The organism is Pseudomonas sp. BBP2017 (assembly GCF_003024385.1).
Taxonomy (GTDB): Bacteria; Pseudomonadota; Gammaproteobacteria; order Pseudomonadales; family Pseudomonadaceae; genus Aquipseudomonas.
In genome coordinates this window covers 1-110428 of sequence record NZ_PVZN01000002.1, presented here as the reverse complement: position 1 = coordinate 110428, position 110428 = coordinate 1, and the positions used below count along the sequence as shown (strand labels likewise).

Annotated in this window: 113 protein-coding genes, 2 tRNA genes and 5 pseudogenes (1 of these 120 cut by a window edge); 61 read left to right on the top strand and 59 right to left on the bottom strand. The window is 60.6% G+C overall.

The genetic code is table 11. From position 1 onward, the window contains the following. On the top strand, window positions 1–1241 hold the 3' portion of the coding sequence (locus C6382_RS03370; RefSeq protein WP_107023128.1) for an inorganic phosphate transporter. Its footprint begins 376 nt before the window's first position; the window shows 1241 of its 1617 coding nt (coding positions 377–1617); the start codon falls outside the window, past its left edge; the stop codon is at window positions 1239–1241. Window positions 1242–1282: 41 nt separating this feature from the next. Here C6382_RS03370 and C6382_RS03365 read toward each other — a convergent pair whose 3' ends face one another. The 5 genes from C6382_RS03365 to C6382_RS03345 all read right to left on the bottom strand — a co-directional run bounded on the left by C6382_RS03365 (window position 1283) and on the right by C6382_RS03345 (window position 5993). Next, a complete protein-coding gene (locus tag C6382_RS03365; protein ID WP_107023127.1) occupies window positions 1283–2056 on the bottom strand; it encodes an OmpA family protein in 774 nt (257 codons plus the stop codon). An 11-nt stretch (window positions 2057–2067) separates the two neighbouring features. Continuing rightward, a complete protein-coding gene (locus C6382_RS03360) occupies window positions 2068–2472 on the bottom strand; it encodes a DUF4398 domain-containing protein (RefSeq protein WP_107023126.1) in 405 nt (134 codons plus the stop codon). Between the two features lie 297 nt (window positions 2473–2769). Then, window positions 2770–3264, bottom strand: a complete 495-nt coding sequence (locus C6382_RS03355) for a DUF934 domain-containing protein (protein ID WP_107023125.1) — start codon at window positions 3262–3264, stop codon at window positions 2770–2772. Further along, window positions 3252–4931, bottom strand: coding sequence for a nitrite/sulfite reductase (locus C6382_RS03350; RefSeq protein ID WP_107023124.1), 1680 nt, complete (start codon window positions 4929–4931; stop codon window positions 3252–3254). The genes C6382_RS03355 and C6382_RS03350 overlap by 13 nt, the downstream gene beginning before the upstream one ends. Window positions 4932–5048: 117 nt before the next feature. Continuing rightward, window positions 5049–5993: a LysR family transcriptional regulator gene (locus C6382_RS03345; RefSeq protein WP_107023123.1), complete on the bottom strand. Its 945-nt coding sequence runs from the start codon at window positions 5991–5993 to the stop codon at window positions 5049–5051. Between the two features lie 154 nt (window positions 5994–6147). Here C6382_RS03345 and aroQ point away from each other — a divergent pair, with 154 nt between their 5' ends. The 3 genes from aroQ to C6382_RS03330 all read left to right on the top strand — a co-directional run bounded on the left by aroQ (window position 6148) and on the right by C6382_RS03330 (window position 8638). Next, window positions 6148–6597, top strand: coding sequence for a type II 3-dehydroquinate dehydratase (gene aroQ / locus C6382_RS03340; RefSeq protein ID WP_107023122.1), 450 nt, complete (start codon window positions 6148–6150; stop codon window positions 6595–6597). An 84-nt stretch (window positions 6598–6681) separates the two neighbouring features. Next, complete coding sequence (locus tag C6382_RS03335) at window positions 6682–7497, top strand: carbon-nitrogen hydrolase family protein (RefSeq protein ID WP_107023121.1); 816 nt, start codon at window positions 6682–6684, stop codon at window positions 7495–7497. A gap of 37 nt (window positions 7498–7534) precedes the next feature. Beyond that, window positions 7535–8638, top strand: coding sequence for a polyamine ABC transporter substrate-binding protein (locus C6382_RS03330; protein ID WP_107023120.1), 1104 nt, complete (start codon window positions 7535–7537; stop codon window positions 8636–8638). Between the two features lie 6 nt (window positions 8639–8644). Here C6382_RS03330 and C6382_RS03325 read toward each other — a convergent pair whose 3' ends face one another. Then, window positions 8645–9214 (bottom strand): DUF4174 domain-containing protein, encoded by a 570-nt coding sequence (locus C6382_RS03325; RefSeq protein ID WP_107023119.1) that lies wholly within the window; start codon window positions 9212–9214, stop codon window positions 8645–8647. Window positions 9215–9435: 221 nt separating this feature from the next. On the opposite strand from C6382_RS03325, the gene C6382_RS03320 reads away from it, so the two are divergent. Then, window positions 9436–9933: a DUF1772 domain-containing protein gene (locus tag C6382_RS03320; RefSeq protein WP_107023118.1), complete on the top strand. Its 498-nt coding sequence runs from the start codon at window positions 9436–9438 to the stop codon at window positions 9931–9933. A 69-nt stretch (window positions 9934–10002) separates the two neighbouring features. Here the strand turns inward: C6382_RS03320 and C6382_RS24265 are convergent. Beyond that, a pseudogene (locus tag C6382_RS24265) lies at window positions 10003–10170 on the bottom strand (catechol 1,2-dioxygenase); the annotation flags it as partial. A 2-nt stretch (window positions 10171–10172) separates the two neighbouring features. Between C6382_RS24265 and C6382_RS03310 the strand changes: the two are divergent. The 4 genes from C6382_RS03310 (at window position 10173) to C6382_RS03295 (ending at window position 13949) form a co-directional block, all read left to right on the top strand. Beyond that, complete coding sequence (locus C6382_RS03310; RefSeq protein ID WP_256588923.1) at window positions 10173–11129, top strand: branched-chain amino acid ABC transporter permease; 957 nt, start codon at window positions 10173–10175, stop codon at window positions 11127–11129. Further along, window positions 11126–11875: an ABC transporter ATP-binding protein gene (locus C6382_RS03305; protein WP_107023117.1), complete on the top strand. Its 750-nt coding sequence runs from the start codon at window positions 11126–11128 to the stop codon at window positions 11873–11875. Before C6382_RS03310 ends, C6382_RS03305 begins: the two co-directional genes overlap by 4 nt. Then, window positions 11868–12557, top strand: a complete 690-nt coding sequence (locus C6382_RS03300) for an ABC transporter ATP-binding protein (RefSeq protein ID WP_107023116.1) — start codon at window positions 11868–11870, stop codon at window positions 12555–12557. Before C6382_RS03305 ends, C6382_RS03300 begins: the two co-directional genes overlap by 8 nt. A gap of 138 nt (window positions 12558–12695) precedes the next feature. Next, entirely contained in the window at window positions 12696–13949 is a 1254-nt protein-coding gene (locus tag C6382_RS03295; protein ID WP_107023115.1) for an OprD family porin, read from the top strand. Between the two features lie 123 nt (window positions 13950–14072). On the opposite strand, the gene C6382_RS03290 is transcribed toward C6382_RS03295, so the two are convergent. Together C6382_RS03290 and C6382_RS03285 are read right to left on the bottom strand one after the other, a co-directional pair. Then, window positions 14073–16439, bottom strand: a complete 2367-nt coding sequence (locus tag C6382_RS03290) for a DNA polymerase II (protein ID WP_107023114.1) — start codon at window positions 16437–16439, stop codon at window positions 14073–14075. Between the two features lie 101 nt (window positions 16440–16540). Next, on the bottom strand, window positions 16541–17461 hold the full coding sequence (locus C6382_RS03285) for a LysR substrate-binding domain-containing protein (protein WP_107023113.1): 921 nt from the start codon (window positions 17459–17461) through the stop codon (window positions 16541–16543). Between the two features lie 113 nt (window positions 17462–17574). On the opposite strand from C6382_RS03285, the gene C6382_RS03280 reads away from it, so the two are divergent. The 5 genes from C6382_RS03280 (at window position 17575) to C6382_RS03260 (ending at window position 21020) form a co-directional block, all read left to right on the top strand. Further along, window positions 17575–18192, top strand: coding sequence for a LysE family translocator (locus C6382_RS03280; RefSeq protein WP_107023112.1), 618 nt, complete (start codon window positions 17575–17577; stop codon window positions 18190–18192). A 125-nt stretch (window positions 18193–18317) separates the two neighbouring features. Then, window positions 18318–19049 (top strand): sel1 repeat family protein, encoded by a 732-nt coding sequence (locus C6382_RS03275; RefSeq protein WP_371919563.1) that lies wholly within the window; start codon window positions 18318–18320, stop codon window positions 19047–19049. Window positions 19050–19153: 104 nt separating this feature from the next. Continuing rightward, entirely contained in the window at window positions 19154–19852 is a 699-nt protein-coding gene (locus C6382_RS03270) for an AzlC family ABC transporter permease (protein WP_107023111.1), read from the top strand. Then, window positions 19849–20172 (top strand): AzlD domain-containing protein, encoded by a 324-nt coding sequence (locus C6382_RS03265; RefSeq protein ID WP_107023110.1) that lies wholly within the window; start codon window positions 19849–19851, stop codon window positions 20170–20172. Before C6382_RS03270 ends, C6382_RS03265 begins: the two co-directional genes overlap by 4 nt. After that, a complete protein-coding gene (locus tag C6382_RS03260; RefSeq protein ID WP_107023109.1) occupies window positions 20169–21020 on the top strand; it encodes an AraC family transcriptional regulator in 852 nt (283 codons plus the stop codon). Before C6382_RS03265 ends, C6382_RS03260 begins: the two co-directional genes overlap by 4 nt. Window positions 21021–21085: 65 nt before the next feature. On the opposite strand, the gene ahpF is transcribed toward C6382_RS03260, so the two are convergent. From ahpF to C6382_RS03190, 14 genes are all read right to left on the bottom strand, one after another. Then, entirely contained in the window at window positions 21086–22651 is a 1566-nt protein-coding gene (gene ahpF, locus C6382_RS03255) for an alkyl hydroperoxide reductase subunit F (RefSeq protein ID WP_107023108.1), read from the bottom strand. Window positions 22652–22772: 121 nt separating this feature from the next. Continuing rightward, a complete protein-coding gene (ahpC, locus tag C6382_RS03250) occupies window positions 22773–23336 on the bottom strand; it encodes an alkyl hydroperoxide reductase subunit C (RefSeq protein WP_107023107.1) in 564 nt (187 codons plus the stop codon). A gap of 134 nt (window positions 23337–23470) precedes the next feature. After that, window positions 23471–26014: a fimbria/pilus outer membrane usher protein gene (locus C6382_RS03245; RefSeq protein WP_107023106.1), complete on the bottom strand. Its 2544-nt coding sequence runs from the start codon at window positions 26012–26014 to the stop codon at window positions 23471–23473. Window positions 26015–26034: 20 nt separating this feature from the next. Next, entirely contained in the window at window positions 26035–26775 is a 741-nt protein-coding gene (locus C6382_RS03240; protein WP_107023105.1) for a molecular chaperone, read from the bottom strand. A 60-nt stretch (window positions 26776–26835) separates the two neighbouring features. Further along, window positions 26836–27363, bottom strand: a complete 528-nt coding sequence (locus tag C6382_RS03235; protein ID WP_107023104.1) for a fimbrial protein — start codon at window positions 27361–27363, stop codon at window positions 26836–26838. Window positions 27364–27557: 194 nt separating this feature from the next. After that, a complete protein-coding gene (gene gorA, locus C6382_RS03230) occupies window positions 27558–28916 on the bottom strand; it encodes a glutathione-disulfide reductase (protein ID WP_107023103.1) in 1359 nt (452 codons plus the stop codon). Window positions 28917–29012: 96 nt separating this feature from the next. Beyond that, window positions 29013–29852, bottom strand: coding sequence for a UTP--glucose-1-phosphate uridylyltransferase GalU (galU, locus tag C6382_RS03225; RefSeq protein ID WP_107023102.1), 840 nt, complete (start codon window positions 29850–29852; stop codon window positions 29013–29015). A 222-nt stretch (window positions 29853–30074) separates the two neighbouring features. Next, window positions 30075–31040 (bottom strand): spore coat U domain-containing protein, encoded by a 966-nt coding sequence (locus tag C6382_RS03220; protein ID WP_107023101.1) that lies wholly within the window; start codon window positions 31038–31040, stop codon window positions 30075–30077. After that, a complete protein-coding gene (locus C6382_RS03215) occupies window positions 31037–33331 on the bottom strand; it encodes a fimbria/pilus outer membrane usher protein (RefSeq protein ID WP_371919562.1) in 2295 nt (764 codons plus the stop codon). The genes C6382_RS03220 and C6382_RS03215 overlap by 4 nt, the downstream gene beginning before the upstream one ends. A 119-nt stretch (window positions 33332–33450) precedes the next feature. Further along, a complete protein-coding gene (locus C6382_RS03210; protein WP_107023100.1) occupies window positions 33451–34242 on the bottom strand; it encodes a molecular chaperone in 792 nt (263 codons plus the stop codon). A gap of 41 nt (window positions 34243–34283) precedes the next feature. After that, window positions 34284–34763 carry a spore coat U domain-containing protein gene (locus C6382_RS03205; protein ID WP_107023099.1) on the bottom strand — a complete coding sequence of 160 codons (480 nt, stop codon included), beginning with the start codon at window positions 34761–34763 and terminating at the stop codon, window positions 34284–34286. 27 nt (window positions 34764–34790) lie between these two features. Continuing rightward, the gene (locus tag C6382_RS03200; RefSeq protein ID WP_107023098.1) at window positions 34791–35324 is read right to left on the bottom strand and encodes a spore coat U domain-containing protein; all 534 of its coding nucleotides are present in this window, start codon (window positions 35322–35324) and stop codon (window positions 34791–34793) included. A 17-nt stretch (window positions 35325–35341) separates the two neighbouring features. Further along, a complete protein-coding gene (locus C6382_RS03195; RefSeq protein ID WP_107023097.1) occupies window positions 35342–35872 on the bottom strand; it encodes a spore coat U domain-containing protein in 531 nt (176 codons plus the stop codon). 50 nt (window positions 35873–35922) lie between these two features. Further along, window positions 35923–36450 (bottom strand): spore coat U domain-containing protein, encoded by a 528-nt coding sequence (locus tag C6382_RS03190; protein ID WP_107023506.1) that lies wholly within the window; start codon window positions 36448–36450, stop codon window positions 35923–35925. Window positions 36451–36670: 220 nt separating this feature from the next. On the opposite strand from C6382_RS03190, the gene zapE reads away from it, so the two are divergent. Beyond that, window positions 36671–37759, top strand: coding sequence for a cell division protein ZapE (zapE, locus tag C6382_RS03185; protein ID WP_371919561.1), 1089 nt, complete (start codon window positions 36671–36673; stop codon window positions 37757–37759). Window positions 37760–37767: 8 nt separating this feature from the next. On the opposite strand, the gene C6382_RS03180 is transcribed toward zapE, so the two are convergent. The 3 genes from C6382_RS03180 to C6382_RS03170 are packed head-to-tail and all read right to left on the bottom strand — an operon-like array spanning window position 37768 to window position 39554. Next, window positions 37768–38259 carry an NUDIX hydrolase gene (locus tag C6382_RS03180; RefSeq protein WP_107023096.1) on the bottom strand — a complete coding sequence of 164 codons (492 nt, stop codon included), beginning with the start codon at window positions 38257–38259 and terminating at the stop codon, window positions 37768–37770. 10 nt (window positions 38260–38269) lie between these two features. Continuing rightward, window positions 38270–38983 carry an NUDIX hydrolase gene (locus C6382_RS03175; protein WP_107023095.1) on the bottom strand — a complete coding sequence of 238 codons (714 nt, stop codon included), beginning with the start codon at window positions 38981–38983 and terminating at the stop codon, window positions 38270–38272. A gap of 1 nt (window position 38984) precedes the next feature. Then, window positions 38985–39554 carry an adenylyltransferase/cytidyltransferase family protein gene (locus C6382_RS03170; protein ID WP_158262096.1) on the bottom strand — a complete coding sequence of 190 codons (570 nt, stop codon included), beginning with the start codon at window positions 39552–39554 and terminating at the stop codon, window positions 38985–38987. A 238-nt stretch (window positions 39555–39792) separates the two neighbouring features. Here C6382_RS03170 and C6382_RS03165 point away from each other — a divergent pair, with 238 nt between their 5' ends. From C6382_RS03165 to nadE, 3 genes are read left to right on the top strand one after another with little or no spacing between them, the layout of a single operon-like run. After that, the gene (locus tag C6382_RS03165; protein ID WP_107023093.1) at window positions 39793–40440 is read left to right on the top strand and encodes an isochorismatase family protein; all 648 of its coding nucleotides are present in this window, start codon (window positions 39793–39795) and stop codon (window positions 40438–40440) included. Window position 40441: 1 nt separating this feature from the next. After that, the gene (gene pncB / locus C6382_RS03160) at window positions 40442–41647 is read left to right on the top strand and encodes a nicotinate phosphoribosyltransferase (protein ID WP_107023092.1); all 1206 of its coding nucleotides are present in this window, start codon (window positions 40442–40444) and stop codon (window positions 41645–41647) included. A 10-nt stretch (window positions 41648–41657) separates the two neighbouring features. Further along, the gene (gene nadE, locus C6382_RS03155; RefSeq protein WP_107023091.1) at window positions 41658–42506 is read left to right on the top strand and encodes an ammonia-dependent NAD(+) synthetase; all 849 of its coding nucleotides are present in this window, start codon (window positions 41658–41660) and stop codon (window positions 42504–42506) included. A 48-nt stretch (window positions 42507–42554) separates the two neighbouring features. On the opposite strand, the gene C6382_RS03150 is transcribed toward nadE, so the two are convergent. The 3 genes and pseudogenes from C6382_RS03150 to C6382_RS03140 all read right to left on the bottom strand — a co-directional run. Further along, window positions 42555–44444 (bottom strand): propionyl-CoA synthetase, encoded by a 1890-nt coding sequence (locus C6382_RS03150; protein WP_107023090.1) that lies wholly within the window; start codon window positions 44442–44444, stop codon window positions 42555–42557. A 182-nt stretch (window positions 44445–44626) separates the two neighbouring features. Then, entirely contained in the window at window positions 44627–45334 is a 708-nt protein-coding gene (locus C6382_RS03145) for a YebC/PmpR family DNA-binding transcriptional regulator (RefSeq protein WP_107023089.1), read from the bottom strand. A 96-nt stretch (window positions 45335–45430) separates the two neighbouring features. Next, a pseudogene (locus C6382_RS03140) lies at window positions 45431–45619 on the bottom strand (FAD-dependent oxidoreductase); the annotation flags it as partial. Between the two features lie 475 nt (window positions 45620–46094). Between C6382_RS03140 and C6382_RS03135 the strand changes: the two are divergent. Further along, on the top strand, window positions 46095–47753 hold the full coding sequence (locus tag C6382_RS03135) for a bifunctional 3-(3-hydroxy-phenyl)propionate/3-hydroxycinnamic acid hydroxylase (RefSeq protein WP_107023088.1): 1659 nt from the start codon (window positions 46095–46097) through the stop codon (window positions 47751–47753). A gap of 2 nt (window positions 47754–47755) precedes the next feature. Beyond that, window positions 47756–48403 carry a TetR/AcrR family transcriptional regulator gene (locus C6382_RS03130; RefSeq protein WP_107023087.1) on the top strand — a complete coding sequence of 216 codons (648 nt, stop codon included), beginning with the start codon at window positions 47756–47758 and terminating at the stop codon, window positions 48401–48403. Window positions 48404–48424: 21 nt separating this feature from the next. On the opposite strand, the gene C6382_RS03125 is transcribed toward C6382_RS03130, so the two are convergent. Continuing rightward, the gene (locus C6382_RS03125; protein WP_107023086.1) at window positions 48425–49660 is read right to left on the bottom strand and encodes an NADH:flavin oxidoreductase/NADH oxidase family protein; all 1236 of its coding nucleotides are present in this window, start codon (window positions 49658–49660) and stop codon (window positions 48425–48427) included. A 361-nt stretch (window positions 49661–50021) separates the two neighbouring features. Between C6382_RS03125 and C6382_RS03120 the strand changes: the two genes are divergently transcribed. From C6382_RS03120 to C6382_RS03100, 5 genes are all read left to right on the top strand, one after another. After that, window positions 50022–50636 (top strand): TetR/AcrR family transcriptional regulator, encoded by a 615-nt coding sequence (locus C6382_RS03120; RefSeq protein WP_107023085.1) that lies wholly within the window; start codon window positions 50022–50024, stop codon window positions 50634–50636. Between the two features lie 86 nt (window positions 50637–50722). Further along, entirely contained in the window at window positions 50723–51814 is a 1092-nt protein-coding gene (locus tag C6382_RS03115; protein WP_107023084.1) for a VOC family protein, read from the top strand. A 175-nt stretch (window positions 51815–51989) separates the two neighbouring features. After that, the gene (locus C6382_RS03110; RefSeq protein ID WP_107023083.1) at window positions 51990–52946 is read left to right on the top strand and encodes a fumarylacetoacetate hydrolase family protein; all 957 of its coding nucleotides are present in this window, start codon (window positions 51990–51992) and stop codon (window positions 52944–52946) included. 2 nt (window positions 52947–52948) lie between these two features. Beyond that, window positions 52949–54850, top strand: a complete 1902-nt coding sequence (locus C6382_RS03105; RefSeq protein WP_107023082.1) for an acyl-CoA synthetase — start codon at window positions 52949–52951, stop codon at window positions 54848–54850. Between the two features lie 152 nt (window positions 54851–55002). Continuing rightward, complete coding sequence (locus C6382_RS03100) at window positions 55003–56322, top strand: outer membrane protein transport protein (RefSeq protein ID WP_107023081.1); 1320 nt, start codon at window positions 55003–55005, stop codon at window positions 56320–56322. A 90-nt stretch (window positions 56323–56412) separates the two neighbouring features. On the opposite strand, the gene C6382_RS03095 is transcribed toward C6382_RS03100, so the two are convergent. Together C6382_RS03095 and C6382_RS03090 are read right to left on the bottom strand one after the other, a co-directional pair. Further along, window positions 56413–57696, bottom strand: coding sequence for a Zn-dependent hydrolase (locus C6382_RS03095; RefSeq protein WP_107023080.1), 1284 nt, complete (start codon window positions 57694–57696; stop codon window positions 56413–56415). Between the two features lie 32 nt (window positions 57697–57728). After that, complete coding sequence (locus tag C6382_RS03090) at window positions 57729–59216, bottom strand: NCS1 family nucleobase:cation symporter-1 (protein ID WP_107023079.1); 1488 nt, start codon at window positions 59214–59216, stop codon at window positions 57729–57731. Between the two features lie 325 nt (window positions 59217–59541). On the opposite strand from C6382_RS03090, the gene hydA reads away from it, so the two are divergent. The 3 genes from hydA (at window position 59542) to preA (ending at window position 63702) form a co-directional block, all read left to right on the top strand. Next, window positions 59542–60987, top strand: coding sequence for a dihydropyrimidinase (gene hydA, locus C6382_RS03085; protein WP_107023078.1), 1446 nt, complete (start codon window positions 59542–59544; stop codon window positions 60985–60987). 73 nt (window positions 60988–61060) lie between these two features. Beyond that, the gene (locus C6382_RS03080) at window positions 61061–62428 is read left to right on the top strand and encodes an NAD(P)-dependent oxidoreductase (protein WP_107023077.1); all 1368 of its coding nucleotides are present in this window, start codon (window positions 61061–61063) and stop codon (window positions 62426–62428) included. Then, window positions 62425–63702 (top strand): NAD-dependent dihydropyrimidine dehydrogenase subunit PreA, encoded by a 1278-nt coding sequence (preA, locus tag C6382_RS03075; RefSeq protein ID WP_107023076.1) that lies wholly within the window; start codon window positions 62425–62427, stop codon window positions 63700–63702. Before C6382_RS03080 ends, preA begins: the two co-directional genes overlap by 4 nt. A 54-nt stretch (window positions 63703–63756) precedes the next feature. On the opposite strand, the gene C6382_RS03070 is transcribed toward preA, so the two are convergent. After that, the gene (locus tag C6382_RS03070) at window positions 63757–64386 is read right to left on the bottom strand and encodes a LysE family translocator (protein WP_107023075.1); all 630 of its coding nucleotides are present in this window, start codon (window positions 64384–64386) and stop codon (window positions 63757–63759) included. A gap of 143 nt (window positions 64387–64529) precedes the next feature. Here C6382_RS03070 and C6382_RS03065 point away from each other — a divergent pair, with 143 nt between their 5' ends. Further along, the gene (locus C6382_RS03065; protein ID WP_107023074.1) at window positions 64530–64907 is read left to right on the top strand and encodes a DUF2784 domain-containing protein; all 378 of its coding nucleotides are present in this window, start codon (window positions 64530–64532) and stop codon (window positions 64905–64907) included. Window positions 64908–64916: 9 nt separating this feature from the next. Here C6382_RS03065 and tam read toward each other — a convergent pair whose 3' ends face one another. Continuing rightward, window positions 64917–65681 (bottom strand): trans-aconitate 2-methyltransferase, encoded by a 765-nt coding sequence (gene tam / locus C6382_RS03060; RefSeq protein WP_107023073.1) that lies wholly within the window; start codon window positions 65679–65681, stop codon window positions 64917–64919. 124 nt (window positions 65682–65805) lie between these two features. Here tam and C6382_RS03055 point away from each other — a divergent pair, with 124 nt between their 5' ends. Then, the gene (locus C6382_RS03055; RefSeq protein WP_107023072.1) at window positions 65806–66285 is read left to right on the top strand and encodes a GNAT family N-acetyltransferase; all 480 of its coding nucleotides are present in this window, start codon (window positions 65806–65808) and stop codon (window positions 66283–66285) included. Window positions 66286–66317: 32 nt separating this feature from the next. Here C6382_RS03055 and C6382_RS03050 read toward each other — a convergent pair whose 3' ends face one another. Next, window positions 66318–66938 (bottom strand): TetR/AcrR family transcriptional regulator, encoded by a 621-nt coding sequence (locus C6382_RS03050; RefSeq protein ID WP_038612464.1) that lies wholly within the window; start codon window positions 66936–66938, stop codon window positions 66318–66320. A gap of 160 nt (window positions 66939–67098) precedes the next feature. On the opposite strand from C6382_RS03050, the gene dkgB reads away from it, so the two are divergent. Continuing rightward, on the top strand, window positions 67099–67902 hold the full coding sequence (gene dkgB, locus C6382_RS03045) for a 2,5-didehydrogluconate reductase DkgB (protein ID WP_107023071.1): 804 nt from the start codon (window positions 67099–67101) through the stop codon (window positions 67900–67902). Here the strand turns inward: dkgB and C6382_RS23995 are convergent. After that, on the bottom strand, window positions 67899–68141 hold the full coding sequence (locus C6382_RS23995) for a DUF2790 domain-containing protein (protein ID WP_157193096.1): 243 nt from the start codon (window positions 68139–68141) through the stop codon (window positions 67899–67901). The two genes, dkgB and C6382_RS23995, sit on opposite strands and share 4 nt — an antisense overlap. A 165-nt stretch (window positions 68142–68306) precedes the next feature. Here C6382_RS23995 and C6382_RS03035 point away from each other — a divergent pair, with 165 nt between their 5' ends. Then, entirely contained in the window at window positions 68307–69737 is a 1431-nt protein-coding gene (locus C6382_RS03035) for a PLP-dependent aminotransferase family protein (RefSeq protein ID WP_107023069.1), read from the top strand. Between the two features lie 102 nt (window positions 69738–69839). Then, complete coding sequence (locus C6382_RS03030) at window positions 69840–70277, top strand: carboxymuconolactone decarboxylase family protein (RefSeq protein ID WP_107023068.1); 438 nt, start codon at window positions 69840–69842, stop codon at window positions 70275–70277. Between the two features lie 53 nt (window positions 70278–70330). Here the strand turns inward: C6382_RS03030 and C6382_RS03025 are convergent, their stop codons facing one another. From C6382_RS03025 to C6382_RS03015, 3 genes are all read right to left on the bottom strand, one after another. Further along, window positions 70331–71761 (bottom strand): short-chain fatty acid transporter, encoded by a 1431-nt coding sequence (locus C6382_RS03025; protein WP_107023067.1) that lies wholly within the window; start codon window positions 71759–71761, stop codon window positions 70331–70333. A 133-nt stretch (window positions 71762–71894) separates the two neighbouring features. After that, complete coding sequence (locus C6382_RS03020) at window positions 71895–72551, bottom strand: CoA transferase subunit B (protein WP_107023066.1); 657 nt, start codon at window positions 72549–72551, stop codon at window positions 71895–71897. Between the two features lie 36 nt (window positions 72552–72587). Beyond that, the gene (locus tag C6382_RS03015; RefSeq protein WP_107023065.1) at window positions 72588–73286 is read right to left on the bottom strand and encodes a CoA transferase subunit A; all 699 of its coding nucleotides are present in this window, start codon (window positions 73284–73286) and stop codon (window positions 72588–72590) included. Between the two features lie 137 nt (window positions 73287–73423). On the opposite strand from C6382_RS03015, the gene C6382_RS03010 reads away from it, so the two are divergent. Beyond that, on the top strand, window positions 73424–74329 hold the full coding sequence (locus tag C6382_RS03010; RefSeq protein ID WP_107023064.1) for a LysR family transcriptional regulator: 906 nt from the start codon (window positions 73424–73426) through the stop codon (window positions 74327–74329). Next, window positions 74317–75138 carry an aldo/keto reductase gene (locus C6382_RS03005; RefSeq protein ID WP_107023063.1) on the top strand — a complete coding sequence of 274 codons (822 nt, stop codon included), beginning with the start codon at window positions 74317–74319 and terminating at the stop codon, window positions 75136–75138. The genes C6382_RS03010 and C6382_RS03005 overlap by 13 nt, the downstream gene beginning before the upstream one ends. Here the strand turns inward: C6382_RS03005 and C6382_RS03000 are convergent. The 4 genes from C6382_RS03000 to lexA are packed head-to-tail and all read right to left on the bottom strand — an operon-like array spanning window position 75135 to window position 80877. After that, on the bottom strand, window positions 75135–78242 hold the full coding sequence (locus C6382_RS03000) for an error-prone DNA polymerase (protein WP_218276239.1): 3108 nt from the start codon (window positions 78240–78242) through the stop codon (window positions 75135–75137). The two genes, C6382_RS03005 and C6382_RS03000, sit on opposite strands and share 4 nt — an antisense overlap. Further along, window positions 78218–79633 carry a DNA polymerase Y family protein gene (locus C6382_RS02995; protein ID WP_107023061.1) on the bottom strand — a complete coding sequence of 472 codons (1416 nt, stop codon included), beginning with the start codon at window positions 79631–79633 and terminating at the stop codon, window positions 78218–78220. The genes C6382_RS03000 and C6382_RS02995 overlap by 25 nt, the downstream gene beginning before the upstream one ends. Before the next feature lie 6 nt (window positions 79634–79639). Continuing rightward, window positions 79640–80257, bottom strand: a complete 618-nt coding sequence (gene imuA / locus C6382_RS02990) for a translesion DNA synthesis-associated protein ImuA (RefSeq protein WP_107023060.1) — start codon at window positions 80255–80257, stop codon at window positions 79640–79642. Continuing rightward, window positions 80257–80877, bottom strand: a complete 621-nt coding sequence (lexA, locus tag C6382_RS02985) for a transcriptional repressor LexA (RefSeq protein ID WP_178082737.1) — start codon at window positions 80875–80877, stop codon at window positions 80257–80259. The genes imuA and lexA overlap by 1 nt, the downstream gene beginning before the upstream one ends. 77 nt (window positions 80878–80954) lie before the next feature. On the opposite strand from lexA, the gene C6382_RS02980 reads away from it, so the two are divergent. Then, complete coding sequence (locus C6382_RS02980) at window positions 80955–81620, top strand: HAD family phosphatase (RefSeq protein WP_107023059.1); 666 nt, start codon at window positions 80955–80957, stop codon at window positions 81618–81620. A 71-nt stretch (window positions 81621–81691) separates the two neighbouring features. On the opposite strand, the gene C6382_RS02975 is transcribed toward C6382_RS02980, so the two are convergent. Further along, window positions 81692–82042: a hypothetical protein gene (locus C6382_RS02975; RefSeq protein WP_107023058.1), complete on the bottom strand. Its 351-nt coding sequence runs from the start codon at window positions 82040–82042 to the stop codon at window positions 81692–81694. Between the two features lie 160 nt (window positions 82043–82202). On the opposite strand from C6382_RS02975, the gene C6382_RS02970 reads away from it, so the two are divergent. The 9 genes from C6382_RS02970 to C6382_RS02930 all read left to right on the top strand — a co-directional run bounded on the left by C6382_RS02970 (window position 82203) and on the right by C6382_RS02930 (window position 88172). Next, window positions 82203–82505: a DUF1883 domain-containing protein gene (locus C6382_RS02970; protein WP_038612501.1), complete on the top strand. Its 303-nt coding sequence runs from the start codon at window positions 82203–82205 to the stop codon at window positions 82503–82505. 3 nt (window positions 82506–82508) lie between these two features. Beyond that, the gene (locus C6382_RS24120) at window positions 82509–82679 is read left to right on the top strand and encodes a hypothetical protein (RefSeq protein ID WP_178082736.1); all 171 of its coding nucleotides are present in this window, start codon (window positions 82509–82511) and stop codon (window positions 82677–82679) included. Window positions 82680–82707: 28 nt separating this feature from the next. Continuing rightward, entirely contained in the window at window positions 82708–83781 is a 1074-nt protein-coding gene (locus C6382_RS02965) for a nitronate monooxygenase family protein (protein WP_107023057.1), read from the top strand. An 82-nt stretch (window positions 83782–83863) separates the two neighbouring features. Further along, window positions 83864–84622 (top strand): molybdate ABC transporter substrate-binding protein, encoded by a 759-nt coding sequence (gene modA, locus C6382_RS02960; protein WP_107023056.1) that lies wholly within the window; start codon window positions 83864–83866, stop codon window positions 84620–84622. Then, on the top strand, window positions 84622–85302 hold the full coding sequence (gene modB, locus C6382_RS02955; RefSeq protein ID WP_107023055.1) for a molybdate ABC transporter permease subunit: 681 nt from the start codon (window positions 84622–84624) through the stop codon (window positions 85300–85302). The genes modA and modB overlap by 1 nt, the downstream gene beginning before the upstream one ends. Window positions 85303–85314: 12 nt before the next feature. Further along, window positions 85315–86394, top strand: a complete 1080-nt coding sequence (modC, locus tag C6382_RS02950) for a molybdenum ABC transporter ATP-binding protein (RefSeq protein ID WP_107023504.1) — start codon at window positions 85315–85317, stop codon at window positions 86392–86394. A gap of 358 nt (window positions 86395–86752) precedes the next feature. Continuing rightward, window positions 86753–86953 carry a carbon storage regulator CsrA gene (gene csrA, locus C6382_RS02945; protein ID WP_107023054.1) on the top strand — a complete coding sequence of 67 codons (201 nt, stop codon included), beginning with the start codon at window positions 86753–86755 and terminating at the stop codon, window positions 86951–86953. 601 nt (window positions 86954–87554) lie between these two features. Further along, window positions 87555–87639, top strand: a tRNA-Leu gene (locus tag C6382_RS02935). Between the two features lie 119 nt (window positions 87640–87758). Next, window positions 87759–88172 (top strand): DoxX family protein, encoded by a 414-nt coding sequence (locus C6382_RS02930; protein WP_107023052.1) that lies wholly within the window; start codon window positions 87759–87761, stop codon window positions 88170–88172. Between the two features lie 15 nt (window positions 88173–88187). Here C6382_RS02930 and C6382_RS02925 read toward each other — a convergent pair whose 3' ends face one another. Next, complete coding sequence (locus C6382_RS02925; RefSeq protein WP_256588913.1) at window positions 88188–88403, bottom strand: hypothetical protein; 216 nt, start codon at window positions 88401–88403, stop codon at window positions 88188–88190. A 54-nt stretch (window positions 88404–88457) separates the two neighbouring features. Here C6382_RS02925 and C6382_RS02920 point away from each other — a divergent pair, with 54 nt between their 5' ends. Further along, entirely contained in the window at window positions 88458–88700 is a 243-nt protein-coding gene (locus tag C6382_RS02920) for a hypothetical protein (RefSeq protein WP_107023051.1), read from the top strand. A 1-nt stretch (window position 88701) separates the two neighbouring features. Here C6382_RS02920 and C6382_RS02915 read toward each other — a convergent pair. Further along, window positions 88702–88854: pseudogene (locus C6382_RS02915) on the bottom strand (GNAT family N-acetyltransferase); the annotation flags it as partial. Window positions 88855–88939: 85 nt separating this feature from the next. Here C6382_RS02915 and C6382_RS02910 point away from each other — a divergent pair. Both C6382_RS02910 and C6382_RS02905 read left to right on the top strand, forming a co-directional pair. Beyond that, window positions 88940–89047, top strand: a complete 108-nt coding sequence (locus tag C6382_RS02910; protein WP_107023049.1) for a YceK/YidQ family lipoprotein — start codon at window positions 88940–88942, stop codon at window positions 89045–89047. Between the two features lie 104 nt (window positions 89048–89151). Then, the gene (locus C6382_RS02905; protein WP_107023048.1) at window positions 89152–89391 is read left to right on the top strand and encodes a hypothetical protein; all 240 of its coding nucleotides are present in this window, start codon (window positions 89152–89154) and stop codon (window positions 89389–89391) included. Between the two features lie 180 nt (window positions 89392–89571). On the opposite strand, the gene C6382_RS02900 is transcribed toward C6382_RS02905, so the two are convergent. Both C6382_RS02900 and C6382_RS02895 read right to left on the bottom strand, forming a co-directional pair. Then, window positions 89572–90018, bottom strand: a complete 447-nt coding sequence (locus C6382_RS02900) for a thioesterase family protein (RefSeq protein ID WP_107023047.1) — start codon at window positions 90016–90018, stop codon at window positions 89572–89574. 227 nt (window positions 90019–90245) lie between these two features. Then, a tRNA-Cys gene (locus C6382_RS02895) sits at window positions 90246–90319 on the bottom strand. A gap of 308 nt (window positions 90320–90627) precedes the next feature. Here C6382_RS02895 and alkB point away from each other — a divergent pair. Both alkB and C6382_RS02885 read left to right on the top strand, forming a co-directional pair. Next, window positions 90628–91335, top strand: coding sequence for a DNA oxidative demethylase AlkB (gene alkB / locus C6382_RS02890; RefSeq protein ID WP_107023046.1), 708 nt, complete (start codon window positions 90628–90630; stop codon window positions 91333–91335). Window positions 91336–91485: 150 nt separating this feature from the next. Further along, a complete protein-coding gene (locus C6382_RS02885) occupies window positions 91486–93432 on the top strand; it encodes a DNA topoisomerase III (RefSeq protein ID WP_107023045.1) in 1947 nt (648 codons plus the stop codon). Between the two features lie 2 nt (window positions 93433–93434). Here C6382_RS02885 and C6382_RS02880 read toward each other — a convergent pair whose 3' ends face one another. Continuing rightward, window positions 93435–94262, bottom strand: coding sequence for a bifunctional 2-polyprenyl-6-hydroxyphenol methylase/3-demethylubiquinol 3-O-methyltransferase UbiG (locus C6382_RS02880; RefSeq protein ID WP_107023502.1), 828 nt, complete (start codon window positions 94260–94262; stop codon window positions 93435–93437). 47 nt (window positions 94263–94309) lie between these two features. After that, window positions 94310–96403 carry a TonB-dependent siderophore receptor gene (locus C6382_RS02875; protein WP_107023044.1) on the bottom strand — a complete coding sequence of 698 codons (2094 nt, stop codon included), beginning with the start codon at window positions 96401–96403 and terminating at the stop codon, window positions 94310–94312. 290 nt (window positions 96404–96693) lie between these two features. Here C6382_RS02875 and C6382_RS02870 point away from each other — a divergent pair, with 290 nt between their 5' ends. Continuing rightward, on the top strand, window positions 96694–98319 hold the full coding sequence (locus C6382_RS02870) for a methyl-accepting chemotaxis protein (protein WP_107023043.1): 1626 nt from the start codon (window positions 96694–96696) through the stop codon (window positions 98317–98319). A gap of 78 nt (window positions 98320–98397) precedes the next feature. Here C6382_RS02870 and C6382_RS02865 read toward each other — a convergent pair whose 3' ends face one another. From C6382_RS02865 to C6382_RS02855, 3 genes and pseudogenes are all read right to left on the bottom strand, one after another. Further along, entirely contained in the window at window positions 98398–98751 is a 354-nt protein-coding gene (locus tag C6382_RS02865) for a DUF1428 domain-containing protein (RefSeq protein WP_107023042.1), read from the bottom strand. 181 nt (window positions 98752–98932) lie between these two features. Further along, window positions 98933–99271: a hypothetical protein gene (locus C6382_RS02860; RefSeq protein ID WP_107023041.1), complete on the bottom strand. Its 339-nt coding sequence runs from the start codon at window positions 99269–99271 to the stop codon at window positions 98933–98935. A 110-nt stretch (window positions 99272–99381) separates the two neighbouring features. Continuing rightward, window positions 99382–99879: pseudogene (locus tag C6382_RS02855) on the bottom strand (Hcp family type VI secretion system effector). A gap of 276 nt (window positions 99880–100155) precedes the next feature. Between C6382_RS02855 and C6382_RS02850 the strand changes: the two are divergent. The 4 genes from C6382_RS02850 to C6382_RS02830 all read left to right on the top strand — a co-directional run bounded on the left by C6382_RS02850 (window position 100156) and on the right by C6382_RS02830 (window position 102231). Further along, window positions 100156–100869, top strand: a complete 714-nt coding sequence (locus tag C6382_RS02850; RefSeq protein ID WP_107023040.1) for a DUF4225 domain-containing protein — start codon at window positions 100156–100158, stop codon at window positions 100867–100869. After that, complete coding sequence (locus C6382_RS02845) at window positions 100866–101144, top strand: hypothetical protein (protein WP_107023039.1); 279 nt, start codon at window positions 100866–100868, stop codon at window positions 101142–101144. Before C6382_RS02850 ends, C6382_RS02845 begins: the two co-directional genes overlap by 4 nt. A 91-nt stretch (window positions 101145–101235) precedes the next feature. Beyond that, entirely contained in the window at window positions 101236–101514 is a 279-nt protein-coding gene (locus C6382_RS02840; protein WP_107023038.1) for a hypothetical protein, read from the top strand. Window positions 101515–101913: 399 nt separating this feature from the next. Continuing rightward, complete coding sequence (locus C6382_RS02830) at window positions 101914–102231, top strand: DUF6124 family protein (RefSeq protein ID WP_107023036.1); 318 nt, start codon at window positions 101914–101916, stop codon at window positions 102229–102231. A 71-nt stretch (window positions 102232–102302) separates the two neighbouring features. Here the strand turns inward: C6382_RS02830 and C6382_RS02825 are convergent, their stop codons facing one another. After that, window positions 102303–103184, bottom strand: coding sequence for a LysR family transcriptional regulator (locus C6382_RS02825; protein WP_107023035.1), 882 nt, complete (start codon window positions 103182–103184; stop codon window positions 102303–102305). A 106-nt stretch (window positions 103185–103290) separates the two neighbouring features. Between C6382_RS02825 and C6382_RS02820 the strand changes: the two genes are divergently transcribed. From C6382_RS02820 to C6382_RS02810, 3 genes are all read left to right on the top strand, one after another. Further along, on the top strand, window positions 103291–104262 hold the full coding sequence (locus C6382_RS02820; protein WP_107023034.1) for a DMT family transporter: 972 nt from the start codon (window positions 103291–103293) through the stop codon (window positions 104260–104262). A 79-nt stretch (window positions 104263–104341) separates the two neighbouring features. Further along, window positions 104342–104821, top strand: coding sequence for a VOC family protein (locus C6382_RS02815; RefSeq protein WP_107023033.1), 480 nt, complete (start codon window positions 104342–104344; stop codon window positions 104819–104821). Between the two features lie 64 nt (window positions 104822–104885). After that, a complete protein-coding gene (locus C6382_RS02810; protein WP_107023032.1) occupies window positions 104886–105470 on the top strand; it encodes a nucleotidyltransferase family protein in 585 nt (194 codons plus the stop codon). On the opposite strand, the gene C6382_RS02805 is transcribed toward C6382_RS02810, so the two are convergent. Continuing rightward, a complete protein-coding gene (locus tag C6382_RS02805; protein WP_107023031.1) occupies window positions 105442–106215 on the bottom strand; it encodes an alpha/beta fold hydrolase in 774 nt (257 codons plus the stop codon). The two genes, C6382_RS02810 and C6382_RS02805, sit on opposite strands and share 29 nt — an antisense overlap. Before the next feature lie 217 nt (window positions 106216–106432). Here C6382_RS02805 and C6382_RS02800 point away from each other — a divergent pair, with 217 nt between their 5' ends. Together C6382_RS02800 and C6382_RS02795 are read left to right on the top strand one after the other, a co-directional pair. Further along, complete coding sequence (locus C6382_RS02800; protein WP_256588996.1) at window positions 106433–106720, top strand: PAS domain-containing protein; 288 nt, start codon at window positions 106433–106435, stop codon at window positions 106718–106720. Window positions 106721–106750: 30 nt separating this feature from the next. Next, window positions 106751–107449, top strand: a complete 699-nt coding sequence (locus C6382_RS02795; protein ID WP_107023030.1) for a YoaK family protein — start codon at window positions 106751–106753, stop codon at window positions 107447–107449. Between the two features lie 3 nt (window positions 107450–107452). On the opposite strand, the gene C6382_RS02790 is transcribed toward C6382_RS02795, so the two are convergent. The 3 genes from C6382_RS02790 to C6382_RS02780 all read right to left on the bottom strand — a co-directional run bounded on the left by C6382_RS02790 (window position 107453) and on the right by C6382_RS02780 (window position 109489). Next, window positions 107453–107803: a hypothetical protein gene (locus C6382_RS02790; protein WP_107023029.1), complete on the bottom strand. Its 351-nt coding sequence runs from the start codon at window positions 107801–107803 to the stop codon at window positions 107453–107455. 103 nt (window positions 107804–107906) lie between these two features. Continuing rightward, window positions 107907–108272 carry a DUF1641 domain-containing protein gene (locus C6382_RS02785; protein WP_107023028.1) on the bottom strand — a complete coding sequence of 122 codons (366 nt, stop codon included), beginning with the start codon at window positions 108270–108272 and terminating at the stop codon, window positions 107907–107909. Window positions 108273–108298: 26 nt separating this feature from the next. Beyond that, a complete protein-coding gene (locus C6382_RS02780; RefSeq protein ID WP_107023027.1) occupies window positions 108299–109489 on the bottom strand; it encodes an FAD/NAD(P)-binding oxidoreductase in 1191 nt (396 codons plus the stop codon). A 167-nt stretch (window positions 109490–109656) separates the two neighbouring features. On the opposite strand from C6382_RS02780, the gene C6382_RS02775 reads away from it, so the two are divergent. Next, window positions 109657–110376 (top strand): SOS response-associated peptidase, encoded by a 720-nt coding sequence (locus C6382_RS02775; protein ID WP_107023026.1) that lies wholly within the window; start codon window positions 109657–109659, stop codon window positions 110374–110376. Here the strand turns inward: C6382_RS02775 and C6382_RS24260 are convergent. Then, window positions 110333–110428: pseudogene (locus tag C6382_RS24260) on the bottom strand (IS110 family transposase); the annotation flags it as partial. The gene C6382_RS02775 and the pseudogene C6382_RS24260 overlap by 44 nt on opposite strands.

Below are 110428 nucleotides of genomic sequence, written 5' to 3'. Positions count from 1 at the left end.
TTGGCATCATCGCCCTGTTGCCGGTAGAACTGATTCTCAAGGTTGGCTCTTCGGCCGGCTTTGCCATGGTCTTCGCCTTGTTGCTATCGGCAATCATCTGGAACCTGGGCACTTGGTGGCTGGGCCTTCCGGCCTCCTCCTCGCACACGTTGATCGGTTCGATCATTGGTGTCGGCGTGGCCAATGCGCTGATGCATGGCCGCGATGGCACCAGCGGTGTGGACTGGGCCCAGGCCAGCAAGGTGGGTTACTCGCTGCTGTTGTCACCGCTGCTGGGGTTCGCCTGCGCCGCGTTGCTGCTGCTGGTTCTGCGCCATCTGGTCAAACGCCGCGACTTGTATCAGGCCCCCGTCGGCAACACGCCACCGCCCTGGTGGATTCGCGGTTTGCTGATTCTGACCTGCACCGGGGTGTCTTTTGCCCACGGCTCCAACGACGGCCAGAAAGGCATGGGCCTGATCATGCTGATCCTGGTCGGTACCGTGCCGATGGCTTACGCCTTGAATCGCACCATGCCCGCCGAACAGTCACTGCAGTTTGCCGCTGTAGCCGAAGCCACCCAGCAATCACTGCAGCGCGAATCCCCGCAACTGTTGAGTGCCGATCCCAGGAAGACCCTGACCGAATTCATCCGCCAACCGGCCGCCAGCCCTGAACTGGTTCCGGCCCTCGCCGCCCTGGCCGGCGCCATCGGTAGCGAAGTCGAAGGCTATGGTTCGCTGAACCGGGTGCCCGCCGAGGCCATGGCCAACGTGCGGAACGACATGTACCTGACCAGCGAGACCATTCGCCTGATCGACAAACACCAGTTGCTCAGCTTCGATAGCGACACCCAGCGCAACCTGCAACGGTTCAAGCGCCAGCTTGACGACGCCACCCGCTACATACCGCTGTGGGTGAAGATTTCCGTGGCCATCGCCCTGGGCCTGGGCACTATGGTCGGCTGGCGGCGGATCGTGGTCACCGTCGGTGAGAAGATCGGCAAAACCCACCTGACGTACGCTCAAGGGGCCTCTGCGGAGCTGGTGGCAATGTGCACCATTGGCGTGGCGGACATGTACGGCTTGCCGGTATCGACGACCCATGTGCTTTCATCCGGGGTGGCCGGGACCATGGTTGCCAATGGTTCCGGCCTGCAGATGCGCACCATCTTCAACCTGCTGATGGCCTGGGTGCTGACGCTGCCAGCGGCGATTGTGCTGGCAGGCGGGTTGTACTGGTTGTTGCGGCACGTCTTCTAACGGCAACGGGCCCAGCCTTCCTGGATGGGCCCGCTGTGTCTTCAACTGCGGTCGCTGACCGCACTGCTACCGTAAGAAATGATCACTTCCACGCGGCGATTGAGTTGACGGGACTGTGCATCGGCATTGGACGCCACCGGATACTCTTTGCCGTAACCGGCCACCCTGACCCGCTCCGGCGCGACTCCGGCACGACGCAGCGCGCTGGCGACTGCAGCAGCACGACGCTCTGACAACTGCTGGTTGAACACATCGCCACCGGTGGAGTCGGTGAAACCTTCAACCCGCACCTTGCGTTCAGGGTTGGCGCGCAAGTACTCGGTCAGCTGATCCAGGTTACGCAGGCTACTGGCTTTGAGTTCTGCACGACCACTGTCGAACAGTACATCACCGAACGTGACCACCGCACCGCGATCAGTCTGTTTTGCCTTGAGCTGCTGCAACGCCTTGAGCTGGGCGGTGCGCACATCCAGACGCGCCTGGGTACGCTGCGCCTCGATGCCTAGCAGGCCGGCTTCGGCCTTGCGCAGGTCAATTGTCTGTTCAGCAATGGCAATTTTCTGTTTGGCCAGATAAGCCAACTGCTCGACTTGCGGCGCCTTGCGATCCTTGAGCGAGGCAAGGTCCGCTTGGCCCAAAGCGGCAAATGCCGCTTTGGTTTCCAGCCCGGCCAGGCGGCTGGCTTCAGGTTTGCTCTGCAATGCACTGAAGTGCTCGCGCGCTTCCAGCAAGCCGGCATTTTCAGGTGTGGTGCCACAGCCACTGAGGATCAGACCTGCTGCAGAGAGGGCGATAAACATGTATTTGAATTGCATAGAAGCGATCCTTATCGGCTAGGCGCAACAATGGCGTCGGGGGCCTGCAGCATTTCCTGCTTGAGCACCTCGATCCCCTGTTGGGCTTCTTTGAGCTGTTGTTTGGTCCGAAGGGCCCGCGCCTTGCGTTCGGCCAGATTGGCATCAGCTTCGGCTTGCTCGGCAAGCAACCGCGCCTGGGTAAAGTTCTGTTCACCTAAAGCACGCTCCACCGAATAGAGCTTGTCCTGGGCAGACTTGATTTCCACCGGGGCAAACTGCGTCGCATCCGCGGTTACGGCGCGACTGACCGCATTGCGGGTCAACTCGACCTGCTCGGTAGGAACCGCCACGCTGGCACAGCCGCCGAGCGAGACGAATAGCGCCACCATCAGGCCGGAAACGGCCAGGTGATTTGAGGTGCGTTTTACAGCCATAGAGAGACTCCATCACAGCGTTTAACCAGTTTTCGCACCTTTCAGGCACGCAGACGCCTCCGTTGCCCTGCAGCGCAGGGCAATAGGTAGGTCAAAAGGTTTGCGAACCGGGAGTGATGATCGGCGCTACTAGCGCGCGATACACAAGAAAAGGTGGGGAGAACTGAACATCGGCGACAGCCGTTTAGTTGAGACGGTGCAAGAGTATTCCTACAGGCCAGACTTACAAATCGGAAATCTCCTTGTATTAAGTAGGAATTTTCTACAGCTCATTGCGCGCCAACACCAAATCACTGCCTAGCGCCGACGAAACAACGGCCGCGGCTCGATCACCGAGCGTCCGTACAATACACTCATTCCCGCCAGACCCTTGAGTGCGTCCTTGGCGCACTTGTCCTCGCGCACGGCAAAGCTGTCAAAACCGCACTGACGCATATGGCTCAGTTGATCGCGCAGCACATCGCCGATCGCGCGCAATTCGCCGCGCCAGCCCAGGCGAGTGCGCAACAGGTAAGCCTGGCTGTAGCCACGACCATCGCGAAAGCTGGGAAAGTCAATGGCGATCAATGGCAACTGCGCCAACCAGGGCTGCAGCGGCTCTACCTCGTCATCCGGCCCCAACCACAGGCCATCACAACAACCGGGCTGCGAAGCCTGGCGCGTCAGCCAGAGATCGAGCGGCAAAATCAGCAAGCCTTCAGGCAACGCCGCCCCACTGTCACGCACCAGTTGCCAGCCATCCTCGGCGAGCTGCTGCGGCTCGCCGTTGCGCAAGGCAATCACATTACGCATATCAGTTCCTCTGCACGCTTGGCATAGACCCGCTCTTTGAAGGGCTCCAGACCAACCCGGCGCACGGTGTCGACAAAGGGCTCGTCCAGCTCGCGATAGGCGCAGTAGGTGGCAATGATCTGCTCGATGACCCGTGGGATTTCGTCGGCACTGAACGATGGACCAATCACCTTGCCCAAGGTGCTGTCCTTGCCCTGGGCGCCGCCGAGCGTCACCTGGTACCACTCGCTGCCGTTCTTGTCGACGCCAAGGATGCCGATGTTGCCAATGTGGTGGTGACCGCAAGCATTGATGCACCCGGAAATGTTCAGGCTCAGCTCGCCCAGGTCGTGTAGATAGTCCAGGTCCTCGAAGCAGCGCTGGATCGACTGGGCAATGGGAATCGACTTGGCATTGGCCAAGGCACAGAAGTCGCCACCGGGACAGGCAATGATATCAGTGAGCATGCCGATATTGGCCGTCCCCAGGTCGCGCCCACAGGCCAGACGCCAGAGTGCGTGCAAGTCCTGCTTGCGCACATCCGGGAGGATCAGGTTCTGTTCGTGGGCGATACGGATTTCACCGAAGCCGAACTGCTCGGACCAGTCTGCCACTGCGTCCATCTGTGCCGCGCTCAGGTCGCCCGGTGGCGAAGACGCCCCCGGCTTGGTCGACAGCACCACACTGGCATAGCCAGGAACCTTGTGCGGTTTCACACAGCAGGACACCCAGCGGGCAAACGCGTGATCCTGAACCAGATGGGTTTCATACTCAAGCTCACTGTCGGCCACGGCATAGGCCGGCGGTTCGAAGGCTGCGGCCACGCGCTGGAACTCATCCATGGTGAGCTGCGCCGGACCGTCCTTGATGTGTTGCCACTCCTGCTCCACTTCCCGGGAGAAGGCTTCGATTCCCAACGCCTTGACCAGGATCTTGATCCGCGCCTTGTACTTGTTGTCGCGACGACCGTGGCGGTTGTAGACCCGCAGGATCGCTTCAACGTAAGACAACAGATGCTGCCACGGCAGGCCTTCGCGGATCTGCAGGCCAAGTATCGGGGTGCGCCCCAGACCACCTCCGACCATGACCCGCAAGCACATCTGGCCCTGGCCGTCGCGGTACAGGTACAGACCGATGTCATGCATCATGATCGCCGCACGATCTTCAAGGGCCGAGCAAATGGCAATCTTGAATTTGCGTGGCAAAAACAGGAATTCCGGGTTGATGGTCGACCACTGCCGCAGGATTTCGGCGAGTGGCCGTGGGTCGAGCAGCTCATCGGCAGCAACGCCGGCGAAGGCTTCTGTGGTGATGTTGCGCACACAGTTGCCGGAGGTCTGGATGGCATGCATCTCGACCTCAGCCAGGTGCTGGAGGATGTCGGGCACCCGGTCCAGTTCTATCCAGTTGAACTGGATGTTCTGACGGGTGGTGAAATGCCCGTAGCCGCGATCATAGTCACGGGCGATTCGCGCCAGGGTGCGCATCTGGCGAGCACCGAGGGTGCCGTAAGGGATCGCTACACGCAGCATGTAGGCGTGCTTTTGCAGGTACAGGCCGTTTTGCAGGCGCAGTGGCAGGAACTCTTCTTCACTCAGTTCACCAGCCATGAAACGCTGCACCTGATCGCGAAACTGCGCCACGCGCTCGAACACCAGCGCACGGTCATACTCGTCATACTGATACATGGTTCGGACCTCATCACGGAGACCCGTACTATGGCGTTCAGGTGTACTGAGTTACAGATTCAGGCTTATTGGATTTATACGGATCAGTTGAGTATCCACCGGCTGCTATCGCCCTGATCATCCACCCACAGCCAACGCATAAGGCCCCTCGTTCAACTGCTCCCGTAAAAACGCCACGCAACTGTGCACCTTGGCCGAGCTGCTTGAGCGTGCAGCCGTCACCGCCCAGACATCCGCAGGCTGGTAGTAGGCTGGCAGCACCCGCTGCAGCGAGCCATCTTCCAGGTTGCCTACCACATCCCAGTACGAGGCCATGATGATGCCGTGTCCGGCCAGGGCCCACTGGCGGACGATATCGCTGTGGTTGGCTGCCATTGGCCCGGTGACCTTGACCGTCTCGGCGCCGTTCGGACCGAACAGACGCCAGACCCCGAAACGCTCATCACGGCTGCGAAACAGCAGGCAATCGTGCTGTGCCAACTCCGCCGCCACGCGCACCGGCACACGTCGCGCCAGGTAATCGGGCGCGGCAGCCAGTACCCGCTTGTTCTCTGCAATGCGATGAGCGATCAGGTGCTTTTCCTGGACTTCGCCGACGCGAATATCAATGTCGAAGTTCTCGCCAATCAGGTCTACCCGGCGGTCCATCAGCTCCAGCCAGATTTCCAGGTTGGGATGGCGCTGGCGCAGCAACGACAGAATCGGCGCGACATGCTCACGTCCCAGGCGCAGGCTGGTGCTGATCCGCAAGGTGCCCCGTGGCTCGCTGTGCGCTGCGGACAATGACTCGAACATCGACTCGACGCTCTCGAGGATCTTCTGCGCCCAGACAAACGCCGCCTCGCCATCGCTGGTGATACTCACCCGCCGGGTGGTACGGTTGAACAGTTTCACCCCCAATAGCGTCTCCAGGGTGGCGATGCGCTTGCTGACATGCGCCGGCGACAGGCCGGTCTCGGTCGCTGCGCCAATGAAGCTTGAGCGCCGCGCCACTTCACAGAACAGCTGAAGGTCACGAAGCAACGGCTCATTATTCGCTGATAGCACATTCTGATTCTTCATTCAGCCCGATTATCTCCCCAGCACTTTTTATTAGCCTCTCACAAAACCGCATCCAAGCAGAACAAGGCCAGCGCCTGCTGGCGATTGCCGAGCAACAGGGCGCGCGCAGCGGCCAGATCGTAACCACCGACACCCTCACTGGAGATTTTCAGCCATGACCACCCTGCTCGTGCTCAACGGCCCCAACCTGAACATGCTCGGCCTGCGCCAGCCCGAAGTCTATGGCCGCGAAACCCTCGCCGATGTCCACGCCCTGTGCCAACAGGCGGCCAGTAGCCTGGACCTGACCCTGGAATTCCAGCAAAGCAACCACGAAGGCCAGATGATCGACTGGATTCACCAGGCCCGTGGGCGGGTCGATGGCATCGTCATCAACCCCGGCGCCTGGACCCACACCTCGGTGGCCATCCATGACGCATTGATCGCCGCCGAAGTCCCAGTGATCGAAGTACACATCTCCAACGTGCACCGGCGTGAAGCTTTCCGCCATCACTCCTATGTCTCACTGGTGGCCAAGGCTGTGCTGGCCGGGTTCGGCACCCACGGTTATGTACTGGCCATCGAGCATTTCGCCCGTGAGCTGCGGCCTGCACCAGGCCAATAACCACTGAGGGTTACTCCATCGCAGTAATGTGCGGCCAGCAACCGGCCGCGCATACTCGGTTCCAGCTCTGCACAAGGAACCGCGATGAAGATCGAACTGATACAGATTGATGGCCGCGACGGCGATACTGCCTACAACCTGCAACGCACGCTGGAGGCCATTGCCAGCTGCAAGGCCGACACTGACCTGCTGGTGTTCCCGGAAACCCAACTGATGGGCTTTGCCAGCGCCGAGCAACTGCCGCTGGTTGCCGAGCCCCTGCATGGCCCTGCCCTGCAAGCGGTCCAGCACGCGGTGCGCGAACGCGATGTGGCGGTGGTGATCGGTGTTGCCGAACAGGCCGACAGCGTGTACTACAACACCTCGGTGCTGCTGACCCCCGAAGGCATCGCCCTGTCTTACCGCAAGACGCACCTGTGGCCGTCCGAGCGCGGCCTGTTCCAGCCGGGCGATCGCTACACCAGCGCGTGCTGGAAAGGTCTGCGCATCGGCTTGCTGATCTGCTACGACATCGAACTGCCAGAGAGCAGTCGCGCCCTGGGCCAATTGGGCGTCGACCTGATCATCGTCAGCAACGGCAACATGGACCCCTACGGCCCGGTACACCGTACTGCGATCATGGCCCGCGCCCAGGAAAACCAGGCCTTCGCCGTGATGGTCAATCGGGTCGGCCCGGGTGACGGTGGACTGTTGTTCGCCGGTGGCAGCGCCGCAATCGATCCCTTCGGGCGCGTGCTATTCGAAGCCGGTCGCCAAGCGTGCCGCCAACAGATCGAGCTGGACCTTGAGCAACTGCAACTCGCCCGCCGCGACTACGACTACCTCAAAGACCGCCGCCTGCTACTGCCAGGTACGCGCATCGAACACCCCGACGGGCGCCGCGAGCTGTTGATTCCCTAACACTGCCTGACAACAACAAGAACCCTGGAGTGTCCCCATGAAGCCGATCCGCTGTTTACCTCTGGCCCTGGCCGCGTTGTTGTGCGCTGCAGGCACTCAGGCGGGAGAAAACGCCACGCCCAGCGTGCACATCTACAACTGGTACGACTACATCGCGCCGAACACCACCAAGGCGTTCCAGCAGGCCTCGGGCATCACCCCGGTTTATGACGTGTTCGACAACAGTGACGTGATGCAGGGCAAGTTGATGGCCGGGCGCAGCGGCTATGACGTGGTGTTCGCCAGCGGCGACCTGCTGCCCAACCTGATCAAGGCTGGCGTGCTGGCCGAGCTGGATCGTAGCCAACTGCCCAACTTCACCCATCTCGACCCGAAGATGCTCGCCAAGCTGCAGAGCAACGACCCCGGCAACCGCTATGCTGCCCCGTATATGTGGGGCACCACCGGTATCGGTTATGACCAGGACAAGGTCAAAGCCTTGCTCGGCGAACAGGCCCCCGTGGACTCCTGGGCATTGATTTTCGATGAAGCCAACCTGGCCAAGCTGAGTGAATGCGGGGTGGCCATGCTCGATGCCCCCAACGAAATCATCCCCATCGCCCTGCACTACCTGGGCCTGCCTTACAACAGCAAGAACCCGGACGACTACCGCAAGGCCGAAGCGCTGTTACTCAAGTTGCGCCCGCATATTCGTTACTTCGACTCATCGCGGTTCATCTCTGACCTGGCCAATGGCAACGTCTGCGTGGTGCTGGGCTGGTCGGGCGGCGTGTTCGAAGCCAGGCTCAGCGCGGAGAATGCCGGCAACGGCCGCCAGCTGCGCTACAGCATCCCCCGCGAAGGTGCGCCGATGTGGCTGGAGAACATGGTGCTGCTCAAACAAGCGCCGAATCCGCAACAGGGCCTGGCGTTCATCAACTACATGCTCAGGCCTGAGGTCATCGCCGCCTCGACCAACTACCTGGGCTACCCGAATGCCAACAAGGACGCGACCGATCTGGTCGATACGAACATCCGCGACAATCCCACGGTGTACCCTCCGCAAGCGGTGCTCGACACCCTGTTCCCGCTCGAACCCTTGCCACTCAAACTTGAGCGGGTGCGCACCCGGGTGTGGAGTCAGGTCAAGACCGGCAGTTGATCAGCCTCAATCTTCCAGTGGCTTGGGCGGTGGCAGCGGCTTGGCCTGTTTGGCGGGTTTAGCCGGTTTGCCGTCTTTAGCCGGTGTGGTGGCGGCCTGTTTCTGCTCTGCCACGGTCGGCGCAACGACCGCTTTTTCTTCGGCCGGCAAGGCGTCTACTGCGTCGAAGATTGCCTTGGGTTCAAGGGTGCCCGTGTGTGCTATCCGATGTTGAACACCATCCTTGCCCACCAGCACCACCGGGGTAACGACAGTATCGGCGGCGCTGAACCTGAACTGACGGATCAGGGCCATGGTGGTCTGCTGGTCGAGGTCCTTGCCATCGCGTTTACCCATCATGCCGGCAATGCTGTACAGCACCAGGTTGCGCTCCTGGAACGCAGCCTTGGTGGCCGGGTCTTCCAGCGCCTGATTAAGACCGCGCAGGGTCGGGTCGGCGGTACTGGGCGCAATGACAATCAAGGGGCGAGCCTTGTACATATCCTGGTCCAGCGGCTTGGGGTCACTGTTGTCAGCGAAAACCGGGCCGACAACAATGGCCAGCAAGGTGGCAAAGGTCAGTGACCGTACGAGCATGCGCATCTCCTTCAAATTCCATGCATCAAAGACTACAGATCGCGACGAAAGATCCGAGGTGCGAGCCTAAACTACAGGACAAAATCCGTGGGCAGGTCAAAGGTAACTTCCGGTTTCCATAGAAGGCCTTGGGCGTGTCCAGAACAGGCTGACATCTGAATCTGAGGATAGCTGATGGCTGTCAGCCACGCCTGCTGCTCCCACTGCTGAAGGGCCGGACCATGAGCATTGTCGATGCCTTGCTGTTGTTGCTGATCTTCGCCACTGCCCTGGGGAGTGGGTTGATGGGCGGGCTGTTCTTCGCCTTCTCCAACTTCGTCATGAAGGCCCTTGAACGCATCCCGGAACAGAGTGCCGTGGCGGCCATGCAGTCGATTAACCAGGTGGTGCTCAACCGTTTGTTCCTGACCCTGTTTCTGGGCACTGCGCTGACCAGTGTCGCCTTGTTGGTCTGGGCGTATCAGCGTTGGCCACTGCCCGGCAGCTTGTGCATGGCCGTGGGAAGCGGCTTGTACCTGATGGGCAACATCGTGGTGACGATGTTGTTCAATGTGCCGAAAAACCAGGCCCTGGCCCGCCTCGATCCGGCCAGCAGCGAGGCTGCGGCGGTTTGGCACCGTTATGTCCCGAGCTGGAATCGCTGGAACCATGTGCGCACGGTCACTGCCCTTGCCGCGGCGGCGTGGTTGATGGTGGCGTTGGGCTTGATTCGCCTGTAGCAGCGGGGGCTGCACCCTTCAACATGGATAAAAACCGTGGCCCTCAGGACCACGGTTTTTTCTTGGCGATCAATCCTCCTGCAGCGCTCTTGGCCGGGAGCTGCGCTGTTCAGCAACAGCATCAGAGGCGGCTTGCAGCTGGAAGCTGAATTTCAGCTCGGCATACCGCCCCGGCACACCTCGTGCCCCATCCTCACGAAACACCACCTCGCCGACCAGGCCATCGCGGGTGGCATACGTTGTTCAACGAACCCTTCCTCGTCAGCCTTTTCACCCGCCTGGCGATTTACGGCATGGCCGCCGCCAGCCTGGACCTGCTGATCGGCTACGGCGCACTGGTCAGCTTCGGCCACGCAGCCTTCTTCAGCCTGGGTGGCTACGTGGTGGGCATCGTCGCCTTCCATACCTCGCAGATGATGACGTTATGGGGCTGGGAGGGCAGCAACAGCGCGCTGGTCGTCTGGCCGCTGGCCCTGCTTTGCTGCGCCCTGCTGGGGTTGGTGATGGGTTACCTGTCGCTACGCACCAGCGGCGTACAGTTCATCATGATCACCCTGGCCTTCAGCCAGATGCTCTATTTCATCCTCGGTTCGCTGTCCCTTTACGGCGGTGACGACGGCATCCTGATGAACGAGCGCAACACCCTGCCCGGCCTCGACCTGAACGACGCCAACCAGTTCTACTTCCTCTGCGTCGCCCTACTGGCGAGCTGGCTGTTGTTCTGCCGACGCCTGGTGAATTCACGCTTCGGCTTCGTCCTTCGCGGCCTCAAGCAGAGCGAGCGGCGCGCCGTGAGCCTGGGGCTCAAGCCCTTGCGCTACCGTCTCACTGCCTTCGTCATTGCCGGCCTCGGCGCCGGCCTGGCCGGCGTACTCTGGGCCAACTACGCGATGTTCGTCAGCCCCGACATGGGCGCCTGGCAGAAATCCGGCGAATTGATGGCCATGGTCATCCTCGGCGGTGTCGGCACCCTGCTCGGCCCGGTGTTGGGCGCAGCTGTCTACCTTGGCCTGGAGCAACTGCTGAGCCAGTGGACCGAGCACTGGATGCTGGCCTTCGGCCCGCTGTTGCTGCTGGTGGTTCTGTTCGGCCGCAAGGGCATCTACGGCCTGCTCATGAGCGGTGCAAGAAAGCCCTGCCAGGCGTTCTCCCTGCCGCCCGTCACCGCGGTCAAGACCCAGGAGGTTCAGCCATGAGCGCGCAGCTGTCGATCCGGGGTCTGGAGAAGACTTTCGGTGCAGTGAAGGCCACCAACAACGCCAACCTGGAGCTGGTCGCTGGTGAACTGCATGCCATCATCGGCCCCAACGGTGCCGGTAAGTCCACGCTGATTTCGCAGATTGCCGGGGAAATTCGCCCTGACAAGGGCCAGATCCTCCTCAACGGCCGCGACATCACCGCAGTCCCTGCCCATGAACGGCCGAGCCTGGGTCTGGCGCGCTCCTTCCAGGTCAGCCAGCTCTACCCCGAGTTCAGCCTGCTGGAGAATGTCGCCGTGGCGATCACTGCCCGCCAGGGCAAGAGTTTCGGGCGGTGGAAACCGCTGTCTGGTGACCGCGATCTTATGGCCTTGGCCCTCGGCTACCTGCAGCAGGTGGACCTTGGCGCACGTGCCGCGGCCTGCGTCAGCGAACTCTCACACGGTGAACGTCGCCAATTGGAGCTGGCCCTGGCGCTGGCCCAGGAGGCCTCGGTGCTGCTGCTGGATGAACCTATGGCCGGCATGGGCGCCGAGGAATCGGCGCGCATGACAGCGTTGCTGATGTCGCTGAAGGGCCGCTACGCCATCCTGTTGGTGGAACATGATATGGACGCGGTGTTTGCACTGGCCGACCGCATCACTGTGCTGGTCTATGGCGAAACCATCCTCACCGGCACGGTGGAGGAAGTCCGTGGTAACGAACTGGTACGCGCAGCCTACCTGGGGGAAGAACATGCTTGAAGTCAGTGGATTGCAGGCCGGCTACGGCCTGAGCCAGGTGCTGTTCGACATGCACCTGAAGATCGATCAGGGCGAGGTGGTCTCGCTGATCGGCCGCAATGGCATGGGCAAGACCACCACCGTGAAATCCATTATGGGTATGCTCAACCCCAGCGCCGGGAGCATCCGTATCCACGGCAAGGAGTTGAGCGGCGCCATGCCCTACCGCATTGCTCAGGCCGGCCTTGGCCTGGTGCCGGAAGGTCGCCGCACCTTCGGCACCCTGAGCGTGAAGGAAAATCTCCTGGCCACCGCCAGTCGGGGCGGCAAATGGAACCTGGCGCGCATCTACACGCTGTTCCCGCGTTTGCAAGAACGCCAGGAGCAGCTGTCGAAGACCCTCTCCGGCGGCGAGCAGCAGATGTTGGTAGTCGGTCGTGCGCTGATGACCAATCCTCAGTTGCTGATCCTTGATGAGGCCACCGAGGGCCTGGCGCCCATCATTCGCGAGACCATCTGGAACTGCCTGGCCACCCTGAAGGCCGAGGGCGAGACCATCCTGGTCATCGACAAGAATCTCAAGGAAATGGCGCGGGTGGTGGACCGCCATCACATCATCGAAAAGGGCCGACAGGTCTGGGAGGGTACGCCGACGCAACTGGCCGCAGCCCCCGAACTGTCGCAACGGTACCTCGGCGTTTAGGGCAACCCTGCCCGGACGCCTGAGCCAGCGCCCTGCCGCCAGGCAGGCCGCTCACTCCACAGCAACCTTTCTGCTCGGCCCGCTGCACGGTCGATGGGGACGGCTGCACCCTGAAATAATAAGAACAAGAGCCTTGCAATGAATCAACAGACCCGAGCGATCCCACTCCTGTTTAGCGCCCTCCCCCTCAGCGTGCTGGCAGCCGAGTCCGGCTTCATCGAGGATTCCACCGCCACACTGCAAATGCGTAACTACTACTTCAGTCGCGACTTCTCTGACATCGTCGGGCCGAACAGGCAATCCAAGGCTGAGGAATGGGCTCAGGGCTTCATCCTGAACTTCAAGTCCGGCTACACCCAGGGTCCGCTAGGTTTCGGTGTGGATGCCGTCGGCATGCTGGGGATCAAGCTCGACAGCAGCCCGGACCGCACCAATACAGGCCTCTTACCCGTTCAGGAAGATGGCCGCGGCGCAGACGACTACAGTCGCTTGGGCGTGGCGGCAAAGATGCGCGTGTCGAAAACTGAACTGAAGGTGGGTGAGCTACAGCCCAACCTGCCGGTGCTGGTGTTCAGCGACAACCGCCTGTTGCCACCGACCTATCAGGGCGCAAGCGTCAGCTCAAATGAAATTGCGGGGCTGACCCTGCAGGGTGGCCACCTGGTCTCCACCAGCCTTCGCAACGAGGCCGGTGACGACAAGATGCAGGCGATGATCGGCTACCAGCCGCAGCGCCAGGCCTCAAGTGACGCCTTCAACTATGCGGGCGCCGACTACGCCTTCAACGCAAACCGCACCACGCTCAGCACGTGGTACGCGCAGTTAGAGGACATCTACGACCAGCGTTATCTGGGCCTCAAGCACTCCCAGCCGGTAGGCAGCTGGGTTTTCGGCGCCAACCTTGGCTTCTACGATACCGCCGAAGACGGCCGCAAGCTGATCGGTGAGGTGGACAACCGCGCCTTCTACTCGTTGCTCTCAGCCAATCGAGGCGGTCATACCTTCTACGTCGGCTACCAGGGTATGTTCGGCGACCAGGGCTTCCCCAAGGTATTTGCCAACGTCACGACGCTAGGCAATGAGGTACCAACCTATGAGTTTGCCTCTGCCGACGAACGCTCCTGGCAGGTACGGCACGACTACAATTTCGCCGCCCTGGGGATTCCCGGCCTTACCACCACAGTGCGCTATATCCGGGGTAACAACGTCGATACCGGACGCGGCTTCGAAGGCGAAGACTGGGAGCGTGATCTGGACATCGGCTACGCGTTCCAAAGCGGCTTGCTCAAGAACGTTGGCGTGCGTATCCGCAATGTCACCGCACGCTCCAACTACCGTTCCGACATCGACGAAAACCGCCTGATCTTCACCTACACCTGGAACCTGCTCTAACAGGCTGTTTGACAAGCGTGATCCCGCCGTTTTTGGGAGGCTACGCTCACGGCTTGGGCTCGACCCAAGCCGTGGGTGCCCCGTCAGAAGACGTGCAAAGGATCTTCTGACACAAGAGCAAGGTCAGAAGTCAAAACTGAGTTGGTCCAGGCGCTGGAGATTGATTGTCCGCAAAAGCACAAACGGCAGGATCGCATCGGCCACCGGCTGCAATTGCCGGGTCAGGTAGTGGTCGTAGTCGATGGCCGAATGCCGGGTCTCCAGCGGCTCGGGGCCAGCCACGGTAATCACATAACTGATCCAGCCTCCGTTCTGGTACTGCCGGGGCCGTCCCTGACGCTGGTTGAAGTCGTCAGCCATCCGCGCAGCACGCACATGCGGCGGCACGTTGCGCTGGTAGTCAACCAGTGGCCGGCGCAGACGCTTGCGGTAGATCAGCAACTCATCCAGCTCCCCGGCCAGGGTCCGGCGCACATATTCGCGCACATAGGCCTGGTAGGGCTGGCGCCGAAAGATCCGTTCGTAAAGCTCCTGCTGGAACTGCCGGGCCAGCGGCGACCAGTCGGTACGCACACTTTCAAGTCCCTTGTAGACCATCTCTTCGTGCCCGTCAGCGCGCTGGACCAGGCCGGCATAGCGCTTCTTGCTGCCCTCCTCGGCACCGCGGATGGTCGGCATCAGGAAACGTTTGTAGTGGGTCTCGTATTGCAGCTCCAGAGCGCTGTCCAGGTCATAGCTGTCGCGTAAATGCTCGCGCCACCAGTGGTTGACCTGCTGCACCAGGCGCCGCCCGATCACCTCGGCGTCCGCTTCGCTGTGGGCGCTCTTGAGCCAGACGAAGGTGGAATCGGTATCGCCATAGATCACCGTATAGCCCTGGGTCTCGATCAGCTCACGGGTACGACGCATGATCTCGTGGCCGCGCAGGGTGATCGATGAAGCCAGGCGTGGATCAAAGAAGCGGCAACCACTGGAGCCCAGCACGCCGTAGAACGCATTCATGATGATCTTCAACGCCTGCGACAACGGCGCGTTATGTTCGCGTTTGGCGGTCTCGCGTCCTTGCCAGACTCGCTCGACAATCGCTGGCAAACAGTGATGCGTGCGAGAAAACCTTGCCCCACGAAAGCCCGGTACCGAGGTGTCGTCACCCGGTTCACGCAGGCCCTCGACCAAGCCCAGCGGGTCGATGAGAAAGGTGCGGATGATCGAGGGGTACAGGCTCTTGTAATCCAGCACCAAGACCGACTCGTACAAGCCGGGCCGTGAGTCCATGACAAACCCACCGGGGCTGGCTTCTTCCGGACGCTCGCCCTGGTTGGGCGCAACAAAGCCCTGACGGTGCATCAGCGGAATGTACAAATGGCCGAATGCGGCGACCGAACCACCGCTGCGGTCGGCCGGCAAGCCGGTAACCGTGGCCCGTTCCAGCAAAAAGGTAAGCAGTTCGGTTTTGGCGAAGATGCGCGTGACCAGTTCGCAGTCCTTGAGGTTGTAACGGGCCAGGGCGGGCTTGTCCTCGGCGAACATGCGGTTGATTTCATCCATTCGCTGGTACGGCGTATCGATGGACTTGCCCTCACCGAGCAGGGTCTGGGCCACACTCTCCAGGCTGAACGAAGGGAAGTTCCAGGTCGCCGAGCGTAGCGCCTCGATACCGTCAATGATCAAACGCCCACTGGCAGCGGCAAAAAAGTGCGCACGGCTGCCATGTTCACGCCACTCCATTGGCTCGCCCTCGCGTCCCAGGCACAGGGGCACTTGCAACTGCTGGGCGTGGGCATGCAACACGCGCAGGTCAAACTGCACCAGGTTCCAGCCGATGATCGCATCGGGATCATGCAGGGCCAGCCAGCGGTTCAAGCGTTCAAGCAACTGCGCACGGCTTTCGCAATACTCAAGTTCGAAGTCGACGCCTGCGGCATCGCCATTGGCCGGCCCGAGCATGTACACCTGACGCTGACCGCAGCCCTCCAGGGCAATCGAATACAGCTCGCCGCGCTCGGTGGTTTCAATATCCAGCGACACCAGCTTCAGCGTCGGCCGATAGTCGGGCGCCGGTTTGAGCTGAGCATCCTGCACAACACCGTGTTCGTCCGGTGTGCCGCTGAAGCTGACCGGGGCGGTGATGAAACGCTCCATCAGGTAGCGCTCGGGCGGGCGAATGTCGGCTTCGTAAACCTGCACTCCGGCAGCGCGCAGGCGCTTCTCCAGCTGTATCAACTGGCGATGTTGACGGCAGTACAGGCCCAGCACTGACCGGTGCTCGAAGTCACGCAGCTCCAGTGGCCGCAGCTCGACCCCGCGCTCACCACGCAGCACGGTCTGGGCCTGCTGGCGATAGGCTGCGGGAATAAAGGCTACTGAGGTCTGCAGTGGCAAGCGCAGACGACGCGGGCCTTGATCGGTGGCCAGCCAGAACTCGACGCAGGTGCCTGCCGGGGTGTCACGCCAATGCCGGGTCAGGACAAAGCCCTGCTGTAACTCCACCGCTGCAACCTCTGAACAAGCTGTCTATGCCGCGATTCTACCCTAGCGGTCGCCCTCGTGCCCGGCACAACGCCATGACGACGAACAACCCGGGCAGACTATTACTCATACAAATAGTCGATCCCTTGCGTGGGCAGCTTAGGCACCCGTGCACACAGGTATTCGCCCAGTTTCTGTATGTGCCGGGCCTGGGGGCTGGACTTGAGCCAGGTCAGGTAATAACCCTCACCAGTCGACACGGCCTGGGGAAACGGCGTAACCAGCCGACCCGCATCGAGCTCGCCACGGGCCAGCAACAAGTCGACCACGGCAATGCCTGCCCCTTGCTGAGCGGCGGACATGCCCTGGTCAAGGGTATCGAAGACTTGACCCCGTTCAAGCCCGACCGCCGATGCGCCCAAGCGGGCCAGCCAGCGCCGCCAGTCGCGGCGGTCCGCCGAGCAGTGCAGGTACTGCGCATCCTGCAAGCCTGCAAATGCCGGTTCGAGTGTCGCGCGGCAGGCTGGGCTGCACACCGGCAGCAACCACTCATCGAACAGCTTGAGGCTCTGCACATCGGCGGCAAAACGTCCATCAGCCAACAGGATCGCCGCGTCATAGGGTTCGCTGTAGAAATCGATGTGATCGATGTCCATCCACACACTGGAAAGCTGCACTCGACTGTACGACGCCAACTGACGGCAGGACTCAAGTACCCCAAGCAACCAGCGCGTGGTCAGGGTCGAGGGCGCTTTGAGGCGGATGCTATTGCGCTCCTTTTTCAGCAGCGCGCAGGCATTGTCGATGATCTTGAAGCCGACTTTCAGCTCCTGGGCCAACACCCGACCGGGTTCGGTAAGCGACAGCTTCGGGCCGCGACGCTCGAACAACGCGCAGTCGAACAGGCCTTCAAGGGTCTTGATGTGATGGCTGATAGCCCCTTGAGTCAGCGCCAGCTCCCGGGCCGCCCGGGTAAAGGAGCCATAGCGCGCCGCCACTTCGAAAGCCCGCAGGGCCTGCAGCGCTGGAATTCGTTCGGACATGGCTGTTCTCAAGCATGAGTCAAACTAATAGAGAGCCATAGCAACAGGCGTTTTACAAGGCTGTAGGGGCTGTCGAGAATGCCCGGCCACCTCCCTGTTGCTGAGCGCTATTGATGAACACCGCCCTGCTTTTGACCTATGCATTGACCGTCACGCTGTTGATCGCCACGCCAGGGCCGGTCGTCGCCCTGGTCGTCAACACCGCAGCCAGCGCCGGTCGCCGCCAGGCGCTGATGACCGCGGTCGGCACCAACGGCGCCTCGCTGGTGCTGATTGCCCTGGCTACTGGCCTGATTCTCACCAGTGCGGCCATCGCCCCGCACTTGCTGACCGCACTAAGCCTGGTGGGCTGCCTGTTCATCGGCTACCTGGCCATTGCCAGCCTGCGCCAGACACGGGCGCAAAAGGCCGATGCCACCGTGACATCCAGCACGCGGGGCAGTCTATGGAAAGGCTTCGCCATCGGCCTGTCGAATCCTAAAGACATTCTGTTCTTTGTGGCCTTTTTCCCACAGTTCATCCAGATCACTACTCACACAAGTCACAGTCTGTTACTACTTTCCCTGGTCTGGGTGGTTATCGATTTGGCCATACTGGGCCTGTACATCCTGCTGACGACCTCCCTGGCAACCCCGCAACGACAGCGGCTGATCAGCCTGACCAGCGGTGCTGTGCTACTAGTGATCGCCACAGTGGGGCTGCTTTACAATCTCAAAGCGCTCTGGCCCTGAGGCTTCGTGGCTTTCGAGACCGCTCCTACAACGGTTAGAATATCCGTCTTTCTCCCAGGCCCCTTCGAGCCCCACTATGGACAGTCGGATTGAACCCTGAAAATCACCAGCCTGCTATTTACTTGATGCGCAACCTTCAGATACCACTCTCCAGCGTTATCCCCCTGCTGCGTGCGCGCTTTCTGGGTGTACTGCTGGTGGCACTTGCTCCCGCCTGCGCCTTGGCTGACAGCCCGCCAATCGATCCCCACGCCGACCTGCTGTACCGCCAGGCGCTGACCCTCCTGGAGAAAGCCGACAACCAGATCAGCGGCGTCAGCCTCAAGACCAGCACCGCCGACCAGGACCTTGCACAACAGGGCCAGGCCATGGGTCGTAGCCTGGCACCGGCAGTGAGCCTGTTGAACAAAGCCGTGGAACTGGAGCATCCGGTGGCCCGCTACCGCTTGGCGCTCTACTACATGACCTACCTGCCCGCTGAACAGGTTCCGCCAGTTGCCTGTCCGCTGCTGCAGGCCAGCCTGGCCCAAGGCTTTGCACCCGCCGCCCTGGGGATCGAGGCCTGGTGCACGGACTACCGCCAGAGCGCCGCGTTTGCCAGGGACCTCGAAAACGTCCCGAGCGTGGCCAGCCGCTTCGCCGCCTACTATCCCCAACCTGCCGAGCGCTTGCTGTGCAACCGTGAGCAGCCCCAGGGCCTGGCCATGCAGTGGGGGCGCCAGCGTGACTACCAGGCCGAAGTGTACCGGCTGCAGGGCAACAGCAACCCGGATCAACGTCAGCACTACTGGCAGAAGGCCGTTGACCTCAACGGTTGCTTCTCGGTCCGCCAACGCTTGCTCAGCAGCCAGTATTGAATCTTGCGTAGCACCCGCACCGGGCCTGGACAGCAAGATCGTTCAAGTCACCTGCGCGCAGCTCTGGCATGCTGTGCAACCTTGTTCAATAACCGTCTATTTCCATGTCCAGCCCACCGTTCGCCCGGCAAGCCTTTATCCAGGGCGCCATTGCCATCCTGCCATTGTCCCTGGCCGTTGCTCCCTGGGGGCTGCTGGCCGGTTCCATGGCCATCGAAGCCGACCTCACGCCCTGGGAAGGCCAGGGTCTGTCAGCCATTGTTTTTGCCGGTGCCGCCCAGTTGGTGGCGATCGGCATGATCAAGGGTGGGGCCAACCTGTTCTCGATCCTCTTGACTACCCTGCTGCTGACCTCGCAGCATTTGCTCTACGGCCTGTCGATGCGCCCGGTACTCTCGGGGCTGCCAACGCGCTGGCGGCTGGGCCTGGGTTTTCTGCTGACCGACGAGTTTTTCGCCCTCACCAGCCAGTATGACCAACAGCAGTTCAATCGCTGGTACGCCCTTGGGGTGGGCCTGACGTTCTATATTGCCTGGAACCTGTTCACCCTGGCTGGCATTATCCTCGGCCAGAACATCCCGCACCTGGATCAACTGGGCCTGGATTTTTCCATCGTCGCCACCTTCGTCGCACTGATCGCGCCACTGGTGCGCAACCTGCCCACCGTGGTCTGCGTCGCGGTGTCGTTGTTCAGTTCGGTGCTGTTCAGCTTCTGGCACTGGGAAACCGGTCTGGTAGCGGCCGGTCTGCTGGGTATGAGCGCCGGCTTCATCTCTCAGAAGTTCAGCGGAGCACGCTCATGATCTTTGCCTTGATCATCGGTATGGGTTTGCTGGTGTTCCTCAACCGTTACGCCTTTCTCGAACCGCGCCTGCCGCTACGTTTGAGCTCCAATGCGCGGCAATTTCTGGGTTTTGCCGTACCCGGCATGCTCACGGCGATTTGCGGACCGATCATTTTCCTGCCCGGCCATCAACTCGACCTGAGCCTGGCCAACCCCTACCTGCTGGGCTCGGTGGTGGCGGTGGTGTTGGTACTGTTGACCCGCAGCACCCTGATCAGCATGCTGGTGAGCATGGCTTGCTTCTTCGTCTTTCGCTGGTGGTTGAGCGGCAGCCCATGAACCTTGCACCGCAGGAACAGACCCGCTTCTGGCAAGCGCCAGCCCTCGGCGATATCGAGTTGCTGCATGCCAGGTATTTCCAGCAGCGTTTTGCCCCTCATGTGCATGAAGGCTATGCGATCACCATTATCGAGTCCGGTGCCCAGCGTTTCTGGCACCGCGGCAGTGAACATCTGGCGCCGGTGGGCAGCATGGTGCTGATCAACCCCGATGAACTGCACACCGGTGCCAAGGCTCACGAGCAAGGCTGGCGCTACCGCGGCTTCTACCCGGACAGCGAACGCATCACCGGGGTACTGGACGAACTAGAACTCAAACGCGACAGTTTGCCCAGCTTCGACGCCAGCGTTCTGCACGACCCGCAACTGGCCAAGGCCTTCAGTTGGCTGCACTGTTCGGCTGAACACGGCGCCAGTGCCCTTGAGCAACAGACTGCCTGGCGCGAGGCGGTGTTGCTGCTGGTACAGCGTCATGCCCGTGTGGGCGGCGTGGCCAACGTCCGCCAGCCGGGCAACGAACCCTGCGCCGTGGCCCGGGCCAAAGAATTGATGGACAGTCGCCTGGCTTACCCGCCGTCGCTGCATGAGCTGGCCGAATCGGTCAACCTCTCGCCGTTTCATTTCGCCCGGGTATTCCGTCAGGCCACCGGCCTGCCACCGCATGCCTGGCTCAAGCAGCGGCGCCTGAGCCGAGCGCGGGAGTTGCTGAAGAATGATTGCCTGCCGTTCAACGTGGCCTTTGCTCTGGGGTTTTCTGATCAGAGTCATTTGAACCGGCAGTTCAAGCAGGCTTATGGGGTGACGCCGGGGGAGTATCGGCGTGCCTGTGTCGGGGAGCGTTCGGCTTGAGAATGCAATCGCGGGGCAAGCCCGCTCCCACAGGCTGTGGAAGCGGGCTTGCCCCGCGATTTGGCTTATCCGGCTGGCGCCGAAGTCCGGATCAGGTGATCAAAGGCTGCCAGTGAAGCCTTGGCCCCCTCGCCCAGCGCAATCACGATCTGCTTGTACGGCACCGTGGTCACGTCGCCTGCAGCAAACACACCTGGCAGGTTGGTCTGACCACGGGCATCGACAATGATCTCGCCACGCGGAGTCAGCTCAACGGTTCCTTTGAGCCAGTCGGTGTTGGGCAGCAGGCCGATCTGCACGAAGATCCCTTCCAGCGCGATGTCATGCAGCTCGTCGCTGTTGCGGTCCTTGTAACGCAGGCCATTGACCTTCTCGCCGTCACCCAGCACTTCGGTGGTCAGTGCACTGGTGATCACTTTCACGTTCGCCAGACTGTGCAGTTTGCGTTGCAATACGGCATCGGCACGTAGCTGGCTGTCGAACTCGATCAGCGTGACCTGGGCAACGATACCCGCCAGGTCAATTGCGGCTTCCACGCCCGAGTTGCCGCCACCGATCACCGCCACACGCTTACCCTTGAACAGCGGGCCATCGCAGTGCGGGCAGTAGGCCACGCCACGGCTGCGGTACTCCTTCTCGCCTGGCACGTTCATTTCGCGCCAGCGGGCACCGGTGGCCAGGATCACGGTCTTGGCCTTGAGCGAAGCGCCACTGGCCAGACGTACTTCGTGCAGGCCACCGTCGCTGGCCGGAATCAGCGCTTGGCCACGCTGCAGGTTGATGATGTCGACGTCGTACTGTTTGACGTGCTCTTCCAAGGCCATGGCCAGTTTCGGGCCTTCGGTTTCCTGTACCGAGATGAAGTTCTCGATGGCCATGGTATCGAGCACCTGACCGCCGAAACGTTCTGCCGCGACACCGGTGCGAATGCCTTTACGCGCAGCGTAGATCGCCGCTGCCGCACCGGCCGGGCCACCGCCCACCACCAGTACATCAAAGGCGTCCTTGGCGTTGATTTTCTCGGCCTGGCGCTCACCGGCACTGGTGTCCAGTTTGGCGAGAATCTCTTCCAGACCCATGCGGCCCTGGCCAAACACTTCACCATTGAGGTAGACGCTCGGCACGGCCATGACCTTGCGCGCTTCGACTTCGGCCTGGAACAGTGCGCCATCGATGGCAACATGGTGAATGTTGGGGTTGAGCACCGCCATCAGGTTCAGCGCCTGGACCACGTCCGGGCAGTTCTGGCACGACAGCGAGAAGTAGGTTTCAAAGCTGAACTCACCCTTGAGTGCGCTGATCTGCTCGATCACTTCCAAGCTGGCCTTGGACGGATGACCACCGACCTGCAGCAGGGCGAGCACCAGCGAGGTAAATTCGTGGCCCATGGGGATGCCGGCAAAACGCAAGCCAATGTCCGCCCCCGGGCGGTTGAGCGAGAACGATGGGCGACGCGCGTCGCTACCGTCTTCACGCAGGGTAATCAATGTGGACAGGCTGGCAATTTCCACCAGCAAGTCGCGCAATTCGCGGGACTTCGCGCCGTCATCGAGGGAAGCAACGATCTCGATCGGCTGAGTGACCCGCTCCAGGTAGGCTTTCAACTGAGTTTTAAGCGTGGCGTCCAACATACGGGCGATTCCTTTTTCAAGCTGTAGAAATAACAACGCCCGGGCGAAAGCGCCCGGGCGTTTTGCGGGGCGGCGGCAACGTCAGGTGCGGTAGACCACCGCCCTCGGCTGGCTCACGGTCTTAGATCTTGCCAACCAGGTCCAGCGATGGCGCCAGCGTGGCTTCGCCTTCTTTCCACTTGGCCGGGCAGACTTCGCCTGGGTGGGCAGCAACGTACTGGGCAGCCTTGATCTTGCGCAGCAGTTCGCTTGCGTCACGGCCGACACCGCCGTCGTTCAGTTCAACAATCTTGATCTGGCCTTCAGGGTTGATCACGAAAGTGCCACGGTCAGCGATACCGGCTTCTTCGATCAGCACGTCGAAGTTGCGCGAGATCACATGGGTCGGGTCACCGATCAGCGGGTACTGGATCTTGCCGATGGTCTCCGAGGTGTCGTGCCAGGCTTTGTGGGTGAAGTGGGTGTCGGTGGACACGCCGTAGATTTCTACACCCAGATCCTTGAACTCGGCGTAGTTGTCGGCCAGGTCGCCCAGCTCGGTCGGGCAGACGAAGGTGAAGTCGGCCGGGTAGAAGAAAACCACGGACCATTTGCCCTTGAGGTTGGCCTCAGACACTTCGACGAACTTGCCCTGGTGGTAAGCAGTGGCTTTGAACGGTTTTACCTGGCTGTTGATGATAGGCATGAGTGACGCTCCTTCAGGGGGTAGAGAAAACTGATGGGAGAATCGTAGCCAATACATTCGCTCAATGCTCATTGGCAAAGCTCATGTTGCCGATTGGTTTTGGCTATAAGCCCCGCAACAGATAGGTTGAACCTTCATAACAATGACGCCGGCCGATCTTCAGCGGCGTGCTCGCAGGTCGCCAACAAGCGCATCGGTGCAGCGCCTGCCGGCTTGAGGTCGGATTGCCGATAGGCCAGAAAGCACTGTTGCTGCGCACTGTCCCCCCAACGTACCTGCAAGCGCCCCTGCTCGTTGATGCCCCGCACATGCAATCGGCTGCCCTGCCCGACCATACCCAGCTCATCGCCCGACTCATCCAGCACCTGGGCCGCGAACGGCAAGGCGCCGCCGTCGGCCAAGCGTGCGTCGATCACGGCACTGCGGCCGCTACGGGTGGGGTAATACAGCAACGGCGCGGCACCGGCGCGCGGCACGACTTGCTGGCTGCTGATCTGCAATTCGACATCCTGCGAGGTGCCTTTGGGGTCTAGCTCTACGGTGTTGAGGCTATAGGGCGTCAATTGCGGCAGGACAGCATAGCCGCGCGCATCAAGTCGTACCTGCGGTGCCTGTTTGAGCCGCGCATGCGCTGCCCCCGGCGCATGCACAATGGCAAAGCTCTCGCCAAGTGACTGCGCAGCTGTCAGCCCTCCCGCATGGCCGACCAGTGCACCACGAACGCCCAAAGAGGCCTGACGATAGTCACTATGCTGGGTTAACGCGCCACTGATTTCAGCGACTGGGCCGCTGTAGAGTAAATTCGCATCCAGGCCGGCAGTGTTGCGCTGTTCGTCCTGCCTGGTGGCAAGGCCCAGGCCGTAGCCCCACTCGCCGTACTCGCCGGCGGTGGTACTGAAGCGCGTGGTGGACGTGCGCTGGCCCTGACCACTACTGTTCAGGCTACTGCTCAACGAACTGCGCCGGGTTTCACCGAGGGGCAAGCTCAAGGTCAGGCCGAAATGATTACCTCGCCCCGCCGATGAGTACTGCTCACGACTGGCTGTAAGGCCGTAGCCCAGCGAGCCATAGTGATTGAAGTAACCGAGCGAATAACTCAAATCACTCCGCGCTTGCCGCCAATGCTGTGTGCTGGCGGCCTGCAGCCTCAAGCGGCCACCCTGCCCGCCCAGCCCCTGACTGACTGCAAGGCTGGCCCGCAAGCGCGCACGCGCTTGATCGTGCAGGTTACTCCCGCTATTACCCTGTGCGCGGGCAACGTCATTGAAACCGTAGTAGCCCAGGCTACTGCGGGTCAGATTGACGCTCAGGTCGGTCATCGACGCAGCCATTACCTGGCGCCAGCTCAGGCGCAGTGCCTGACCGCCGGACTGCCCGTGCAGGGCCAGGTCTGTATGTGACTGCAGCATTGTCAACGCCACGGCCCCCAGGCGACTGTTCAACGTCGTGCCCAGCGCGACCGACTGGTAACTATCGGCACCAAGCAGGCCGGCATGGACGCTGAGCTGATTGCTCACGCCCTGTTGCCAGCTACCCTGCACATGTTCCGGCCCGGTACCGCCCAAACCATCGCGCCAGCGCCCGAGGCTGAAGTCAAAACGACTGGCACCTGGACGCAGAGCCAGGGGCGCCACCTGATAAGGCACGGTAAATGTTCGCTGGTTACCATCGGCCTCCCTGAGGGTCACTTGCAGGTCATCGCTGAAGCCGTTGGCGTACAGGTCGCTGATTTCGAACGGCCCGGGTTGCACGGTCGACTCATGTATCACCACCCCGCGCTGGCGTATGGTCAACAACGCGGTGCTGTAGGCAACGCCGCTGACGGTTGGCGCAAAACCGCGCTGCGATGCCGGCAACATGCGTTCGTCACTGCCAAGCCCCAGGCCCAGGTAGGCGATACTGTCGAACACTTCGCCACGGCTGTAGGCCTGGCCCAGGGTCAATTGCGCCTGCCACGCCGGGACGTCGCGCTGTACGTAAGTGGCCACGGGTTGGTAGTGCCGCTCGATGCCTTCCCCGAACTGCACATTGCCTTCGTGGCGCCAGTACCAGGCGCCAGTGTTGACACCACTGCGCAGGCCCAGAAATGACTGGTTCCAGCGTTGGTCATCGATTCGGCTCTGTTGGCTGAACAGATTGAGGCGATAATCGATGAAAGCCGCGCTCGTGCCGCTGTCCCATTGCTCCGGGGGCAGATAATCGCGCGGTGTGTGCAACAGCGCCTGCTGAGCAATCTGCAGGGTTAGCCGCAGCCCGGCAAAGTCCAGACGCTCGCTGGCTTCAAGCCCCAGCGCCGACAACGGCAGGCAGCTGTCGGGAGGCTGCAACTGTTCACGTACAGATGCCGCAAGCTGAGCCCGGTCTACAGCCAGGTCTTCAAGCAAGGCGCCGGTGTAGCAAGGGCTGGCCTGTAAATCGTCACCCTGGCGACGCAAGGGCACCGACCAGCGTCCACTCCAGTTTTCATTGATGACTACATCCAGGAGCTGGTCGTCCTCAGGTACCACATCAGCGTGCTGGAATCGGCTGACATCGGTAGCAGGGCCGCTTTCTCCCTGCAAGAACCTGGCATCGAACTCCAATGCTGCTACCTGGCTCTCACATCCCGCCAGCCCTATCCCAACGCACAACAGTACCCGGACCGGCAGCCGCTGACGGCCGGTAAAAGACCTATTCATTGATGTCGACTCCAGCGCGCTCAGTGCGAGCGCACAACCTCTACGGGTTGTTGTGCAGGCAGCACAGCGCCATAGTCATTGACACTGGCGAAGTGCACGGTAGCCATCGATACCTCGGCCCTATCCATACCCGGCAGTGCAAACAGCCGGGTCGACAAGGGGGCAATATGGCTGCTGGTTGCCTCGTACGCCCGTGCGTTCAAGTGCACGGACAGCTCGGCGAGATTGACGTGGAAACGGCTGGGGTTGTGCGCCTCAAGCACCCAGGCGTTGTCGCGCTTGAACAAACGCCAGGTCAACGCCTGCGGCGCCTGCTGGGCGTTGCCCGTTAGCCCCGGAGGACGGTACAGCAGCTTGATCCGTGAACGCACGGCAACCTGCAAGGCATTGCCCTGGCCTTTGGGTGGAATATCCAGCACGTTGAGCCAGTAGAGGCTCTCACGATCCTGAGCAAAATCATGCTGCCCCTGAAACACACGCAGCGCCTGCCCTTTGCCCGGATCGAGTCGAAACAGCGCCGGTGTCAGGCTGAAGGGCACCTGTAGTTGCTCCACTGGCACGTCCGCTCGACCATCATCGATCCACACTTGCACCAGCGAGGGATGCTCCCCACTGTTGCTCAGGCTTACCGTGACCTCCGCTTCCTTACCGGGATAGATCACCCGGGTCGTGGCAATCACCACACTGGCGTTGACCGCTCCACTGAACAGACAGACAGCCAGCAGCCACCCGCGCCAGAACGGCAGGCAGGGTCTTTTCATGGAAATTTCCTGGGACGACAGCACACAGAGGAAGGCAGCCCATAAAGGCTGCCTGAGGTATCAAGGGTAAATCAGGGTGTACTGCACGCGGGTGTTCACCAGCCCTGGGGTGGTGCTACCCAACGAGTAGTATTCAGCCGAGTAGTTGAGTACCGCACGACCATTGGTGATATCTACAACCTGGGAGTTCTGGCTGCCTTGGGCACCTGCGAGGTTCATTGGCGCATTGGTGTCGTTACGCAGTTGAACTTCGACATTAGCGCTTCCGCCCGCATCAACGATCAGTCGCCCTTGCGGGCTGACGGTAGGACCGGGTTCAAAATAGCTAGAAACACGATTCAAACCAGGAGAGCAGTCAGTCAGTCTCAAGGCAAAAGGTGTGTTGCCTGCAACCTGACCAGGATTGATCAGCAAGCTGGCCGGCACCGGCGGCAAATTCACCGCCACGTTGTTCTGGCCGCCATTGACTTGGCAAGTACTCGCCAGAACGCTACCGCTGAAACTCATCTGACCATTGGCTTGCGCCAGTCCCGCACTCAGAAGAAGACTGCAACCCAGTGCAAGAAGATGCTTTTTTGAAGGTTTCATAGTGACATTCTTGTGGGAAATGATTAGGACAATCAGGCCCTGGCCTGACTGTGCGCTGCTATGCAAAGCCCAGTCAGTATCTGGAATGTCGCTATCGGCGAATGTCAGCTGCAGTCAATCGGAATGACCGCTTTGGTTACAGCCCAAGTAGGAAAAAACACCGACCCTGCGCGGCAGCCCGGCAGGGTCGTGACTCAACGCGAAACCGGCGTGCGCAGGGTAACGAACTCTTCGGCAGCCGTCGGGTGCACACCGATGGTTTCGTCGAACTGCTGCTTGGTCGCCCCGGCCTTCAGCGCAATGCCAAGGCCCTGGATGATCTCGCCGGCATCCGGGCCCACCATATGGCAGCCCAACACACGGTCAGTGTCGGCGTCGACCACCAGTTTCATCAGGGTCTTTTCCTGAACCTCGGTCAAGGTCAGCTTCATCGGCCGGAAGCGGCTTTCGAAGATCTGCACCTTATACCCTTGTTCCAGCGCCTGCTCTTCGGTCAGGCCCACGGTGCCGATGGGCGGTTGGCTGAACACCGCCGTCGGAATGTTCTGGTAGTCCACCGGGCGATACTGTTCGGGCTTGAACAGACGCCGGACCACCGCCATACCTTCGGCCAGGGCCACCGGCGTGAGCTGTACACGACCGATCACATCGCCAATGGCGAGGATCGACGGTTCGGTGGTCTGATACAAATCATCGACGCGAATGAAGCCGCGAGGGTCAAGCTCCACACCGGTGTTTTCCAGGCCCAGGTTGTCGAGCATCGGCCGCCGCCCGGTAGCGTAGAACACGCAGTCTGCCACCAGCTCGCGACCGTCCTTGAGGCTCGCCTTGAGGCTACCGTCGTCCTGGCGTTCGATACGCTGGATATCACTGTTGAACTGCAGGTCCATGCCGCGCTTTTCCAGCTCCTCCTTCAGATGCTCGCGCACCCCGCCATCGAAGCCACGCAGGAACAGGTCGCCACGGTACAGCAGCGAGGTCTTGGCCCCCAGCCCCTGGAAGATACCGGCAAATTCCACGGCGATATAACCGCCACCCACCACCAGCACACGCTTGGGCAGGTCCTTAAGGAAGAACGCCTCGTTCGAGCTGATCGCCAGCTCCTTGCCCGGAATGTCCGGGATCTGCGGCCAGCCACCGGTGGCAATCAGAATATGCTCGGCGCTGTAGCGTTGCCCGTCGATTTCCACTTCATGGGCACCGGTCAGCCTGGCGTGGCCTTCGAGCAGCGTCACGCCGCTGTTGACCAGCAGGTTGCGGTAGATGCCATTGAGCCGCTCGATCTCGCGGTTCTTGTTGGCGATCAACTGGCCCCAGTCGAACTGGGCATCTTCCAGTGACCAGCCAAAGCCTGCGGCCTGCTCAAAGTCGTCGGCGAAGTGCGCGCCGTAGACCAGCAGTTTTTTCGGCACACAGCCGACGTTGACGCAGGTCCCCCCCAGGTAACGGCTTTCGGCAACCGCTACTTTTGCACCAAAGCCCGCGGCAAAACGCGCAGCGCGCACACCGCCGGACCCGGCACCAATCACGAACAGATCAAAATCGTAGGCCATTTCAGTCTCCTTGGCAGGCCGTCAGCATACCTCCAGTAACGGCCAGGAACAAAAAAGCCACCCGAAGGTGGCTTTATCAAACCGCTACTACCGGGCTCAGTAAGCCTTGCCGGTCTTGTAGAAGTTCTCGAAGCAGAAGTTGGTCGCTTCGATGTAACCTTCGGCGCCACCGCAGTCGAAACGCTTGCCCTTGAACTTGTAGGCAATAACGCAGCCATCCTGGGCCTGTTTCATCAGGGCGTCGGTGATCTGGATCTCCCCCCCCTTGCCCGGCTCGGTCTCTTCGATCAGTTTGAAGATGTCTGGGGTCATGATGTAGCGACCGATGATCGCCAGGTTCGACGGGGCATCTTCTGGTTTTGGCTTCTCGACCATGTTGCGTACACGGTACAGATCGTCGCCAATCAGGTCACCGGCGATCACACCGTATTTGCTGGTTTCCTGTGGGTCGACTTCCATGATCGCAACAATGGTGCAACGGTACTGCTTGTACAGCTTGACCATCTGCTTGAGTACGCCGTCACCTTCCAGGTGAACGCACAGGTCGTCCGCCAGCACCACGGCGAACGGCTCATCGCCGATCAACGGACGACCGGTGAGGATCGCGTGGCCCAGGCCTTTCATTTCAGTCTGACGGGTGTAGGAGAACGAGCACTCATCGAGCAGACGACGGATGCCGACCAGGTATTTTTCCTTGTCGGTGCCTTTGATCTGGTTTTCCAGCTCGTAGCTGATGTCGAAGTGGTCTTCCAAGGCGCGCTTGCCGCGACCGGTGACAATGGAAATCTCATTCAGCCCAGCTTCCAGCGCTTCTTCAACGCCGTACTGGATCAGTGGCTTGTTCACCACCGGCAGCATTTCCTTGGGCATGGCTTTGGTAGCAGGCAGGAAGCGAGTGCCGTAACCGGCTGCCGGGAACAAGCATTTCTTGATCATATACGTCCTTAACAAGGGCTATGCGTACTAAATTCGGCGCAGTCTAATCAGGCGGCGGTCACCTTACAATGCCCTGCCACCTGTCGATCGTTGCCATGATAGAGAAATCCTAGTGTAGATAGTTCCCGCAGTTCGTAAATATTGCGCCAGACAATGACCACCGGCATGGGTTTCAGGCTCGGCAACCGAGGACAATACGCCTGGTAGAACCTGACTCCAGTGTCAGAACTGCACATCAAGAATCACACTGTCCAGGTAGGTGCCAGCCGGCGGTGTAGGCTGATCGGAATAAACCTTGGCGTTGTAGTTAAAAACCTGACTACCGGTCCCGGTACCGGCTCCCGGATTGATGTCGGCGTCACTGCTGGCGCGCCGGGCACTGGAGAGCGCGCCCCAGCGCTGCGGACCGGCGCTTTTGTAAATGTCATAAGCCAGGTAGTCATTGGCACTGGACTTCATCCGCCGCCGCCCACCCGCCGCATTCTGGCCGTCATCCAGGCCGACCGTGTAGTTGCTACCCTTGGTGCATGACAGGTTGATGCTCTGATTGACCGCGGTAAAGCCACTGATCACCGGGGCACTGCCAAAGCTGATGGCCGGCGTGGTGATCTGGCAATCGTTGGTCACTGTCAGACTGATGGTCAGATTGGTTGACTGCGTCAGGATCTGACGACCGATGCACGCGCCGAGCAGGCCGATGCCATAGCAGTAGTTGATGTCCCACTCCACCACAAACGATTCCTGATACAGGCCCGCCGCGACATTGCTGCCGATCAGGCTTTTCAGGTAGATCGGCACACTTTTGGGTGAGCTGCTGTTGAGCAGCCCGAGCGCGTCAATAATGCCGTTGCGGGCAAAGTCGTAGCGTTGGTTGCGGTTAATGACAAAGCTGGTGGTGTTGTTGGCATACAGGGTGTAAGTGATCACATCACCTGTGGGCCCGACCAATCCGCTGCTAGCGCCGACCGGGGTGAATGTGGCATAAAAATGGTCGTCGCTGGCCAATAGGCTCAGCAGCGAGCCGGTACACTCCAGGCCGGCGTTGCTGGTGGATGCGGACTGCACCACATTGCGCACCTGCGTCGAGTTGACCGAGCCGAAACTGGCCGGGCTGGTCGCCACCACCGAGCACAGGGCCTGCGCCTGGGTACTGGCCAGCAACGCCAGGACCACCAGCAAACGCTTCATTGACACACCAGCGGCCCGATCAGCGGCACCTGCGGTTGATCGCCCTCAACACTGAACTGCACACGACAGCGGTCACCATCGCTGCGTTCGACCGCCAAGCTATTGTGTTCGGCCAGCCCCTCCAGATAGACCAGCCCATCCCACCCGACAACGGTGCGAGTGCCACGCTGTTCATCCAACACCCGGCTGCCCAGTGGCAGGTCGCGCTGCGTGGCGTCGACCAGGTGAATACTGGCCGCTACCACCCGTTGCATCGGGAACTCCAGCAGATAACCCGTGCCGCGACGTACCGCCAGGCGCTGTTCGACCTGCGGCACTTGCACGGTACTGGGCAGCTCCATCGGGTCGATCTCGTATTTCCCCCGGTAGTAACCGCTGCTCCAGGGCACCAGCAAATGCCCATTGCTGTCGGTGCGGCCGACCAGTTGGTTCTCGTAACGCACCGGTACATCGGCAAAACCATCGGTACTGACCAGCACAAAAGCGTCGTCAATGCGATTGGCGGCAAACACCCCGGCATCCATCCACACCAGTGAGCCGCTGGCATCTGCCCAGCGCGTAGTGTCGCCATCAGTGCCATAGGCGCCAACCTGCAACTGCACCGCCTGCAGGCGCCAGGTCAGGTCGGCCTGACGATAGGCCTCGCGGTCACCATCGGCATAACCGAGGTTGTAGCCCACGCCGCCGTCGGCCGGCACCGCACGGCTGTAGTTGACCCGTTGCAGACTTTCGCCATCCTTATTGCGTTCAAGGCTCAAGCTCAGCGTTGCGCTCAAATCGAACGGAATCACCCATTGCGCCTGAACAGCCCATTGGCTATCACCGATCTCGCGGTTGGCCGACAGGTACAGGCTGCTGTTGCCCCACAAGGGCTTGCTCCAGCTCAGGTTGAACAGGCGGGTGCGGCTATTGTCACCGGCACGCACATCGAAATAGCCAGCACCCAGGCTGCCATAGCGCTCCAGGTTCAGGCTCAGGGTGACGTGTTCGCTGCGCTGGCTCAGGCGCGTGTAAGGGCTGTCGACCAGTGACAGGTCGGCGTAATCGCCGCGACGTTGCAAACGCTGATAATTGAAGCCCAGACGCGAGCTGTTGTACTGATAGCCCAGGCTCCACTGCTGCCCGCTGCTGCTGTCGAAGCTGCTTTGGCTCAACGCCGCATTGACCACACCCCAGTTGCCGACCTGCCAATTGCCACCGACACCGCCCAACGCCAGGGATTCAGCGGCTTCGGCGTGACTTTCCAGGGTGAAGCGATCACTCAGGCCATAACGCAGGCTAGCGGCGGCCACGCCCGGACCGTAGGAAAAATCGCGCAAGGCATAGTCGCGACGCAGGCTGCCGGCAGCAACCGAGAAATCGCTCAGGCCCTTTTGCAGCAAGTTGCTGGTGACATAGAACGGCAAGGTGGTGGACACCTGGCGACCCAGGGCATCGGTAGTCACCACCACTGCTTCACCGGCGCCATTGATAAAGGGGATGTTGGTCAGGGTGTAGGGCCCAGGCTGCAGCTCGGCGCTGGAACTTTTGTAGCCGTTGATGAACAGATCCAGCGATGAGGGGACCGCCGCTTCGCCGGCGAACGCCGGCAAGGGATAGGTGACCAGGTCCGGGCGCACGGCGAAGTCCCGCGAGACCTGCACGCCGCCCAGGCGCACCGAGCTGGTCCAGGGCAAGGCGCCACTGAGCACGTCGCCCACTTCCAGCGTCAGCAGGCGCGCTTCGTCACTATAGCGCCAGGTGCTGTCATAGCGCCGAAAGCCGTGCTGGCTGTCATCGAACTCGCTGCTGCCCATGGCCTGGCGCCACTGCCCCGTGGTCGATAAGGTGCCCCAGCTGTCAAACAGGCGCAGCTCGTTCCAGGCGGCAAGATAGGTACCGCCGTCGTCGGTGTCGTTCAGGTACAGGTCATAGTTCAGCAATGCTCCAAAGCTGCTGCGGGCATCGCTGGCCGGGTACAACTGACGGTTACCGATGGCCTGAGTCGGTAGCCAGGCGGCGGGCACTTGCAGGAGCAGGCGCTGGCCCTGACTGTCGTAGTCGCTGTGCAGACCGCTGATCGTGTCCAGGGCCACTTCAGCGCCGCTCAACCCCGGCACCCGGATACCCGCCGCCTGCAGGTCCGCCGTGGCCATGTACAGGCGCCCGGCGCGTTGCTGCACCGCCACCAGCTCAGGGCTGCTCATCTGATTGACCACCAGTTCCAGGTACAACTGCGCCTCGCCAATCGCTTGCAGGCTGGGCGGTGGCGGTGGCAGCTCGCCGCCACGCAACGGGCCGCAGCCCAGCACCAACAGCGCACAGGCCGCCAGCACCCGCCAGCGGGTCGTGGCCGGTGAAATACTCACACACAGTATCCAACCATTTCCGGGTCCTCCCTGGCCCCTGTTCCCGCCGTATCACTGAGCGCTTATTGCCCCTGACTCAGGGTCTGTGCTGGCTCCTGACCGTTGATCCGGCCTTTGAGCACCGTGGCCGCTGTCATCGGTTGCGGCACCGGCCAGCGCATGCTGGCGCCGGGCAGTACGTAGCCGAGCAGACCTTCGACCAGCGGGCGGTTGTGTCCAGCCTGTTGCAGTACGACATCGGTCAGACGCGCATGCACAGGCCCGGTATTGCGAATTTCCACATAGGGCCGGCCCTGCACCGAGACCACGCGCCAGCTCAGCGCCGGCTTGCCGACACCGCTCGGGGAGCGCTGGCCGCTGGCGTCCGGCTTGCCCCACAGGCCCTGGCCATAGACGAACAGCGGTATCGAGTAGCGCATCTGAAAACGGATCGCAGCGTGCGGTTTGTCAATGGTGGTGGCGTCCGGCAAGGCCGGCGGGATCTCATCGATAATGATCCGGTAGGCTTGCTCCTGGCCCGCCGGGGAGGCACCGGTGCGGGTCAGACGGATCAACTGCTTTTGCCCCGGAGCGATATTCGCCACCGGTGGGCTGCCAATAATCTCGCGCTGAGCCTGGTACTGATCGTCGTAGTCGCCCTGGCGCCAGGCGAACACCCGCACCTGCAGGTGGGCCGCTGCTGTGCCGCGATTTTCCAGCCACAGCGCCGTGGCTTTCTGGTCAGCCTCAAGCACCGGATCAATTGGCCAGATCAGCACCGAGGTCGCCGCCTGCAGTGGTGCGCCGAACAGCACCGCCAGCATGCAGCCAAGCCCTTTGATTATCCCGCGCCAATTGCCTGCGCTTACCCTCATCCACAGTCTCCTTGGTTGTCGAATACACCCGGCAAGTCTTCTCACCAGGTCAGCACCACTTGCACCACATCGGTGTAGCTGCCTGCCGGCAGGGTGCCGCTCAATTGCGCCTGGGCATACACCGGCAACTTGATTGCATTGGGGTCGCTGTAGGTCACCGCAACGCTCTGATCGATACCCAGGTTCTGGCTGAAGCCGGCGTCGCCGAACAATTGGTAGGCCAGCAATTGCGAGCCCGTGCTGCGTTTGAGATTGCGGGTGCCGCTGCTGGTGTTCTGTCCGCCACCGATGCTCATGCTCAGTGCCACTCCCGGCGTACATTGCAGGGTCACGCTGGTGCCAGTGAGTGCGGTGCTGACAGTGCCGCTGGCCAGCGCCGAATGGCTGCCGAAGTTGAGGTTGCCGTAGTGACTCACCCCGCCGACCACCAGGCATCCCGCCACCACCTGGGCACTGACCTGGAAGCTGCTGCCGACTTGTGCTGTCAACGGCGCGGGGGCGCTCCACACCAGCACCGCCATTAGCCCATACAGCGGGCGTAACACGCCTCAGAAACTCAACTCGACGTTCACCGTGTCGGTGTAGACCCCCGCCGGCAGGCCAGCCTTGCCCTTGGCCAGGCCATAAAGGTTGACCGTCTGCGCAACGCCGGTGCTGGTCGGCAGGGTGATCGTGCCGTTGATCGCCAACAGCTGGGAATGCCCTGCGTCGGTATAGAAGTCATAAGGCACAAAGTTGCCAGCGCCATCGGCCAGCGCCCGGGTACCACCAGCGGATTGAGAATCGTGGGCACCCGTACCGATTTTCACCACCGGCACCGTTCCACTGGAGCAAAGGATACTCATTGCCCCGCCACCACCGCCCAGCACCTGACCCGGGGCCTGGGTGAACAGCGCATCCAGGGTGCCGAAATTCAGCGCACCGAAATCCAGACCACTGCTGCCGCTGGCACCATTGACCTGACAGCTGGCAGTCAAGGTCAGGGTGGCATCGATCTGCCCGGTAACGCTCGCGGCCTGGGCTTGCGTACACAGCACGAGACCGATACCGGCAAAGATGAAGCGAGAAATGTAACGCTGCATGAGTCACTCCTTGCGTGTTACCAGTCCAGGGTCACCATCAGGGTGTCGCGATAAATGCCGGCCGGTAGCACCTTGGGATGGGCGAGCACCGCGCCGTAGATCGGTATGGGGATCTGCGCGGCACTGTTGATGGCGAAATTGCGCTGCTGACCAATGCCATAGCGGGCACTGCCCGAGAGGTCGGCCGACAATTGATAGGGGATCAGCTCACGGCCATTACGCAGCCGGCGATTGGCCCCATCGCCATTGGCACCGCCATTGATACTGACGCTAAAGGCCCGTACCGAAGGGTTGCAGCGCACCTGCAGGCGGCCCGCCGCACCCACCTCATCCAGGCGCGAATACAGTGGGTTGTTCCAGCTCGGGCCCTGGCTGCCAAAATCCAGTACACCGGCCCCGGAGGTGTCGATGCTGCTGCCGAGGTCGCCGCTGATCTGGCAAGCGGCACTGATCACCAGTCGCGCCTGGATATGCCCGGTCGCACCGGCGAAGGCATCAGGGCTCACCAGTAACAACGGGCCGATACTCAACAACAGGGCTTTTTTCATTCTGCCAGTTCCTTTAGCAGGCACCGCTTCAGCAGGCGACACAGTGGCCTTCACCAGGTGACGGTCACCTTGAGCAAATCCGAATAACGACCAACCGCTGGCACCTGGTCAAGGCTGTCGATGCGGGCATACAACGGAAGTTCCAGCGAACCGCTGGCGGGCACTCGCGCATGCTGTGTCGCATTGACCGGCAGCGGCACGCGCCAGGCCGGATCCTGATACAGGCGATACGGGATGGGCCGGGCCGAAGGCTGGGCGCTGGTCAGGTAACGTACTTCGCCCACGCCGCCGTGTTGACCGGCGTCGACCTGGACCTGGTAGCTGGTGTCAGGGTTGCACTCAAGGCGCGGCGGGCGCTGGCTCAGTAACTGCGCGCTCATGGCAGCGGATGGCAGGTCCAGCCGGGCCGTGCTGCCGAAGTCGAGGACACCCAGTGCCTGTGCACCGGCTTCGCGGGGCTGGTGGATGAGTACGCAGCCGCGCTGCACGTGTACTTTGACTTCAACCATGAACTGGGCGGCGAGCGAACTGTCAGCAACGACCAGCCCGAGCATCACCGCCAGAGAGCGTCCCTTCACCATCACGTCCTTGAATGCAGGATTTATCTGACCTTGAGGGTAGCAGTCGAGAAAAAAGCTGCCAGCTGGCGAGAAAACCTACAGGCCTAGTACAGGATTATTCGCCAGACTAGCCCTGCCCGGAGCGCTGGCAGCTCTGGAGCATATTGGTTAAATTAGCCGCGCTCGCTCAAGCCGGTCCTTGAGTCGCGTTAACCTCAAGGAGCCCTGATTGCCTGCCCTGCCGATCTCCTGGATACGTTCGCCGCTGCGTGCCCTGCGCCAACGCCTCAGGGCTGTGGCGCACGACGAAGCCGACCGTGCTGACACCGTACGTCAGTATTTTCGCAACAAAGCCGCCGCCCAAGGCTACACCCTGAGTGGCGGCCAGTTGCAGGTCATCGAACACATGGCGACCCAGGCCGCCCGCCTTGAAAGCGGCCAGGCCCGCAGCCTGTATCTGCACGGAGCGGTCGGCCGCGGCAAAAGCTGGCTGCTCGATGGTTTCTTCCAGGCCTTGCCCCAGACGCACAAGCGCCGCTTGCACTTTCACGATTTCTTCGCCCGCCTGCATCAGGGCATGTTCGAACACCGCCACCAAGACGATGCCCTGGCCTGTACTCTGGATCAATTGCTCGAGGCCTGCCAGGTGTTGTGCTTCGATGAGTTCCATGTCCACGACATCGGCGACGCGATGCTGATCACCCGGTTGTTCCAGGCCTTGTTCGCCCGGCGCATCTTTGTCCTGGTGACCTCCAACTACGCGCCTGAAGGGCTGTTGCCCAATCCGCTCTATCACCAGCGTTTCAAGCCAGTCATAGGCCTGATCAACAGCCAGATGCAGGTGCTGCAGGTCGATGGCGAGCAGGATTACCGCAGCCTGCCCAACGCCGCCAGCCAGCAGCGATTCACTCAAGGTCACTACCTCTGCCCTGGTAGCCCGGAACAACGTCAAGCGTTGCAACTACCGTCGTTTGCCGACGTCTCGATGCCCCTTCAGGTAGGCAAGCGTCAGTTGCAGGCGCGGTTCATCCGGCAAGACACCGTGGGGTTTGATTTTGCTCAGCTCTGCGAACAGCCCACGGCCGTCATCGATTACCTGGAACTGGCCCGGCGTTTCGATCACTGGATCCTCAACGGTCTGCCGCGCCTGGCGCAGTGCTCAACCGCCGAGCAACAGCGCTTCATCAACCTGGTGGATGTGCTCTATGACCAGGACAAGCACCTGGTACTGATCGGCGCAGCGTCGCTCGACGAGAGCCTGCAAGGCACGGCCAGCGACCTGGCACGGACCCGCAGCCGCCTGGGTCAACTGCGCCAGATCGGCTGACGATACGACTAGCGCATCGCCCAGGCCGACAGTGTGTGCGCATCGGTGATCTTGCCGGCACGGATCAGGCCTTTCAACGCTTCCTCGGTATACGCCAAGGTACCCTTGGTCTCGCCATCCGTTTCTGTTGTCACCTGCACCGCATCAACAGCCAGGTACACTTCGACCGAGCTTCGGATCAGTGAAGTGTTGGTGTGCACCTTGCCGAGAAACGCCCATGACGCTGCCGTATACCCAGTCTCCTCCAACAGCTCGCGCTTGGCGGTCTCTAGCAGTGTTTCGTTCGGTTTACGGCCACCGCGCGGCAGTTCCAGGGAATCCTGGTCAATGGCACCACGGTAGTGCTGAACCATCAGGTACCGGCCCTCGGTGTTCCTGGCCAGGATCACCGCAGCGTTGACCTCATGCTCCTCCGTCACGATAAAGTACTTACCGCGCTTGATTACGTTGAAGAACGGGGTCTCCAGCAAGATCTGAAAAGTCTGCTCTGGTGCGTTCATGATTTACGCCTTAGTCATCTGACAGTGCCCGATCAAACTCGAAAATCACTTCCGGCTTGAGCTTGAGGTAAAGGTTTTGTGGCCGGCCCATCGCGAGCGGGACGGTTTCGTCAGTCAATACGATGAGCTGCGCTTCGATCATTTTCTTGACCCGCTGGACGATGCTCGTCTTGCCCTTGGCCGGGTTAGCGCCCCTTACCACCGAGAACAATGTGATCACATCCGTCATGGTGAACTTCATCGGCAGCATGGCGAAACCAATGCTGGTGTAGCGGAATTTACCCGCCAGGCGCACTCTGATTCTGCCGACGAGTTCGTTGTGGTCGAACGCCAGCAAGAACCTCTTCTCGCTTACAGCAACCAGGTCTACCCACTGTTTGTCGCCTTCCACAGCAACCGAGTCATCGACCATGGCCATGTAAACGGTAGTCGTGGCCCAACCCCTGGGGTCACGTACGGCATTACCTACCGTTACCACCTGCTCACAATGGCTAACGGTAATCCCGACCTTGGGTGAAACCAGCAGGCGATCAATTGCCGCTTCCAGGCTTTGATCCTCCGTGTCCCCATTGATGACCAGCCCTGGCAAAGCCCACTGACCGAAATAAGGCTCGTCAGGGTTTTGCCGCTTGTGGACCAGAATTTCCGCACGGCCAAGCTCGCGATTGAATCGAAGGATCCCGACATCGACCGACTGTATGGTGCCTCTTCGTTCTCCACTCACGTTACGCACTCTTCAATGGTTGATCTGAGGAAATCCATCCAGTATCAGCGAAATCAAGGTAATCCGTCATCCGCAGCCCTGGCGCCATCCATTTCGAGGGGATGTCACCACCGGCCTTTAGCGCGTCACGGATCATCGTGCTGTGAACGTTGATGGTCTCAGGCATCGTGATGACCGAGAACTCATCCATGATCGCCTGGTACCCATAGAACGTGTGAAGTACCTTTTGGTTGTCTTCACCCATCACCAGGGCAACGTCCTTTTTCTCCAGGCTGAAGCGATCCGCGACGAACCTGAGCAGGTCAATGCTGAAAATCGGGGACTTGTGCCTGAACAGCTCGCGCTCGCAAGTATCGACAACAAGGCGCGGCTCGCTGAAAACCCCGAGGATTTTTTCCAGCCACTGGATGCGCAAGTCGAAATCCACCATTTGCTTTCCAAATGGGTGGGAGAACGAAGGCACAACCAGTACGCGCTCTGCCTGGCTCAGCAGCGAAGTCATCACCTGGGCGTGCCCTGCGTGCGGAGGGTTGAACGCCCCGCCATATACCGCCATTTTTGCTCTGCTCATGTCGCCCTCCTTCCAAATAAAATACTTGTTACGTATTTTATCGTCAAACGCACCCTCATGAGCCTCAGCTAAGCCCATAGTTTCAACCATTCATAAACAGGCATATTTCCTCGTAGAATTAGGCGCACAACGAAAGCATCCGGCGCTGAGGTTTGCTCTCGTGTTTTTTTGTCATCCTTGTTGACTACTTAATACTTGTCGCGCACTATATACCCAAGACGACAGCGGAGGCGCCGAGATGAACTTCCCCAAATCCGATATTGCTAGCTTTGACGTTGATGCCCAGTGCGGGTTTAGCCCACTGTGCCCAGATGAACTCCCGGTTCCTGGTGGCGATGAAATCGTACCGGCACTGAACTTCATGGCTTCGCTCGCAGGCTTTCGAGTTGGCAGCAAGGATGCGCACAGCCCTAATGCCAAATGGGTTGTCGGCTCTCACGCCGAAATGGGCGCACCGACAGGGCTTGCGCACGCAGACACAACCTGGGTTCCACACTGCGTGGTTGGCACACCGGGTTTTGAGCTGCTCCCCGGCCTGCCGAAGGTCACTGAATACGGTTACATGATCTACAAGGGCCTGGAGCTCGATTTGCACCCCTACGGAGCTGTCTATCACGACGATGCCATGACCACCGGCGTTATCGAAGTATTGCGCTCCAGGGGCATCAAGAAAGTACTGGTCGGCGGGCTTGCCCTTGAGTACTGCGTGAAAATGACTGTGCTGCAATTGCTCACCGCTGTTTTTGAAGTGGCATTGTATCTGCCCGCCTGCCGAGCGATCAGCCAGATGGATGCCGAGCAGGCACTGTTGGCGATGAAAAATGCCGGCGCGGTGCTGGTGAACTCGGAAGAAGAATTGACCCGTTTCGTTGGTGAGGGGAAGTAACATGGAAAGCGTCTTCGACTACAACAAGCCAATCGTCCGTTCCGCCACTGACGACGATTTCTACAAGCTGACGATGGGTCAGGCCATCTATCACTCGTACCCAGCGGCTGATTCGGAATGGGCCTTGCGCGTACGCTCGAATGAGGATCTGACGCCTTACATCGGTGAGATCCGTGCGGCAATCGAGCAGCTCCAGGAACTGCAAAGCACCCAGGACATGCTCCGCCACCTGCGGGCCATCCCGTTCATGAAGCACGACTATGTGGACTACCTGGAAGACTTTCGCCTCAAGCCTCGATTCGTGAAAGTTGGCCAGGCCAATGGGCAGCTGGAAATCCGCGCCCGCGGCCCCTGGGTCGGTGTCTCGCCATTCGAAATCAAGATTCTTGCCATCGTCAGCGAGATCCGCAACCGCCACGTTTACCCCGACCTGTCTCTGGAGCAGGTGCGTGAAAGCCTGTACAACAAGTTCGACTGGTTGAAGGCCAACGCCAGCGCCGATGAGCTGGCTGATTTCAAAGTGGCCGACTTCGGCACCCGGCGCAGGATCTCCTTCAAGTCTCAGGAAGAAGTCGTCAAGACAATGATGCGTGACTTTCCTGGTGTATTTGTCGGCACCAGCAACGTACACCTGGCCCGCGAACTGGACATCAAGGCCATCGGCACGAACGCCCACGAGTGGTACCAGGCTCATCAGCAACTCGGCCCACGCCTGATCGACAGTCAGAAAGCAGCGCTGGATGGCTGGGTCAAGGAGTATCGCGGGGATGTCGGCGTGTGCCTGACTGATGTGATTACCCAGGACGCCTTCTTGGCTGACTTCGACGCTTACTACGCTAAGCTGTTCGATGGCTGCCGCCACGATTCAGGTAACCCTCTGGTATGGGGTGATCGCATGATTGCTCACTACGAGTCACTGCGCATCGATCCTCGCAGCAAAACATTGATCTTCAGCGACGGCCTGAACCTGGGTGATCGTTCTCTGCAAATCCTGCGTCACTTCCGTGGCCGCATCAACGTCTCGTTCGGCATCGGCACTGATCTCACCAATGGCGTCGAAGGGGTCAAACCATTGAGCATCGTAATGAAGATGGTCACCTGCCAGGGCCAGCCAGTGGCCAAGATCTCCGATGCGCCAGGTAAGTCGCAGTGCGAATCCCCGGAATACCTGTCGTATCTGAAGCAGGTTTTCACAGTCAAGGAATAAGGCGGGCACCATGAATACCGACAGCTACTCTGAGAACCTCGACTCCCCGGCTGCTCGCATCGCTCACGAGCTGAAAGTCAATCCGTGGGCGGATGACGCAAAAGATGCAGCGCAAGAAATCGTCAGCCGCGTAGACTTCCTCAAAGAACGCATACGGGCCACGAACACTAGAGGCCTGGTACTGGGTATCAGCGGCGGCGTTGACTCCACCACGGCGGGCAAGCTCTGCCAGATCGCGGTTGAGCAACTACGTGCCGAAGGCTACCCAGCAAAGTTCTATGCAGTACGCCTGCCCTTCTACGTCCAGCGTGACGAAGAGGACGCTCAAAAGGCGCTGCGCTTCATCAACCCCGATGCAACCCTGACTGTCGATATTGGTCAGTCCGTCGATGCCATGATGGGTGCTTTGAGCGGCCAGCACACCGCTGATGAGCACAAGATCGACTTCGTCAAAGGCAACGTCAAGGCGCGCGCCCGCATGATCGCCCAATACGCCATTGCCGGCGATAAAGGTTGCCTGGTGGTAGGTACCGATCACGCGGCTGAAGCGGTGATGGGCTTCTTCACCAAGTTCGGTGATGGCGCTTGCGACCTGACCCCGCTGGCTGGCCTGGTCAAAGGGCAGGTTCGTCAGGTCGCGTTGGTGCTGGGCGCGCCTACAGACCTGGTACTGAAAACCCCGACTGCCGACCTTGAAGATCTCGATCCGGGCAAACCAGACGAATTGGCCCACGGCTGCAGTTACGATGAAATCGACAACTTCCTGCTCGGCAGGCCGGTTTCTGATAAAAGCGCCAAGGTCATCATTGGCGCTTACGCGAAGACCGCCCACAAACGCGCCCTGCCCTATGCTCCCTAACGAAGTCATTCTCGCAGGCCAGCCTGTGGGTGCCTTCGCTCCCAGCGCTCAACCGACGCGAGCGAAACTGGCCAGCACTGCTTCGATTTCCGCCAGCACTGCGGGATCATCCAGGGTCGAGGGCGGTGTGTAAGCTTGCTGGTCGGCGATCTTGCGTAGTACTGCACGCAGGGTCTTGCCCGAGCGGGTCTTGGGCAGGCGATTGACCACCCGCACTTGATTGAAGCATGCCAGGGCGCCGATCTGCTCACGCACGCTCGCCACCAGTTCGCTCTGCAAGGCGGCCTCGTTGATGCCCTGGCCGTCCTTGAGCACCACCAGCGCTAAAGGCACCTGGCCCTTGATCTCGTCGTGCACACCAATCACCGCGCATTCGGCCACCGCCGGATGATGGGCGACCAGGTCTTCCATCTCACCGGTGGACAGGCGATGCCCAGAGACGTTGATGACGTCATCGGTGCGGCCCATGATGTAGACAAAACCTTCGTCGTCCAGGTAACCGCCATCGCCGGTGTGGTAGTAACCCGGATAGGCGGTGAGGTAAGCGTCCAGATAGCGCTGGTGATCGCCCCAGAGCGTCTGGCAGCAACCTGGCGGCAATGGCAAGGCAATGACGATGGCACCCTGCTGGTTGGCGCCGAGCAACTGGCCGTCGTCGTCGAGCACGCGCACGTGGTAGCCCGGCACCGCGCGGTTGCTTGAGCCTGGCCGCGCCGCACTGCCATCCAGGCCTACACAGGGCGCGGTCACCGGCCAGCCGGTTTCGGTTTGCCACCAGTGATCGTGTACCGCCTTGCCGCTGGTCGACTCCAGCCATTGATGGGTGCTGGAGTCGAGCTTCTCACCGGCCAGAAACAACTGACGCAGCGAACTCAGGTCGTAGCGGCGCAAAAACTCGCCATTGGGGTCTTCCTTGCGGATGGCACGCATGGCGGTCGGCGCACAGAACAGACCATTGACCCGGTACTGCTCGACCACCCGCCAGTAAGCGCCAGCGTCCGGGGTTCGGATCGGCTTGCCCTCGTAGAGCACCGTGGTGCAGCCATTCATCAGCGGACCGTAGACGATCAGTGAATGACCGACCACCCAGCCGACATCGGAAATCCCCCACCACACATCGCCGGCCTGCATGCCGTAGATATGGCGCATGGCAAAGCCCAGGGCCACGGCATTGCCGCCGTTTTCGCGCACGATGCCCTTGGGTTTGCCGGTGGTGCCGGAGGTGTACATGATGTACAGCGGGTCGGCGGCCGCCAGCTTCACGGGTGGCACCGGGTTGGCAGCGGCCACAGCGCTGTGCCAATCCAGATCGCGGCCCTCAACCAGGGTCGCCGACGCTTGCGGGCGTTGCAGCACCAGCACCTGGTGCGGCTGATGCTTGGCCAGCGCCAAGGCGCGATCAACCAGCGGCTTGTATTCGATTACCCGGTCAAATTCCAGCCCGCACGAGGCGGTAAGCAGCAAGGTCGGGCGAGCATCATCAATACGCAGCGCCAGCTCGTTGGCGGCAAAACCGCCGAACACCACCGAATGCACTGCACCGATACGGGCACAGGCGAGCATGGCCATGGCCGCCTGGGGCACCATGGGCATGTAAATGATCACGCCGTCGCCCTTCTGCACGCCAAGCTCGCGCAGCAACCCGGCCAGTCGCGCGACCTCATCGCGCAGTTGCACATAGGTGAACTGCTGCTGGCTGCCGGTCACTGGCGAGTCGTAGATCAGTGCGGTCTGTTCGCCACGGCCCTGTTCGATCTGATGGTCGAGGGCCAGGTAACAGCTGTTCAGGCGCCCGTCGGCAAACCACTGGTGGGTGCCATCGGGATTTTCGCTGAGGGTTTGCAGGGGCTTGCGATACCAGGCCAGAGCATCGGCCTGTTCGGCCCAGAAAGCGGCAGGATCGGCGATGGAACGGGCATAGCTGTGCTGATAAGTCATCGATACTGAACCCTGGGTTTGTTGTTATTTAAAAGGGCGAATATCGAGTATGGCTGGCTATGGCCAGGCCGCCATGGGACTTAAGTCTCATCTGATGTGCATAAATGCAGCGCGGGGCAAGCCCGCTCCCACCGGTCCTGTGGGAGCGGGCTTGCCCCGCGAAAAGTTGCTGAATCTTTAAATCAGCCCGCCAGACCTACATAAACGTTCTGCACATCGTCGTTGTCATCGATGGCATGCAGAAAGGCTTCAACTTCAGCCATCTGCTCATCGTTCAAGCCGCTGACCGGGTTCTTCGGGGTGTAACCGATCTTCGCCGAAACAACGGTGAAACCTTGAGCAGGCAGGGCCTTCTGCACGGCATCCAGATCGGTGGTGTCGGTGATGAACAGGGTCGAGCCCTCTTCTTCACCTTCTGCGAAGTCCTGGGCGCCCGCTTCGATTGCGGCCATTTCAGGGTCGGCGTCCGGTGTATTCGGCGTGGCTTCAATCAGGCCAACGTGGTTGAAGTCCCAGGCCACCGAGCCTGAAGCACCCAGCTGGCCTTTGCGGAACAGTACGCGGATTTGCGCCACGGTACGGTTGACGTTGTCGGTCAGGCACTCAACGATCAGCGGCACCTGGTGCGGGGCAAACCCTTCGTAGGTCACCGCATTGTAGTTCACCGCGTCGCCATCAAGCCCAGCACCCTTGCGTATCGCCCGCTCCAGGGTTTCGCGGGTCATCGAGGCCTTTTTGGCCTGCTCGACCGCCAAACGCAGGCGCGGGTTCATGTCTGGGTCAGCGCCAGCCTTGGCGGCGATCTGGATCTCTTTGGACAGCTTGCCCATGATCTTGCCTTTGGCGTTGGCAGCTGTTTCTCTATGCTTGGCTTTCCACTGTGCGCCCATCTCGACTCTCTTTGCTTCAGGTGCCGGTTCAGGTAGCGACCGGCAAAGTGGGTGCAGTTTATACATCCTCGTGATGGCAATCGACAAAAAAACTGCTCAGGCCTTGTCGACTTTGCCCGCCGCTGCGGCAAAGCGGGCCAGGCGCACGTCCAGACGGCGCGGGCGATAACTGTGATCTTCGGCCTGCTCCTTGCGACGAATGGCATTGCGCACCATCAGCGAGCCAAGGTAGCGGATCGGCTCGGGCGGAAAACAGCCCAGCGGGCCGTTGACCAGTGGCGAACGGGCGGCGCGGACCGTGTCGCTGGCGGTTTCCACCCCGGCCGGGGTTGGTGGCCGTGACAACGAAAATACCCAACTCTACTCGTGCTTGAACAAGAGCGAATCCGGCAGGCGTGCGGGCACGCATAACAACAAGAAAGGAGTCGACGCCAACGACAACGCTTGCCTCCTCGCAACTACGCATTTCAATCCTGGGTCATTGCTCCCATGACAACGCTGATCAACTCTGAAGCCAAGCGTCGTCGGTCGGAAACTGGCACAGATGCAACTTCATGCCACGAGCCTTCTTCGCCTTAACTTGGCCAGTTACGCCTGGTACCTCAGCTCGTCCGTTCGACCTCATCACGGCGTTGCAATGATCTCAAAAATTAATGACAAAAACATCAATATTGAAATATCTCTCAATTTTGCATACCTTGGTTCTGCCTGACGATGAGACCTATGCGCCTCACGACCTCAATCACAACAAGGGCTCGAGATGAACAACAACAAGAAAGTTTGCCAATTGCCTCCCTCCGCCGTCGACGTGCTGGTCGTTGGTTACGGTCCGGTAGGTGCGACAATCGCGGCGCTGCTCGGCCGCTACGGGGTGACGACCCTGGTACTGGACAAGCTCCATGAAATCGTACTCATGCCTCGTGCCATCGCTCTGGACAACGAGGCCTTACGTATCCTGCAACTCGCCGGTCTGTCGGAAGACGCTTTCGAGAAGATCGTTATCCCCGAAGTGAGGATGCATTCCCCGGTTCTCGGGCAATTCGGTCGCGCCAATACTGAAGGATGCATCGACGGCCATCCGAAACTGGTGACGTTCTATCAACCCGACCTCGAACACGCGATGCGCAACCAGGTCTCCCGATTGAAGTCAGTGACCAGTCTTGGTGGCTTCGAGCTTGAGAGTCTGGTCGAGGAGTCGGATTGTGTCGTCGCCTCCGTCCGGGATCAGAATGGACAATCACATTCCGTTCGCGCCCAGTACCTGGTCGGTGCGGATGGCGCAAGCTCCAGGGTCCGAGCACTGATTGGCCAGGAGTTCGAAGGGCAGACCTATGCCGAAGACTGGCTGATTGTCGATGTCATGAACCGGCATAAGTCAGCCATTGACCACGTTGAGTTCATCTGTGATCCACAACGCCCTACCCCGCATATGCCCGCACCCGGCGGCAGGGAGCGCTGGGAGTTCATGCTACAACCCGGTGAATCGCGGGAAGAGCTGGAACGCCCGGAAAGCATAGCCCGACTGATCGCGCCATGGATCAACCCGCAGGAGCTGGAAATCGAGCGCAAGGCGGTGTATCGATTCCACGCTCGCTGCTGCAACATATTCAGCAAGGGACGCGTCTTTCTTGCAGGAGATGCGGCCCACATTACCCCTCCTTTTGTCGGGCAAGGTCTCGTTGCGGGACTTCGAGATGGTGCCAACCTTGCCTGGAAACTGGCCTGGGTCCTTCGCGGCCATGCCGCGCCTTCAATACTCGATAGCTATGACGTAGAGCGCCGCCCCCATGCCCAGGCGATGATCAATCTAGCGAAACTCATGGGCCGCCTGGTGATGCCCAAGAACAAGATCGCGGCTTTCTTTATCCACGGCCTGATGCGTATGCTGGCGTTGCCCCCCGCTACCAGAAGGTACTTCGAACAGCTGGACATCAAGCCGAAGAACATCTTCAAACACGGCCTGTTCGTGCAGCATCGTCGGGGCGACAAGCTGGTACGTGGCAGCCTGTTTCCCCAGGCCTGGATTCGCAACATGCAAAAACAGATCAAGCTGAGCGACGATGCCCTTGGAGACAACCTGACTTTGGTTGGCTTCGGTGTTGACCCGTTGTCACTGCTGACCACTGATCAAATCGTTTCCTGGGAAAAAATGGGCGGCCACTTTTTAGAAGTCAGAACACGCGGCCAACGCTGCGGCGGCAGTTGTGACTTCATCGAAGACATGAACCATGAAATCCTGCCGCTGGCGTCAAAAGGAACGCTCGTCGTCGTTCGTCCTGATCGTATCATCATGCACCACGCCCCTGGCACAGAGGCCAGCAAACTCCTTAGAGACTGCCGGGGCCTGCTGATGAGTGACGGCGCCACTCCTGACGGCGTTTCCATTACTATAAACGAGCCGATTAGATTACGAGCTTGATCATGGATTCCCCCGCACCTCCTTTAGAAGCTACTGAGCCACATCCTCTGACCAGGGGTCACAAGAAGCGTGAGCGCACCCGTCGCGGCCTGGTGGACGCGGCCTTGCGACTGGTCGCACGTAAGGAGGTGGGGGAGATTGCCTTGTTCGAAGTCGCCGCCGAGGCAGCGGTATCGAACGGCACCATCTACAACTATTTCCGCACGCGCGACGAAGTACTCGAAGCGGTGGGCATCGCTATGGCTGCGGAGTTTTCTGACGCCATTTCCGTTTTGAACGCGGACGTGCAGTGCGGAGCACAGCGGCTTTCGATTGGCGTACGCATGTTTGTCTGTCGGTCTGCGGTCGACCACCAATGGGCAAATGCCCTATTGCGCATCATCCATTTCGACCAGGCCATGCGCTCGCGATTGGCCACTCATGTCATGGGTGACCTGCGTGAAGGGCTGCGCGCAGGCACTTTAACTTATGCAGACGAGGGGGTCGCCTTGGATTTGGTCTTGTCGTGCACTACCGGAGCGATGCGCTCAGTTGTCCAGGGACGTGCTTTGGTGGAGCACGATGTGCGGGTCGCCGAAATGATTCTCCAGGCCTTGGGAGTAACACCTGCCAAAGCCCGGGAAATCGCCGCAAAGCCACTACCCGCCTGACCTGATGACTTTCTTGATCGATCAGGCATTATTAATCCATTGCCGATAGCGCTTGGCCTGCCGTCGAGATTTCAGCTGATTGCTGATCAATGCAATGAGCGGCGACATCCCGGGTCGTGTCCGCTTCCCTTGGCTCAACAGGCCAAGCTGCTTTTTGATCAACGACGCCACTGCCAGTGACGCCAGCGCCTTGTTCTTCCAGCGGACGACGATGGGCTCAACTTCGGCGTTGTGACCTGCCATCCACTGGCTGGGCAGGGTCGGCTCGATTGCCAACGCAGTGGCAAGCCCGACCATCGACACCGGGCCACTCACCACTCGCTCCGCGACTTCCTTCCTGCGTACGCCACCCGTAACCATCAGCGGCATGCGCGCTACTTCTCCTATCCTCTGCGCGAACTCGAGAAAATAGGCCTCTCGAGCCAAACTGCTGCCATCGCGGGTCTGCCCCTGCATCGCTGGGCTTTCGTAGCTGCCACCTGACAACTCGACCAGGTCGACCGCCTTGGCGTTAAGCATTTCCACCACGCGACACGCATCTTCGACATCGAATCCGCCGCGCTGAAAGTCCGCGGAATTGAGCTTCACCGCAACACAAAAGATTGGTGCCACGCGCTGACGTATTGCATCGATCGTTTGCAGGAGAATTTGCGCACGATTTTCCAGACGGCCGCCCCAACGATCGTCACGCCGGTTGGTCAAGGGCGACAGGAATTGGCTGAACAGATAGCCATGCGCCGCATGAATCTCCACACCCGTAAATCCGGCGCGCTCTGCCAGCACCGCCGCTTGGGTATAGCGCTCAATCAGTTCCTTGATCTCCTGCTCATCCAAAGCCCTGGGAGGTACAAAAGCTTTTGAAAGTCCGGGGATATCGACCGCAACGGCGGAGGGGCCTCTTGCCGGTTGCCCCATTGAAGCCAATAGCTGTCGTCCAGGATGATTAATCTGCATCCAGGCTTGGGCCCCGCGAATGCGGCAAGCTTCGGCCCATAACCGGAAATTTCGCAGGTTCCGATCATCCTCAAGCACAACGCCTGCGGGCCCGGTCAAAGCGTGGCGATCAACCATCACGTTACCCGTGATGATCAGACCAGCCCCGCCTTCCGCCCACCCCCGGTAAAGCCTGATCAATGCTTCCCCGGGAGCGTGATTCTCATTGGCAAGGTTTTCTTCCATGGCAGCCTTGGCGATTCGATTGGGAATCACTACACCATTGGGCAATCGAAGCGGTTCAAAGAGCTTGGAGCCGGTCATGTTCTGTCCTTCAGTTGACGATAAATGGGTGGCCTTCATTCAAAGGGCGATGCCTGGGGAGAAAGGTCATCCTCGAGCTGCGTTGGTCTACCCGGGGCCAGGGAATACCCCGATAGACGGTTTGAGTGAACCACTCAGCGACTGCACCAGCCCACGCAAAGATGAACACGCGTGTTCAATTTAGTCAATGCACAGGTATCGGAATCGTGCCGGATGGTCTCGCAAATTTTTTGCCAAATAGCCTAATTAAGGGTGCTAGCCGTTTTTATTCGAAAAAACAGCTTTTTATTCCAAAAACAAGATTGACGTCAATCGAACACGCGTGTTCAATTGACCCATAAGGCAATCCTGGAGAGAGACCGTGGAACTCCTGAATCCAACACAACGCCGCATTCACCAAGCCGCTTTTCGCCTGTTCGCGGAGAAAGGCACATCGCAAGTGAACATCCTCGACCTTGCGCAAGAGGCAGGGGTGGCGCGCGGCACGGTTTATAGCAACATCGAGAGCATGGAAGGCCTGTTCGAGGCGGTCGCTAGCCATCTCGCGAGAGAGATGCATGAACGGGTCAACAAAAGCTTCAATTCCCTCTCCGATCCCGCTCAACGCCTGGCCAACGGTATCCGGCTCTTCATCCGTCGAGCCCACGAAGACTCCCACTGGGGGGCATTCATCCATAAGTTCGCCATGAGCAACGCTTCGTTGCGTGAAATGTTTACCAGCCAGGCGACGACAGATCTTCTGAGTGGACTCTCCACCGGTCGGTACATGTTTAAGCAAGAGCAGTTGCTCTCTGTCCTGACGCTGATATCGAGCAGCGTCCTCGGATCCATTTTCCTGGTTCTGGAAGGGCACAGAACGTGGCGCGAGTCGGGAGCTGATACGGCCGAACTCGTACTACGGGCCTTAGGTGTGCCTCTCGAGGAGGCTAGAGCGCTGGCCACCGTAGAGTTGCCGGTACTTCCCCTGATCGACTAAGCGCGGTAACCGACACAACGACAAAACTCCTGGCGATTTCAGGGGTTCAGGGCCCTCTTTGCCCGAAAAACTGGATAACAAGAACAATGAACAGCAAAAATGAAATGTCCCAGTTGGCGACGCCACAGCCTGCCCGGCATTCGCAACCGACGGTGAAGGCTCAAAGTCTGACTCACCTGATTTTTCAAAGGCCGGACTTGAATGAGGCGGCACGTTTCCTGACTGACTTCGGCCTAACCGTCAGTCATCAGAGCACCGATACGCTGTATCTGCGCGGCACTGAGCCAACGCCTTATTGTTACCGCGTGCACCGTGCAGAAAAGGCAGGTTTTGTCGGGTTCGGCCTGGCAGTCCAATCACTCAAGGATCTGCAAAAGCTGACACAAATACCAGGTGCATCCTCGGTCGAGGCCTCGATACACCCTGGCGGCGGGCACTACGTCCGACTGACCGATCCTTCCGGCTTTATCGTCGAAGCTATTTGCGAGCAGACGCCCAGTGAACCCCTGGCACACAGAACGCCACTTCTTTGGAATCTGGCGCAAGAGCAGCCGCGAATCAACGCCACGCAGCGCCCGCCGATTGCGCCACCTGAAGTACGCAAACTGGGTCACATCGTCATTGAAGTAGCCGACTATCAGGCGACCTGTGCCTGGTATACCCAGCATTTCGGGTTCATTCCCAGCGATGTACAGGTACTCCCCAACGGCACCCCCATCGTCGCTTTCATGCGCCTTGATCTCGGTGACAAGCCGGCAGATCACCATACACTCGCGATCGCGCAAGGGTTCATGGCGACCTACAGCCATAGCGCCTATGAGGTCGTCGATGCAGACGCGGTGGGCATGGGACAACGGGTCCTGCGAGAGCGGGGTTGGCAGCACTCGTGGGGAATCGGCCGGCACATCCTGGGCAGTCAGATCTTCGACTACTGGCAAGACCCTTGGGGTGACAAGCATGAGCACTACTGCGACGGGGACATTTTCACCGCCATACAACCTACGGGCATCCATCCAGTGAGTCCCGAGGCAATGGCGCAGTGGGGGCAACGCATGCCCAAGAGTTTTACCAAACCCAAGATGAGCTTCAGCAACGTACGAGTGCTGATCCGCAACCTGCGGCGCAGCCCGGATTTAACGATTCGCAAGTTGATCACGCTGATGCGGATGTTCGGGTAGAGCGGCCGCCATGTCGGGCATCAGCACACGGTATAGCCGGCGAGACGTGCTCAAAACCGGTGCATTGATCGCCGGCGGCTCGTTGATCTACAGCGTCGCCAGCCCACCCGCAGAACAACACCACAGTTCTCGCGCCATCGAGCGCGGGACAAACGCTGCTCCAGGAGTACCTTCAATGTCTGCTGTACACGTAGTTCGCTTCGAGTTTGAGAACGGTATCCACTGGGGCGTGCTACGCCAAGACCGTATCACGATTGTCCCTGGTACCTTTGAGACCACGGGTGACTTCATCAGCCTTAACAGTATCGATGGCCTCGCTCAACTGAATGGTACTCAGTTGGAGGCGCACAAAGTCAAACTGCTGTCGCCGGTGACCCGCAATCAACAGTTCGTCTGCCAAGGGGCCAACTATCGACAGCATATGATCGAGTCGGGCATGGATCCGGATGCGAAGAAATACAACATGATGTTCACCAAGGCGACCAGTTGCCTGGTGGCCGCTGACAGCGTCCTGATCAAACCGCGCACAGTACGCTTCCTTGACTATGAGATCGAACTTGGGCTGGTGATGAAACGCGCGATCACTGGCGCAGTGAAGGTCAGCGATGCCAACCTGCATGAGTTCATTGCCGGTGTGGTCATTGTCAACGACTACTCGGCACGCGACATTCAGATCCCGCAGATGCAGTTCTACAAGGGCAAGAGTTTCCGCACGTTTGGTCCGGTTGGTCCCTACCTCTGTCTGCTGGACGCCCAGGACATGCATTACCTGAAAGCCTTGCAGTTGCGCCTGACGGTCAACGGTGAGGTGCGACAAAGCGACAGCACGGCCAACCTGGTGTATGGCCCCGCTGAAACCCTTACCGAACTCTCCTCTGTCCAGGATCTCGCCCCCGGCGACCTGATCGCCACCGGTACTCCTGCGGGATGCGCGCTGACCATCCCTTCGCCTGCCAAACAGCGCATTGCGGCCCTGATGCCAGAAGCCACCAAGTGGAAACTTTTCCTCAAAGCGCAGGAGGGGCGGACGCAATATCTGAAGGCAGGAGACGTCGTCGAAGCACGCATTCGCAGCGCGGATGGCGTGATCGATCTGGGCGTGCAACGTAACCGAGTCGTAGAGGAGGCCTGACGATGATGGTGCGATCTCTGAACGACATTGAAAGTATCGAGCAGGTCCCGTTAACGGAGCGTGGCTTGGCTTCCAGCACCTATGAAGCGCTGACACGGACAGCCGAGCTAAGCCCCAACGCGCCTGCACTGAGCTTCTTCGCCGACGCTACCTGCTTCAGGAACACCCATCACTGGAGCTATGCCGAACTCGTCGAAGATATCACTCGCGCGGCGAATGCCTTCCACGACCTGGGTATTACCCCGGGTGAAGTGCTGGCCTTCATCCTGCCCAACCTGCCGGAAACCCACTTCACTATCTGGGGAGGTGAGGCGGCCGGTGTCGTCATGGCGATCAATCCGCTGCAAGAGGCCAAACAGATGGCTGCCTTGCTAAGCGCCGCCAAAGCCAGCGTGGTGGTAACGCTCGCACCGACTCCGGGCAGCGACCTGTGGCCTAAGCTGGCCTCACAGCTGGATCAACTTCTCGAGATCAAGCACGTCGTTTGGGTTGGCATGGCCCCCTACATTGATGTCGCTCAGCGTGAATCCCTTGCATCTCTGGCAGAGAAAGAACGTGGGTTGCACAGGGGGGCCACGATTCACGATTTACGGACGTTGATGGATGCTCAGCCAGGCACCCACTTGAAGAGCGGTCGGCAATTCTGCCCTGAGGATCGTTCCTCTTACTTCTGCACCGGCGGCACCACCGGGCGTCCCAAAATCGCGATGCGTACCCATGGGGCGGAGGTCTTCAACGCGTGGGCCATGGCTAGGCAGATGCAACCACAGGGGAGTGGCCAGGTCATTTTTTGTGGGTTGCCGCTGTTTCATGTAAATGCACAGCTGGTGACAGGCCTGATGCCCTGGACCCAAGGTGATCATGTCATCCTCGGCACGCCGCAAGGTTATCGCGGTGAGGGTGTGATCCCAGGCTTCTGGGAGATGGTCGAGCACTTCGGCATCAATTTCTTCTCCGGCGTTCCAACCGTTTATTCCGCATTGTTGCAAAACGAGCCGGAAGGCCGCGACCTGTCGAGCCTTCGTTATGCCATGTGTGGTGCTGCGCCGATGCCGGTCGAACTTTTCCGAGAGTTTGAAGGCCGGACCGGGGTGAAGATCCTCGAAGGCTATGGACTCACGGAAGGCGCGTGCGTCTCCTCGGTTACTCCGCCCCATGGCAAGCGCTACATCGGCTCCATCGGTATACGGATTGCCTACCAGGACATGCGCGCAGTCATGCTCGATGACACAGGAGAGTATCTGCGCGACGCCGACAACGACGAGATTGGCCTGATCGCCATCACGGGTCCGAACCTGTTCGAGGGTTACGTTGAAGATAGCCATAACCGGGGCCTGTGGATCGACATCAATGGTCAGCGCTGGCTGAATACGGGCGATCTGGGGCGCCAGGATGAAAATGGCTATTTCTGGCTGACCGGGCGCAAAAAGGAACTGATCATCCGCGGCGGCCACAACATCGATCCGAAACAAATCGAGGAGGCTTTGCAGGCCCACCCAGCGGTGGCGTTGGCGGCTGCCATCGGCAGCCCGGACGCTTATTCGGGTGAAGTGCCGGTCGCCTACGTGCAACTGCGACCAGGCCAACTTTGCGAGGTTGAAGAACTTGAGCAGTTTGCCCAACACCACATCAGTGAGCGGGCGGCCGTTCCCAAGCGGATCGAGATCCTCGAAGCACTGCCGTTGACGGCGGTTGGCAAAATCTTCAAGCCCGCCTTGCAGCAGCGCGAAATTGCCAAGGTAGTCCGGCAGAATGTGGATCGCATGTGTCTGAAGGACATCGCGGTCGAGGTCATTCAACATGAACAACGTGGATTGGTCGCCCGCATCCGGGCCGGGCGAGATCAAGAGTCCCTGGCCCTTCTTCTAGGTCGCTATAGTTTTCAGGTGGAGTGGCTTAGATGATCCTGACTTCGTAAGTTCGGCACTCCGGCCCTGGTAGTCATCAGCCAGGGCCTTGTTCACAACTTCTATCAACTCCAACCGGCACTGCCAAGTGCACCGGAAGGCGAAGCTTTGCCTGCGCACCATTCAATAAAAACAACACAAGGTGAGAAATGAATCTGAGCAACCGTGCTACCCCGCGCCTCTCAACTGTGCGAGAAATGCCTTCCTGGATTAAATTCACAGGTGCCGCAGCAATACTCAGCGTTTCAACAAGCGCGAGCGCCAATGGCATTGCGTTGAACGAGCAAAGTGCAAGTAGTGCGGGTACTGCTTATGCGGGGAGATCGTCTTCTGCGCTGGACGCCAGCACTATCTTTGGCAATCCTGCAGGTTTGACCAAACTGAAACGCACTGAAATTTCCGGCGGAGCTGCGGTCATCTCGGTGAGCGATGACATCAGTGATGCGCAGAGCAGTGCCACGGGAACGAACAAGGGGGACTCGGTACCGTTGGGGGTTGTGCCCTTCGCTTATATGTCGACGCCACTTGATGATCGTTTTTCGATTGGCCTGGGTCTCTATGCTCCAAGTGGTCTGATCAATGACTATGAGAGCACTTTTCAGGGCCGCTACCATGGCTCCTACAGTACGACCAAGGAGATCACCCTTCAGCCCACCATTGCCTATCGGATCAATGATTACGTGTCCATTGGTGGCGGGCCGACCATAAACCGTTTCAATGCAAAGCTTCAGAATTACCTGGCCACCGGCGCCCTGAACAACGGCGAGGACACACTGGTCACCATCAAAGGCAATGACACGGCACTTGGGTACAACGTCGGCATCTTGGTCGACTTTACTGAGGCCACCAGTTGGGGGATTAACTATCACTCAAAGGTGGACTATGAACTCGAAGGGCATACTGAGGTTTCCGGCTCCCCGAGCGTTGTCCCGCTGGACGGAAAGTATGACAACAAGATAGACCTCACTATGCCCGAATCCGTGGACACGTCTATCACCCATCATTTCAATAGTCGCTGGACGGGATACCTGGGGGCTACCTGGAAACGTTGGAGCCGGATCCAGAAGGTCGAGGCAGTCAACAGCGGGCTTTCCCCGGTGGGCCATGCGGCTGGCCTGGGAAGTGTGATCGAAGAAATGAACTGGCGTGACACTTGGTCCACCGCAGTGGGCGCATCCTATCAATTGAACCAACAATGGCTGCTGCGCGCAGGCTACGCCTATGATCCGTCGCCAATCAGGAATGCCGATCGCAGCGTGCGCATTCCGGTTGGGAATCGCCAAGCCGTTACCTTAGGTGGTGCTTATTCGCCAAATTCCGATCTAACGATAGACTTTGCTTATGGCTATCTGTGGGACTCCAAAGTCTCGGTGAAGCAGTCGAACAACTCCGGTCTTCAACCGGAATACAGCGCCAAATACAACAATAGTGCGAATGGATTTTCAGTGCAGGCAACCTTCCGGTACTAACCGACCAAATTTCGACTAACTAATAGAGTACTTTTTGAGTACCCAGGAATCAGCGTCAAGGAGGCGAGTGAAAGCACCTCTCGATTCAGTTCAAGCCGCCTCCCTCCCCCGCGCCACCGCCTGCGCCGCCACCAGCATCGCGCGCAACAGCACGGCGCAGCCATCCGCCAAATCCTCGGGCGCAGCATTCTCGATTTCGTTGTGGCTTATCCCGCCTTCACAGGGTACGAAAATCATCCCCGCCGGCCCCAGCTCAGCGAGGAAAATCGCGTCATGCCCCGCGCCGCTGACGATATCCATATGTGACAAGCCCAGCCCCTGAGCCGCACTGCGCACCGCTTCGACACAACCCTTGTCGAAATACAGCGGCGAGAAGTCCGCGGTTGGGGTCAGGGTATGGCTCAGCCCATGCTGCTGGCAGGTGCTACTGATCACATCGCGCACCTGAGCAATCATCGAGTCCAGGCGTGCCGGCTCCAAGTGACGGAAATCCAGGGTCATGCGCACTTCGCCAGGAATGACGTTGCGCGACCCCGGATACGCCTGCAGACAACCGACAGTGCCGCAGGCATGCGGTTGGTGCTCCAGGGCCACACGATTGACCGCCGCCACTACCGCACTGGCACCGACCAGCGCGTCCTTGCGCAGGTGCATCGGTGTCGGCCCGGCATGGGCCTCGACACCGCGCAAGGTCAGATCAAACCACTTCTGGCCAAGGGCGCCGAGCACTACGCCAATGGTCTTGTGCTGGTCTTCGAGGATTGGCCCCTGCTCGATATGCGCTTCGAAATAGGCGCCCACAGGGTGACCGCTGACCGCTCGCGGCCCGGCATAACCGATGGCGTTCAGCGCCTGGCCGACGCTGATGCCCTCGGCATCGGTCTTGGCCAGGGTTTCTTCCAGGGTGAATTTCTCGGCGAACACCCCCGAGCCCATCATGCACGGAGCAAAGCGCGAGCCCTCCTCGTTGGTCCACACCACAACTTCCAGCGGCGCCTCGGTTTCGATCTTCAGGTCATTGAGCGTGCGCATGACTTCCAGCCCGGCCAGTACGCCAAAGCAACCATCGAACTTGCCACCAGTGGGCTGGGTGTCGATATGGCTGCCGGTCATCACCGGTGGCAATTGCGGGTTGCGACCCGGGCGGCGGGCGAAAATGTTACCGACGCCGTCGATGGTCACGGTACAGCCCGCCGCCTCGGTCCATTGGACGAACAGGTCGCGGGCCTGGCGATCAAGATCGGTCAGCGCCAGGCGGCACACCCCGCCTTTGACCGTAGCACCGAGCCGGGCCAGATCCATCAACGACTGCCACAAGCGCTCGCCGTTGATATGCCGATGGGTCGATTGCAGAACGTCCTGTGCTGTTTGCATGCTGTTCTCCTGGCCTCTGCGGGCCATAGGCGCTACACGGTGGGTTTGAGATTGGTCGCACGGGCCATCTTGAGCTGGCCGAGCGCGTAGTAGATCAGCCCGCCCAGGGCGGAACCGGTGAACCAGCCAAAGTCGTAGAACCAGCTGAACGCCTGACTCTGCAGCGAAAGCAGGGTCAGCGCAACCGGTACACCAAAGGCGATGAAACCGGCGGCGTTCCAGGCCGGATAGACGTCATCACGGTACAGGCCGGCCAGGTCCAGGGTCTGTTTGCGGATCAGGAAGTAGTCGACCACCATGATCCCGGCGATCGGCCCGAGCAGGCTGGAGTAGCCCAGCAGCCAGTTGGAATAGACGCTTTCCAGGCTGACATCACTGACAATCAGGCCAAGCTTTTTCAGCAACTCATGTGCCATCAGCAACAAGCCGACCAGCCCGGTCAGTAGTACCGCCTTGGTCCGCCCGATCCACTTGGGCGCCAGGTTCTGGAAGTCGTTGGTGGGAGACACAATGTTCGCCGCGGTGTTGGTCGACAAGGTGGCGATGATAATCAGGGCCATGGCCAAGGCCACCCACACCGGGCTCTGGATATGCCCGATCAGGCTGACCGGATCGGACACGGTCTGCCCCACCAGCGACGGCGAGGCCGCCGTCAGCACCACACCCAGGGCGGCGAACAGGAACATGGTCAGCGGCAGGCCGAAAATCTGCCCGAGAATCTGGTCTTTCTGGCTTTTCGCATAGCGGCTGAAGTCAGGAATATTCAGCGACAAGGTGGCCCAGAAACCCACCATGGCGGTCAGCCCGGCAAAGAAGTAACCGTAGACGCTGGCGCCTTCCGGGCGCTTGGGTGGCTGGGCCATCAGTTCGCTGATCGAGACGTTGGGCAAGGCCCACACCAGCAACCCGGCACCGACCAGCACCAATAATGGTGCCGACAGGGTTTCCAGCCATTTGATCGACTCGGCGCCACGCAGCACTACCCACAGGTTCAGGCACCAGAACAGCATGAAGCCGATCACCTCGCCGGTGCCACCCAAGGCCTTCCAGTCCGCCGACAACGAACCGAGGAACAGGTGAATGGCCAAGCCGCCGAACATCGTCTGGATGCCGAACCAGCCACACGCCACCAGGGCCCGGATCAGGCACGGCACGTTGGAGCCTTTGATGCCGAACGACGCGCGCAACAGCACCGGAAAAGGAATGCCGTACTTGGTCCCGGGAAAAGCATTGAGTGTCAGCGGGATCAGCACCACGGTATTGGCCAGCAGAATCGCCAGCAACGCTTCGCCCACCGTCAGGCCGAAGTAAGCAGTCAGCACCCCGCCCAAGGTGTACGTCGGCACACAGATCGACATGCCGACCCAGAGCGCGGTGATGTGCCACGTGTTCCAGGTGCGTTCATACACCTTGGTTGGGGCGATGTCGTGGTTGTATCGGGGGCTGTCGAGGACGTCGCTGCCGGCGTCGAGCTCATACAAGCCATCACGTTCACGCACTTGCGATCGGGTCTGCTGCATGGCCACTCCACTGTTTTTCCGTTTTGGGAGGTACTTGCACTGGCATGAGGGCAATCACGGGTGCCCATGAGAAATCTTGACCATTTCCACAACCTGTCAAGAACGACAGGACCACTGGTCGTTTTCCTAAAACACTAAAAATCAATTAAATTCGTTTAATTTCAAATAGTTAAACAAGATATAAGCTTATAAATTAATTATTTGCCCTATTCCTTAACCCCTACTAGATTCAATTCCTGACAGCGATGACAGGTTTTGACCTACGCTGCAAAAAGAACAAAACCTAGAGCCGGCAACAACCGGTCAAGCCTGCGAGGAGCCTCTGATGACGCTTATGATTCGTGGTGCCACTCTGATTACCCATGAGGAAAGTTATCGTGCCGACGTGCTCTGTGCCGACGGCGTGATCAAAGCCATCGGCACCGACCTCGAGCTTCCCAACGGTTGCGAGATTCTCGACGGTAGCGGCCAGTACCTGATGCCCGGCGGCATCGACCCGCACACCCATATGCAACTGCCCTTCATGGGCACCGTGGCCAGCGAGGACTTCTATAGCGGCACGGCTGCAGGCCTTGCCGGTGGCACCACCTCGATCATCGACTTCGTCATCCCCAACCCGCAGCAATCCTTGCTCGAAGCCTTTCATCAGTGGCGCGGCTGGGCCGAGAAGTCAGCGTCCGACTACGGCTTTCATGTCGCCATCACCTGGTGGAGCGAACAGGTGCGTGAGGAAATGGGCGAGCTGGTGCACCTGCACGGCGTCAACAGCTTCAAGCACTTCATGGCTTACAAGAATGCGATCATGGCCGCCGACGACACCCTGGTCGCCAGTTTCGAACGCTGCCTGGAACTGGGCGCAGTGCCCACCGTGCACGCCGAGAACGGCGAGCTGGTCTTTCACCTGCAGCGCAAACTGCTGGCCCAGGGCATCACCGGGCCCGAAGCGCATCCATTGTCGCGCCCCTCTCAGGTTGAGGGTGAAGCGGCCAGCCGCGCCATCCGCATTGCCGAAACCCTGGGCACACCGGTGTACCTGGTGCATGTGTCGACCCGCGAAGCACTGGATGAGATCACCTATGCCCGCGCCAAGGGCCAGCCGGTCTACGGCGAAGTACTGGCCGGGCACTTGCTGCTGGACGACAGCGTCTACCAGCATCCGGACTGGCAAACCGCCGCCGGTTACGTCATGAGCCCACCCTTCCGGCCGCGCAAGGATGGCCACCAGGAAGCACTGTGGGGCGGCCTGCAGTCGGGCAACCTGCACACCACCGCCACTGACCACTGCTGCTTCTGCGCCGAACAGAAAGCTGCCGGCCGGGAGGACTTCAGCCGCATCCCCAACGGCACCGCCGGTATTGAAGACCGCATGGCGGTGCTCTGGGACGAAGGAGTGAACAGCGGCAAGCTGTCGATGCAGGATTTCGTTGCGCTGACCTCCACCAACACGGCGAAGATTTTCAACCTGTTCCCGCGCAAAGGCGCCCTACGTGTGGGAGCCGATGCCGACCTGGTGCTCTGGGACCCGCAAGGCACGCGGACCATTTCAGCGGCGACCCATCATCAACAGGTCGACTTCAACATCTTCGAAGGCAAGACCGTGCGTGGCATCCCCAGCCACACCATCAGCCAGGGCAAGCTGGTCTGGGCCAATGGTGACCTGCGTGCCGAGCGTGGTGCCGGGCGCTATATCGAGCGGCCGGCGTATCCAGCGGTGTTCGATCTGTTGAGCAAGCGTGCCGAGTATCAGCGTCCGGCTGCGGTTAAGCGCTAACAGCTTCGCGGGGCAAGTCGGGTCGCCGCACCGCGATCAAAGCACCAACTATAAGAGACATGAGGAAACCACCGTGATCGAGTCCCTCAACCACCTCCCCCGACCGTCCACCGACAATGCTGCCCTGGCCGAGCACTTCAGCGACCTGGCGCCACCGCTGAACGCCCGTCAGGCCGCCGTGGAGGCCTCGCGCTGCCTGTACTGCTACGACGCCCCCTGCGTTAACGCCTGCCCCAGCGACATCGACATCCCCTCGTTCATCCGCAGCATCCACCAGGAAAACGTCCAGGGCGCAGCAGAAAAGATCCTCTCGGCCAATATCCTCGGTGGCAGTTGCGCGCGGGTCTGCCCGACCGAAATCCTCTGCCAGCAGGCCTGCGTGCGCAACCACCACCAGGAGTGCGCCCCGGTACTGATTGGCCTGCTGCAACGTTATGCCCTGGACCACGCCGAGTTCACAGAACACCCCTTCCAGCGCGCCGCCAGCACCGGCAAGCGCATCGCCGTGGTCGGCGCCGGGCCCGCAGGTTTGTCCTGCGCCCATCGCCTGGCCTGGCACGGCCACGATGTGGTGATCTTCGAAGCCCGCCCCAAGGCGGGTGGTCTGAACGAATATGGAATCGCCAAATACAAGGTGGTCGACGATTTCGCCCAACGCGAGGTGGACTTCGTCCTGCAAATCGACGGTATCGAAGTCCGCCATGGCCAGGTACTGGGTGACAACCTCAGCCTGGCCGAGCTGCAACAACAGTTCGATGCGGTATTCCTCGGTCTTGGCCTGAACGCCAGCCGCCAACTGGGCCTGGCCAACGAAAGCGCGCCGGGCATGCTGGCCGCCACCGATTACATCCGCGAACTGCGTCAGGCCGAGGACCTGACCACCCTGCCTGTGGCCGATCGCTGCATCGTCCTCGGCGCGGGCAATACCGCCATCGACATGGCCGTGCAGATGGCGCGGCTCGGCGCTCGCGATGTCAATCTGGTGTACCGCCGCGGTTTCGAGGACATGGGCGCCACCGAACATGAACAGCACATCGCCAAGGAGAACCAGGTGCGCCTGCTGACCTGGGCCCAGCCTGAGCAGGTACTGCTCGATGATCTGGGCCGGGTACGCGGCATGCGCTTTGCGCGCACGCATATGATCGAGGGCCGTCTGCAAACCACTGGGGAAACCTTCGAACTGGCCGCCGACGCAATCTTCAAGGCGATCGGCCAGGCCTTCAACGATCAAGCCCTCAGTGACAGCAGCGCGCAAACACTGGCCCGCGACGGCGAGCGCATTCGCGTCGATGAACACATGCGCACCAGCCTGCCCGGCGTGTACGCCGGCGGCGACTGTACCCACCTGGGCCAGGACCTCACCGTCCAGGCCGTGCAGCACGGCAAGCTGGCCGCCGAGGCCATGCATGCGCAACTGATGCTCAATGTGGAGACTGCATAATGGCTGATCTGTCGATCGAATTCGCTGGCATCAAGGCGCCCAATCCGTTCTGGCTGGCCTCCGCGCCACCTACCGACAAGGCCTACAACGTGGTCCGCGCGTTTCAGGCCGGCTGGGGCGGCGTGGTCTGGAAAACCCTTGGCGAAGACCCGGCTGCGGTCAACGTGTCGTCGCGCTACTCGGCCCACTACGGGGTCAACCGCGAGGTCATGGGCATCAATAACATCGAGCTGATCACCGACCGCTCGCTGGACATCAACCTGCGCGAAATCACCCAGGTGAAAAAGGACTGGCCCGACCGCGCGCTGATCGTGTCGCTGATGGTGCCCTGCGTCGAGGAATCATGGAAAGCCATCCTGCCGCTGGTGGAGGCCACCGGCGCCGACGGTATCGAATTGAACTTCGGTTGCCCTCACGGCATGCCCGAGCGCGGCATGGGCGCAGCGGTCGGTCAGGTGCCGGAGTATGTCGAACAGGTTACCCGCTGGTGCAAGACCCATTGCTCGCTGCCGGTGATCGTCAAACTCACGCCCAACATCACCGACATCCGCCAGTCCGCGCGCGCCGCCCATCGTGGCGGCGCCGACGCAGTGTCGCTGATCAACACCATCAACTCGATCACCAGCGTCGACCTCGAACGCATGATCGCCCTGCCGATAGTCGGCGACATGAGCACCCACGGCGGTTACTGCGGCTCGGCGGTCAAACCCATTGCCTTGAACATGGTTGCCGAAATCGCCCGCGACCCGGCCACCCGTGGCCTGCCGATCAGCGGTATCGGTGGTATCGGCAGCTGGCGTGACGCCGCCGAGTTCATCGCCCTGGGCTGCGGTGCCGTGCAGGTGTGCACTGCGGCCATGCTGCATGGCTTTCGCATCGTCGACGACATGAAAGACGGCCTCTCGCGCTGGATGGACAGTCAGGGCTACCGCAGTCTGCAGGATTTCAGCGGTCGCGCCGTGGGCCACACCACCGACTGGAAGTACCTGGACATCAACTACCAGGTCATCGCCAAAATCAATCAGGACGCCTGCATCGGTTGCGGACGCTGCCACATCGCCTGCGAAGACACCTCGCACCAGGCCATCGCCAGCCTCAAGCAGGCTGATGGCAGCCACCGCTACGAGGTGATCGACGCCGAGTGTGTGGGCTGCAACCTGTGTCAGATCACCTGCCCGGTCCAGGATTGCATCGAGATGGTGGCGCAAGACACCGGCAAGCCGTTCCTCGACTGGCAGCACGACCCGCGCAACCCCTACCGCGAAGCCTCCTGAGGCGCGGCCACAAACAACGAGGGAGGCTCAGTGATCCTCCCTCGTTGTTTGTACTCAGTGCATATCGCTGCGTCGATACAGGCTCAAGCCCACCGCCAGCGCCGCCAGCATCCCGGCGCAGCTGCGGTTGATCCATTGCAGGGTGCGCGCCGAAAATCGCCGCATGGCATGCCGGCCGCCGTAGGCATAGACCGCCATCATCACACCGTCGAGGGCGGCGCTGGTGATCGCCAGCACCAGGTACTGTTCGGCCACCGGCTGGTCGGGGCGAATGAACTGTGGCAGGAATGCCGAGAAGAACAGCAGCCCCTTGGGGTTGGACAGACCGACGAACAGCGCGCGCAGGAAAGCTGAGCGACCACTGGCGCCAGCATTCATCGGCAGCCGTTCCAGGGCATTGCTCGGTGCGCGCCAGAGCACCCAGGCCAGGTACAGCAGGTACACCGCCCCGACCCATTTGACCAGGCTGAACAGCTGCTCGGAGGCCTGCAACAAGGCGCCCAGGCCACAGCCCACGGCAGCGATCAACAGCAGGTCGGAGAGCATCGCCCCGGCCATGCCGAAGCCGGCCACGCGCATGCCGTGGGTGGCACCGTTATTGAGGGCCAGGAGCATGGCTGGACCTGGGGTGATCATCACCGCGCCGGCGGCGATGATATAGAGCAACAGTGTGGAGGCGTCCATGGTGACTTGCGCAGACAGAAAGGCGCCAGCATGCCTGTTCGATGCGCTCAGGACAACGCCTGTTATCAGGCCGCGACGACCCTCGGCGGTTTACCTCTATCATGGTGCGTACAAGGAATATTTGCCCCGAGGAAGCCACTGCCATGCTGTACCGCCTGAGCGCCGATGGTCTGGTGCTGTTTCACCTGCTGTTCATTCTATTCGTGCTGTTCGGCGGCTTGCTGGTGCTCAAATGGCGCGCGGCCCTGTGGTGGCACTTGCCTGCGCTGTGCTGGGGCATTGCGGTGGAGTTCTTTCACCTGTACTGCCCACTCACCGACTGGGAGAACCACTTGCGTCAAGCGGCGGGCCAGGCCGGGTACGAAGGCGGTTTTATCGAGCATTACATCCTGCCGGTCATCTACCCGGCGGGACTGACGCCGGGTACTCAGGTACTACTGGGCTCAGTGGTGGTGCTGGTCAATGCCCTGGTTTACCTGCAGGTGATACGCCAGTGGCCACGCAGGCAGCCCAGCCGCTGAAGCCTGCCTTCAGCGCGTGGCGATAATGAACAGCCGCGGAAATGGCAACAGCACCTTGCCGTCGGCCGCTGGTGGGTAGTCTTTCTCCATGGCGTGCAGGTAATCCGTGAGGAAACCCTGCTGTCTATCGGCGTCCAGTGCCGCCAGGTACGGACGCAAGGCTGAGCCCTTGAACCACTCCACTACCGCCTGCGCCCCACCCATCAAGGGATGGTAATAGGTGGTGCGCCACACTTCGACCTGGCGGCAATGGGGACTGAGGATATCGTAGTACTCAGCGGCGCTGTGCCGTGGCGGGTGCTTGATTGCACCGATTTTGTCTGCCCAAGTGCCTTGGCTGGCGATCTCGCGGGCCCGGCGGTGGGCTGGCTCGTCGAGATTGTCCGGCGTCTGGATGGCCAGGCTGCCGCCCTCGGTCAGTTGCCTGACCAGCTGCGGGTACAACACCGCATGAGCGGGCAGCCATTGCAGCGAAGCGTTGGCGAGGATCACGTCGACACCCTGGGGTGCGGTCCAGCTGGCAATGTCGCCCAATGCGAAGTCGATAGTGGGCAGGCGCTGGCGTGCAGCCCGGAGCATGTCCTCGGAACTGTCGATGCCGCTGACGGCTGCCCCCGGATAACGCCCGGCCAGTACCTGGGTCGAATTGCCCGGGCCGCAGCCCAGATCGACGGCCGTGCGGATGCTCTGCTGCGGCAATGCCGCCACCAGGTCGCGCACCGGTCGCGTGCGTTCGTTTTCGAAGGTGCTGTACTGCGTCGCGGACCAGGTCATTATTGAGTCCTTGTTCGTCAGTGAAAAAGTCGGGAGCAAGCATAGAATGCCCGGCACAATTCGCCTATTGCCTCATGCTTGCCGTTAACATGAGCGCCATCAGCCCACCTGCCGGAAGCCTGCCATGACCTTGCACATCCGCCCTGCTCGACGCGAAGACGCGGCCCAGATTCTTGCCTTCATCACCGAGCTTGCCGACTACGAACGTGCCCGCCACGAAGTGATCGCCAGTGTGGCCGATATCGAGCGCACCCTGTTCGATGACGGCGCCAAAGCCCTGAGTCTGATCTGTGAACACGACGGCAAGGCCATTGGTTACGCGGTGTACTTCTACAGCTACTCGACCTGGCTGGGGCGCAACGGCATCTACCTCGAAGACCTGTACATCACCCCCGAACAACGGGGCGGCGGTGCGGGTAAACAGTTGCTCCGGCACATCGCCATCGAGGCCTGTGACAATGATTGTGGCCGTCTGGAATGGAGCGTGCTGGACTGGAACGAGCCGGCGATTCAGTTCTATCGCTCGCTGGGTGCCCAGGCGCAGGATGAGTGGGTGCGCTATCGCCTGGAAGGTGACGGGCTAAAGGCATTTGCCCAACAGTAATCCACTGTCACTGCAAGTCTGTTCCATTGGCCTTATGGCTCCAGCCCGATCCCGCGCAAGATCACGCTGGTCACCGTCTGCACCGCCCGCTCGAACTGCAGGTCGGTGAGCGGCTGGTGGTCGTTGAGCAAACCGACCTGGTGGCTGAAGTCGGCATAGTGCTGGGTCGACGCCCAGATCATGTACAACAACCCCGAGGGCTCCACCGCGAGGATGCGGCCATCGTCGATCCACTGGCGGATTTTTGCTTCTTTCATCTTGGCCCAATCGTACAGCGGGTCGTCCAGCGCCGCGCCAAGGTTGGGCGCGCCATGGATGATCTCGTTGGCCCAGACCTTGGAGCCATAGGGACGCGTGCGTGAATGGTTCATCTTGGCGCGGATGTAGCTGCTCAGCACGATGCGCGGATCGTCGTAAAGCTCAAAGCACAAGGCATCCTGCTTCCATACTTCAAGCAGGCCGAACAACACCGCCTGGTACAGTTCGGCCTTGGTGCTGAAGTAATAGTGCACATTGCTGCGCGGCAACTGTGCCGCCTCGGCGATGTCGGCCATGGCAGTGCCGGCGTAGCCCTTCTCAGCAAAGACCTGCTCGGCGGCCAGGAGGATATTGTCGACATTGCGTTGGCGAATGCTGAGCTTGTGCTGGGTCATGACCAGATCCATTGCGACTGACGCTGCAAGGCTACCACCAGGCTCCGCCGATTCGTGCGTCGGCGGCAAAAAAGTTGTGTCGGCGCAGGGATTTTTCCTCAGGCGCTCGGTCGCAATACTGCACGCCTCATTTCAACAGCCCTTCACAAGGAGCCCTCCCATGTCCATTCCACTGCTCGGTCTCGGTACCTTTCGCCTCAAAGACCAGGTGGTGATCGACTCGGTCAGCCAGGCCCTGGAGCTCGGCTACCGGGCCATCGACACCGCGCAAATCTATGGCAACGAAGCCGAAGTCGGCAACGCAGTCGCCGCCAGCGGCATCCCCCGTGGCGAGCTGTTCCTGACCAGCAAGATCTGGATCGACAACCTGAGTGCCGACAAGCTGATCCCCAGCCTGAAGGAAAGCCTGAGCAAACTGCGCAGCGACTACCTGGACCTGACCCTGATCCACTGGCCATCGCCTAAAGACGCTGTCCCGGTCAGCGAGTTCATGACCGCGTTGGCCGAAGCCCGTGACCAGGGCCTGACCCGACAGATTGGCGTATCCAACTTCACTATCGACCTGCTGCGCCAGGCCATCGACGTGGTCGGCAAAGACGCCATCGCTACCAACCAGATCGAACTGCACCCGTATCTGCAAAACCGCAAGCTGGTCGAGTTCATGCACAGTCAGGGCATCACCGTGACCTCATACATGACCCTGGGCTACGGTAAGGTTCTGCAGGATCCGGTGATCCAGGCAATCGCGGGGCAACACAACGCCACCCCGGCGCAGGTCACCCTGGCCTGGGCTATGCAGCTGGGCTACGCGGTAATCCCGTCTTCGACCCGCCGCGAAAATCTCGCCAGCAACCTCAAGGCCGGCGAGCTCAAGCTCAGCGATGAGGACATGGCGAAAATCGCCGCCCTCGACAGCGGCCTGCGCCTGACCAGCCCGCAAAGCCTGGCACCGGCCTGGGACTAACCTTGATCGCTGCAGGCCAGGGCCAACTTCAGATACTGCAGGGTGTGTTGCCGGCCAGCGGAGTCGATATAGACCATGCTGGCCTGCACCACATCGCAGAGGTCGGTTTCAGGCTCGCTCATGGCCACCACCCGAGCGATATCCAGCGGCATGCCGTAGTGATACACAGCGATTGATTCGGCGGCTTGGGCACTGGCTGTAAGCAACAGCCCCAGGCCCAGCAGAGTTCGCAGGTACATGGCGACGCTCCTGTGTGCGCAAGAGGTTCGCCGATGTGCCGGAGAACCCCGACTTCTAAAGTGTGGCGCGCCTGCGCCAAGGCGTCGGCCGAGGGGATCAACGGCAGTTTCAGGGTAAATCGGGTAATCTCGATGCCAGTCAATGGCGCACGGATTCACCCCAGCATGGAACTTCATATCAGCCTGCAAGGCAGCAAAGGTCTGGCCGAACAGCTCTACCAGCAACTGCGCGAGGGTATCGACAGCGGGCGCCTGGCCGCTGGCACGCAGCTGCCGCCAACCCGGCTGCTGGCCGAACAATTGGGCGTGTCACGCAAGACCGTGGCCGAAGCCTATTCGCGCCTGACCTACGACAACCTGCTCAGCGGCAAGGTCGGCAAGGGCACCTTCATTACCCCGGCCTCGACCCGTTTAGCGCCAGCTGGCCCCGCCATCCCCCTGGCTAGCGCCCCGACCCTGGCCAAATGGCGTTCCCGATCCAACCTGCTGGCTGACCTGGCGCCCAGTACCTTGCGCTACGACTTCATCGGCGGTGCTTCGAGCAAGGCCCAGTTTCCCTTCGATGACTGGCGCCGCTGCAACCAGTACGCGCTGCGCCAGATACGTCGCGGCAGCGCCCGCTACGCTGCCCATCAGGGTTTGCCGGAGCTGCGCGAAGCCATCGCCCGGCATATCGCCTTCGCCCGTGGTGTGCGGTGCCACAGTAGCGATGTACTGGTGTGCAACGGCGCCCAGCAGGCCCTGGACCTGATCGCCCGGATCCTGATCGAACCTGGCTGCCGGGTGGCCATGGAAGACCCCGGCTACACCCCGGCTCGCCAGCTGTTCCTGTCTCAGGGCGCGCAGCTGCAGTACGTGCCCGTGGATGACCAGGGCCTGTGCGTGGAGCAGATCGCCGAAGGCACCCGGCTGATCTACGTCACCCCCTCGCACCAGTTCCCGCTGGGCATGCCGATGAGCCTGGCACGTCGCCAGGCCCTGCTGGAGCGCGCTGCGGCGTTGGGCGCGATCATCATCGAAGACGACTACGACAGCGAATTCCGCTACGAAGGCCGGCCCACCGATTCACTGCAGAGCATGGACCGGCATGGCCTGGTGGCCTATGTCGGGACCTTCTCGAAAACCTTGTTGCCGGAACTGCGCCTGGGCTACGCCATCGTCCCCGAGGCCCTGCGCGAAGCCATCTGTGTTGCCAAGCAACTGACCGACTGGCACACCCCAACCCTGAACCAGTGGGCCCTGGCCCGCTTTATCAGCGAAGGCGCGTTGCTCAAGCATACCCGCCGCGTGCATGAGGTCTATGCCGCGCGTCGCGAACGGATCCTGCAACGTTTGCAGGGTGACCTGGCGCCCTGGTTCGAGGTAATTCCGGCTACCGCCGGCTATCACCTGAGCGCCCTGACCAAGGGCGGCCTGGAGGTGGAATTCCTGATCAACATGGCGCGCAAGGTCGAAGTCGGGCTCTACTCGCTGGCGCCCTTCTATGCCCAGGCACCGGTACGTTCCGGGCTGTTGCTGGGTTTTGGCGCGATCGAACTGCTGGACATCGACCCGGCTCTCGACCGGGTGCGTGACACCTTGCAGACCCTCGGCTGATTGGCCTCCTGAGATTCGCCGCAATTGGCTATTCGAGCATCACCGCAGCGGCGCTAAGGTAGTGCCATCGCCGCCTGATGCGGAACTTACCGGAGAACAGAGATGAGCAATCGTATCGAATGGGCCAAGCACTCGCCTGAGGCCTACAAGGCAATGGTCGGCCTGGAAATGGCCCTGGGCAAGTCCGGGCTGGAAACCTCGCTGCTGGAGCTGATCCGCCTGCGTGCTTCGCAGATCAACGGCTGTGCCTACTGCGTCAACATGCACGCCAATGATGCGCGCAAGGCCGGCGAAACCGAGGCCCGCCTGCAAACCCTGAGTGTCTGGGATGATACCGCTTTCTTCACGCCCCGTGAGCGTGCGGCCCTGGCCTGGACCGAAAGCCTGACCCGTCTGCCTGAGCGCCATGCACCGGAACACCAGTACCGCGCCCTGCTCGAACACTTCAGCGAAGCCGAGGTCGCTAACTTGACTCTGGCCATCGCCACTATCAACGCCTGGAACCGTTTCGGCGTGGGCTTTGCGATGATCCCCAGCTGAGTCATCCGGCCAAAAAAACGCCCTGCACTGCAGGGCGTTTTTATTTACAGCACTCAGCCGGCCGGCGTCGGCATCACCGGCGGCGTGTATTGCAACGTGGTACCGAGCAGCCACAGCAGGAACAGCACCAGCGGAACATGCACCAGCAACTGCACGAAGGAGAAGCCGATCAGGTCGCGCGCCTTCAGGCCCAGCACCCCCAGCAGCGGCAGCATGTAGAACGGGTTGATCAGGTTCGGCAGCGCCTCGGCGGCGTTGTAGATCTGCACTGCCCAACCCAGGTGGTACTGCAGGTCATTGGCCACCAGCATCACGTACGGCGCTTCGATGATCCACTTGCCGCCGCCGGAAGGAATGAAGAAGCCCAACACCGCCGAGTACACGCCCATCAGCACCGCGTAGGTGTCGTGGGTAGCGATCTGCACAAAGAAGGTCGAGATGTGATGCGCCAACGTTTGCGCATCGACCCCTTTAACCTGGGTCAGGATTGCCGCGATCGAGCCGTACAACGGGAACTGGATCAGCACCCCGGTGGTGGTCGGCACCGCGCGGGCGACTGCATCGAGAAAATTGCGCGGGCGCCACTGCAGCAAGGCACCGAGCATGATGAACAGCAGGTTGTAGGTGTTCAGCCCGGAAATCGCAGTGATCGCAGGTTTGGTCGTGAACTCGTTGTACAACCAGCCCGCCGCCAGCGCTACCAGCAGCAGGATCAGGATCGGGCTGTATTCCAGCCACTCGCCCGGCCGGGTGCGCTGCGGCGGCGGTGGTAGCGAAAAACTGGGGTCGATGCCGCAGTCTTGAGCGCTACGGGCACTGCCCGGCCCCGGTGCGGTGGCGTAAGCCACGACCAGGGAAACCAGTACCAACGCCAGGAGCATTACGCCCGACTGCCAGAGGAAAATGGTTTCGGTGAACGGGATCACGCCAGTGATGGCCAGAATCGACGGTGGCAGGCTGGCCGGGTTGGCCTGCAACTGCGCCGCCGACGACGACAGGCCCAGGGCCCAGACGGCGCCCAGACCCAGGTAAACGGCAGCACCAGCGGCGCGGTAATCCATGCGCAGGTCGGTACGGCGCGCCAGGGCACGTACCAGCAAGCCGCCAAACACCAGAGACAGCCCCCAGTTGAGCAACGACGCCAGCATCGAGATCAGCGCCACCCAGCACACTGCCGAGCGACCGTTTTTCGGGAGCCGCGCCAGGCGGTCGATCAATTTGACGGCAGGGGGAGAACTGGCGACTACATAGCCGCCGATGACCACGAAGGCCATCTGCATAGTGAACGGAATCAGGCTCCAGAAACCGTCGCCAAAGGCCTTGGCGGTATCGGTAGGCTTGGCGCCCATGGCCAAGGCGGCAACAGAGACCAGTATGACTGCCAAGGCGGCAAACACCCAGGAATCGGGGAACCAGCGTTCAGCCCAGCTTGAGCAACGCAGGGCAAAGCGAGCGGAGCGGCTGTCTTGGATATCAGCGGCCACGTTATCTTCCTTTTATCGTTGTTTTTTTGGCATAGCGAAGACCTCATCGCGGGGCAAACCCGCTCCCACAGGCATATCTGCACCTGTGGGAGCGGGTTTGCCCCGCGATGAGGCCTGAATGAACTACCTGAAATTAAAACGTCATCTCTTTCACATCATCCGGCACGATCAGCTTGCCGGCGGTCTTCTCGATGATCTCGTCCACCGTCACCCCCGGCGCGGTTTCGCGCAGGATGAAGGCGCCGTTTTCGATTTCCAGGTAAGCCAGATCGGTCAGCACCTTGCGGATGCAACCGGCACCAGTCAGCGGCAGGCTGCAGCGCGGCAGCAGTTTGGACTCGCCGTCCTTGGAGGCGTGGGTCATGGTGACGATGATGTTGTCGGCACCGGCCACCAGGTCCATGGCGCCGCCCATGCCCTTGACCAGCTTGCCTGGAATCATCCAGGAGGCGATGTTGCCCTCCACGTCCACTTCGAAAGCACCCAACACCGTGAGGTCAACGTGACCGCCACGGATCATGGCGAAGGATTCGGCGGAGCTGAAAATCGACGCACCACGGCGGGCGGTCACCGTTTGTTTACCGGCGTTGATCATGTCGGCGTCGAGCTGCGTTTCAGTCGGGAATTCCCCCATGCCCAGCAGGCCGTTTTCCGATTGCAGCATCACATCAATTTCGGCCGGGACATAGTTGGCCACCAGGGTCGGGATGCCGATGCCGAGGTTGACGTAGTAGCCGTCTTTGAGTTCGCGGGCGACGCGCTGGGCCATTTGTTCGCGGGTAAGTGCCATGGTCAGGATCTCTTTGTTGTTCTGTTCGGGGACGGTTCAGGCTTTGAGGGTGCGTTTTTCGATACGTTTCTCAAAGGTGCCGACAATCACCCGGTCGACGTAGATACCCGGGGTATGGATCTCGGTAGGCAGCAGGACACCCGGCTCGACGATTTCTTCGACCTCGACCACGGTGATCTTGCCGGCGGTCGCGGCCAGCGGGTTGAAGTTCTGCGCGGTGTTGCGGTACACCACGTTGCCGTAGTGGTCAGCCTTCCAGCCTTTGACGATGGCGAAGTCGCCGGTGATGGCTTCTTCGAGGATGTACTTGCGGCCATTGAACTCACGCACTTCCTTGCCTTCGGCAACCGGGGTGCCATAGCCGGTGGCGGTGAAAAACGCCGGGATACCGGCACCGCCAGCGCGCATTTTCTCGGCCAGGGTGCCTTGCGGGGTCAGTTCCACTTCCAGTTCGCCACTGAGCAATTGGCGCTCGAACTCGGCATTCTCGCCGACATAGGAGGCGACCATCTTGCGAATCTGGTGATCTTCAAGCAACACGCCCAGGCCAAAGCCATCAACGCCGCAGTTGTTCGAGACCACGGTCAGGCCCTTGACGCCACGGCGCTTGATCTCGTTGATGAGGTTTTCTGGAATACCGCACAGGCCGAAACCACCGGCCAGTACTGTCATGTTGTCGGTCAGGCCTTCAAGAGCCTGTTCATAGGTTGCTACGCGCTTGTCCAGTCCGACCATGCTGATCCGCCTTTTGTAGTTGTTGAACCGACAGGGGTGTCGGCGAGCGTTTGACGCATCTTCACCTTAATGGACTTATTTGTTAATTTTGTTTTTATGATCATTTGATTGATTTTTCAAAAGAATAGGCCACGCCGATGAACGTCAAACAGCTGCGCGCCTTCGTCACTGTCGCCAAATACCAGAGTTTTGCCCAGGCCGGCGAGCACCTGCATCTGTCGCAACCAGCCCTGAGCCTGACCATCAAGGCCCTGGAAGACAACCTCGGCGGCGCCCTGCTCAGCCGCACCACCCGCAGCGTCAGCCTGACTCCGGAGGGCGAAGTGCTGCTGCCCCTGGCCCGGCAGCTGCTGGCCGACTGGGACAACACCGAAGAACTGCTGCGCCAGCGCTTCACCCTGCAGTTGGGGCGGGTGTCGATTGCCGCCATGCCGGCCTTTGCCGGCAACCTGCTGCCAGCGGTGTTGAAAGTGTTTCGCCAGCGCTACCCGCGGGTCAATGTCACAGTGCATGACGTGATCAACGAGCAGGTGCTGGAACTGGTGCGCCATCGCCGCGTCGAGCTGGGTATCGGGATTGAGCCCGAGGCCAGCGCGCCAATGCTATTCAAGCCGTTGTACCTGGACCGTTTCGTCGCGGTGGTGCCCACTGATTCACCTTTAGCACAGCAAGCCCAGGTCAGCTGGCGCGAGCTGCTGGCTGAAGACTTCATCGCCCTGCAACGGCCCTCGGCCGTGCGTTTGCTGCTGGAGCAGGCCCTGGCGGCCGAGCATGGCAAGCTGGCGGTGGCCTTCGAGAGTCATCAGTTGTCAACCATCGGCCGCATGGTTGCCAACGGCCTGGGCGTCAGTGCCGTACCGGCCTTGTGCATCGGCCAGATGCAGGAGCTCGGCGCCTGCTGCGTACCGCTGGTCGAGCCAATCATCGAACGGCGCATTGGCGTCTCCCTGCTGGCTGACCATAAACTCTCAGCGGCAGCTCAGGCGCTGCTCGATGTATTACAAGAACAAGCCCGCCCCCAGGAGATGACATGCTTACAGTGAAGCTTGCCGACAAAGACGTTCCGGCTATCGGCCAGGGTACCTGGTATATGGGCGAAGACCCGGGCCAGCGTGGCCGCGAAGTGGCGGCGCTGCAGCAAGGCATCGATCTGGGCCTGACGCTGATCGACACAGCCGAGATGTATGCCGAAGGCGGTGCTGAACACGTGGTCGGCCAGGCCATCGCCGGACGCCGTGAGCAGGCCTTCGTGGTCAGCAAGGTGTACCCGCACAACGCCAGCCGCAACGGCATCCCGGCAGCTTGCGAGCGCAGCCTCAAGCGTCTGGGCACTGACTATATCGATCTGTACCTGTTGCACTGGCGCGGCCAGTACCCGCTTGAGGAAACCGTCGAGGCCTTCGAACGCTTGCGTGAAGCGGGCAAGATCGGCCGCTGGGGCGTGTCGAACTTTGACACCGACGATCTGCGCGAACTGCACAATCCCGACTGCGCCACCAACCAGGTCCTGTACAACCCCGCCCAGCGCGGCATTGAGTTCGACTTGTTGCCCTGGAGCCACAAACGCCAATTACCGACCATGGCCTATTGCCCGTTGGCCCAGGCCGGGCGCTTGCTCAAGCACCCGACCCTGTTTGAGATTGCCGAGCGCCATGGTGCCACCCCGGCCCAGGTCAGTCTGGCCTGGGTGACGCGTCAGGACGGTGTGATTGCCATCCCCAAGGCGGTGGACCCGGAGCATGTGCGCCTGAATGCGGCGGCTGCCAGCCTGACCCTCAACAGCGAAGACCTGCGCGCTATCGACCGGGCCTTTCCGGTGCCGACGCGCAAACAGCCTCTGGCGATGCTCTAACGAAAATCCCGACTGCGCACATCCAGCCCTTGCAACAGCGGACTGAGGTCTTCCAATCGCTGAGCAATCAGGTGGCGTACCCCGCTTTCGCACTCAAGCCGCCCGCTCACCCGTAACAATTGTGAGCCGACCAGAGCCCGGCGCTGACGCTCGGCCAGGTCGCGCCAGACCACCACGTTGACATTGCCGAACTCATCTTCAAGGGTGACAAAAGTGACTCCGCTGGCGGTCTGCGGGCGCTGCCGGCCGGTCACCAAGCCCGCCACGCTGACCTTGTCGCCATGCCCGGCGCCCTCCAGCGCCTGTGAACTGCGACAGCCCAACACGTCGAGACGGCGGCGCAACAAGCTCAGCGGATGCGGGCCCAGGGTGGTGCCGACACTGGCATAGTCGGCGAACATATCCTCGCCGATCGACGGCTGCGGCAGGCTCACAGGCGCCTCCTCAGGCGCATCAACCCCGGCGAACAACGGCAGCTGCGCCTGCACCGCCGCCACGCTCCAGCGCGCCCGGTAACGGTCACTGGCCAGCCCGCGCAGGGCACCGGCATCGGCCAGCAGTTCACGCGCCCGGGCATCGAGTTGCGCGCGCAGGCAAAGATCACTGATATCACGCCAAGCAGCCGCGCTCCGCGCCTGTTCGATGCGCCGGGCATCGTCCTGGCGAAAGCCGCGAATCTGCCGCAACCCCAGACGAATGGCCAGCGCCTGCCCTGCCCCCGGTTCCAGACTGCAATCCCAATCACTGTGGCAGACATCCACCGGACGGATCTCGATCCGGTGACGGCGGGCATCCTGAAGAATCTGGTCGGGACTGTAGAAGCCCATCGGCCAGCTGTTGATCAACGCGCAGGCATAGATCGCCGGTTCATGGCACTTGAGCCAGCAACTGGCGTAGGTCAGCAAGGCGAAACTGGCGGCGTGAGATTCGGGAAAGCCATAGCTGCCAAAGCCCTTGATCTGCTCGAAGATCCGCTCGGCGAATTCGCGGCTGTAGCCATTGCCGAGCATGCCGCTGATCAACTGTTCGCGGTGTGGTTCCAGGCCCCCATGACGTTTCCAGGCGGCCATGGCCCGCCGCAACTGATCGGCCTCGCCCGCCGAATAACCGCCTGCGACCATGGCCAGCTCCATCACCTGTTCCTGGAACAGCGGCACGCCCAAAGTACGCTCGAACACCTTCTGCAGGGCTGGTGACGGATAGCTCACCGGCTCCAGACCCTGACGCCTGCGCAAGTAAGGATGGACCATGTCACCCTGGATCGGCCCGGGGCGAACGATAGCCACCTCGATCACCAGATCGTAGAACTCCTTTGGCTTGAGTCGCGGCAGCATGGCCATCTGCGCCCGCGACTCGATCTGGAACACGCCGATGGTGTCGGCGCGACCGATCATTTCATAGGTGGCCGCACAATCGGCGGGAATCTGCGCCAGGCTCAGTTCACGGCCGCGATGGCGGTACAACAGATCAAAACAGCGACGCAAGGCGCTGAGCATGCCCAAGGCGAGGATGTCGACCTTGAGCAGGCCGACCAGATCGAGATCGTCCTTGTCCCACTGGATTACCGTACGCCCCTCCATCGCGGCGTTTTCCACCGGCACCAGCGTGTCCAGCGGCTGCTCGGAAATCACGAAACCGCCTGGGTGTTGGGACAGGTGGCGGGGAAAGCCGATCAATTCGCCGGTCAGTGCCAGCACCCGACGCAGCAACGGGGTGTCGGGATCGAAACCGGCTTCACGCAGTTGCTCCGGCGGCGGCAAACGATCGCTCCAGCGCCCGCAGCAGTCGGCCAACGCGTTGATCTGCGCCACCGGCAAGCCCAGCACCCGAGCAATATCGCGCACCGCACCGGCGGCGTGGTAGGTACTGGCCACAGCAGTCAACGCCGCGCGGTGACGACCGTATCGGTTGAACACGTACTGCAGGACTTCTTCACGACGCTCGTGTTCGAAATCGACATCGATATCCGGGGGCTCATCGCGCTCGCGCGACAGAAAACGCTCGAACAACAGGTGGCTGCGCATCGGGTCCAGTTCGGTGATGCCCAGCACGAAACACACCACCGAGTTGGCCGCCGAACCACGTCCCTGACAGAGAATGCCCTGGCCGCGGGCAAAGTTGACGATGTCGTGAACGGTGAGGAAATAGCTCTCGTAGTTCAGCTCGGCAATCAGCTCCAGTTCGTGTTCCAGCGCCTGGCGGGCTTTCTCTTCGAGACCGTTGGGCCAGCGCCAGCGCTGCCCCTGCTCACACAAATGGCGCAACCAGGCGCTGGCCGTCTGCCCGGCGGGCACCAGCTCGCGGGGGTACTGATAGCGCAGTTGGCTCAGGTCAAAGCGACAGCGGGCGGCGATGCGCAGGGTTTCATCGAGCAACGCCTGCGGATACAGCTCGGCCAGTTGCGTCAACGGGCGCAAATGACGCTCGCCGTTGGCGAACAGGCGTTGCCCGGCCTCGGCCACGGTGCAGTGATGACGGATCGCCGTCATGCTGTCCTGCAAGGCACGTCGCCCACGGGCATGCATGTGCACATCGCCCGCCGCCACGGCGGGAAGTTGCAGGGATGCGGCCAGGGTCAGCAACTGTTGCAGGCGCAGCCCATCGTCGGCGCCACGGTGCAGCTCGACCGCCAGCCACAGGCGCTCGGCGAAGCGCTCACGTAACCAGTGGCCGACAGCCAGATCCTGCTCGCCCTCATCCGGCACCCACAGGGCCAGCAGCCCGTCCTGGGGAACGTCGAAGTCTTCACGCAGTAGCTGGTAGGCGCCCTTCTGCGCCCGCCGTCGGCCCAGGGTGATAAGCCGGCACAGGTGCTGGTAACCGAGCAGATTCTCCGCCAACAGCACCAGCTTGGGTCCATCGTGCAGGCGCACTTCGCTGCCGACGATCAAGGGCAGCTCCACCGCCCTTGCCGCCTGCCAGGCCCGGACAATCCCGGCCAGGGTGCACTCGTCGGTGATCGCCAGTGCCTGGTAACCCTGTTGGCGGGCGCGGCGGAACAACTCCTGGGCGCTGGAGGCCCCGCGCTGGAAACTGAAGTTCGACAAGCAGTGCAGCTCGGCGTAAGTCGCGGGCGTGCTCATGCAAACCAGCCCTGCAGCCACAACGGCCCCTCTTCACCGAGGTTGCGGTAGGCCCAGGCATACAGCCCGCTCGGGGTTTGCACCCGGTAGTAGTCGCGACGCACATCGCCACCATCCCACCAACCGGACTCGATCCGCTCGGCGCCGGTCAGCAGTTGCACACCCACACCGGACAACGCCTGGGGCTCGGCCAGCAACCAGCCCGGGCGCAGTGCTGCGGGGGCGGCCGACGGCAGTTTGGCCGTGCAGTCCAGGCGCCAGGCGCATTCCGGGCGATGATCGGCCTGGGCCGACAGGCTGTGCACCGCCGTGTCGCCCAGACGCGCGCGCAGGCGTTCGCGCAGTTGCTCCCAAGGCTGGTTCTGCTGCGGGCGTGGCTCGAACAGTTCGCGGTGCTGCGGGACAAAGGCCGGCAGGTCTTCGGCCTGCAAACGCAGATTGCGCACCGGCGCCCTTAGCTGCAGTTGTTCAAGGCGCCCACGGGCCAGCTCGAACAGCATCAGCGGGTCACGCTCGGCGGCCAGCAGGCCAACGGCTACCCGGGTGTCGGTGCCTTCGGCGTGCTCCAGGTGCAGGGTAAAGCGCTGCACGCCGCTGTCACGGCCCGCCAGGAACGCGGCCAGATCGTTGATCAGACGGCGCAGCGGAAAGAGCAAGGCCTGGTGCGACTCGACATCGAAATTCAATTCCAGACGGGCGTCGAAGTGATCCGGCGGCAGATAGAACGTCAGCGCCATGGGGCGCAGCCCCAGCAGACGGTCCAGGTGCAGTTGCACCGCTGCGGCAAAACGCCGGGCCAGGGCCTCGCGGGGCAGCGTCATGACCTGTCCGAGTCGGCGCAGGCCCATACGGACTAAGGCGCTGGCCGCCTCCACTGGCAGACCTACCCGTTCGATGGGCAGTTGCTCAAGCGCGGCGCGCGTCTGTTCGGAACAATCGAGCGCCAGGCCATCGTGGCAGTTGGCGAGCATGCGCGCGGCCACAGGGTTGCTGGCCAGAACGATACGGTGGCGAAACCCCAAGGCGCTCAGCTCGGCACGCAAACGCGCTTCGAAGACAGGCCAGGGGCCGAACAGGCCGAGGCTGGATTCGACTTCCAGCAACAGCACCCGCGGGTAATGCAGGCTGACCTGGGAGCTGAACTGGTAAGCCCAGGCGGCGAGCAGTTGCTGCAAGGCGTCGATGGCGGCCGGGTCATGGTCGACGCAGGTGAAATTGCCCGCCAGCGCCTGAGCAGTGGTCAACGACTGCCCGGCACGCAGGCCAAGGGCCGCCGCTGCCGGGTTGACCGCCTGCAGTAGGCGTCGCTGGGGCGGACCACTGAGCAGCACCAGTGGCGTGTCGGGGTCGGCGCGCCCGCGCAACACAGCGTCGAGCGCCAGCTGCGGCAGGAGGATACAGGCCCAGAGCATGATCCATCAGCCTCGCCCGGGGCAGGCAATGGGCAGCGCCGGGGCCAGGCCGCCGCGGCATTTGAGTACCCGCCACTGGGCCGGGCGGGCATCAATGGCAATGCGCAACGCCGCCGGTGACGGGTTCAGCGCCGCCTGCAGAGGGCGCAGGGCAAAGGCCAGGGTCTGACCGCTTTCGGCGGCTACCTGCAAGCGACGCAAGGCGCGGTCGTCGGCCTTGTGTGGCCAGCACAGCACAGCGCCGCAACTGCCTGAGCGCAGGCATTGCTCGGCAGCCCAGAGCGCATCGGCCGCTGCCGCCTCGATCAGGGTCAGCCACTGCAGGTCGACCCCCGCCGCCTGCCAGGCCGGTGCATAGGGAATAAACGGCGGAGCAATCAGCACCACTCGCTCGCCACTGGCGGTCAGGCGGGCCAGGCTGGGCCAGAGCAATTGCAGCTCGCCGCAGCCTTCGGCGGTCAGCAACACCTCTGTGAGCGCACCGGGCGGCCAGCCACCGCCCGGCAATGCCGTGTCCAGCGCCGCATGGCCGGTGGGCTGCAAGCCCTGGGGCTGAGCCTGGGGCCGCCCCTTCCAGACCCGTTGCTGGTCGAGCAGCCCGTCGAGGCTGAGCACCGCGCCCATCAGCCGCGTCTCACCAGGCCGCAGAACACGCCTTCGATGACGAAGTCCTGGCCGGGGCCAACCTCGATCGGCGCATAGGCCGGGTTGCGTGGCAGCAGGCGGTACTGCTGGGCACTGACCCGCTCGAAACGCTTGATGGTCACCTCGCCATCGAGGCGGGCGACGATGATCTGCCCGTCACGGGCTTCGGCCTGCTGCTTGATGCCGACCAGGTCGCCGTCGAGGATGCCGTCATCGAGCATCGAGTCACCGCGCACCTTGAGCAGGTAGTCCGGCGAACGACTGAACAGTTGAGCGTCGAGCATGAGCTGCTCGTGGATATCAACGTCCGGGCCGATGGGCCGCCCTGCGGCCACCTGACCCAGCACCGGGATTTCCAGGACCTCGGGCCGACGCAGAGCCCCGGCCAGGCGAATGCCCCGGGCCTGGTTGCGGGTGACCTCGATGAACCCGGCCTCGGCCAGGGCCTGGATATGCTTGCGCGCCACACTGCGCGAGGCAAAGCCGAAGGCTGTGGCGATGTCGGCCAGGCTCGGCGGCTGGCCATGATCGGCAATCCGCTCACGGATGAAGGTGAGGATAGCGCTGCGTTTGGGCGATAGTCTGTTCATGGAGCACATTTGTACTCTTTTCAGCGCGCACTGACCAGCCCCTGTGATCGGGTTATGATGAGCGGCCACTGCAACGGACGCCCAGAATGCTTGAAGCCTTGTTGTTCGATCTCGACGGTACCCTGACCGATACCGACAAACTCCACCTGCAGGCCATGCAACAACTCTTGCTGGAAGAAGGCCGGGTGTTCACCGAGGCAGAATTCGATGCCCATGTCAGTGGTCGGGCCAACGCTGATCTGTGCCGCTACTTGTTCCCCGAACGGTCGCTGACCGAGCACCAGGTTTTTGCCGATCGCAAGGAAGCCCGCTTTCGCGCCCTGTCACCGACGCTGCAGCCCACCGCCGGGCTGATCCGGTTACTGGAGCATGCCGAACAGGCAGGCATCGGCATGGCCGTGGTGACCAATGCGCCACGGTCCAACGCCGTGCACATGCTCAATGCCATGGGCCTGGGTGAGCGTTTCAAGCATGTGCTGGTGGCTGAAGAGCTACCGCGGGCGAAGCCGGATCCACTGCCCTACCTCAGCGGCCTTGAATGCCTGCAAGCGCGGGCCAGTCATGCCCTGGCGTTCGAAGATTCGGTGCCTGGAGTGACGGCGGCCAGCCGGGCCGGGATCTTTACCGTTGGTCTGTCCACCAGTCAGACGCCCGAGGCGTTGCTCGCGGCCGGGGCGCAGCTGGTAGTGGCGGATTTCGAGGATCCGCGGCTGTGGGCGCTGATTGGACAAATGAGTGGGGTAACTATCTGACTTAGACATCGCGGGGCAAGCCCGCCCACCGAGCCGGTGGGCGGGCTTGCCCCGCGATGGCATCAACAGACTCACCCGGAAATGCAGCGCGTCGCCGCAGTCTTCACGTCACCCAGGCGCAGGGGAAAGTTGTTCAGGCGTTCGTACAGCTTGATGCTGCTGCCACTTCCGCGCTCGTTGATGTCTACCAGGGCAGCAGGCCCGGCTCCGATCTTTTGCGGCACGACCAGGCGCAGGCCGTCATGATGCGGCTCAACCTCAAGGGGGCCACGGCTTTCAACCAATTGCTGCTGTACGCAGGTGGCGTACTCCTGGGGCTTCTTGCCGGAAATCACGCTCAAGGTTTCCGGCGAGCTTTCCAGCTCCGACACGCTGGCGCAACCACCCAGCGTAACTGCCAACGCTGCTACAACCCACTTCATCAAGCTACACCTCCACCACGGAAAAAGACTCTGACCGCGCCCAGACCATTTTGCTCCCTTGATTGGCAGATTTATCGTAGGTCTGGCACGAAGGGCGACAGTGTAACCGTTGATCATGGTATCGTTTTGATTTGCCCAAAGATCCATTGCGGAGAGCAACATGAAATTCGTACACCAGCGCGAACACCTCAATGAAGACGACATCGTCGTCATCGAGTGTTCCCAGCGCTGCAACATCCGCCTGATGAACGACGCCAACTTCCGCAGCTTCAAGAATGGCGGGCGCCACACCTATCACGGCGGTGCTTTCGTCGATTTCCCGGCGAAGATCACTGTGCCCAGCACCGGTTTCTGGAACATCACCATCGATACCGTCGGTCCGCGCGCGTTGTCTGCAGTGACCAAGCCGACCTTCACCCACAAGATCAAATTCATCCGCCGTTCGTCGTCGAAGCTGAGATAAGCCATGAGCCAGACCACCAAGTACGTCATCAAGTACAAGATCGATGGCGAGCGTCGTTTCGACTTCGCCCAGATGAGCAGCGACGCCCCTGAACAAGTGCAAGCCGCCCTGGAGAAACTCCACGGCGAAGACGCGAAAAAGATCACCGACATCAAGGTCAGCAAAGCCCTGTAACGGATACAGCGCAGAAGGAACCCCAGGCATGAGCCCATGGCCGGACACCCGTCTTCTTGATCTGCTAGGCATCGAACTGCCGATCCTTCAGGCGCCCATGGCCGGTGCCACCGGCTCGGCCATGGCCATTGCCGTGAGCAATGCCGGCGGCCTGGGATCACTTCCCTGTGCAACTCTGAGCCTGGAGCAGATCCGCGCCGAACTCGAAGCCTTTGCCAAGGCCTGCAATGGCCCGCTCAACGTCAATTTCTTCTGCCACCAGCCACCGCAGCCTGATCCGGCGCGCGATGCGGCCTGGAAACTGGTGCTCAAGCCTTACTACGAAGAGCTGGGCGCCGACTTTGATGCGCCAACGCCAGTATCCAACCGCGCACCGTTCGACGACGCCAGTTGCCAGCTGATCGAAGCCTTCAAGCCAGCCGTAGTCAGCTTCCACTTCGGCCTGCCAGAGGCAAGCTTGCTGGCACGGGTCAAGGCCACTGGAGCGAAGGTGCTGTCCAGCGCCACCACCGTAGACGAGGCGATCTGGCTGGAGCAGAACGGCTGCGACGCGATCATCGCCATGGGCTATGAAGCCGGCGGGCACCGCGGGATGTTTCTCAGTAGCGACCTCAATTCCCAGGTCGGTGCCCTGGCGCTGGTGCCGCAAATCGTCGATGCCGTGAAGGTTCCGGTGATTGCCGCTGGCGGCATCGGCGACCATCGCGGCATTGTTGCCGCCCTGGCCCTGGGCGCGTCGGCGGTACAGCTGGGCACCGCGTACCTGTTCTGCCCGGAAGCCAAGATCTCGATGGCCCACCGCCAGGCCCTGCGCAGCGCCAAGGAAAGCGACACGGCCCTGACCAACCTGTTTACCGGGCGGCCGGCCCGCGGCATCAGCACGCGGATCATGCGCGAACTGGGTCCCATCAGTGCGCTGGCACCGCACTTCCCGCTGGCCGGTGGTGCGCTGATGCCGCTACGGGCGATCAGCGAGCCACAAGGTAACAGCGATTTCAGCAACCTCTGGTCGGGCCAGGCGCTGCGCTTGGGGCAAGCCCTGCCGGCCGCCGAGCTGACCCGTGAACTGGCAAAAAACGCCCTCGCCCAGCTCAACCGCTGAAAACAGTGCTTTCCGTTTGTCGGGTGCTCGCTATATATTCATGTATACAGCGATCACCCCTCAGCCCATGGAGCTGTGTTTCATGAGTAAGTGCGCACCGCGTTTTGCCCTGGCCGCCCTGGCCGCGTTCATGACCGTCAACAGTGCCTGGGCCGATGAGGTTCAGGTGGCTGTCGCTGCCAACTTCACCGCACCGATCCAGGCGATTGCCAAGGACTTCGAGAAAGACACCGGTCACAAGCTGGTCGCCGCCTACGGTGCCACCGGGCAGTTCTATGCGCAGATCAAGAACGGGGCGCCGTTCGACGTCTTCCTCGCCGCCGACGACAGCACCCCGGCCAAACTGGAAAGCGAAGGCGATAGCGTCAAAGGTTCGCGCTTCACTTATGCCATCGGCACCCTGGCACTGTGGTCGGCCAAGCCTGGTTACGTCGACGCCAAGGGTGAAGCGCTGAAGAAAAATGAGTTCAAGCACCTGTCCATCGCCAACCCGAAAGCTGCGCCTTACGGCCTGGCCGCCACCCAGGTGCTGGACAAGCTCAAGCTGACCGAGGCCACCAAGGCCAAGATCGTCGAAGGCCAGAACATCACCCAGGCCTTCCAGTTCGTGTCCACCGGTAATGCCGAGCTGGGCTTTGTCGCCCTCTCGCAAATCTACAAGGACGGCAAAGTCACCGAAGGTTCGGCCTGGATCGTCCCGGCCAGCCTGCATGAGCCGATCAAGCAAGATGCGCTGATCCTCAACAGGGGCAAAGACAATCCGGCGGCCAAGGCCCTGGTGGACTACCTCAAAGGTCCGAAAGCCGCTGCGCTGATCAAGTCCTACGGTTACCAAATCTGATGCCGCTGGATGCCAGCGACCTGGGTGCTATCTGGCTGACCTTCAAACTGGCCAGCCTGACCACGTTGATCCTGTTGCTGGTCGGCACGCCCATCGCCTGGTGGTTGGCGCGCACGCGCTCCTGGCTGCGCGGGCCGGTAGGCGCGGTGGTGGCCCTGCCGCTGGTGCTGCCCCCGACAGTCATCGGCTTTTACCTGCTGCTGGCCCTGGGCCCCAACGGCTGGATCGGCCAGACCACCGAGGCGCTGGGGCTGGGCACCGTGGTGTTCAGCTTCAGCGGCCTGGTGATCGGCTCGGTGATCTACTCCATGCCCTTTGTTGTGCAACCGCTGCAGAACGCCTTCAGCGCTATCGGCGAGCGCCCGCTGGAAGTCGCCGCCACCCTGCGCGCCAGCCCCTGGGACAGTTTTGTCCATGTCGTGCTGCCGCTGGCCCGGCCCGGCTTCATCACCGCCAGCATCCTCGGCTTTGCCCATACCGTGGGAGAGTTCGGCGTGGTGCTGATGATCGGCGGCAACATCCCCGACAAGACCCGCGTGGTCTCCGTACAGATCTTCGACCATGTCGAAGCCATGCAATACCTGCAAGCACACTGGCTGGCCGGCGCCATGCTGGTGTTCTCGTTCCTCGTGCTACTGGCGCTGTACTCCAGCCGCCAGGGCAAATCGGCCTGGAGCTGAAGCGTGCAGAAGATGATCCATGCCCGGCTCAAAGTCGCCCGTGACAGTTTCGAGCTGGACGTCGACCTGCAATTGCCCGGTCGCGGCATCAGTGCCCTGTTCGGCCACTCAGGCTCAGGCAAGACCACCTGCCTGCGCTGCCTTGCCGGCCTGGAACGGGCCTCCGAGGCTTATATCGAAGTCAACGGGCAGATCTGGCAAGACTCGCGACGCGCGCATTTCATCGCCCCGCACCTGCGCCCGATCGGCTATGTGTTCCAGGAACCCAGCCTGTTCCCGCACCTGACTGTCCACGCCAACCTGACCTTCGGCTGGCGCCGTATTCCGGCCCAGGCGCGCAAGGTCAGCCTTGAGCAGGCCTGCGCGCTGCTGGGCATCGAGCACTTGCTCGAGCGCAAGCCCGCCACCCTGTCCGGCGGTGAGGCGCAACGCGTGGGCATCGCCCGGGCCTTGCTCAGCAGCCCGCAACTGCTGTTGATGGACGAGCCCCTTGCCGCCCTCGACGGCCCGCGCAAACGTGAGATTCTGCCGTACCTGGAACGTCTGCACGCTGAGCTGGAAATACCGCTGATCTATGTCAGCCATGCCCAGGATGAAGTGGCCCGGCTGGCTGACCACCTGGTGCTGCTGGAGCAGGGCAAGGTCCAGGCCAGCGGCCCGATTGCCACCACCCTCGCCCGCCTCGACCTGCCGCTGGCTCAGGGTGACGATGCCGGGGTGATCATCGATGGTCAGGTCAGCAGTTACGACACCCGCTACCAGTTACTCGGCCTGCAACTGCCGGGCAGCCCCCTGGAGCTGCGCCTGGCTCACGAACCACTGGCACTTGGCACGCCATTGCGGCTCAAAGTGCAGGCCCGGGATGTCAGCCTGAGCCTGGTCGAAGATGCCCACTCAAGCATCCTCAACCGATTACCGGTACGGGTCAGGGGTCATCAGCCGGCGGATAACAATGCCCATGTCCTGGTCAGCCTCGATGCTGCCGGCAGCGTATTACTGGCCCGAATAACCCGCTACTCGGCCGATCAGTTGGGCCTGCACAGCGGTCAACAACTGATAGCGCAGATCAAGTCGGTGGCTCTGCTGCGCTGATCACGCATCAACGCAAGGGGCTGAGCGCCGAGAGAAGGTGCCTGGTGTTGTTCCTGCAACGCCGTTAGCCCCTTGAAAGTCGATACAAAAGCCCTCAGTTCTCATATCATGCAGAGAAATTTCCCATATTCGCTCAAGCCCCCTATGCTTGCCGGTGTGAGCAGCGTTCGCTGCTACGGAACGCCCAATCGCCCCCTACCGGCACCTGCGTCTAAAGACTCACTACAGATTCTGTGTTCGGCGGAATTAATATTTCCCGAAAGCGTCTTTAATGAAGGAAAAGAGGAACGCGTTCCGCGTGTTCCCGGCTTGTGCGGGCGCGGCCTGCAAAGCAACTTACGTTACCAAGGAGATATACATGCTGATACTCACCCGCAAGGTTGGCGAAAGCATCGTCATCAACGATGACATCAAAGTCACCATTCTGGGCGTCAAAGGTATGCAAGTGAGGATCGGCATCGATGCACCGAAAGATGTTCAGGTGCACCGCGAAGAGATTTTCAAACGCATTCAGGCTGGCAGCCCGGCACCGGAAAAAGGAGACACTCATCACGAGTAAGACTACCTGATTCAAGCCGCACGGATGCGCTTGACCCGATCGCGTCAGCCCTGGTGGCGGGCCGCAATGGCCTCATGACGACGTGGGCGGGCGGAGCGATTGGTTAACCTTGGCGATCAACCTGGGTATATCGAAGGATTTGTCGAACGCCACTGCGAACAACTCTGGACTGTCCCATCCCTTATGCGTCTGGGCGCCGCTGATTAAAATTATCGGCAGCGGCTGCCAAGCCATATGCAGTGCACCGCTGTCCTGATTCCTACGCAACTGGAGAGGGCCCGCCGGGCGATTGCCCATCAGTGCCTCACCCAGCTCGATCACACCATCGACCATGACATCCTGCAACTCTTCCTGTTGCTGTACCTGCAGCTCGACATCTTTAGCCAGTGTGCATGGAGCGCAGACATGGTAGCCAGGTGTTTGGCATTGCTGTTGAAAGGGCTCGCTGTGCGCGTCGCAGAAGACCGGCCCAGACCCTCCCTCTGCGGTTGACTCAAATATAACGATGAGTTATAAAGCTCGCTTGATTGCGGAGGAAATGTATTTTCTCCAGGGCTTCGATCCAACAGCGCGCCCGGTCGCCAGACCCTTTCAAACCTGTGCGAGTGTGGTGGAATTGGTATACACAGCAGACTTAAAATCTGCCGGCGTGAGCCTTGCGGGTTCGAGTCCCGCCACTCGCACCATCTTCTGAAAAAGGCGCCTTGCAGGCGCCTTTTTGCTGCCTGCGATTCACCCCACCCCAAGCGCAAAGGCGGCAAGCAGCTGCTAAGGTAAAATGGCCCAACAACAAAGGAAGGTGGCCATGCGATATACCTTGTTCGACAACCAGCGTGATGTAATCATTTTGCTCGCACGTATCCTGCTGATGATCCTGTTCATCATGTCCGGCTGGAGCAAACTGACCGGCTTCGACGGTACCGTCGGTTACCTGACCTCACTCGGCGCCCCCATGCCCACCGTCGCAGCCGCCGTTGCGGTGATCATGGAGTTCTTTGTCGCAATCCTGCTGATCCTGGGTTTCTACACCCGCCCGTTAGCGTTTCTGTTCGCCTTGTTCGTGATCGGCACCGCAGTGATCGGCCATCCATTCTGGACCATGGACGACCCGGAACGCGCGGCCAACAGCGTACAGTACTTCAAGAACCTGAGCATTTGTGGCGGCTTGCTGTTGCTGTCGGTGACAGGCGCCGGAAAATTCTCGGTGGATGGGCGATAGCGCGGCGACTTGCCCCTACAGGTCATCAAGCGGATCGACACCCTCGTCCCAGTCGATTTCATCCAGGGCGTCGGCTTGGTCGTCGTCCTGCGGATCGAACAACGGGTCGACTTCGTCCTGCTGTACAGGGTCGCCGTCATAGAACTCATGATCGAGCAAGTGATCGTGTTCAGGTTCGTGAATATCCGGCTCATCGTGCATCATCAGCTCCTGCAGCAGCGCTTTTGGCAAAGGGGACGCCTGTATAAGCCAGGGGCTGAAAATCGTCAACGCCAGGGAGCGCCAATGAAATACCTGCTGATTTTCATCCTCAGCCACGTCGCGACCTACTATGCCGTTGGCGCTGTTATTGACGCACGCCTTCAGGGCCTGGCCGAGGACCTGCGCCATTATCCCCACGCACCGATCCAGGCCCAGTACTTTGAAGACGTGCGCCTGCATGCGCGGCATTCGAAGATCGAATACTGCGCGATGCTGGGTACACTCCTGGCCGCACTGCTGTCTCTGCTGGTGTGGCTGCTGACGTGAACTACAGCGCCATTCGGTATTCGACGGAGCCGGCATTTTCCGCGAGCCAGTCATAGAGCTTCTGAGCCCGCTCGTTGGTTTGCTGAGTGTGCCAGTACAACCGCGCACACTGCTTCTCGCGAGCAAAGGCCTGGACCCACTCGATCAAGGCTTTGCCCGCCCCTCGTGCAGCGCTACAGCCGACACCATAGGCTCCCCTGGATCGATGAAGCGATTGAGGTCAACCCTCAGCCTTGTTGATGCTGGTGGACTTGGCACTATCGGGCGTGGCCGATACCGTAGCGTTGCCCTACACAATCTACGTGCAACACAGAAACGGCGATATTCCGAAGACACGACTGCAATAGTGGCGAGGTAATTTGCATACCTCTGGTCGCCTGCCTTACAGCTTTGTTGCAGCTATCCGAATGGATGACTAATAGTTAGTTGTCTGCCTGGGGAGGCACAAAAAATGCAACCAAGATTCGTTATCGTTCCGGCGGTGCCAATAGAGCAGGAATCCTTCCGCACTGGCACCCGCTTCTACGCTACAACCGTGTCGGGCGGCTTCGACATTTATGACAACCAGGGAAAAATGCGGCTAAAACCAAGCTACCAGGGCAAGGAAGAAGCAATGGCGCACTGCGCCCGAATGAACGCCGAGGACAGTTCAAGCCCTGTGAACTGTCCCGCCTACTTGATGCAGACCTAGCCGAGCAGTGCCCAGCGTCACGAAGCCGCGAGTGCGAGCGTCGTGGCGCTGGCCTGCTTGCGGCGCTGGACCGGATTCTCCGGGATGCTCATGCAGGTGGCGTTTTTCTCCACAGAATCAAGCGAATGCCATCGTTTGTGAGCGGCTGCGCCGGGACGCTGATGACCATTAACCAGGGACTCAGCCTCCAACCGCAAGCACTCCGCTTACGCTGCGCGCATCAGGGACAAGTAACGCCCTGAGCGGCTCAGGAACCTCAATAACCTCTCTGGTAACCGGTGAGACGCAAACGTGTGTCAGGCTAGCGGTAAATGCCTTGATATCTGGCGCTATATTACCCTCGACCAGAAAGGTGAACGAGTGAAGCGATACACTGGAAACACTTACCTTCATGCAAAGCTCGTCATCCCAAGTGACCGGATGAAGAAACTCTAGCGAAAATGCCCTTGCCGGAGGCAGCAAATCAAAGCCTAACAGGGTTCTTAATCCAGGACCGGACAACCAAACTGTAAGTGCATCATGAACGGCCTCAATAACGAAGTACGAAAACCTGGGTGTGTAGACAATCCCTTCCGGGTCACAGTCGCCGAACAATACCTTTCTTTTGACAATCACTGAGTTCGGCACAAGATCAATCCTTAATGTTGAGTGACAGAGCGCTAACAACCATCTCGCAACGCCTGGTTGTCCAGGGTGGACGATACCTCCCTCTCATCTCCATTGCATAGCCGCCAGCGTGACAGGAGAACAGTCATGGGCGTTGCGCAAACGATGCCTGTTTATGCGGGAACGATCAGCTTTTCGAGCGCGCAAAGAAAAACCCCGCAGACGTTAATCTGCGGGGTTTTCAATAATGGAGGCCGAGGTCGGAATCGAACCGGCGTAGACGGATTTGCAATCCGGAGCATAACCACTTTGCTACTCGGCCTCAAATGCCCGAGACCCTTGAACAAGCGATCTCCAACACATACAACTCTTTAAGGAAACAACTCACTAAAACCGCTATCCCCTTGAAAACGCTAGGCTTTTCAGCTGCCTCGTTTTCGATGGACGCAATTATGGACTCATTCGTTTGAGCTGGCAACCCCTTGAATTCAAAAAGTTTATTTTTTTCTGCAAGCAGCGCCAAGCGCCCGTGAAACCCGGGTTCGAACGCAGGGTTCGGGGTGACACATGCCCGCTAAAGCGTCTTATCATACAGAGCATGCCCCCTGCCCACGTCTTGACCTGCCGTCGATGATGCAAACCGAACTGGACCTGTTCAATCCTCAAGATCCACTGCAACCGCAGTGGGTCGGCAAACAAGCGGTGCTATTGCCAGGCTTTGCCCTGCCCCAGGTTCAGGCGTTGCTGCCGGTACTGCGTGAGGTTGTCGCCCAGGCGCCGTTTCGCCACATGTTCACACCCGGTGGGCTGAAGATGGCTGTGGGGCTGACCAACTGTGGTGCACTGGGTTGGGTCAGTGATCGTCAGGGCTACCGCTACAGCCCGGTTGATCCCCTGAGTAATCAGCCCTGGCCGGTATTACCCGAGATGCTACTGGAACTAGCCAACCACGCAGCCGCCTTGGCCGGGTTCAACGACTTTCAACCCGATGCCTGTCTGGTCAACTGTTATCGCCCAGGCAATCGCTTAAGCCTGCATCAGGACCGCGACGAGCGTGACTTCACCCAGCCGATCGTGTCGGTGTCACTGGGGTTGCCCGCAGTGTTTCTGTTGGGCGGACATGCCCGTAAAGAACCCTCCCAACGTATTGGCCTGCGCCATGGTGACGTGCTGGTCTGGGGGGGCGAGGACCGTCTGCGCTATCACGGGGTACTGCCACTCAAGCCGGGTACACATCCGCTGCTAGGCAATCTGCGGATCAACCTGACCCTGCGCAAGGCTGGAGACAGTGACCCGCGCACAGCTGGATCACGGTGTTCGGAGCATCCCTTCACCTGAGCAGGCCAAGCACCTGGTCACTGCTGGCGCGCAAGCCAGGTGCCCGGCAGCACCCCATAAACTGTACATACATACAGATAAAACTTGCCAGCCCGGTCGATCCTGCGCATGCTATGCCTCACTCCAGCCATAGAATGACACCCAGCCGGCATGCGTCTGTTTCTCTGCGAAAAGCCCTCCCAGGCCAAGGACATCGCCAAGGTCCTCGGCGCCAACCGCCGCGGCGATGGCTGCTGGGTGGGCACGGACGTCACGGTCACCTGGTGCATCGGCCACTTGCTCGAAACCGCCCCGCCCGACAGCTACGACGCCCGTTACAAACGTTGGGTACTGACTGACCTGCCGATCATCCCGAGCCAATGGAAGATGCTGGTCAAGCCGAAAACCGCCAGTCAGTTCAAGGCGGTCAAACGACTGCTCGGCGAGGCCCGGGAGCTGGTGATCGCCACCGACGCCGACCGCGAGGGCGAGATGATCGCCCGTGAACTGGTCGAACACTGCCGCTACCGCGGACCGATCCGCCGCCTGTGGCTGTCAGCTCTGGACGACGCCTCGATCCGCAAAGCCCTGGCTGCGCTCAAGCCTGGCAGCGAAACCTTCAGCTTGTATCACTCGGCGCTGGGCCGCTCGCGCGCCGACTGGTTGATCGGCATGAACATGAGCCGCCTGTTCACCCTGCTCGGACGCCAGTCCGGCTATCAGGGCGTGCTGCCGGTAGGTCGGGTACAAACCCCTACCCTGCGGCTGGTAGTGGACCGCGACCGCAGCATCGCCGACTTCGTGCCGGTGGCGTTCTGGGCCATCGATGTTTTGCTCGACAGTGCCGGCACCCGCTTCACTGCACAATGGCGCGCCGCCGAAGACACCTGCGACGATCAGGGCCGCTGCCTCAATCAAGCCCTGGCCCAGCAGGCCGCCGCAGCTATCAGCAACGCTGCCAGCGCACATGTGGTCAAGGTGGCCACCGAGCGGGTGCGTGAAGCTGCGCCCCTGCCCTTCGACCTTGGCACCTTGCAGGAACTGTGCTCGAAAAAGCTCGGCCTCGGTGCCCAGGAAACCCTCGACATCGCCCAGGCGTTGTATGAAACCCACAAGCTGATCACTTACCCGCGTAGCGACTGCGGTTACCTGCCGCTGAGTCAGCACGCCGAGGCAGCAGCCATCCTTGACGCGTTGCTGCGTGCCGACTCCAGCCTTGCACCGCTGCAGGGGCATCTTCAGGCCCAGCGCCGTTCACGGGCCTGGAACGATGCCAAGGTCAGCGCCCACCACGGCATCATCCCCACCGCAGCGGCCAGCGACCCTTCGCGCTTACCACCCAAATACAAGGCGGTCTACACCCTGATTCGCGCCCGCTACCTGGCGCAGTTCCTGCCCAACCACGAATACGACCGCACCCAGGCCGACTTCGACTGCGCCGGCCAGGCCTTGCGCGCCGTGGGCAAACAAATTGTCGAACCAGGCTGGCGCCGCGCCCTGCCTGAAGCCCTGACCCCGGCCAAAGGTCGTGAAGCCCCGGTCGCGCAAGTACTGCCAGCCTTGCAGCAAGGGCAGGATTGCGCCGTGGCCGAAGTCAATCTCAAGGACCTGTGGACCCAGCCACCCAAGCCCTTCACCGAAGGCGACCTGATCAAGGCCATGAAAAACGTCGCCAAGCTGGTGGACGACCCGCGCCTGAAGCAGAAGCTCAAGGACACCACCGGCATCGGCACTGAAGCGACCCGCGCCGGGATTATCCAGGGCCTGCTTGACCGTGGTTACCTGGTCAAGCAGGGCAAGGCGCTGAGTGCCACGCCAGCGGCCTTCAGCCTGATTGACGCCGTGCCTCGGGCCATCGCCGATCCGGGCACCACGGCAATCTGGGAACAGGCACTGGACATGGTCCAGAGTGGTGAGATGAGCCTGGAGGAATTTGTCGCCAAGCAGTCGGCATGGATGAGCAAGCAGGTGGAGCGTTGTGCCGGGTTGAACCTGAGCATCAGTGGTCCGGCGCTGCCGCGTACACCGTGGAAGAAGAAGCGCAAGAGTAATGCAGGCGCGGGTAAGCGGGTGCGGGCATCATCGCGGGGCAAGCCCGCCCCCACAGCCCAGCGATAAAGCTATAGGCCTCGCTTCACCGCCTGCAAGGTATAACTCAACGGCAACCGCCAAGGGTCCTTGTCCAGCGACCACTCACCTTGCGCGTTCTTGCTCATCTGCCCCGGTAATGCCTCCCAAGGGATGCTGTCATGCTCCATCAATGCGGTGATCTGCAAGCCATGGCGCAACAAGGCGCTGATGACTTCGCTCAAGCCATGGTTCCATTCATGAGTAATCGTCTGAGTGAGCGCGGTGTCCGTCTCGACATAGGTCTGGTCACTGTCCCAGACCGTCGGGGTTTCACGTTCGAAATAGGGATACTCGATCACCAGCCGATCCTGATGATCTTCGTTCACCGCCAGCAGCATCGGATGCCCCTCGCGCAGGAACAAGCGACCTCCAGGCTTGAGCAACGCCGCTACCGTACGCGCCCAACGTTCGACGCTCGGTAACCAGATCAAAGCGCCGATACCGGTGTAAACCAGATCGAAGCCAGCGGGTGTCAGTACCTGGTCAGCGGCATAGACATCCGACTCAACATAGTCGATCACCTCACCACAGCGTTCGGCCAAGGCCCGAGCCTGGGCCAGCGACTGCGAGGAAAAATCCAGCCCACTCATCTGCGCCCCCAGTCGTGCCAGCGACAGGGTGTCGGTACCGATATGGCACTGCAGATGCACTGCGCGCAAGCCACTGATATCACCCAGGCGCGGCAGGTCGAAGCGTACCACTTCGGACAGGTGCTGCGGATCGGCAATGAACTTGTCCACCTCATAGTCAGTGGACGCCGCATGCAGCAACGCCCGCTCATCCCAGCTGCGGCGGTTGAGTTCCAGTGAGTCGCTCATCATCAGCCATCCTTTGGCAAACACTCGAGCGCTCGACTATAGCCTGCTCAAAGCGCCAGACTCAAACTGACCATCAAATTGCGCGGCTCGCCCGGCAGGTTCCACACCGCGTTGTAGCCGCGCTCGTAGTATTTGCGGTCGAACAGGTTGTTGAGGTTCAGGCCGACGGTGGCATGCTCGCTGACCTTGTAGTGAGCCAGCAGGTCGAGCGTGCTGTAGCCCGGCAGACGAAAACTGCTGCCGGCCTGGCCGGAGCGATCACCCACATAGTTGGCCGCCGCTCCGATATCCGATCCCTGCAACAAGCCCTGCTGAAACTCATACACCGCCATCAGGCTACCGCCGTGCCGGGGTATACCGAGCAGATCACTGCCCTCGGGCAGGCTGGCATCGCCCTTGGTCACTTCGGCATCGATATAGGCATAGGCACCGATCAGGCGCACGGCATCGCTCAACTGGCCACTGAACTGCAAGTCGACACCCTGGCTGCGGGCCTTACCGGCAGCAACGCTGTCGCCGAAGGCATCAGTGGTGATGACGTTTTCCTTGTCGATCCGGAACAACGCCAGGGTTGCACCCAAGCGGCTGTCGAACAGATCGAACTTGAACCCGGTTTCATAGCCCAGGCCCTTCTCCGGTTTGTACACCTGACCCTGGGTGCCGATGCTATTGGGCTTGAACGAAGTCGAGGCATTTGCAAACACACCGACTTCAGGGGTGAGCTGATACAACAGCCCTACTCGCGGCGTGGCTACGTCTTTTTCCTGGGTGTTGCTGACCTGGCTGGTGCGGTTCTGTGCAGTCTGCTCGATGTGTTCCAAGCGCACGCCGATCAGGCCGCGCAGGCGCTCGGTGAAACTGATCTGGTCTTGCAGGTTGAGTGCGTAGCTCTGCGTGCGCTCAAAAAAGTCATTGGGCTTGATCAATGCTGGCTTCGGCTTGCCATACACCGGGTTGTAGATGTCCAGGCCGTACTCCGGCGAAGTGGCACTCTGCGGGTACTTCTGGCTGTTGCGGTAGTTCTCATACTCCAAACCGATCAGACTCTGGTGCTGCCAACCGGCGAAGTCGAACTGGCCATGCAGTTCAGCCTGGGTGATGTTGTCGTTCCACTCGAAATCCCGCTCGCGGTAGAAACGGCTGAGGGTGGTGCCGAGCAGACGCTGGGGCTCGGAGCTATTGCCCTTGAGCCGCCCCTGAGTGTAGTGGTTGGCCAGGCGCAGCTTCCAGCTTTCGTTCAGGTAATGCTCCAGAGTCAGGTCCAGGGTCTGGTTGTCATTGCGAATGCGCCCATCGTTGGGTTCTCCAAAGAACGTCGAGCGGCTGACCGGGCCCAGTTCGTCGTTCACCGCCGGGACCCCGCGATCAAACACCGACTCGGTGCGCGAGAACTCGCTGTCGATCGACAACAACGTGTCCGGGCTCACCTGCCAGCTCAGCGACGGACTGACGATACGCCGCTCACTGCCAACGTAATCACGAAAACTGCCGTTATCCTCCACCGCCATATTGACCCGCGACAGCACGCGGCCGTCTTCACTCAGTGGCGTGTTCACATCCAGGCTGCTGCGGTAGCGGTCCCAACTACCGGCGCTGGCCTTGAACTGTGTAAAGAACTCGGCCTGGGGGCGCTTGGTGACTATGTTGACCAGGCCACCCGGATCACCACGCCCGTACAGACTGGCCGCCGGTCCCTTGAGCACTTCGATGCGTTCGATATTCGAGGTATCCGGCGCACTGTAGCTGCCGCGGTTGACGGCAAAGCCGTTCTTGTACAGCTCGCCAGTGGTGAAGCCGCGCACGCTGTAATTGAGGAAGGTCAGGCCACCGAAATTGTTCTGCCGGCTCACCCCGCCAGCGAAATCCAGGGCACGGTCGATGCGGGTGCTGTTGAGGTCTTCAAGCACCTGGTTCGGCACTACGGCGATGCTCTGTGGCGTGTCGCGGATGTCGGTGTCGGTCTTGGTCGCAGTGCTGGAGCGGTTGGCGCGATAACCTTGCACCGGACCTGTGGCGGACTCCTCGAAGTGACGCTCGCTGACTGTAAGGGTATCGAGCAGCACAGGCTCGGTGGCTGCTGCGGGCAGCGCCAACAATGAGGCCGACAGGCCGAGGGATAACCTTCCTAAGGGGTAATTCATGGGGGCTCCTTGATTAATATGTAATAACATAACAACTAATGGAGCCATTTCAAAATGCTTATCGGCCTTGTCACAGGGCAAGCCTCAGGCATGCACCCTGGCCATGGGCGTGCAGCCGGGTGCCTACCAACGCCAGCATGAAGGACGCTGAGGTAAACTGCGGGCGGTAATCGAACACAAGCGAATTCCAGCCCTAAAGTCCTGCTGAGCACACTCCGATAGCAGACCACCCACTGCCGATTGCCCGGCACAGCGTGGTGCTGATAACAATTAAAAGGAGTATTGCCTGCATGTTCGCCGACCTGAAAATTCGCACCGGAATGTTCTGGGTATTGTCGCTGTTCAGCCTGACCCTGCTGTTCTCCACCGTCAGTGCCTGGCGCGCTGCGGTGGGAAGCGATCAGCAAATCACTGAACTGGACCTCACCGCGCGCCAGTCGGACCGATTGAATAACGCCCTGTTGATGGCGATTCGCGCCAGCGCCAATGTTTCCTCCGGCTTTGTCGAACAGAGTGGCGGCCACCACGACAGCGCCAACAAACGCATGGCACTGTCCGCACAGCTGATCGACAATAGCCGTGGCCTGCTCGACGAACTGGTCAGCAATGCCCAGGACCCGGCACTCAGAGCTCTTGCCGTCGACCTGCAAAACACCTTCGGCAAGTACGCCGATGCCGTCGCCGGGCAACGCGAGGCGACTCGCCAGAACGACCTGCAACGCTACTTCATCGCCAACACCGACGCAGGTAACGCCATGGCCCGCATGCAGGCCCTGCGCCAACAACTGGTGGCGACCTTGAACGAGCGCAGCCAGCAGATCATGTTTGAGTCCGAGCGCCGCTTGAGCGCCGCCAAACTGCTGAGCCTGGCACTGGTCGTGGTCACCCTGCTGCTCGCCGTGCTGTGTTGGGGCTTTATCGCCCGCCGCGTGCTGCGCCCGCTGCTCGAAGCCAGCCAGCACTTTCAGCGTTTTGCCAAGGATGATCTGAGCGTGACCGTACAAGTCACTCGCCGCGACGAGATCGGCGAGCTGTTCGCCAACCTTGCCCATATGCAACAAAGCCAGCGCGCCACCTTGAGTCATTTCACTGGCTACGCCACGCAAGTGGCCCAGGCCGCCCAGGTACTGGAGAACATCACCGAACAGAGCACCAACAGCCTGCGCCAGCAGGACCAAGAACTGGAACAGGCCGCCACCGCCGTGACCGAAATGACCACGGCCGTGGAAGAAGTCGCGCGCAATGCCGTCACTACCTCACAAGCGGCCAACGCCTCCAACCAACTGGCCGAACAAAGCCGCCAGCAGGTCAGCGACAACCTCGAGGGCACCCGCGCCATGGCCAGCGAAGTGCAGACCAGCAGCGAGCGCTTGCAGCAACTGGCGGGGCAGATCCGTGACATTGGCCAGGTGCTGGATGTGATCCGCTCGGTGTCTGAGCAAACCAACCTGCTGGCGCTCAATGCCGCCATCGAAGCGGCGCGTGCCGGGGAAGCCGGTCGTGGCTTTGCCGTGGTCGCGGATGAAGTGCGCACCCTCGCCTACCGCACCCAGCAATCGACCCAGGAAATCGAGCAAATGATTGCCGGGGTGCAGCATGGCACCGAGGCGGCGGTGGCTTCGATGCAGGCCAGTACCCAGCGTGCCCAGTCGACCTTGGGCATCACCCAGGCGTCAGGTCAGGTGCTTGAGGGGATCTACAGCGCTATCGGCCAGATCAACGAACGTAATCTGGTGATCGCCAGCGCGGCTGAAGAGCAGGCGCAAGTGGCCCGTGAAGTGGACCGCAACCTGCTGAACATTCGTGAACTGTCGTCACGTTCGGCGAGCGGAGCACAGCAGACGCGGGAGGCCAGCCAGGCGTTGTCGGGGTTGGCTGCGGAGCTGACGGCATTGGTGGCGCGGTTCAGGGTTTGAGCAATCGCGGGGCAAGCCCTCTCCCACAGGTTTTTCAGTATGTCCTGTGGGAGCGGGCTTGCCCCGCGATAAAACCGCCTACACATCCACCAGAATATTGAACCCACCAAAGATCAGCCGCTGCCCGTCAAAGGGCATCGGATTCTTATCAGGTTGCAAACGCGGGTCTTCCATCATCTTCTTCATCCCGGCATCACGCACCTCGCGTGAAGGCCAAAGAACCCAGGAAAACACCACAGTTTCATCCGGCTTGCATTTCACCGCCATCGGAAACGAAGTCACCTTGCCGTCGGGCACATCATCGCCCCAGCACTCGATAACGCGCTGGGCGCCACACTCCTTGAACACCACCGCCGATTCCTCGGCATGCTGCTTGAACTTCTCGCGGTTGGCCGTAGGTACGGCAAGCACAAAACCATCGACATAAGACATGACCTTGACTCCTGCACAGGGATTGAATCGATCAGGTTGATCTGTGCAGTAGTCGATTGACTGCCGGGTGATTCGACAGCCCGGGACGTTGACCGACGAGCGGTCAGAGTCAACAGCTGGGGACGAAGCAACCGGCGATGCCATCTCCTGTATTGAGGCGGGCCCCTGGGCTGCATGAGTGCTAGCTTAATTGAGCAATCAACACCGCATTGCTATAGATCAAGCTGCCATCACTGGCCCGGTGCCCAACCAGATGAAACTGACCGCGCTGCTCCTCGTTGAGGTAAACGCGCAACTTGCAGTCGGCCAGAGGGCCATACCCCTCTGGCATGATCAGGTTTAGCGAGGCCATATCGACGTCAACCATGGCCTCAGACTCGTGGCTGTTCTGCAGGCGCTCTTCGGCCTGCTCCAGGCTGGTATGGTTAGGGCCCAGAATGTCGAAGTGTATGTCTCCGACCGGAGTGGATTTTTGCTCGCCGTTGCGTTTGCACCAGCCCTCGATCGTCAGGGTACTCATGGCGAATCCTCATGATGTAGACCGTTATGATCACCGCTTAAGGTGTTGACCTCGGCGCAGGTTGAATCGTTCCTGATTTTCTCGGTTTGGACAGGCGCTCAGCGTTGTTGTCACTGCCCATCCCATGGGGTTACACCCCAAGAGGCATGCCCGGAGGTAGAGGCCGTATGGTGGGACCAGCTTATGTCTCTGTAGCGGATAGCAAGGTGCTCCTGCGCTTCCTGGTCGTTCAGAAGCCCGAATGGGGCATTTCCAGCCGCTGGTCAACGATCAAGCCATCCCAGATCTTGATGCTGAAATATTTTTCCTGATGGCCGCTCAGGCTCAGGCGATAAAAGTTCAGTGTGCAGTCAACAACCTCACGACTGGCCACCGCTTGCGCTAACAAAGGGGGTCGCCTTATCGATGTACTTGATAATGATCAACGGGTGATGAGTCGCATGTTTGGTGTTGTCGAGATTGGAAAGGTTGTGAGCGAAGGAAAGCACCATGATTTCGTCAAGGTGCGCGGATTGACACTTGTTGGCAATGGAGTCCAGGCCGGAACAGCCAGCGGAGATCAGTCCCTGTTTCTTGCCAGAAATCGACAGATAGCCGTGATGAGCCAAAGTACGTACTCCTTGTAAGTAGAGCACGCAGAGTATTACTTAAGCGCTAGCCGGGTATGTCAGACGTTTCCGAAAAGCATTTCAAAGTTGTTACAAGCAACAAATCTAGGATGGCTGATTTTCGGAAACGTCCGACATACATTTGGCGAAAAAGCTCGTAGCCTGCGTGGTCCTCCTACAGGGAGTACGCAGCATGGCCCGTCACTACTTCGCATCGTTCAACCAAAAGTTCCAGGAACAGCCCTTCGCCCACCTCTTTTCACGGAGGAGTATGTGATGGCGAAGCCGAGCGACAAGCCCAAGCTGAGCATGAATGACTTATGGGAAGTCAGCCATGCCGCAGCGCAGTTTACCGGTTTCGCCTGCACGATCGGTGCGCGGCATCTGCAGGATGATCAAACGCGCATGCAGTTCAATCGCGAACTTGCCTATTACGCGCGACGGGTGGTGCAGGATGTGGAAGAGCGGCGGCTGAGCCCGCAGGAGGGGTTGCGGGAGTTAAAAACGGAGCAGCAGAGTCTGCTCAGTGAGTCGCACCGCATTGTCACCCAAACACTGGGTTTGATCGGAGGGACCGTTCAAGTCGCGACTGGGGCTGGTATTTGCTATGGCTCAGTAGGGACTCTGTGTGCCCCCCTTGGAGCGCCGCTGATAATGCATGGCAGTAATAATGTCTATGAAAATGCACGAAGTCTTTACGAGAGGCGTAGTGATATTGAAGGGCCCGTGCGCAAAGCTTATCAGGGCGTCGCGAAACAGCTTGGCTACAGTGAAGCTGAAGGCAATTTGGCGTACTTAACGGGGGACCTTGCTATGTCTGGCGCTGGTTTGCTACGTCAAGTTTTGAGGCCTGACGCATGGCGACTCTACCGTTATATGAAAACCGATCATGAGCGGGCGTACAAACGAATGAGTAAAAAGGCACTAGCTATGGAGATTTTGCTAGATGCACAGTCCGCGCAACAACTTAATACTGAGCGCAGCAAATGACCGAAACCGAGTTTATCTTACTTGTGCTGTTCAGCATTTGCAGCGTCAGCATTCTAAACTACGGCCTTAACAAAATACCCATGACAGGACCAAGGACAATCATTAGCCTAGCCTATAACGTCTTCATGGGCATAGTGTATCTTGACATCATCAAGCAACGAAAACCAATACTGCTTGAAATTGACCCAAGCAGAACAGATTACTATTTAGCAATCCTGTTTACCTCCGCTGCAATGGTTATTTTTCATTGCTGGGCGTTCCGACCTGATGGATGAGCATGTGTAAATTTCTATGGAGTACATGCGCTGATTTTAAAAGTGATTTTGGAGACACAGCAGTATACCCACCCTATGACAAACAAAAGAAATGAATATCATCGAATTTGCTTTCTTTGTACTCTTGAGCGCCGCCGTTTCCTTGCTACTGAATCGCTACCCCATCAAACCCCAATTTATCCCATGGGGTATGTTTGTCAGCCTCATCTATAACGCCTTGATGATCGCATTTTATCTTGATGCTGTAGAAAACAAAAACCTACTATTCTTTCAATTCGGCCCAAGTACAGTTGAGTACCACCCCGCAATCACTATAGTTTCAATGATTATGGTCCTTTTCCATTGGCGGGCGATCCGAACCAAAGAATAGGTTTCAGCCCGCGCTTGTGAAGAGACGGTAGGAGCTGGCTTTGCCTGCGATGCAAGGCAAAGCTTTGCCAAACCCAGCCACCCCATAGTCGATCTGTAACATCGTTTGGCTGCCCTGCTCTAACGCTTGAATCCCACCCCTAACCCCGTTACCCTCCTCTACGTCGCTGTAAATCCAGCGATCAGGTTTGGTCACCTGCGAGAAATCAAGGCGCACAAGCGCCCCATCCGATTCAGCTGGCGCTTTTTTTGTGTCTGCTGTTTCGTGTTATGGCGGCTGTGCGCGGGGCGCCTTCGTGCGCGCCGGGTTCCTTGATTCCCGGTTGACCAACCTGCGTACAGTCGCCACCCATCGTTTGGTCACGGTTCGTGGCGGCTCCACCAATCAAGGAGCTCCACAATGACAAAAATAGTCCCCGATCCCCCACCCACCACGCAAACCAGCACTACCTTCGGCTCCTGCAACGGTAGCCACGATCCGCTGTTCGCCGTCCGTGCCGGTGTCTCTTCCGAAGACGCCCTGGTCCATGCCTCCGTCCTCCTCAAAAGCGCCTACCAAACCAACGCCCACGCCTGTGACATGGTCAATGAAGAAGTGCGCAGCTTGCTCTGGGCTACGGAGCAATCGCTGGAGATGAGCCTGGCGCTGGTGGAAGCGCTACTGGATGAAGTCGAGGCCCGCTCGGCAACGGCAGCAGTGCTGCGCCGCACGCAGTAGACCGAGCAAGCCTCGGTGAAGTCATAACCGCAGGTTGATTCAGGGCCGCCGATGCGGCCCACACGCACAGGCTATTGCGACAGAAAACTGACCAACTGACGACCATGGGTACTGAGCGACTCCCACCCCTTGATGCACAGCCGCAGCTCAAGCATCGCCCAGCCCTCTTCAAGCAACACCACACGCACCGGTAGTTCTTGTTCCATGCGCCGCGCGGTGGTCTCCGGCAGCATGGCGATGCCGGCACGCTGAGCCACCAGTTGGGCAATGGCTTCAAAGCTCGGCGCACGCACACGGATCTGCAGAGGCATGGCCAGTTTCATCGCCCGCTCTTCGACAAAACGTTGCATGGCCCGCTCGGCCGGCATACCGATGAAGGGGTAACCCAGGGCATCGCGCAGGCGCGTCTGTTCACGCTCGGCCAATGGGTGCCCGGTCGGCACCAGCATCACCAGCCGCTCGCTGCGAAACGGCAACGACAGCACCCCGTCGCTGATGACGCTGCCGTCATACACGCCGATTTCGCATTCGCCAGTGAGCACGGCACGCATGACATCAGCGCTGCGGTATTCAGTCAGTTGCAGATCGACTTCCGGGTAGTCGGCCAGAAACGAGCCAAGCACGGCGGGCAACAGGCTGCTGGTAGTCACGGTGGTGGCGGCCAGACGCAGGGTGATGCGGCGTTGGCCGGCGAGCTCCTTCAGGGTGTCCTGCAGCTTTTGCGCCTCGCCCAATACGCTGCTGGCCGCTTCCAGCACCAGCCGACCGGTCGGGGTGAGTTGCATGCCGCCTGCCGTGCGGGTGAACACGGTAACCCCGCAACGCTCCTCGAACAGGCGCAGGCGGGTACTGGCGGCCGAGACGGCAACCGGGATACTGGCAGCGGCCTTGCTCAGGCTGCCGGAGACGGCAATGGCGCTCAGCAGGCGCAAGTCGGAGAGATCAAAGTGCACTGGTGGTTTCTCTTTTGGCGAAGGCTTCGTTCTGGAAAATGCGATTCTGCGGTGCTTGCCTTCACTTTAGAATAACGCCTGTACCTTCTCCTCTGTCGGGCTGCTGATGAATAAATTACGTGGGTTGTGCCAGCGTTGCGTCGAAAACGGCAGCCTGTTTGCAGTGCTGTCGGCACTCGGTTTCAGCCTCAAGGCGATTTTCGTCAAGTTGTCTTATGCAGCCAGTCAGGTGGATGCGATCACCCTGCTGGCAATGCGCATGGGGTTGTCGTTACCGCTGTTTGCCTGGCTGGTGTGGGCCAGCCGCGGCCCGGCGAATGCGCCCATGACCATTGCCGACGGTGTGCGGGTGATGCTGCTGGGGTTGTTCGGCTATTACCTGGCGAGCCTGTTCGATTTCTACGGGCTGCAGTACATCAGCGCCGGGCTTGAGCGACTGATTCTGTTCACTTACCCGACCCTGGTGCTAGTGTTCCAGGCCATCGCCCTGCGTGAGCGCCCTACCCTGCGCACCTTGGCGGCGATGGGCTTATGCTACCTGGGCCTGGGCATCGCCTTCGTGCATGACGTCAGTGCCAGCGGAATGGGCGGCCAGGTGATGCTGGGCGCGGCGTGGGTGTTCGCCAGTGCGGTGACCTATGCGCTGTATTACTCAGGCACCGGCATGATGCTCAAGCGCATGAGTTCCATGCGCCTGGCCGGGCTTGCGGGCAGCGCGTCGTCATTGATGGTGCTGGCCCACTATCTGCTGACAGCCGATACCCACTTGCTCTGGCAACTGCCCTCTGCGGTATGGGTGTACGCGGCGTTGATGGCGGTGGTTTCTACGGTGTTGCCGATCTATTGGGTGGCGTTGGCGATTCAGCGCATGGGCGCCACCCATACCGCCGCAGTCGGCAATCTGGGGCCGGTGCTGACGGTGCTGGCATCGTGGGCCGTGCTCAGCGAGGAGGTATCGGTGTACCAGATGATCGGGCTGGCCTTGGTGTTGTTCGGGGTTTCGCGGCTGAAGCCGGTGCGGGCGAAGGGTGAGGTGCGGGTGCCTGAACAGGCCGCCTCGGCGGCGCCCAAAACATAGAGGTCATGATCGGGCGAGCAAGCCTGGCTGACCGGGCGTCTACACTGATTGTCCTCAGTCCCGGTTGCGGAGCCCCAAGATGACCAGCAAGAATACGATTTGCCTGTGGTTTGACGGCACGGCGCTGGACGCTGCGACGTTCTACGCCAAGACCTTTGCGGACAGCACAGTGGTGGCCGTCCATTACGCGCCTGGCGACTACCCTTCGGGCAAAAAAGGCGATGTGCTGACGGTGGAGTTCACGGTGATGGGCATCCCCTGCCTGGGGCTCAACGGCGGTCCGATGTTCAAGCACAGCGAGGCGTTTTCGTTTCAGGTTGCCACGGATGACCAGGTTGAAACGGACCGCTTGTGGAATGCGATTGTCGGCAATGACGGCGAGGAAAGTGCCTGTGGCTGGTGCAAGGACAAATGGGGGCTTTCCTGGCAGATCACGCCGCGCGTCCTGACCGCCGCGATAAGCAATCCCGATAGAGCGGCGGCCAAGCGCGCGTTCGAAGCGATGATGGGCATGAGGAAGATCGATGTGGCGGCGATTGAAGCCGCGCTGAAGGGCTGACCTTCATTGCATCGAGCCAGGTAGCATGTCCGGTTCCAACGCTCAACCATCCAGGAAACCGCACATGACATTGACTGTCGAGGGCTTGGTCAGCATCGCCATGACCAACCCGATCAACGCCGAAATCACTTCACGCCTGCCCTCGTTGGGTTTGAACCAATGCATGCTCACTGCCGGCTGCCTGTTCCAGGCGGTATGGAATCATCAGGCGAACCAGCCAGCGGCGTGGGGCATCAAGGATTACGACGTTTTTTACTTCGACAATGACCTGTCCTGGGAGGCTGAGAATGAGGTTATCCAGGTCGCTCAACGGCTGTTCCAGGACCTTGAGGTGAATGTCGAGGTGAAGAATCAGGCCCGCGTTCACCTCTGGTACGCTGAACGATTCGGTCGGCCATACCCCCAGCTTCTGTCAGCCAGAGACGGTGTTGATCGTTACCTGATTGCCGGGACCTGTATCGGGCTGGATGCTCAAACCGGTGAGGTCTATGCACCTTACGGCCTGGCCGACATTGAGCATGGGTTGCTGCGGATCAATCCGAAAAACGCGCAAGCCGATCTGTTCGAGCAAAAGGCGAAAAGCTACCAGGCGCGCTGGCCCTGGCTGAAGATCCTGTCCCCTACATCGCTTGGTCAAGAAAGCCGCTAATCATGGGGGCCAGCCACTCGGTACGTGATGTCACCTGCATATGATCGGTACCGGGCAGCACAACCAGCCGTGCATGCGGCAATAGTCGGAACATTGCCACTGCATGTTCGGGCTGGATAACGTCGGCGTCGCCAACCACCACCAGCGTCGGCGCCGCGATGGTGCCAATCGCATCGCTCGGGATGTCTTTGAAGTCGCGCATGCGTTGGGCTGCTTTGTCGTGCATCAGGCGCAGATTATCAGGATGCGGCGCGACCTTGAGATACTCATCCTTCAGCTCCTGCGGCATGTTTTCCAAGGTGGCGTTGGCGATCGCTTGCCACAACCACGGATAAGCGCCGGCGCGGTTGACCAATGCTGACGCCACCACCAATTTGCGCACGCGTTGCGGGTGTCGAATCGCCACCTGCAAGGCGATGGTACCGCCATTGCTGAAACCGAACAGGTCCGCCCGGTCGATGTGCAGATAGGCCAGCAATGCGGCGGTATCGTCGGCGGACTGCTCGAAGCTGAACGGACGCTCGACGACATCTGCGGTGTGGCCATAACCTTGTTGCTCGAAGGCAATGACCTGGCGCTCGGCGGCAAGCACGGGGAGGATTGCGGCGAATGAGGTGTGGATGGTGTCGCCGCCGCCATGCAGCAGGACTAACGGTGGTTTTGTGCAGTGCGGCGCACCGTGGATTTCGAAATAGAGTTGCAAACCGTTGATGGGGGCGTAGCCGGTTCGAATGGCCTGGCGCATGGCAGAGCACTCCACGGTTGTAGGGGGAACCCGTGTAGGAACTGGCGACAGCCTGCGATTGAGCGTGTAGCGGTCGCAAAGGCTGAGTCCACGGTCCATCTGATACTCTGCGATTATCAGCTTTGCGGCAGATCTGGGCCATCGCCTTGATCGCGCAACGAGTATCCATTCGTGAAAGACGAGCGCGGTGACTAGCGCCGATGAAGAGTTCTACGCCATGACCTTTCAGCAAATCACCCACCCCGACGACCTGGCGGCCAACCTGCAACTGCCGCAGCGCATGCTGGCTGGGGAAACCGAGCGCTATAAAGTGGAGAAACGGGTGCGCCACAAAAACGGTGAGTACATCTGGGTCCGCGCCCGCACTTCGCTGCAGCGCCGCGCCGACGGCGAGCCGGAACACCTGATCAGCGTGTTCGAAGACATCAGTGTCGGGCGCCACGAACACGAACGGCTGCAGGCCCATATCGCCGGGCTCGAAGTCAGGTTGGCGCAACGCGCCTGAATCACTTCACTTCGTTTGGGAGCGTAATGGATGTTGCCAGGTTCCTCATATCTTTCGGCCCGGTCGGTGCGCGTGGCCAAGCTGCGCGGCAAGGTCGGATTGTATTTTGTCGCCGCATTGTCCGTGCTGGCCGGCATGACCGATGCCATTGGCTTCATGGCCACCGGTGATTTTGTCTCGTTCATGAGCGGCAACACCACGCGCCTGGCCGTGTCGCTGGGTGCAGGTGAAGTCGGCCTGGCGCTGCGCATTGGCATGGTGCTACTGGCCTTCGTACTGGGCAACGCCCTCGGCGTGGTGATCGCCCACCTCAGTGGCCGGCGTCCCTGGCCGTTGTTGTCGATCATCGCCGCCCTGCTGGCTCTGGCCGGCCTGTTGCCACTTGCCTGGCAGTTGCTCGCGTTGGTCGCGGGCGTCACCGCCATGGGCATGATCAACGCCGTGGTCGAGGAAGTGAACGGTTTGCCAATCGGCCTGACCTACGTCACCGGCGCGCTGTCGCGCTTTGGTCGTGGACTTGGCCGGACGCTGCTCGGCGAACGCCGGCATGGCTGGCGGGTGCAGCTGATTCCCTGGACCGGGATGTTTGTCGGCGCCATTGCCGGGGTGCTACTGGAGCAGGTCTTCGATCTGGCCGCCCTGCTGTTCAGCGCCCTGCTCGCTGCCGCGCTTGGCGTGATCTCGTTGAAGATCCCCCGGCGCTGGCAGCTCGGGTATATGCCCCGCTAGTTTTTACAGGCAGGTGGCCAATGCCGCCATACGGCGCAGGGCGACGCTGTCGTCCTTCTTGGCGTAGTAGCTGACCGCCGTGTTTGCGCCGTGTGACTGGATATCAGCGAAGGACTCCGCTTCACGGGTGTAGACCGTGAAGCCCCCCTGTTTGCCCGGCTCCAGGTAGCCACTGGCATCGACGCCAAACACGGCTTCATCCTGCCAGCCGAACTGGATGCACTGGGCAACGCGGTCGGCAGGCTTGCTTGAGGTGAAGCTTTTGTTCGGTGCCTGGGTCCGTGCCGCGTCCATGGCCGAAGAGGCACAACCGGCCAACAGTGCTGCAGCGACCATCGCCATTACTACCCGCATGACACACCCTCGTCGAAAAAAAGCCGACTGTATCATTGCCGGGCGGCCAACACCCGTGCCTCATCACGCGACGATCATAAAGTGCGCAGTCCTCTGTGAGCCATCAGTCCTGCTTGCCGATGGCATTCAACACCCGCAGCACCAAAGCACATCCTTGACGGGTGTACGGATCTCGCAGCATTGACAGCAAGCCATACAGGCTGGGGGGGTCAGGTTGTTCGCGGGTCTGGGCCTTGGCCAGGCGTACGGCATTGCCAAGGTTCCAGGACAGCGCCGTGGCGTGCTCGAACTGCACCGACAGCTTTTCAACCATTGCGGCATCGAGCAGATCGACCAGATCCGACAGCAACGATGCCAGGTCGACCAGGTTGTCCAGACGGCCACCATCAAGCAACGGTTGCAGTTTGTTCAAGAAGGCCTCAAGGCCCGGGTTTTCGCCCAGCAGGGCGAGCGTATCGGTCACTTCCATGTCAGTCAGCTCCTCCCGGGGGCGGGTTACAGCATGCCGCGAGCAACGGCCCAGTACAGGCCACGGTTGAATCCATTCCTGAGCAGACCACCGAGCTTGGTCGGCGGTGTCGGCAACACATCGTGGCGGTAATCGTAGGTCAATGGCATGCCGGCGTTCAGGCCCATCTGCGCAGCGGCCTGCACCTTGCCGTCATACACCGCCACCGTTGTTCCCAGCCGAATTTCGCCGGCAATGTTGTCTGCAATCACCGGTGCCTGGTTGTGGCAGGCACCGCCAGCTTTGCTCACGGGCAGATCAACGGTGTCGCCAATCACATACACCCCTTCCAGACCGTAAACCTGCAAGGTCTCATGGTTGGTCGGCAGCCAGCCTTCCTGGTTCGCGGCCTGCGATGCGCCGCTTTCCAGTACTGCATCCACCGCGCGGATCGGTGGCGTGGCCATAAGGATGTCGTAGGGCTGGGCATCGCCTTCTTGCGAGTAAGCGATGCGCTGGTCAGGGTCAACCTTGCCGAGGGTGAAGCCGCGCTGAAACTGAATGTTCTTCTGGGCAAATATGCCAGGCAGGATCTCGCCGGTGGGGCGCTGCAAGAACAGGCAATTGCGCAACAGCTGCGCGGTGGTAGGGTAGGTATAGATGATCTCGACCTTGTCACGCACCCCACGCCGACGCAGGTAGTCATCGAGCATCAGCGTGGTTTCCACCGGTGCGATACCGCACTGATGGGGCACATTGGGGGTTTGCGGAAAGGACACGGTAATGAAGATCCGCCCCTTTTCGATACGGGCCAGACGTTGCGCCAGCAGACGCGCCGGCTCGTACTGGTAAAAATGATCACCGCCCTGCTGCAGCCCTTCGATACGCTCGGGTGCCGGTACGCAACCGGTGGCGATTACCACAAAGTCATAGCCGAAGCGCTTGCCGGAACGCGTGTGCAGAGTTTGCCCGGCGAAGTCGAAGCGGGTGACCTCCTGCACCTGAAAGTCGATTTCCGGACGCAACAACGAACGTTCGGGGCGCTTCAATTCTTCCTTGAAGAACTGGTTGAAGGCCACGTACATGAAGGCTGGTTTGTAGTAATGATCAGGCGAATTGGACAGCAGTGTGATACGCACCTGATCGCGCAGAATCTCCGGATAGAGTTTGCCGACCAGTTGATTGGCGAGCATGGTGCCGCCAACCCCGCCTCCGACGATGAGAATATGGTTTGCCATACGCACGCTTCCTTGCGAACAAAGCCCTGCCGCTTCGAGGGCTATAGTTGGAGAAGCTGCGGTGATATGCCAATAACCCTTGGCTATATAGGTTAATTCGTTTTCCTTGAACTTCGCCGAAGATGACCTCTGATACCGTATCAGAGGACTAATAAAGGCCACATTGCATGTGCGGAAGACTCAGCCAGTACCGTGGTATTCACGATTTCGTCGACGCCCTGAGCATGCCCGGCGCCCTGGCCAATGAAGTCGGCGATCAGCCTTTGGCGCACTACAATGTTGCCCCCAGCACCAACGTCGCCGTCCTTTCCGCGCACCGCGCCCATTGGTTGCGTTGGGGTTGGCGCCCGCACTGGGCCCATGACCGGGCCGCGCCGATCAATGCACGGGTGGAGAAAGTCGCGCATTCACCGTTTTTCCGGGCAATTTGGGGACACCGCTTGGTCGTACCGATTGATGGCTGGTTCGAGTGGGTCGATGAAGGGGAGGCCAAAAAACAGCCCTACTACATTCATCGACAGGATGGCCTGCCGGCGTTCTGCGCGGGCATTGGCCAATGGGATGTGGCCGAGGACGACGGTTTTTTCATCATCACCGCCGACAGTGTCGGTGGCATGGTTGATATCCATGACCGTCGCCCGGTCGTGCTGGCACCTGCTTTAGCCAGGGACTGGTTGAATCCTGAATGTGACAAAGCCCAGGCCGAACAGATGCTGCTCAACCTGGGTGAGTCGGCCGAGTCGTTTGCCTGGTATCGGGTGGATAAGGCGGTAGGTAATGTACGCAACCAGGGTGCCGAGTTGCTCAACCCTGTGGGAGCAACTGTCTTCACCATGCTATTCGTCACCGCCATTCGGTACCGTCGCGTAGCATGGCGTTCAGCCTGATCAGCAGTATCCGCATGCAGGCAATGAGCGCGACTTTCGCGCTCTTGCCTCG

What these genes read in the sequence shown, in the direction of transcription:
- C6382_RS03070 (WP_107023075.1), bottom strand. Translation starts at nt 64,386, where the DNA reads ATGGACGCCTCCACACTGTTGCTCTATATCATCGCCGCCGGCGCGGTG.
- C6382_RS03365 (WP_107023127.1), bottom strand. Translation starts at nt 2,056, where the DNA reads ATGCAATTCAAATACATGTTTATCGCCCTCTCTGCAGCAGGTCTGATC.
- C6382_RS03090 (WP_107023079.1), bottom strand. Translation starts at nt 59,216, where the DNA reads ATGCAGCAGACCCGATCGCAAGTGCGTGAACGTGATGGCTTGTATGAG.
- C6382_RS03235 (WP_107023104.1), bottom strand. Translation starts at nt 27,363, where the DNA reads ATGAAACCTTCAAAAAAGCATCTTCTTGCACTGGGTTGCAGTCTTCTT.
- dkgB (WP_107023071.1), top strand. Translation starts at nt 67,099, where the DNA reads ATGTCCATTCCACTGCTCGGTCTCGGTACCTTTCGCCTCAAAGACCAG.
- C6382_RS02805 (WP_107023031.1), bottom strand. Translation starts at nt 106,215, where the DNA reads ATGCGCCAGGCCATTCGAACCGGCTACGCCCCCATCAACGGTTTGCAA.
- C6382_RS02820 (WP_107023034.1), top strand. Translation starts at nt 103,291, where the DNA reads ATGAATAAATTACGTGGGTTGTGCCAGCGTTGCGTCGAAAACGGCAGC.
- aroQ (WP_107023122.1), top strand. Translation starts at nt 6,148, where the DNA reads ATGACCACCCTGCTCGTGCTCAACGGCCCCAACCTGAACATGCTCGGC.
- C6382_RS02920 (WP_107023051.1), top strand. Translation starts at nt 88,458, where the DNA reads ATGAAATACCTGCTGATTTTCATCCTCAGCCACGTCGCGACCTACTAT.
- csrA (WP_107023054.1), top strand. Translation starts at nt 86,753, where the DNA reads ATGCTGATACTCACCCGCAAGGTTGGCGAAAGCATCGTCATCAACGAT.
- ahpF (WP_107023108.1), bottom strand. Translation starts at nt 22,651, where the DNA reads ATGTTGGACGCCACGCTTAAAACTCAGTTGAAAGCCTACCTGGAGCGG.
- C6382_RS03360 (WP_107023126.1), bottom strand. Translation starts at nt 2,472, where the DNA reads ATGGCTGTAAAACGCACCTCAAATCACCTGGCCGTTTCCGGCCTGATG.
- C6382_RS03205 (WP_107023099.1), bottom strand. Translation starts at nt 34,763, where the DNA reads ATGGCGGTGCTGGTGTGGAGCGCCCCCGCGCCGTTGACAGCACAAGTC.
- C6382_RS02905 (WP_107023048.1), top strand. Translation starts at nt 89,152, where the DNA reads ATGCAACCAAGATTCGTTATCGTTCCGGCGGTGCCAATAGAGCAGGAA.
- C6382_RS02975 (WP_107023058.1), bottom strand. Translation starts at nt 82,042, where the DNA reads ATGAAGTGGGTTGTAGCAGCGTTGGCAGTTACGCTGGGTGGTTGCGCC.
- C6382_RS03210 (WP_107023100.1), bottom strand. Translation starts at nt 34,242, where the DNA reads ATGAGGGTAAGCGCAGGCAATTGGCGCGGGATAATCAAAGGGCTTGGC.
- C6382_RS03055 (WP_107023072.1), top strand. Translation starts at nt 65,806, where the DNA reads ATGACCTTGCACATCCGCCCTGCTCGACGCGAAGACGCGGCCCAGATT.
- modC (WP_107023504.1), top strand. Translation starts at nt 85,315, where the DNA reads ATGATCCATGCCCGGCTCAAAGTCGCCCGTGACAGTTTCGAGCTGGAC.
- C6382_RS03280 (WP_107023112.1), top strand. Translation starts at nt 17,575, where the DNA reads ATGAACACCGCCCTGCTTTTGACCTATGCATTGACCGTCACGCTGTTG.
- gorA (WP_107023103.1), bottom strand. Translation starts at nt 28,916, where the DNA reads ATGGCCTACGATTTTGATCTGTTCGTGATTGGTGCCGGGTCCGGCGGT.
- imuA (WP_107023060.1), bottom strand. Translation starts at nt 80,257, where the DNA reads ATGGGCGCGGTGCTCAGCCTCGACGGGCTGCTCGACCAGCAACGGGTC.
- C6382_RS02795 (WP_107023030.1), top strand. Translation starts at nt 106,751, where the DNA reads ATGTTGCCAGGTTCCTCATATCTTTCGGCCCGGTCGGTGCGCGTGGCC.
- C6382_RS23995 (WP_157193096.1), bottom strand. Translation starts at nt 68,141, where the DNA reads ATGTACCTGCGAACTCTGCTGGGCCTGGGGCTGTTGCTTACAGCCAGT.
- C6382_RS03165 (WP_107023093.1), top strand. Translation starts at nt 39,793, where the DNA reads ATGAACTTCCCCAAATCCGATATTGCTAGCTTTGACGTTGATGCCCAG.
- C6382_RS03030 (WP_107023068.1), top strand. Translation starts at nt 69,840, where the DNA reads ATGAGCAATCGTATCGAATGGGCCAAGCACTCGCCTGAGGCCTACAAG.
- C6382_RS03325 (WP_107023119.1), bottom strand. Translation starts at nt 9,214, where the DNA reads ATGCTCGTACGGTCACTGACCTTTGCCACCTTGCTGGCCATTGTTGTC.
- C6382_RS03095 (WP_107023080.1), bottom strand. Translation starts at nt 57,696, where the DNA reads ATGCAAACAGCACAGGACGTTCTGCAATCGACCCATCGGCATATCAAC.
- C6382_RS03295 (WP_107023115.1), top strand. Translation starts at nt 12,696, where the DNA reads ATGAATCAACAGACCCGAGCGATCCCACTCCTGTTTAGCGCCCTCCCC.
- C6382_RS03105 (WP_107023082.1), top strand. Translation starts at nt 52,949, where the DNA reads ATGATGGTGCGATCTCTGAACGACATTGAAAGTATCGAGCAGGTCCCG.
- C6382_RS02980 (WP_107023059.1), top strand. Translation starts at nt 80,955, where the DNA reads ATGCTTGAAGCCTTGTTGTTCGATCTCGACGGTACCCTGACCGATACC.
- lexA (WP_178082737.1), bottom strand. Translation starts at nt 80,877, where the DNA reads ATGTGCTCCATGAACAGACTATCGCCCAAACGCAGCGCTATCCTCACC.
- alkB (WP_107023046.1), top strand. Translation starts at nt 90,628, where the DNA reads ATGATGCAAACCGAACTGGACCTGTTCAATCCTCAAGATCCACTGCAA.
- C6382_RS03240 (WP_107023105.1), bottom strand. Translation starts at nt 26,775, where the DNA reads ATGAAAAGACCCTGCCTGCCGTTCTGGCGCGGGTGGCTGCTGGCTGTC.
- C6382_RS02995 (WP_107023061.1), bottom strand. Translation starts at nt 79,633, where the DNA reads ATGCTCTGGGCCTGTATCCTCCTGCCGCAGCTGGCGCTCGACGCTGTG.
- C6382_RS02775 (WP_107023026.1), top strand. Translation starts at nt 109,657, where the DNA reads ATGTGCGGAAGACTCAGCCAGTACCGTGGTATTCACGATTTCGTCGAC.
- C6382_RS03035 (WP_107023069.1), top strand. Translation starts at nt 68,307, where the DNA reads ATGGAACTTCATATCAGCCTGCAAGGCAGCAAAGGTCTGGCCGAACAG.
- C6382_RS03020 (WP_107023066.1), bottom strand. Translation starts at nt 72,551, where the DNA reads ATGGCACTTACCCGCGAACAAATGGCCCAGCGCGTCGCCCGCGAACTC.
- C6382_RS02865 (WP_107023042.1), bottom strand. Translation starts at nt 98,751, where the DNA reads ATGTCTTATGTCGATGGTTTTGTGCTTGCCGTACCTACGGCCAACCGC.
- C6382_RS02785 (WP_107023028.1), bottom strand. Translation starts at nt 108,272, where the DNA reads ATGGAAGTGACCGATACGCTCGCCCTGCTGGGCGAAAACCCGGGCCTT.
- C6382_RS03115 (WP_107023084.1), top strand. Translation starts at nt 50,723, where the DNA reads ATGAACAGCAAAAATGAAATGTCCCAGTTGGCGACGCCACAGCCTGCC.
- C6382_RS03355 (WP_107023125.1), bottom strand. Translation starts at nt 3,264, where the DNA reads ATGCGTAATGTGATTGCCTTGCGCAACGGCGAGCCGCAGCAGCTCGCC.
- C6382_RS03100 (WP_107023081.1), top strand. Translation starts at nt 55,003, where the DNA reads ATGAATCTGAGCAACCGTGCTACCCCGCGCCTCTCAACTGTGCGAGAA.
- C6382_RS03065 (WP_107023074.1), top strand. Translation starts at nt 64,530, where the DNA reads ATGCTGTACCGCCTGAGCGCCGATGGTCTGGTGCTGTTTCACCTGCTG.
- hydA (WP_107023078.1), top strand. Translation starts at nt 59,542, where the DNA reads ATGACGCTTATGATTCGTGGTGCCACTCTGATTACCCATGAGGAAAGT.
- C6382_RS02810 (WP_107023032.1), top strand. Translation starts at nt 104,886, where the DNA reads ATGACATTGACTGTCGAGGGCTTGGTCAGCATCGCCATGACCAACCCG.
- C6382_RS02860 (WP_107023041.1), bottom strand. Translation starts at nt 99,271, where the DNA reads ATGAGTACCCTGACGATCGAGGGCTGGTGCAAACGCAACGGCGAGCAA.
- C6382_RS03010 (WP_107023064.1), top strand. Translation starts at nt 73,424, where the DNA reads ATGAACGTCAAACAGCTGCGCGCCTTCGTCACTGTCGCCAAATACCAG.
- C6382_RS02840 (WP_107023038.1), top strand. Translation starts at nt 101,236, where the DNA reads ATGAATATCATCGAATTTGCTTTCTTTGTACTCTTGAGCGCCGCCGTT.
- C6382_RS03350 (WP_107023124.1), bottom strand. Translation starts at nt 4,931, where the DNA reads ATGTATCAGTATGACGAGTATGACCGTGCGCTGGTGTTCGAGCGCGTG.
- C6382_RS02880 (WP_107023502.1), bottom strand. Translation starts at nt 94,262, where the DNA reads ATGAGCGACTCACTGGAACTCAACCGCCGCAGCTGGGATGAGCGGGCG.
- C6382_RS03170 (WP_158262096.1), bottom strand. Translation starts at nt 39,554, where the DNA reads ATGAGCAGAGCAAAAATGGCGGTATATGGCGGGGCGTTCAACCCTCCG.
- C6382_RS02910 (WP_107023049.1), top strand. Translation starts at nt 88,940, where the DNA reads ATGCTGGTGGACTTGGCACTATCGGGCGTGGCCGATACCGTAGCGTTG.
- C6382_RS03195 (WP_107023097.1), bottom strand. Translation starts at nt 35,872, where the DNA reads ATGAAAAAAGCCCTGTTGTTGAGTATCGGCCCGTTGTTACTGGTGAGC.
- C6382_RS02930 (WP_107023052.1), top strand. Translation starts at nt 87,759, where the DNA reads ATGCGATATACCTTGTTCGACAACCAGCGTGATGTAATCATTTTGCTC.
- C6382_RS03300 (WP_107023116.1), top strand. Translation starts at nt 11,868, where the DNA reads ATGCTTGAAGTCAGTGGATTGCAGGCCGGCTACGGCCTGAGCCAGGTG.
- C6382_RS03330 (WP_107023120.1), top strand. Translation starts at nt 7,535, where the DNA reads ATGAAGCCGATCCGCTGTTTACCTCTGGCCCTGGCCGCGTTGTTGTGC.
- C6382_RS03220 (WP_107023101.1), bottom strand. Translation starts at nt 31,040, where the DNA reads ATGAAGCGTTTGCTGGTGGTCCTGGCGTTGCTGGCCAGTACCCAGGCG.
- C6382_RS03135 (WP_107023088.1), top strand. Translation starts at nt 46,095, where the DNA reads ATGAACAACAACAAGAAAGTTTGCCAATTGCCTCCCTCCGCCGTCGAC.
- C6382_RS03305 (WP_107023117.1), top strand. Translation starts at nt 11,126, where the DNA reads ATGAGCGCGCAGCTGTCGATCCGGGGTCTGGAGAAGACTTTCGGTGCA.
- C6382_RS02800 (WP_256588996.1), top strand. Translation starts at nt 106,433, where the DNA reads ATGACCTTTCAGCAAATCACCCACCCCGACGACCTGGCGGCCAACCTG.
- ahpC (WP_107023107.1), bottom strand. Translation starts at nt 23,336, where the DNA reads ATGCCTATCATCAACAGCCAGGTAAAACCGTTCAAAGCCACTGCTTAC.
- C6382_RS03320 (WP_107023118.1), top strand. Translation starts at nt 9,436, where the DNA reads ATGAGCATTGTCGATGCCTTGCTGTTGTTGCTGATCTTCGCCACTGCC.
- C6382_RS02790 (WP_107023029.1), bottom strand. Translation starts at nt 107,803, where the DNA reads ATGCGGGTAGTAATGGCGATGGTCGCTGCAGCACTGTTGGCCGGTTGT.
- C6382_RS03110 (WP_107023083.1), top strand. Translation starts at nt 51,990, where the DNA reads ATGTCTGCTGTACACGTAGTTCGCTTCGAGTTTGAGAACGGTATCCAC.
- C6382_RS02875 (WP_107023044.1), bottom strand. Translation starts at nt 96,403, where the DNA reads ATGAATTACCCCTTAGGAAGGTTATCCCTCGGCCTGTCGGCCTCATTG.
- C6382_RS02850 (WP_107023040.1), top strand. Translation starts at nt 100,156, where the DNA reads ATGGCGAAGCCGAGCGACAAGCCCAAGCTGAGCATGAATGACTTATGG.
- C6382_RS02885 (WP_107023045.1), top strand. Translation starts at nt 91,486, where the DNA reads ATGCGTCTGTTTCTCTGCGAAAAGCCCTCCCAGGCCAAGGACATCGCC.
- C6382_RS03285 (WP_107023113.1), bottom strand. Translation starts at nt 17,461, where the DNA reads ATGTCCGAACGAATTCCAGCGCTGCAGGCCCTGCGGGCTTTCGAAGTG.
- C6382_RS03145 (WP_107023089.1), bottom strand. Translation starts at nt 45,334, where the DNA reads ATGGGCGCACAGTGGAAAGCCAAGCATAGAGAAACAGCTGCCAACGCC.
- pncB (WP_107023092.1), top strand. Translation starts at nt 40,442, where the DNA reads ATGGAAAGCGTCTTCGACTACAACAAGCCAATCGTCCGTTCCGCCACT.
- C6382_RS03005 (WP_107023063.1), top strand. Translation starts at nt 74,317, where the DNA reads ATGCTTACAGTGAAGCTTGCCGACAAAGACGTTCCGGCTATCGGCCAG.
- C6382_RS02780 (WP_107023027.1), bottom strand. Translation starts at nt 109,489, where the DNA reads ATGGCAAACCATATTCTCATCGTCGGAGGCGGGGTTGGCGGCACCATG.
- C6382_RS03270 (WP_107023111.1), top strand. Translation starts at nt 19,154, where the DNA reads ATGTCCAGCCCACCGTTCGCCCGGCAAGCCTTTATCCAGGGCGCCATT.
- C6382_RS03200 (WP_107023098.1), bottom strand. Translation starts at nt 35,324, where the DNA reads ATGCAGCGTTACATTTCTCGCTTCATCTTTGCCGGTATCGGTCTCGTG.
- C6382_RS03015 (WP_107023065.1), bottom strand. Translation starts at nt 73,286, where the DNA reads ATGGTCGGACTGGACAAGCGCGTAGCAACCTATGAACAGGCTCTTGAA.
- C6382_RS24120 (WP_178082736.1), top strand. Translation starts at nt 82,509, where the DNA reads ATGAGCCAGACCACCAAGTACGTCATCAAGTACAAGATCGATGGCGAG.
- C6382_RS02830 (WP_107023036.1), top strand. Translation starts at nt 101,914, where the DNA reads ATGACAAAAATAGTCCCCGATCCCCCACCCACCACGCAAACCAGCACT.
- C6382_RS03130 (WP_107023087.1), top strand. Translation starts at nt 47,756, where the DNA reads ATGGATTCCCCCGCACCTCCTTTAGAAGCTACTGAGCCACATCCTCTG.
- C6382_RS03345 (WP_107023123.1), bottom strand. Translation starts at nt 5,993, where the DNA reads ATGAAGAATCAGAATGTGCTATCAGCGAATAATGAGCCGTTGCTTCGT.
- C6382_RS03125 (WP_107023086.1), bottom strand. Translation starts at nt 49,660, where the DNA reads ATGACCGGCTCCAAGCTCTTTGAACCGCTTCGATTGCCCAATGGTGTA.
- modA (WP_107023056.1), top strand. Translation starts at nt 83,864, where the DNA reads ATGAGTAAGTGCGCACCGCGTTTTGCCCTGGCCGCCCTGGCCGCGTTC.
- C6382_RS02970 (WP_038612501.1), top strand. Translation starts at nt 82,203, where the DNA reads ATGAAATTCGTACACCAGCGCGAACACCTCAATGAAGACGACATCGTC.
- C6382_RS02965 (WP_107023057.1), top strand. Translation starts at nt 82,708, where the DNA reads ATGAGCCCATGGCCGGACACCCGTCTTCTTGATCTGCTAGGCATCGAA.
- C6382_RS02815 (WP_107023033.1), top strand. Translation starts at nt 104,342, where the DNA reads ATGACCAGCAAGAATACGATTTGCCTGTGGTTTGACGGCACGGCGCTG.
- C6382_RS03150 (WP_107023090.1), bottom strand. Translation starts at nt 44,444, where the DNA reads ATGACTTATCAGCACAGCTATGCCCGTTCCATCGCCGATCCTGCCGCT.
- modB (WP_107023055.1), top strand. Translation starts at nt 84,622, where the DNA reads ATGCCGCTGGATGCCAGCGACCTGGGTGCTATCTGGCTGACCTTCAAA.
- galU (WP_107023102.1), bottom strand. Translation starts at nt 29,852, where the DNA reads ATGATCAAGAAATGCTTGTTCCCGGCAGCCGGTTACGGCACTCGCTTC.
- C6382_RS03050 (WP_038612464.1), bottom strand. Translation starts at nt 66,938, where the DNA reads ATGACCCAGCACAAGCTCAGCATTCGCCAACGCAATGTCGACAATATC.
- C6382_RS03335 (WP_107023121.1), top strand. Translation starts at nt 6,682, where the DNA reads ATGAAGATCGAACTGATACAGATTGATGGCCGCGACGGCGATACTGCC.
- C6382_RS03260 (WP_107023109.1), top strand. Translation starts at nt 20,169, where the DNA reads ATGAACCTTGCACCGCAGGAACAGACCCGCTTCTGGCAAGCGCCAGCC.
- C6382_RS02845 (WP_107023039.1), top strand. Translation starts at nt 100,866, where the DNA reads ATGACCGAAACCGAGTTTATCTTACTTGTGCTGTTCAGCATTTGCAGC.
- C6382_RS03265 (WP_107023110.1), top strand. Translation starts at nt 19,849, where the DNA reads ATGATCTTTGCCTTGATCATCGGTATGGGTTTGCTGGTGTTCCTCAAC.
- nadE (WP_107023091.1), top strand. Translation starts at nt 41,658, where the DNA reads ATGAATACCGACAGCTACTCTGAGAACCTCGACTCCCCGGCTGCTCGC.
- tam (WP_107023073.1), bottom strand. Translation starts at nt 65,681, where the DNA reads ATGACCTGGTCCGCGACGCAGTACAGCACCTTCGAAAACGAACGCACG.
- C6382_RS03180 (WP_107023096.1), bottom strand. Translation starts at nt 38,259, where the DNA reads ATGAACGCACCAGAGCAGACTTTTCAGATCTTGCTGGAGACCCCGTTC.
- C6382_RS03245 (WP_107023106.1), bottom strand. Translation starts at nt 26,014, where the DNA reads ATGAATAGGTCTTTTACCGGCCGTCAGCGGCTGCCGGTCCGGGTACTG.
- C6382_RS02870 (WP_107023043.1), top strand. Translation starts at nt 96,694, where the DNA reads ATGTTCGCCGACCTGAAAATTCGCACCGGAATGTTCTGGGTATTGTCG.
- C6382_RS03275 (WP_371919563.1), top strand. Translation starts at nt 18,318, where the DNA reads ATGCGCAACCTTCAGATACCACTCTCCAGCGTTATCCCCCTGCTGCGT.